Origin of the sequence: Verrucosispora sp. WMMA2044, assembly GCF_027497155.1 — a bacterium.
In the GTDB taxonomy this organism is placed as follows: Bacteria; Actinomycetota; Actinomycetes; order Mycobacteriales; family Micromonosporaceae; genus Micromonospora; species Micromonospora palythoicola.
Genome location: NZ_CP114913.1, coordinates 2,638,027 through 2,753,369 on the forward strand (window position 1 = coordinate 2,638,027; position 115,343 = coordinate 2,753,369).

General features: G+C 70.5%; 98 protein-coding genes and 3 pseudogenes (2 of these 101 only partly in view). 42 read left to right on the forward strand and 59 right to left on the reverse strand.

The window, feature by feature from the left end:
* Positions 1-1,754, reverse strand: the 5' portion of a protein-coding gene (locus tag O3597_RS11920) for a cellulose binding domain-containing protein (protein ID WP_281604184.1). 346 nt of this gene lie to the left of the window's left edge; only the first 1,754 of its 2,100 coding nucleotides appear in the window; it begins with the start codon at positions 1,752-1,754; its stop codon lies beyond the left edge, outside the window.
* Between the two features lie 322 nt (positions 1,755-2,076).
* Here O3597_RS11920 and O3597_RS11925 point away from each other — a divergent pair, with 322 nt between their 5' ends.
* Positions 2,077-3,159, forward strand: a complete 1,083-nt coding sequence (locus tag O3597_RS11925; RefSeq protein WP_281604185.1) for a glycoside hydrolase family 19 protein — start codon at positions 2,077-2,079, stop codon at positions 3,157-3,159.
* Positions 3,160-3,204: 45 nt separating this feature from the next.
* Here the strand turns inward: O3597_RS11925 and O3597_RS11930 are convergent, their stop codons facing one another.
* From O3597_RS11930 to O3597_RS11950, 5 genes are all read right to left on the reverse strand, one after another.
* Positions 3,205-4,833: an isovaleryl-CoA dehydrogenase gene (locus O3597_RS11930; protein ID WP_164447096.1), complete on the reverse strand. Its 1,629-nt coding sequence runs from the start codon at positions 4,831-4,833 to the stop codon at positions 3,205-3,207.
* Positions 4,830-5,429 carry a TetR/AcrR family transcriptional regulator gene (locus O3597_RS11935; protein WP_281604186.1) on the reverse strand — a complete coding sequence of 200 codons (600 nt, stop codon included), beginning with the start codon at positions 5,427-5,429 and terminating at the stop codon, positions 4,830-4,832. The genes O3597_RS11930 and O3597_RS11935 overlap by 4 nt, the downstream gene beginning before the upstream one ends.
* Before the next feature lie 106 nt (positions 5,430-5,535).
* Positions 5,536-6,840, reverse strand: coding sequence for a M48 family metalloprotease (locus O3597_RS11940; protein WP_281604187.1), 1,305 nt, complete (start codon positions 6,838-6,840; stop codon positions 5,536-5,538).
* Between the two features lie 84 nt (positions 6,841-6,924).
* Positions 6,925-7,806, reverse strand: a complete 882-nt coding sequence (locus O3597_RS11945) for a helix-turn-helix domain-containing GNAT family N-acetyltransferase (RefSeq protein ID WP_281604188.1) — start codon at positions 7,804-7,806, stop codon at positions 6,925-6,927.
* A gap of 15 nt (positions 7,807-7,821) precedes the next feature.
* Positions 7,822-9,129 (reverse strand): MFS transporter, encoded by a 1,308-nt coding sequence (locus O3597_RS11950; protein ID WP_281604189.1) that lies wholly within the window; start codon positions 9,127-9,129, stop codon positions 7,822-7,824.
* A 334-nt stretch (positions 9,130-9,463) separates the two neighbouring features.
* Between O3597_RS11950 and O3597_RS11955 the strand changes: the two genes are divergently transcribed.
* Both O3597_RS11955 and O3597_RS11960 read left to right on the forward strand, forming a co-directional pair.
* Positions 9,464-12,208 carry a beta-L-arabinofuranosidase domain-containing protein gene (locus tag O3597_RS11955; protein WP_281604190.1) on the forward strand — a complete coding sequence of 915 codons (2,745 nt, stop codon included), beginning with the start codon at positions 9,464-9,466 and terminating at the stop codon, positions 12,206-12,208.
* A 481-nt stretch (positions 12,209-12,689) separates the two neighbouring features.
* On the forward strand, positions 12,690-14,063 hold the full coding sequence (locus O3597_RS11960; protein WP_281604191.1) for an endo-1,4-beta-xylanase: 1,374 nt from the start codon (positions 12,690-12,692) through the stop codon (positions 14,061-14,063).
* Positions 14,064-14,218: 155 nt separating this feature from the next.
* On the opposite strand, the gene O3597_RS11965 is transcribed toward O3597_RS11960, so the two are convergent.
* On the reverse strand, positions 14,219-15,208 hold the full coding sequence (locus tag O3597_RS11965; RefSeq protein WP_208020885.1) for a LacI family DNA-binding transcriptional regulator: 990 nt from the start codon (positions 15,206-15,208) through the stop codon (positions 14,219-14,221).
* A gap of 698 nt (positions 15,209-15,906) precedes the next feature.
* Here O3597_RS11965 and O3597_RS11970 point away from each other — a divergent pair.
* The gene (locus O3597_RS11970) at positions 15,907-17,424 is read left to right on the forward strand and encodes a ricin-type beta-trefoil lectin domain protein (RefSeq protein WP_281604518.1); all 1,518 of its coding nucleotides are present in this window, start codon (positions 15,907-15,909) and stop codon (positions 17,422-17,424) included.
* A 127-nt stretch (positions 17,425-17,551) separates the two neighbouring features.
* Positions 17,552-19,315, forward strand: coding sequence for a family 43 glycosylhydrolase (locus O3597_RS11975; protein WP_281604192.1), 1,764 nt, complete (start codon positions 17,552-17,554; stop codon positions 19,313-19,315).
* A gap of 194 nt (positions 19,316-19,509) precedes the next feature.
* Here O3597_RS11975 and O3597_RS11980 read toward each other — a convergent pair whose 3' ends face one another.
* From O3597_RS11980 to chvE, 12 genes are all read right to left on the reverse strand, one after another.
* Positions 19,510-21,606: an RICIN domain-containing protein gene (locus O3597_RS11980; protein ID WP_281604193.1), complete on the reverse strand. Its 2,097-nt coding sequence runs from the start codon at positions 21,604-21,606 to the stop codon at positions 19,510-19,512.
* A 382-nt stretch (positions 21,607-21,988) separates the two neighbouring features.
* A complete protein-coding gene (gene araA / locus O3597_RS11985; RefSeq protein WP_281604194.1) occupies positions 21,989-23,491 on the reverse strand; it encodes an L-arabinose isomerase in 1,503 nt (500 codons plus the stop codon).
* A 27-nt stretch (positions 23,492-23,518) separates the two neighbouring features.
* Positions 23,519-24,505, reverse strand: coding sequence for a galactofuranose ABC transporter, permease protein YjfF (gene yjfF, locus O3597_RS11990; protein ID WP_164447105.1), 987 nt, complete (start codon positions 24,503-24,505; stop codon positions 23,519-23,521).
* Between the two features lie 76 nt (positions 24,506-24,581).
* Positions 24,582-25,655 (reverse strand): ABC transporter permease, encoded by a 1,074-nt coding sequence (locus O3597_RS11995; protein WP_164447106.1) that lies wholly within the window; start codon positions 25,653-25,655, stop codon positions 24,582-24,584.
* On the reverse strand, positions 25,652-27,193 hold the full coding sequence (locus O3597_RS12000; RefSeq protein ID WP_164447107.1) for a sugar ABC transporter ATP-binding protein: 1,542 nt from the start codon (positions 27,191-27,193) through the stop codon (positions 25,652-25,654). Before O3597_RS12000 ends, O3597_RS11995 begins: the two co-directional genes overlap by 4 nt.
* 179 nt (positions 27,194-27,372) lie before the next feature.
* Entirely contained in the window at positions 27,373-28,371 is a 999-nt protein-coding gene (locus O3597_RS12005) for an ABC transporter substrate-binding protein (protein ID WP_235944735.1), read from the reverse strand.
* A gap of 131 nt (positions 28,372-28,502) precedes the next feature.
* A complete protein-coding gene (locus O3597_RS12010; protein WP_164447386.1) occupies positions 28,503-29,183 on the reverse strand; it encodes an L-ribulose-5-phosphate 4-epimerase in 681 nt (226 codons plus the stop codon).
* An 8-nt stretch (positions 29,184-29,191) separates the two neighbouring features.
* Positions 29,192-30,862 carry a ribulokinase gene (araB, locus tag O3597_RS12015; RefSeq protein ID WP_164447108.1) on the reverse strand — a complete coding sequence of 557 codons (1,671 nt, stop codon included), beginning with the start codon at positions 30,860-30,862 and terminating at the stop codon, positions 29,192-29,194.
* A 118-nt stretch (positions 30,863-30,980) separates the two neighbouring features.
* Entirely contained in the window at positions 30,981-32,276 is a 1,296-nt protein-coding gene (locus O3597_RS12020) for an ROK family transcriptional regulator (protein ID WP_281604195.1), read from the reverse strand.
* 110 nt (positions 32,277-32,386) lie between these two features.
* Positions 32,387-33,631, reverse strand: a complete 1,245-nt coding sequence (gene mmsB / locus O3597_RS12025; protein ID WP_164447110.1) for a multiple monosaccharide ABC transporter permease — start codon at positions 33,629-33,631, stop codon at positions 32,387-32,389.
* Entirely contained in the window at positions 33,628-35,175 is a 1,548-nt protein-coding gene (gene mmsA, locus O3597_RS12030; protein ID WP_281604196.1) for a multiple monosaccharide ABC transporter ATP-binding protein, read from the reverse strand. The genes mmsB and mmsA overlap by 4 nt, the downstream gene beginning before the upstream one ends.
* 81 nt (positions 35,176-35,256) lie before the next feature.
* Positions 35,257-36,387, reverse strand: a complete 1,131-nt coding sequence (chvE, locus tag O3597_RS12035) for a multiple monosaccharide ABC transporter substrate-binding protein (RefSeq protein WP_281604197.1) — start codon at positions 36,385-36,387, stop codon at positions 35,257-35,259.
* 480 nt (positions 36,388-36,867) lie between these two features.
* Here chvE and O3597_RS12040 point away from each other — a divergent pair, with 480 nt between their 5' ends.
* Complete coding sequence (locus O3597_RS12040) at positions 36,868-38,175, forward strand: hypothetical protein (RefSeq protein ID WP_281604198.1); 1,308 nt, start codon at positions 36,868-36,870, stop codon at positions 38,173-38,175.
* Between the two features lie 188 nt (positions 38,176-38,363).
* On the opposite strand, the gene O3597_RS12045 is transcribed toward O3597_RS12040, so the two are convergent.
* Positions 38,364-41,366 (reverse strand): glycoside hydrolase family 95 protein, encoded by a 3,003-nt coding sequence (locus O3597_RS12045; protein ID WP_281604199.1) that lies wholly within the window; start codon positions 41,364-41,366, stop codon positions 38,364-38,366.
* 409 nt (positions 41,367-41,775) lie between these two features.
* Positions 41,776-42,111, reverse strand: coding sequence for an L-rhamnose mutarotase (locus tag O3597_RS12050; protein ID WP_281604200.1), 336 nt, complete (start codon positions 42,109-42,111; stop codon positions 41,776-41,778).
* 170 nt (positions 42,112-42,281) lie between these two features.
* Between O3597_RS12050 and O3597_RS12055 the strand changes: the two genes are divergently transcribed.
* Positions 42,282-42,977 (forward strand): FadR/GntR family transcriptional regulator, encoded by a 696-nt coding sequence (locus O3597_RS12055; RefSeq protein WP_281604201.1) that lies wholly within the window; start codon positions 42,282-42,284, stop codon positions 42,975-42,977.
* Between the two features lie 155 nt (positions 42,978-43,132).
* On the opposite strand, the gene O3597_RS12060 is transcribed toward O3597_RS12055, so the two are convergent.
* From O3597_RS12060 to O3597_RS12075, 4 genes are all read right to left on the reverse strand, one after another.
* Positions 43,133-44,461, reverse strand: coding sequence for an enolase C-terminal domain-like protein (locus tag O3597_RS12060; protein WP_281604519.1), 1,329 nt, complete (start codon positions 44,459-44,461; stop codon positions 43,133-43,135).
* 72 nt (positions 44,462-44,533) lie between these two features.
* Complete coding sequence (locus tag O3597_RS12065) at positions 44,534-45,574, reverse strand: ABC transporter permease (RefSeq protein WP_281604202.1); 1,041 nt, start codon at positions 45,572-45,574, stop codon at positions 44,534-44,536.
* Complete coding sequence (locus tag O3597_RS12070; protein WP_164447118.1) at positions 45,567-47,108, reverse strand: sugar ABC transporter ATP-binding protein; 1,542 nt, start codon at positions 47,106-47,108, stop codon at positions 45,567-45,569. Before O3597_RS12070 ends, O3597_RS12065 begins: the two co-directional genes overlap by 8 nt.
* Positions 47,105-48,172 carry a sugar ABC transporter substrate-binding protein gene (locus tag O3597_RS12075; RefSeq protein ID WP_208020862.1) on the reverse strand — a complete coding sequence of 356 codons (1,068 nt, stop codon included), beginning with the start codon at positions 48,170-48,172 and terminating at the stop codon, positions 47,105-47,107. The genes O3597_RS12070 and O3597_RS12075 overlap by 4 nt, the downstream gene beginning before the upstream one ends.
* A 633-nt stretch (positions 48,173-48,805) precedes the next feature.
* On the opposite strand from O3597_RS12075, the gene O3597_RS12080 reads away from it, so the two are divergent.
* Entirely contained in the window at positions 48,806-49,267 is a 462-nt protein-coding gene (locus tag O3597_RS12080; RefSeq protein ID WP_164447119.1) for a VOC family protein, read from the forward strand.
* A gap of 22 nt (positions 49,268-49,289) precedes the next feature.
* Here O3597_RS12080 and O3597_RS12085 read toward each other — a convergent pair whose 3' ends face one another.
* From O3597_RS12085 to O3597_RS12105, 5 genes are all read right to left on the reverse strand, one after another.
* Complete coding sequence (locus tag O3597_RS12085; RefSeq protein WP_281604203.1) at positions 49,290-50,090, reverse strand: inositol monophosphatase family protein; 801 nt, start codon at positions 50,088-50,090, stop codon at positions 49,290-49,292.
* 77 nt (positions 50,091-50,167) lie between these two features.
* Positions 50,168-51,319, reverse strand: coding sequence for a serine hydrolase domain-containing protein (locus O3597_RS12090; protein ID WP_281604204.1), 1,152 nt, complete (start codon positions 51,317-51,319; stop codon positions 50,168-50,170).
* Positions 51,320-51,323: 4 nt separating this feature from the next.
* Positions 51,324-52,151, reverse strand: coding sequence for a carbohydrate ABC transporter permease (locus O3597_RS12095; protein WP_281604205.1), 828 nt, complete (start codon positions 52,149-52,151; stop codon positions 51,324-51,326).
* A complete protein-coding gene (locus tag O3597_RS12100) occupies positions 52,151-53,119 on the reverse strand; it encodes a sugar ABC transporter permease (RefSeq protein ID WP_164447123.1) in 969 nt (322 codons plus the stop codon). The genes O3597_RS12095 and O3597_RS12100 overlap by 1 nt, the downstream gene beginning before the upstream one ends.
* Positions 53,116-54,477, reverse strand: coding sequence for an extracellular solute-binding protein (locus O3597_RS12105; protein WP_281604206.1), 1,362 nt, complete (start codon positions 54,475-54,477; stop codon positions 53,116-53,118). Before O3597_RS12105 ends, O3597_RS12100 begins: the two co-directional genes overlap by 4 nt.
* A 379-nt stretch (positions 54,478-54,856) precedes the next feature.
* Here O3597_RS12105 and O3597_RS12110 point away from each other — a divergent pair, with 379 nt between their 5' ends.
* The 3 genes from O3597_RS12110 (at position 54,857) to O3597_RS12120 (ending at position 58,260) form a co-directional block, all read left to right on the forward strand.
* Positions 54,857-55,882, forward strand: a complete 1,026-nt coding sequence (locus O3597_RS12110; RefSeq protein ID WP_281604207.1) for a LacI family DNA-binding transcriptional regulator — start codon at positions 54,857-54,859, stop codon at positions 55,880-55,882.
* A gap of 74 nt (positions 55,883-55,956) precedes the next feature.
* Positions 55,957-56,904 carry a glycoside hydrolase family 68 protein gene (locus tag O3597_RS12115; RefSeq protein WP_164447126.1) on the forward strand — a complete coding sequence of 316 codons (948 nt, stop codon included), beginning with the start codon at positions 55,957-55,959 and terminating at the stop codon, positions 56,902-56,904.
* A gap of 159 nt (positions 56,905-57,063) precedes the next feature.
* A complete protein-coding gene (locus tag O3597_RS12120) occupies positions 57,064-58,260 on the forward strand; it encodes an epoxide hydrolase family protein (protein WP_281604520.1) in 1,197 nt (398 codons plus the stop codon).
* Between the two features lie 17 nt (positions 58,261-58,277).
* Here the strand turns inward: O3597_RS12120 and O3597_RS12125 are convergent, their stop codons facing one another.
* The 8 genes from O3597_RS12125 to O3597_RS12160 all read right to left on the reverse strand — a co-directional run bounded on the left by O3597_RS12125 (position 58,278) and on the right by O3597_RS12160 (position 65,461).
* On the reverse strand, positions 58,278-59,351 hold the full coding sequence (locus O3597_RS12125) for an oligopeptide/dipeptide ABC transporter ATP-binding protein (protein ID WP_164447128.1): 1,074 nt from the start codon (positions 59,349-59,351) through the stop codon (positions 58,278-58,280).
* The gene (locus tag O3597_RS12130) at positions 59,348-60,331 is read right to left on the reverse strand and encodes an ABC transporter ATP-binding protein (RefSeq protein WP_164447129.1); all 984 of its coding nucleotides are present in this window, start codon (positions 60,329-60,331) and stop codon (positions 59,348-59,350) included. Before O3597_RS12130 ends, O3597_RS12125 begins: the two co-directional genes overlap by 4 nt.
* Positions 60,328-61,218 carry an ABC transporter permease gene (locus O3597_RS12135; protein ID WP_281604208.1) on the reverse strand — a complete coding sequence of 297 codons (891 nt, stop codon included), beginning with the start codon at positions 61,216-61,218 and terminating at the stop codon, positions 60,328-60,330. Before O3597_RS12135 ends, O3597_RS12130 begins: the two co-directional genes overlap by 4 nt.
* Entirely contained in the window at positions 61,215-62,159 is a 945-nt protein-coding gene (locus O3597_RS12140) for an ABC transporter permease (RefSeq protein WP_164447131.1), read from the reverse strand. Before O3597_RS12140 ends, O3597_RS12135 begins: the two co-directional genes overlap by 4 nt.
* A gap of 18 nt (positions 62,160-62,177) precedes the next feature.
* Positions 62,178-63,713 carry an ABC transporter substrate-binding protein gene (locus O3597_RS12145; RefSeq protein WP_281604209.1) on the reverse strand — a complete coding sequence of 512 codons (1,536 nt, stop codon included), beginning with the start codon at positions 63,711-63,713 and terminating at the stop codon, positions 62,178-62,180.
* Between the two features lie 120 nt (positions 63,714-63,833).
* Positions 63,834-64,295, reverse strand: a complete 462-nt coding sequence (locus tag O3597_RS12150) for a hypothetical protein (protein ID WP_269741295.1) — start codon at positions 64,293-64,295, stop codon at positions 63,834-63,836.
* 37 nt (positions 64,296-64,332) lie between these two features.
* On the reverse strand, positions 64,333-64,953 hold the full coding sequence (locus O3597_RS12155) for a M23 family metallopeptidase (RefSeq protein WP_281604210.1): 621 nt from the start codon (positions 64,951-64,953) through the stop codon (positions 64,333-64,335).
* Between the two features lie 43 nt (positions 64,954-64,996).
* Positions 64,997-65,461, reverse strand: coding sequence for a universal stress protein (locus O3597_RS12160; protein ID WP_281604211.1), 465 nt, complete (start codon positions 65,459-65,461; stop codon positions 64,997-64,999).
* 235 nt (positions 65,462-65,696) lie between these two features.
* Between O3597_RS12160 and O3597_RS12165 the strand changes: the two genes are divergently transcribed.
* Together O3597_RS12165 and O3597_RS12170 are read left to right on the forward strand one after the other, a co-directional pair.
* The gene (locus tag O3597_RS12165; protein ID WP_281604212.1) at positions 65,697-66,545 is read left to right on the forward strand and encodes a fumarylacetoacetate hydrolase family protein; all 849 of its coding nucleotides are present in this window, start codon (positions 65,697-65,699) and stop codon (positions 66,543-66,545) included.
* Complete coding sequence (locus O3597_RS12170) at positions 66,542-67,348, forward strand: SDR family oxidoreductase (protein WP_281604213.1); 807 nt, start codon at positions 66,542-66,544, stop codon at positions 67,346-67,348. Before O3597_RS12165 ends, O3597_RS12170 begins: the two co-directional genes overlap by 4 nt.
* A gap of 98 nt (positions 67,349-67,446) precedes the next feature.
* Here O3597_RS12170 and O3597_RS12175 read toward each other — a convergent pair whose 3' ends face one another.
* A complete protein-coding gene (locus tag O3597_RS12175) occupies positions 67,447-67,902 on the reverse strand; it encodes a MerR family transcriptional regulator (RefSeq protein WP_281604214.1) in 456 nt (151 codons plus the stop codon).
* Positions 67,903-67,943: 41 nt separating this feature from the next.
* On the opposite strand from O3597_RS12175, the gene O3597_RS12180 reads away from it, so the two are divergent.
* From O3597_RS12180 to O3597_RS12195, 4 genes are all read left to right on the forward strand, one after another.
* Positions 67,944-69,116 (forward strand): MFS transporter, encoded by a 1,173-nt coding sequence (locus O3597_RS12180; RefSeq protein ID WP_281604215.1) that lies wholly within the window; start codon positions 67,944-67,946, stop codon positions 69,114-69,116.
* Positions 69,117-69,210: 94 nt separating this feature from the next.
* Positions 69,211-69,666: a GNAT family N-acetyltransferase gene (locus O3597_RS12185; protein WP_281604216.1), complete on the forward strand. Its 456-nt coding sequence runs from the start codon at positions 69,211-69,213 to the stop codon at positions 69,664-69,666.
* A gap of 652 nt (positions 69,667-70,318) precedes the next feature.
* Complete coding sequence (locus tag O3597_RS12190; protein ID WP_281601448.1) at positions 70,319-71,506, forward strand: ISAs1 family transposase; 1,188 nt, start codon at positions 70,319-70,321, stop codon at positions 71,504-71,506.
* Positions 71,503-71,754: a hypothetical protein gene (locus O3597_RS12195; RefSeq protein ID WP_281604217.1), complete on the forward strand. Its 252-nt coding sequence runs from the start codon at positions 71,503-71,505 to the stop codon at positions 71,752-71,754. The genes O3597_RS12190 and O3597_RS12195 overlap by 4 nt, the downstream gene beginning before the upstream one ends.
* A gap of 146 nt (positions 71,755-71,900) precedes the next feature.
* Here O3597_RS12195 and O3597_RS12200 read toward each other — a convergent pair whose 3' ends face one another.
* Entirely contained in the window at positions 71,901-72,137 is a 237-nt protein-coding gene (locus O3597_RS12200; RefSeq protein WP_281604218.1) for a winged helix-turn-helix domain-containing protein, read from the reverse strand.
* 413 nt (positions 72,138-72,550) lie between these two features.
* Here O3597_RS12200 and O3597_RS12205 point away from each other — a divergent pair, with 413 nt between their 5' ends.
* Positions 72,551-73,741 (forward strand): helix-turn-helix domain-containing protein, encoded by a 1,191-nt coding sequence (locus O3597_RS12205; RefSeq protein ID WP_281604219.1) that lies wholly within the window; start codon positions 72,551-72,553, stop codon positions 73,739-73,741.
* On the forward strand, positions 73,738-73,959 hold the full coding sequence (locus O3597_RS12210) for a hypothetical protein (protein ID WP_281604220.1): 222 nt from the start codon (positions 73,738-73,740) through the stop codon (positions 73,957-73,959). Before O3597_RS12205 ends, O3597_RS12210 begins: the two co-directional genes overlap by 4 nt.
* A 53-nt stretch (positions 73,960-74,012) precedes the next feature.
* Here O3597_RS12210 and O3597_RS12215 read toward each other — a convergent pair whose 3' ends face one another.
* From O3597_RS12215 to O3597_RS12235, 5 genes are all read right to left on the reverse strand, one after another.
* The gene (locus O3597_RS12215) at positions 74,013-76,874 is read right to left on the reverse strand and encodes a DEAD/DEAH box helicase (protein ID WP_281604221.1); all 2,862 of its coding nucleotides are present in this window, start codon (positions 76,872-76,874) and stop codon (positions 74,013-74,015) included.
* Positions 76,875-76,973: 99 nt separating this feature from the next.
* A complete protein-coding gene (locus tag O3597_RS12220) occupies positions 76,974-77,723 on the reverse strand; it encodes a hypothetical protein (RefSeq protein WP_281604222.1) in 750 nt (249 codons plus the stop codon).
* Entirely contained in the window at positions 77,723-78,232 is a 510-nt protein-coding gene (locus tag O3597_RS12225; protein WP_164447139.1) for a sigma-70 family RNA polymerase sigma factor, read from the reverse strand. The genes O3597_RS12220 and O3597_RS12225 overlap by 1 nt, the downstream gene beginning before the upstream one ends.
* A gap of 87 nt (positions 78,233-78,319) precedes the next feature.
* The gene (locus O3597_RS12230) at positions 78,320-78,940 is read right to left on the reverse strand and encodes a hypothetical protein (protein WP_281604223.1); all 621 of its coding nucleotides are present in this window, start codon (positions 78,938-78,940) and stop codon (positions 78,320-78,322) included.
* A 151-nt stretch (positions 78,941-79,091) separates the two neighbouring features.
* Positions 79,092-79,505 carry a hypothetical protein gene (locus O3597_RS12235; protein WP_093402168.1) on the reverse strand — a complete coding sequence of 138 codons (414 nt, stop codon included), beginning with the start codon at positions 79,503-79,505 and terminating at the stop codon, positions 79,092-79,094.
* A 394-nt stretch (positions 79,506-79,899) separates the two neighbouring features.
* On the opposite strand from O3597_RS12235, the gene O3597_RS12240 reads away from it, so the two are divergent.
* The 6 genes from O3597_RS12240 to O3597_RS12265 all read left to right on the forward strand — a co-directional run bounded on the left by O3597_RS12240 (position 79,900) and on the right by O3597_RS12265 (position 85,138).
* Positions 79,900-80,253: a DUF4212 domain-containing protein gene (locus O3597_RS12240; RefSeq protein ID WP_164447142.1), complete on the forward strand. Its 354-nt coding sequence runs from the start codon at positions 79,900-79,902 to the stop codon at positions 80,251-80,253.
* Positions 80,250-81,935 (forward strand): sodium:solute symporter family protein, encoded by a 1,686-nt coding sequence (locus tag O3597_RS12245; RefSeq protein ID WP_164447143.1) that lies wholly within the window; start codon positions 80,250-80,252, stop codon positions 81,933-81,935. The genes O3597_RS12240 and O3597_RS12245 overlap by 4 nt, the downstream gene beginning before the upstream one ends.
* 214 nt (positions 81,936-82,149) lie before the next feature.
* Positions 82,150-82,356: a hypothetical protein gene (locus tag O3597_RS12250; RefSeq protein WP_281604224.1), complete on the forward strand. Its 207-nt coding sequence runs from the start codon at positions 82,150-82,152 to the stop codon at positions 82,354-82,356.
* Between the two features lie 109 nt (positions 82,357-82,465).
* Positions 82,466-83,743 (forward strand): multidrug effflux MFS transporter, encoded by a 1,278-nt coding sequence (locus O3597_RS12255; RefSeq protein WP_281604225.1) that lies wholly within the window; start codon positions 82,466-82,468, stop codon positions 83,741-83,743.
* Between the two features lie 88 nt (positions 83,744-83,831).
* Positions 83,832-84,395, forward strand: coding sequence for an RNA polymerase sigma factor (locus O3597_RS12260; protein ID WP_281604226.1), 564 nt, complete (start codon positions 83,832-83,834; stop codon positions 84,393-84,395).
* Complete coding sequence (locus O3597_RS12265; RefSeq protein WP_281604227.1) at positions 84,392-85,138, forward strand: hypothetical protein; 747 nt, start codon at positions 84,392-84,394, stop codon at positions 85,136-85,138. The genes O3597_RS12260 and O3597_RS12265 overlap by 4 nt, the downstream gene beginning before the upstream one ends.
* 67 nt (positions 85,139-85,205) lie before the next feature.
* On the opposite strand, the gene O3597_RS12270 is transcribed toward O3597_RS12265, so the two are convergent.
* The 4 genes from O3597_RS12270 to O3597_RS12285 form a co-directional block, all read right to left on the reverse strand.
* A complete protein-coding gene (locus O3597_RS12270; protein WP_281604228.1) occupies positions 85,206-87,473 on the reverse strand; it encodes a catalase in 2,268 nt (755 codons plus the stop codon).
* Positions 87,474-87,576: 103 nt separating this feature from the next.
* Positions 87,577-88,074, reverse strand: a complete 498-nt coding sequence (locus tag O3597_RS12275) for an SRPBCC family protein (protein WP_164447145.1) — start codon at positions 88,072-88,074, stop codon at positions 87,577-87,579.
* A complete protein-coding gene (locus O3597_RS12280; protein WP_281604229.1) occupies positions 88,071-88,433 on the reverse strand; it encodes a metalloregulator ArsR/SmtB family transcription factor in 363 nt (120 codons plus the stop codon). The genes O3597_RS12275 and O3597_RS12280 overlap by 4 nt, the downstream gene beginning before the upstream one ends.
* Positions 88,434-88,454: 21 nt before the next feature.
* Positions 88,455-89,165, reverse strand: a complete 711-nt coding sequence (locus tag O3597_RS12285) for a hypothetical protein (protein ID WP_281604230.1) — start codon at positions 89,163-89,165, stop codon at positions 88,455-88,457.
* 56 nt (positions 89,166-89,221) lie between these two features.
* Between O3597_RS12285 and O3597_RS12290 the strand changes: the two genes are divergently transcribed.
* The 6 genes from O3597_RS12290 to sthA all read left to right on the forward strand — a co-directional run bounded on the left by O3597_RS12290 (position 89,222) and on the right by sthA (position 95,199).
* The gene (locus O3597_RS12290) at positions 89,222-89,932 is read left to right on the forward strand and encodes a MerR family transcriptional regulator (protein WP_281604231.1); all 711 of its coding nucleotides are present in this window, start codon (positions 89,222-89,224) and stop codon (positions 89,930-89,932) included.
* A 154-nt stretch (positions 89,933-90,086) separates the two neighbouring features.
* The gene (locus O3597_RS12295; RefSeq protein ID WP_164447149.1) at positions 90,087-91,046 is read left to right on the forward strand and encodes a TIGR03557 family F420-dependent LLM class oxidoreductase; all 960 of its coding nucleotides are present in this window, start codon (positions 90,087-90,089) and stop codon (positions 91,044-91,046) included.
* A gap of 97 nt (positions 91,047-91,143) precedes the next feature.
* Complete coding sequence (locus O3597_RS12300) at positions 91,144-91,536, forward strand: SCO5389 family protein (protein WP_164447150.1); 393 nt, start codon at positions 91,144-91,146, stop codon at positions 91,534-91,536.
* Positions 91,526-92,671, forward strand: coding sequence for an LLM class flavin-dependent oxidoreductase (locus O3597_RS12305; RefSeq protein WP_281604232.1), 1,146 nt, complete (start codon positions 91,526-91,528; stop codon positions 92,669-92,671). Before O3597_RS12300 ends, O3597_RS12305 begins: the two co-directional genes overlap by 11 nt.
* A 21-nt stretch (positions 92,672-92,692) precedes the next feature.
* Positions 92,693-93,661, forward strand: a complete 969-nt coding sequence (locus O3597_RS12310) for an ATP-binding protein (RefSeq protein ID WP_281604233.1) — start codon at positions 92,693-92,695, stop codon at positions 93,659-93,661.
* Between the two features lie 134 nt (positions 93,662-93,795).
* On the forward strand, positions 93,796-95,199 hold the full coding sequence (gene sthA, locus O3597_RS12315; RefSeq protein WP_281604234.1) for a Si-specific NAD(P)(+) transhydrogenase: 1,404 nt from the start codon (positions 93,796-93,798) through the stop codon (positions 95,197-95,199).
* Positions 95,200-95,267: 68 nt separating this feature from the next.
* Here the strand turns inward: sthA and aceB are convergent, their stop codons facing one another.
* Together aceB and aceA are read right to left on the reverse strand one after the other, a co-directional pair.
* Positions 95,268-96,878 carry a malate synthase A gene (gene aceB, locus O3597_RS12320; protein ID WP_164447154.1) on the reverse strand — a complete coding sequence of 537 codons (1,611 nt, stop codon included), beginning with the start codon at positions 96,876-96,878 and terminating at the stop codon, positions 95,268-95,270.
* Positions 96,875-98,146, reverse strand: coding sequence for an isocitrate lyase (aceA, locus tag O3597_RS12325; RefSeq protein ID WP_164447155.1), 1,272 nt, complete (start codon positions 98,144-98,146; stop codon positions 96,875-96,877). The genes aceB and aceA overlap by 4 nt, the downstream gene beginning before the upstream one ends.
* Before the next feature lie 217 nt (positions 98,147-98,363).
* Here aceA and O3597_RS12330 point away from each other — a divergent pair, with 217 nt between their 5' ends.
* Both O3597_RS12330 and O3597_RS12335 read left to right on the forward strand, forming a co-directional pair.
* Positions 98,364-99,758, forward strand: a complete 1,395-nt coding sequence (locus O3597_RS12330) for a short-chain fatty acyl-CoA regulator family protein (RefSeq protein ID WP_281604235.1) — start codon at positions 98,364-98,366, stop codon at positions 99,756-99,758.
* Positions 99,759-99,816: 58 nt separating this feature from the next.
* Positions 99,817-100,662, forward strand: coding sequence for an endonuclease/exonuclease/phosphatase family protein (locus O3597_RS12335; RefSeq protein WP_281604236.1), 846 nt, complete (start codon positions 99,817-99,819; stop codon positions 100,660-100,662).
* Positions 100,663-100,674: 12 nt separating this feature from the next.
* Here the strand turns inward: O3597_RS12335 and O3597_RS12340 are convergent, their stop codons facing one another.
* The 3 genes from O3597_RS12340 to O3597_RS12350 all read right to left on the reverse strand — a co-directional run bounded on the left by O3597_RS12340 (position 100,675) and on the right by O3597_RS12350 (position 103,591).
* Entirely contained in the window at positions 100,675-101,532 is an 858-nt protein-coding gene (locus O3597_RS12340) for a DUF4253 domain-containing protein (RefSeq protein ID WP_281604237.1), read from the reverse strand.
* A gap of 84 nt (positions 101,533-101,616) precedes the next feature.
* Positions 101,617-102,297, reverse strand: a complete 681-nt coding sequence (locus O3597_RS12345; protein ID WP_164447157.1) for a TrkA family potassium uptake protein — start codon at positions 102,295-102,297, stop codon at positions 101,617-101,619.
* On the reverse strand, positions 102,290-103,591 hold the full coding sequence (locus O3597_RS12350; RefSeq protein WP_281604238.1) for a TrkH family potassium uptake protein: 1,302 nt from the start codon (positions 103,589-103,591) through the stop codon (positions 102,290-102,292). Before O3597_RS12350 ends, O3597_RS12345 begins: the two co-directional genes overlap by 8 nt.
* A gap of 328 nt (positions 103,592-103,919) precedes the next feature.
* On the opposite strand from O3597_RS12350, the gene O3597_RS12355 reads away from it, so the two are divergent.
* Both O3597_RS12355 and O3597_RS12360 read left to right on the forward strand, forming a co-directional pair.
* Positions 103,920-104,903 carry an RNA polymerase subunit sigma-70 gene (locus O3597_RS12355; protein WP_166458510.1) on the forward strand — a complete coding sequence of 328 codons (984 nt, stop codon included), beginning with the start codon at positions 103,920-103,922 and terminating at the stop codon, positions 104,901-104,903.
* Positions 104,904-104,970: 67 nt separating this feature from the next.
* Positions 104,971-105,813 (forward strand): SgcJ/EcaC family oxidoreductase, encoded by an 843-nt coding sequence (locus tag O3597_RS12360; RefSeq protein WP_164447160.1) that lies wholly within the window; start codon positions 104,971-104,973, stop codon positions 105,811-105,813.
* A gap of 55 nt (positions 105,814-105,868) precedes the next feature.
* On the opposite strand, the gene O3597_RS12365 is transcribed toward O3597_RS12360, so the two are convergent.
* The 3 genes from O3597_RS12365 to eda all read right to left on the reverse strand — a co-directional run bounded on the left by O3597_RS12365 (position 105,869) and on the right by eda (position 108,309).
* A complete protein-coding gene (locus O3597_RS12365; protein WP_164447161.1) occupies positions 105,869-106,426 on the reverse strand; it encodes a hypothetical protein in 558 nt (185 codons plus the stop codon).
* Positions 106,427-106,570: 144 nt separating this feature from the next.
* Positions 106,571-107,674, reverse strand: a complete 1,104-nt coding sequence (locus tag O3597_RS12370) for a sugar kinase (RefSeq protein WP_164447162.1) — start codon at positions 107,672-107,674, stop codon at positions 106,571-106,573.
* The gene (gene eda, locus O3597_RS12375) at positions 107,671-108,309 is read right to left on the reverse strand and encodes a bifunctional 4-hydroxy-2-oxoglutarate aldolase/2-dehydro-3-deoxy-phosphogluconate aldolase (protein WP_281604239.1); all 639 of its coding nucleotides are present in this window, start codon (positions 108,307-108,309) and stop codon (positions 107,671-107,673) included. Before eda ends, O3597_RS12370 begins: the two co-directional genes overlap by 4 nt.
* 46 nt (positions 108,310-108,355) lie before the next feature.
* On the opposite strand from eda, the gene O3597_RS12380 reads away from it, so the two are divergent.
* Positions 108,356-109,132, forward strand: a complete 777-nt coding sequence (locus O3597_RS12380; RefSeq protein WP_164447164.1) for an IclR family transcriptional regulator — start codon at positions 108,356-108,358, stop codon at positions 109,130-109,132.
* A 280-nt stretch (positions 109,133-109,412) separates the two neighbouring features.
* Here O3597_RS12380 and O3597_RS12385 read toward each other — a convergent pair whose 3' ends face one another.
* Together O3597_RS12385 and O3597_RS12390 are read right to left on the reverse strand one after the other, a co-directional pair.
* A complete protein-coding gene (locus tag O3597_RS12385) occupies positions 109,413-110,789 on the reverse strand; it encodes a glycosyl hydrolase family 18 protein (protein ID WP_281604240.1) in 1,377 nt (458 codons plus the stop codon).
* Between the two features lie 173 nt (positions 110,790-110,962).
* Positions 110,963-112,129, reverse strand: a complete 1,167-nt coding sequence (locus O3597_RS12390) for a cellulose binding domain-containing protein (RefSeq protein ID WP_281604241.1) — start codon at positions 112,127-112,129, stop codon at positions 110,963-110,965.
* Positions 112,130-112,539: 410 nt separating this feature from the next.
* On the opposite strand from O3597_RS12390, the pseudogene O3597_RS12395 reads away from it, so the two are divergent.
* From O3597_RS12395 to O3597_RS12420, 6 genes and pseudogenes are all read left to right on the forward strand, one after another.
* A pseudogene (locus tag O3597_RS12395) lies at positions 112,540-112,911 on the forward strand (family 43 glycosylhydrolase); the annotation flags it as partial.
* A 110-nt stretch (positions 112,912-113,021) separates the two neighbouring features.
* Positions 113,022-113,647, forward strand: a pseudogene (locus O3597_RS12400) (family 43 glycosylhydrolase); the annotation flags it as partial.
* A 79-nt stretch (positions 113,648-113,726) separates the two neighbouring features.
* A complete protein-coding gene (locus tag O3597_RS12405) occupies positions 113,727-113,915 on the forward strand; it encodes a hypothetical protein (protein WP_281604242.1) in 189 nt (62 codons plus the stop codon).
* Between the two features lie 42 nt (positions 113,916-113,957).
* Positions 113,958-114,428 carry a DUF4956 domain-containing protein gene (locus tag O3597_RS12410; protein WP_281604243.1) on the forward strand — a complete coding sequence of 157 codons (471 nt, stop codon included), beginning with the start codon at positions 113,958-113,960 and terminating at the stop codon, positions 114,426-114,428.
* Complete coding sequence (locus O3597_RS12415) at positions 114,425-114,940, forward strand: VTC domain-containing protein (RefSeq protein ID WP_281604521.1); 516 nt, start codon at positions 114,425-114,427, stop codon at positions 114,938-114,940. The genes O3597_RS12410 and O3597_RS12415 overlap by 4 nt, the downstream gene beginning before the upstream one ends.
* A 65-nt stretch (positions 114,941-115,005) precedes the next feature.
* Positions 115,006-115,343, forward strand: a pseudogene (locus O3597_RS12420) (chitobiase/beta-hexosaminidase C-terminal domain-containing protein); its annotated part runs 4 nt beyond the window's last position; the annotation flags it as partial.

A 115,343-nucleotide genomic window follows, 5' to 3' on the forward strand; every position in this document is an offset into this window, starting at 1 on the left:
AAGGTCAGCGGCGGCGACGCCCACGAGACCCGGCCCGCAGTGTCCCGGGTCAGCACGTTGACCGTGTACCTGCGCCCGGGGACGAGGTTGTCGACGGTGAGCGAGGTGTCCGAGGTCTCGCCGAGCTGCTCACTTACCGCGCCGTACTGCCGGTGCACCTCGTACTTGGCGATCGGGCTCGCGCCCCGGGTCGCCGCCGGCCAGGAGATCGTCGCGGTCCGGTCGGTGACCTCGGTGGCAGTGGGCTGCCCCGGCGCGCCGGGGTGCCCGGTGGCCGGGGCAGCCGACTGCACCACGAGCGTGGTCAGGGAGTACGGCGGCAGCGTCCGACTGGTCGCGCTGCCGGACCGGCTGGTGGTGATGGCGGTGGCCCCGTTGGTGTGGGTGTGCACCGTCGGCTCCCCACTCGACGGGGCGAAGCCGGCGTAGTCGATGCTTACCTCCCGGGCGTTGTCCGGGTCCCGGTTCACCAGCAGCACCGCGACCTCGCCGTTGGACCGGCGTACCGCGTGCGCGGCGACCGACGGCTCGTCGCTGGCCGCCCGGATGAACTGGTCGCCGGTGCGGGCGAAGCGGCTCATCATGGTCAGCCCGTGATACGCGGCGAAGGGTGTGTTCAACGGCGGCTCGCAGACCGATCCGTCCGAGGTGCAGGTGCCGCTGGAGAGCATGCCGAAGTCACCGTAGTCGGTCTGCCCGGCCACGGTCGACACCTGCCCGATGCCGTTGCGCACGTTCCACCAGTGGACGGTGAACACACCGTTGGCCAGCAGTCCGCTGTACGCGTCGGCGAGGAACAGCGCGGCCGGCTGGCTGGTCATCCCCTGGGAGGTGACGTTCACCTCGGTGAGGCTGATGCCGATGCGACCGGAGTCCGGCCCGGCGTACCTGGTGATCTGTTCCCGCAGCAGCTGGACCGCGTCGGTGATGTGGCTGGTGCGGGGCAACGACTCGGCGGCGCTGCCGCCCGGGTACCAGTGCACGTCGACGAAGTCGATCTTCTGGCCGGCGATGGACAGCACGGTCTGGTTCCACGGGCCCGGGTCGTCGCCCGCGGTCAGCCCGTCGGGCCAGTTCGCGGGCATGGTGAGCACCGCACCGACCTTGATGCTCGGATCGACGGCCTTCATCGCGTCCGCGTACTCGACCACGAGATTCGCGTAGTAGGTGGCGCTCTTGTCGGGGTGGTGGTCGGCCTCCCACGCCGACCCGTAGTGCCCGTTGCCGTAGTTCTCGTTGCCGACCGCCCAGTACCGGGCGTCGTAGCCCTTCGTCACGTTGGCGTACCGGACCCACTCGGCCGCTTCCTCCGGCGTGCCGGTGCCGTAGTTCGCGATGATCATGGGCTGCGCGCCGGCCCGCCGCACGCCGGCCATGAAGGTGTCGAAGTCGGTGCCGGGGGCGACGTAGCCACCCGGCGCGGTGTGGTCCCGCCAGTGGTAGATGTCGGCGTAGGAGCCGCCGGGATAACGCATCATCTGCACACCGGCCGCCCGCAGCAGGTCCGAGGTCTCGGTGGTGCCCAGCTGCGAGTCCCAGATGGCGTGGTTGACACCGAGGGCGGTGTCGGGCACGGTGGCCAGCCCGGCCCGCGCGTTCACCGTCACGTCCACCGGCGTGGTGGCCGCGACGGCGGTGGGCTGGTCGATGCCGACGAGTGCGGCGGCGCCGAGTAGCAGGCCCACCAGCGCAAGGGCCCGCGCGCGCCGGGGTGGGGTCGGGGGTCGAACTCCGTGCCGGTCCGAGATTTCCATGATCTTCCTTCGCGGTCACGCGGAGATCCACCGGTCCCGAGCCCGACGTGCCGGGCTCGGGACCGGTGGAACAGAGACGAATCCGTCCTCGACCGTCGTCCCCCGGAACCGTGGCGGCCCCGGTTGCCCATCGGGCGACGGTCACTCACACGCGCGACAACGCATCGGCGTCCAAGAATCCCACAGCAACGGGCCCGGCTCAACGCCCGGTTCACTGCTCGGAACCAACTGTAAGGTTTATGAACAGTTGGTGTTACCATCATGTCCGTCGATGAGCGCTCCGCCCTTCGACGTCCCCTCCCCCCTGGAAAGGAGTGATCGCATGTCGAGATGGCGCGCCCTGGCCGCGTTCGCGGCACTGACGCTCACCGGCGCGCTGCTGGCGGTCATCCCGTCGACCGCCGCCTCCGCCGCAGCCTGTGCCACCGGGTGGCGGTCCACCGCGGTCTACACCTCCGGCATGCAGGTGTCCCACAACGGCCGCAACTACCAGGCGAAGTGGTGGACCCAGAACGAGGCGCCGCCCGGCACCACCGGGGTCTGGCAGGACCTGGGCGCCTGCGGCGGCAGCACCCCGCCGCCCACGGGCGGCACCTGCAACCATCCGAACTGGACCGCCGGCACCTGGTACCCGGCCGGCAGCATCGTGCGGTACACCAACGGCCAGTACTACATCGCCGAGCACGACAATCCCGGCTACGACCCGATCATCAGCACCTGGTACTGGGACCCGTACACCTGCTCGGGCACGCCGCCCACCAGCAGCCCGCCGCCGGTCAACCCGGGTGGCTTCGTGGTCAGCGAGGCCCAGTTCCACCAGATGTTCCCGAACCGCAACTCCTTCTACACGTACTCCGGGCTGGTCAACGCGCTCAGCGCCTACCCGGCCTTCGCGCGCACCGGTAGTGCTACGGTGCAGCGGCAGGAGGCGGCGGCCTTCCTGGCGAACGTGTACCACGAGACCGGCGGCCTGGTGCACATCGTGGAGCAGAACACGGCCAACTACCCGCACTACTGCGACAGCGGCCAGCCGTACGGCTGTCCGGCCGGGCAGGCCGCGTACTACGGGCGGGGGCCGATCCAACTGAGCTGGAACTTCAACTACAACGCGGCCGGCAACGCCCTCGGGCTGCCGCTGCTGACCAACCCGTGGCTGGTGCAGACCGACGCCGCCGTGGCCTGGAAGACCGCCATCTGGTACTGGATGACGCAGAACGGGCCCGGCACGATGACCGCGCACACCGCGATGGTCACCGGAGCCGGCTTCGGCCAGACCATCCGCAGCATCAACGGCTCGATCGAGTGCAACGGCGGCAACCCCGCCCAGGTGCAGAGTCGGGTCACCCGGTACCAGCAGTTCGTGGGCATCCTCGGGGTGCCCGCCGGAGCGAACCTCTACTGCTGATCCCCGGCTCCGGTGCCGCCGCCCACCGTGGCGGCACCGGACCGGTCAGCCGACCTTCGGGGTGGCCCGGTCGATGATCGCGGCGAAGTCGACGCCGGCCGGCAGCGTGCCGTAGGCATGTCCCCGGTCACCGCCCAGCCGGGACGCGCAGAAGGCATCGGCGACCGCCGGGTGACCGTGGCGCACCAGCAGCGCGCCCTGCAACACCAGCGCCAACTGTTCGACCACCCGACGGGCGCGTACCTCCAGATCGGCCGGATCGGCCAGGGCGGCCCGCACCTGGCGGACCGCGGCGTCGAGCCGGGCGTCGGCGCCCGCGGCGGCGTCCACCTCCGACTGGAACGCCCCCAGCACCTCGGGCTGGCCGGCCAGCGCCCGCAGCACGTCCAGCGCGGCGACGTTCCCGGAGCCCTCCCAGATGGAGTTGAGCGGCGACTCGCGGAACAACCGCGGCATCCCGGACTCCTCCACGTAACCGTTGCCACCCAGGCACTCCAGGGCCTCCGCGGCGTGACCGGGCCACCGCTTGCAGACCCAGTACTTGCCCACCGCGAGGGCGATCCGCTTGAACGCCGTCTCGGCCGCGTCGCCCCGCGCGGACCGGTCGGTCGCCCCGGCCAGGCGCATCATCAGTACGGTGGCGGCCTCGGACTCCACCGCCAGGTCGGCCAGGACGTTGCGCATCAGGGGCTGGTCCACGAGGTAGCGGCCGAACGCCCGCCGGTGTGCGACGTGATGCGCGGCGGTGACGACCCCGTGCCGCATGCCGGAAGCGGCACCGATCACGCAGTCCAGCCGGGTCAGGTTCACCATGTCGATGATGGTGCGCACGCCCCGGCCCTCGTCGCCGACCCGCCAGGCCACCGCCTCGTCGTACTCCACCTCGGCAGAGGCGTTGGAGCGGTTGCCGAGCTTGTCCTTGAGCCGCATCAACCGCATCGGGTTGCGGGTGCCGTCGGGCAGCACCCGGGGAACCAGGAAGCAGGTGAGCCCGCCGGGCGCCTGGGCGAGAGTGAGGAAGAGGTCGCACATCGGCGCGGAGGTGAACCACTTGTGCCCGACCAGCCGGTAGCTGCCGTCGGCCGTCGGGCGTGCCGTGGTGGTGTTCGCCCGCACGTCCGACCCGCCCTGCTTCTCGGTCATCGACATGCCCGCCAGCAGCCCCCGCTTGCCCTGCGGCTCCCGCAGCCCGAAGTCGTAGCTGCGGGCGGTGAGCAACGGTTCGTAGCGGGCGGCCAGGTCTGGGGCGTGCCGCAGCGCGGGCACCGCCGCGTACGTCATCGAGATCGGGCAACCGTGACCGGCGTCGGGCCGCCAGACGTGGAACTTCGCGGCCCGGGCCACGTGCGCGCCGGGCCGCTCGTCGCCCCAGGGCGCGGCGTGCAGGCCGTGCGTCACGGCGGTACGCATCAGCTCGTGCCAGGAGGGGTGGAACTCCACCTCGTCGACGCGGTGTCCGTAGCGGTCGTGGGTCCGCAGCACCGGCGGATGGTCGTTGGCCAGCCGGCCGTGCTCGATCGCCCGTTCGGTGCCGGCCAGCCGGCCGAGTTCACGCACCTCGGCCAAGGCCCAGTCGGCACCCTCCCGGGCCAGCGCGTCCAGCAGCGCGGGCTCGTCCGCCGTGTCGTGGCCGACCAGCGGCGGCACCTGGTTGAACACCTCGTGTGTGCTCACGACGGGACTCCCAACGCGCGGTGGATGAAGGTGGTCAGGCCGCCGATGGTGTCCGGGCCGGCGACACCGGCGGCCAGTGGGCCCACCATCGCCTCGGCCAGTGCGCCGACCACAGCGGTGGAGGTCAGCTCGGGATCCTGCGCCGGCAGCTCACCGCCGGCCACGCCGTCGGCGATGTAGCCCGCCAGCAGCGCCGCGTGGGCCCGCCGGAAGACCAGCCGCTGCGCCTCCACCGCCGGATCGACCGGCTCGGCGAGCAGGGCGTACGCCAGTCGTGGCGACCGTAGCGCCCGGCCGGCGAAGGTCTCGATGACGGCCCGGACCCGCGCGGCGGCGGTGTGCTCGGCGGTGGCGGCCCGGGTGACGGCGTCGATCTCGCGCTGGCTGGCGGTACGGAACACCTCGGCGAAGAGGTCGGCCTTGGCCGGGAAGTGCCGGTAGACGCTGCCGGTGGCCAGCCCGGCCCGCTCGGCGACCGCCGCGACCGAGCAGCCGGCGTAGCCGTGCTCGGCCAGGATGCCGAGGGCGGCGTCCACGATCCGCTCGCGGGAGGCGGTCAGCCGCGCCCGCACCCGCTCGGTACTCCGGTACGCCACACCAAGAATTGAATCACCATTCATTTCTTGCCGGCAAGCGCCCACCCGACGGCAGGTGACCGCCGCACGGCACGACCCGCGCCGGGTGCGCCTCAGACGGCTACGGTCACAGGTCGTACGCCTGCGCGAGCTGCTTGCGCAGCGCCTCGACGAAGGGCCGCAGCTCGGCATCGAGGACGGCCGCTTCGTCCGGGGCCACCACGACCGAGGCGTCCCGGTAGGGCAGTTGGGAGATCACCTGGTGCCGCCGTCCCGGTGCCGGATGGCTGGCCAACAGTGACGCGTGCTCGCGGATGGTGAGCTGACGCAGCATCGGCAGCTGCCCTGCCCGCTGCGTACGGGTCGTGGCGATGGCCCGCCGCCAGACGTCCATCGCGCCTCCCGGCGTTCCGTACGCGGTGACGAGAGGCGCCAGCACCGGCGACAGCACCAAGACGTCGATCATGCTGAGAGCCGCGGTGCTGCCCGCCGCACTCGACGCCATCGCATCGGCCCGCACCTCCGCTCGACGCCCCTCCCGGGCGTCGAGCGTGTTCATCGCGAGGTGTACGACGAATAGCAGCCAGCTGACGGCGCCCCCCACCACCTGCCAGAGGGTGTAGAAGAGGGCGTGGACACCCGCCAGCTCCCTGTCGTGCGCGTCCCCGTGCGGCGGCCGGGTCGCGGTCGCGAGCACGCCGAAGAAGGTCCGGGCCGGCTGCGTCAGCAGACGCCGGCGCGAGTCCGCCCAGCGGAAGTGCCCGAGTTCGTGACCGATCAGTGCCACCGTCTCCTGTGGCGTCAGGCCCACGAGCAGCGGGACACCGAGCAGCAGCACCCGGGTCCTGCGCACCCCGACGACCGCCGCCCCTGCGTTCCAGTCGTTGTTGAGCACTATGACGTCGGGCTTCGGTGCGTCGACGGCGTCGCCGACCCGCTCGACCAGACGGTGCAGCGCCACCTGCCGCTGCGCAGTCAGCCGGTAGGCGCCCCTGACAACCTGGCGGACGCTGCCCAGGCGGGGGCGCAACGCGTAGGCGACGGCGGCGAGCAGCAGCGGCAGAATCAACGGCCCCTCGCCGTCGACCAGCAGCCACCCGGCGGCAGCCAACGCACCTACCGGGATGAGCACCAGCACGCCGGAGACCAGACCGAGCAGCAGGAAGGCAGGTGTCAGCCGGGAGTGGGAAACATCCTCCTGCGTTGCCATCCGGGCAAGGCGGCGATCCGCCCGGAACCCCGCCCGGCGATCGAGCCGTTCGATGGACCGGCCGAGACGACCGGCGGCACCCGAAGCGGCGACGTCGAGGTTCCACTCGCAACGCCCACACCAGGGTGGCTGGTCCACGACGGTCTGCAGCTCTGTGCTGGAGCAGTTCGGGCAGGAGCCGACCCGAGGGTCGGAGGGGATGCGGTCACGCGCGATCGGCACCGCGACAGTGTGATCAACTGCGCTATCCCAGTCAACGGCGCGGTGACCACCGCCGGGCTTCGGTGGTACCTGTCGGCGCGCGTATCAGGGCAGCGGCTTGGCGAACCAGTGGTGGGCGTACGGGTTGTCGTTGTAGCGCGGGATCTCCTGGTAGCCCTCGGCGCGGTAGAGCCGCATCGCCTCGGTGAGGGTGCGGTTGGTGTCGAGACGGATGCTGGTGGCACCGGCCGCCGCGGCGTTTTGCTCCAGTTCGCCCAGCAGGCGACGGCCGACGCCGAGCCCGCGTACCGAGGCCGACACCCAGAGGCGCTTGATCTCGGCGGGCTCGCCCGCAGGCAGCCGCAGCCCACCGCAGCCCACCGCCTCGGTCGAGATGGTGGCGACCAGGAAGAGGCCGGACGGCGGCACGAACTCCCGCTCGTCTGCGCCGCCCTGGCCCAGCTCGAAGCCGATGTCGAAACGCTCGGTGAGTTCCCGCGCGTACGCCCGCAGGCAGGCGCGGGCCCGCGGCTCACCGGGATGGCAGGGTCCGATGGTGACCAGCGACGCCGTCAGCAGGCGCTCGACCTCGGTCATGGCGCGGGTGAGCCGGGCGCGTTGGCCGTCGGTGAGCGGCGCGAGGACCGACCAGGCCAGCTCGTCGGACCTGCCGTCCAGCAGGTGCCACTCGGCACGGCCGGCGTCGGTCAGGCGGACGGTCCGCACCCGACCGTCCCCCTCGGCTGGCCCCACCCGGACGAGGCCCGCGCCCTCCAACGTCCGCAGCAGCCGGCTGAGGTAGCCGGCATCGAGATCCAGCCGGGTCCGCAGGGCCGCGACCTCGGCACCGCCGGGGCCGATCTCCCAGAGCAGCCGCGACTGCGCCAGGGGCCGGTCGCGGGCGAGATAGCTGTCGTCAAGCGCGCCGACGCGCTGGGTCACCGTGCGGTTGAAGCGCCGCACCACGTCCACGAGTGCACGATCCACGATTGCTGACTTTAGTCAGATATTCGGGCGACGGACACCCGCCGGCGCCGAGCTGCCGGACGAGCGGTGCAGGGTCGGCACCGCAAGGGCCGTCAGCCCGGTCACGGCCAGCACGCCCGCGCAGCCGTACAGCACCGCCGCGACGTCTGTGGCCTCCGCTACGAGACCGAACGCGTTGGCCGTCACCAGCAACGGCAGGCTCTGGACCAACACCAGCACGGACTGCACCCGGGCCAGGTGGGTGAGCGGCGTGGCGGCCAGGACCAGTGGACCGACGTGTGTGGCGAAGCAGCCGGAACCGACCCCGACGAGCACACCGGCCAGGACGGCCGGCGACGGAGTGCGGCCGGCCGCGAGAATGATCACGCCAAGGGCGGCCACCAGCAGGCCCACGGCAGCCACCATGCCCGGCCGGCGGGACGCGCCGCGCAGCAGGACACCCACCCCGACTACCGCCGTACCCGCCGCCATCGCCGCGACGACCGCGCCCGCGGCCGACGGCGACCAGCCCCGCTGCCGGGCCAGCAGCGGCACCAGCAGCGTGCCGACCGGCAGCAGAAATCCGGCGACGACGCCGGTCACCAGCAGCGCCGCCCGCAGCACCGGCACCGACCAGGCGAGGCGCAGCCCGTCGAACGCCGCCGATGCCGGCGACCCCGAACCCGTCCCGCCGTCACCAGCCGTCCGGGCGTCACGCGACCGCCCGTGATTCGTCCCAGCCTTGAGCGCGTCCGGTGACCGCTCGGCGGCGGGCCGGACGACCAGCAGGGCCGCCAGCATCGCCAGGAAGGTGGCGGTGTTGGTCAGGGCCGCCCCGGCGAGCCCGGCCACGCCGAGCAGCAGGCCACCCAGCGGCGGGCCGGCGAACAACGCGAGCTGCCCGGCGAGTTGCCGGGCCGACATCGCGCGGGCCAGCACGTCCGGGGGCACCAGCCGGCGCGGCATCGAGCCCGAACTCGGCAGCTGGAAGGCGTCCACGGTGCCGATCGCCAGCGCGGTGAGCAGCAGGGGCAGCCGCAGATCGAGCGTCGACCACGCGGCCGCCGCCAACGCCACGGTGACCACGATCATCGCCGCGTTCGAGGCGATCAGGACGAGCCAGGCGCCGACCCGGTCCGCCACCGCACCACCCACCAACAGCAGCAGCACCCGGGGCAGCACGATCGCGGTCGGCACCAGAGCGGCGAACCGAGCCCCCTGCCCGGCCGCCGCCCAGGCCATCGCGAACGCCATCGCCTGCACACCGACCAGACTCAGTGCGGTACCACCCAGCCACGCCCAGTACGTACCCGGCACCATCGCCCGGTCACCACTCGCCGCCACCACCATGAACCCCCGTCGCCGACCGCCCGACCGGTCTCGGTGCAGCGCCGGCCAGTCGCCTTCGGCACCCTCCGACCTCGACCCGGTCGAGGGTCAATTCGGGTCCCCCCGGCCGGGCCCGTTCCCGACGTCTTGCGGTGGCCATAAAAGGCCGCGTATGTTAGCGATAACATCGATGGACTTGGCGTAGCCGCCACCGCAGCAGAACGCGCCGCGTCCGGTCGACGCGCGCTGCGCGCCGCGCGTCGACGTCATCGCACAGCTCCTCGCCGCCCGGTCGGCCACCACCCCGCCGGGTCGGGCGGCGCTCCCCCATGCCACCACGGAGGTCGTGATGCCCCACCCGTCCCTCAACCGTCGACACGTGCTCCGGGCTGCCGGCGCGGCCGCCGTCGCCGCCGCCGTCGGCCCCGCGCTGGGCAACAGCACGGCCAGTGCCGCGCTATCCCCGGTGCGGCCCGACCTCGGCGTCTCCGCGTACGCCTTCGAGCCGGGCCAGGTGCGGTTGACCGCCAGCCGCTGGCTGGACAACCAGAACCGCACGGTCAACTACCTGCGCTTCGTCGACGTCAACCGGCTGCTCTACAACTTCCGCGCCAACCACCGGCTGTCCACCGCCGGCGCCGCTGCCCTCGGCGGCTGGGAGGCACCCAACTTCCCGTTCCGCACCCACTCCCAGGGGCACTTCCTGAGCGCCTGGTCGTACCTGTGGGCCGTGCTCGGCGACACCTCCTGCCGGGACAAGGCCAACTACATGGTGGCCGAGCTGGCCAAGTGCCAGGCCAACAACGGTGCCGCGGGCTTCAACACCGGCTACCTCAGCGGCGTCCCCGAGTCCGACTTCACCGCGGTGGAGAACCGCACGCTCAACAACGGCAACGTGCCGTACTACGCCATCCACAAGACCCTGGCCGGGCTGCTCGACGTGTGGCGGTACATCGGCAACAACCAGGCCCGCGACGTCCTGCTGGCGTTCGCCGGCTGGGTGGACTGGCGCACCAGCCGACTGAGTTCGGCGCAGATGCAGGCCATGCTGGGCACCGAGTTCGGCGGGATGAACGCCGTGCTGACCGACCTGTACCAGCAGACCGGCGACGCCCGCTGGTTGACCACCGCCCAGCGGTTCGACCACAACGCCGTGTTCAACCCGCTGGCGGCCAACTCCGACCAGCTCAACGGGCTGCACGCCAACACCCAGGTACCGAAGTGGATCGGCGCGGCCCGCGAGTTCAAGGCCACCGGCACCACCCGGTACCGGGACATCGCCAGCAACGCGTGGAACATGACGGTGAACGCGCACACCTACGTCATCGGCGGCAACAGCCAGGCCGAACACTTCCGGGCACCCAACGCCATCGCCAGCTACCTGCGCAACGACACCTGCGAGGCGTGCAACACGTACAACATGCTCAAGCTGACCCGGGAGCTGTGGCTGCTGGATCCGAACCGGGCCGGGTACTTCGACTTCTACGAGCGCGCGCTGCTCAACCACTTGATCGGAGCGCAGAATCCGGCCGACAACCACGGCCACATCACGTACTTCACCCCGTTGAACCCCGGCGGGCGGCGGGGCGTCGGGCCGGCGTGGGGCGGCGGCACCTGGAGCACCGACTACAACTCCTTCTGGTGCTGCCAGGGCTCACAACTGGAAACCAACACCACCCTGATGAACTCGATCTACTTCCACAACGACACCACGCTCACGGTGAACCTGTTCATGCCCTCGGTGCTGACCTGGTCGCAGCGCGGCATCACCGTCACCCAGAGCACCACCTACCCGGTCAGCGACACCACGACCCTCACCGTGACCGGCGACGTCGGCGGGTCGTGGACGATGCGGATCCGCATCCCGGCCTGGACGCAGGGCGCGACGATCAGCGTCAACGGCGCCGCGCAGAACATCACCACCACCCCGGGCACCTACGCCGCCCTCACCCGATCCTGGGCCTCCGGCGACACGGTGACGGTGCGGCTTCCGATGCGGGTCATCGTGCAGCCGGCCAACGACGACCCGAACGTGGTGGCCCTGACCTACGGCCCCGCGGTGCTCTCCGGCAACTACGGCAACACCGCGCTCTCCGCCCTGCCCGCCCTGGCCACCACCTCGGTCAACCGGACCAGCACCTCGGCGTTGGCCTTCACCGCCACCGCCAACGGCGCCACGGTCAACCTGATCCCGTTCTACGACGCACACGGGCACAACTACACCGTCTACTGGAACGCCAACGGCCAGTCCCCGGGCACCGGGACGGCGACGTTCCGGCTCGCCAACGTCGCCAGCGGCCTGGTGCTCGGCATCGAGAACATGTCCACCACCGACGGGGCGCCCGCGTTGCAGTGGGGCGACAACGGCACCGCCGACCACGACTGGCAGCTGGTCGTCGACGGCAACGCGGTGAAGTTCCGCAACGCCAACAGCGCCAAGGTGCTCGGCGTGCAGAACATGTCGACCGCCGACAACGCACAGGTGCTGCAGTGGTCCGACACCGGCACCGCCGACCACCGGTGGACGATCGTGGACGTCGGCGACGGGTCACACAAGATCCGCAACGGGCACACCGGCAAACTGCTCGCCACCCTGAACGGTTCCACCGCCCAGGGCGCCCGCGTCGTGCAGGATCCGGACAACGGCACGCCGGACAACCAGTGGCGGTTCGTGCCCAACGGTGCCCGCCGCATCCAGAACCTGGCCACCGGTCTCGTGCTGGGCGTGCAGAACATGTCCACCGCCGACGGCGGACTGGTGATCCAGTGGGGTGACACCGGCACCGCCGACCACCTCTGGACCGCGATCGTGGACAGTGGCGGCTACCTGCGGCTGCGCAACTCCCACAGCGGCAAGGTGCTGGGCGTGGAGAACGGCAGCAGCGGCAACGGCGCCCGGGTGGTGCAGTGGGCCGACAACGGCGCGGCCAGCAACCGCTGGCGGCTGCGGTACGCCGCGAACGGCTACTTCCGGATCCAGTCCGCCAACGGCGGGCGGGTCCTCGGTGTCACCGGGGCCTCGTCCAGTCAGGGTGCCCAGATCGTGATCTGGGACGACAGCGGCGCGGGCGACCACCGCTGGCGCTTCATCTGAGCTGACCCGCCGTCACCGAGGCCGCCGCGCGCCACCCATCACGGGTCGTGTCCGGCGGCCTCGGCCGTCGTCCCGGGACCGCCTACACATCCACCATCATCGCTTGATGACGTTATCGATAACATGCTAGCTTCGGGCACGGAGCAACGGGCACGCTCCTGTTCGAGGCCACCGGTCACCGGGCCGAGGCGGTCACCCCGCCGACCCCCGCCCGGCGGCCTGTCCGGGTCGCACCCGCGAGACGCCGCGCGCTGTCCATCCGCGCGGAAGGGCACGCCTCGACGGCACACATCCTCGCGCACCTCGGAGAACGGCCGCCGTCATCGGCGACCGGCACACCTCGAATCACCGCACAACCCGGGCGATCCACGTTCGGGCCGATTCGCCGTGCCTGGATCCGGACATCCGGGCCCGGGACAACGGCACTCGAGCGCTGATTCGCGGCGGCACTCCGAACCACCACCATCGAAAGGGCACGTCGATGACAACCAGAACCACCGGAGGCAGGGGCGTGGGCGTACGGCCGCGTACCGTGCTGATGTCCGTCGCGGCCGGTGCCGCGCTGCTCGTCTCCACCGCGCTGGTCGCGCCCTCCGCCCACGCCGCCGCCAGCACCCTCGGCGCGGCGGCGGCGCAGAGCGGCCGCTACTTCGGCGCCGCCACCAACTCGTTCCAGCTCTCCAACTCCGCCTACACCACGATCCTCAATCGCGAGTTCAACTCGATCGTGGCCGAGAACGAGATGAAGTGGTACGCCAACGAACCCCAGCAGAACGTCTTCAACTTCAGCGCCGGTGACCGCCTCGTCGCACACGCCCGGGCCAACGGGATGTCCGTACGTGGTCACACCCTGCTCTGGCACGCGCAACAGCCCGGTTGGGCGCAGAACATGTCCGGCACCGCGCTGCGCAACGCGGCGATCAACCACGTCACCCGGGTGGCCAGCCACTACCGGGGGCAGATCCACTCCTGGGACGTGGTGAACGAGGCGTTCGCCGACGGCGGCAGCGGCGCGCGGCGCGACTCGAACCTGCAACGCACCGGCAACGACTGGATCGAGGCCGCGTTCCGCGCCGCCCGCGCGGCCGACCCGGGCGCCAAGCTCTGCTACAACGACTACAACACCGACGGCATCAACGCGAAGTCGACCGGCATCTACAACATGGTGCGCGACTTCAAGCAGCGCGGCGTACCCATCGACTGCGTCGGCTTCCAGTCCCACCTGGGCACCACCCTCGCCAGCGACTACCAGGCCAACCTGCAACGCTTCGCCGACCTCGGCGTGGACGTGCAGATCACCGAACTGGACGTCGCCCAGGGCGCCAACCAGGCGAGCATCTACGAACGGGTCACCCGGGCCTGCCTGGCCGTGACGCGCTGCACCGGAATCACGGTCTGGGGCGTCTGGGACGCCGCCTCCTGGCGAGATGACAACCCGCTGCTGTTCGACGGCAACGGGAACAAGAAGCCCGCGTACACCTCGGTGCTCAACGCGCTGAACAGCGTCAGCGGACCGAACCCGACCACCGCGCCGCCGACCACCACCGCCCCACCGCCGGGTGGCGGCGGCTGCTCGGCGTCGGTGTCGCTGAACTCGTGGAACGGCGGCTTCGTGGCCACCGTCCGGGTCACCGCCGGCAGTGCCGCGATCCGCGGCTGGACCGTACGGATCACGCTGCCCGGCGGCGCGGCGGTCACCGGCACCTGGAACGCGCAGGCCAGCGGCAGCACCGGGACGGTGAACTTCGGCAACGTCAGCTACAACGGCCAGGTCGGCGCGGGCGGCAGCACCGAGTTCGGCTTCCAGGGCACCGGCGTCGGCCCATCCGCCACCCCCACCTGCACCGCAACCTGACCACTCCCCCGACCCCACCCCGACCCCACCCCCACCCCACCCCACCGGTTGATCAAGAAGTTTTGGTCGCGTCCAGCACGTAGGCCGACCAAAACTTCTTGATCAACTCTTCGGAGGGTTCCGGGGGTGGGGTGGGTGGGGTGGGTGGGGTGGGGTCAGCGGCGGGGAGGTGGGGCTACGCTTCGGCGGGCGACCAGGGTCGGGGCGATGGTCCGGCGCAGGGCACCGCCGCTCACCGACTCGATCTGGGTGAGCAGCATCTCCAGGCTCGCCCGTGCCACCGCGCCGAAATCCGGTCGTACGGTGGTCAGCGGCGGAATGAAGTAGGCGGCCTCGGGCACGTCGTCGAAGCCGACCACGCTGATGTCGTCCGGCACCCGGCGGCCGTGCTCGTGCAGGGCGCGCAGCACTCCGAGGGCCAGGTGGTCGTTGGCGGTGAAGACGGCGGTGACGTCGGGCATCCGGGCCAGCATCTGCCCGCACCGGTAGCCGGCCGCCGCGGACCAGTCCGCCGGCACCAGCGGTGGGATCTCCGCCCCGGCCGAGGTCAAGGCCTCCCGCCAGCCCTCGATGCGGCCGGCGCTGTCGAACCAGTCCGACGGGCCGGAAACGTGCCAGACCGTCCGGTGGCCGGCGTCGAGCAGGTGCTGGGTGGCGGCCCGGGCGCCGGCGGCCTGGTCCACGGTCACCAGCGGCATCGGTCGGTGCGGATCACCGTCGACGGTCACCAGCGGCACGTCCTTGGGCAGGCGCTCCAGCGCCTCGCCCGCCGACTCCACCGGCGCGATCACCACGATACCGGCGACCCGGTGCGCCAGATGCCGCTCGACCACCGCGGAGATCGACCGATGGTCGAGGTCACGCACGCTACCCACACTGACCGCGAAACCGGACTCGGCGGCCGTCTGCTCCAGCGCGGCCAGTAGCGAGGCCGGACCGTAGAGGGTGGTGTTCTGCGCGACCACGCCGATCACCTGGGATCGGCCGGTGACCAGCGCACGGGCCGCCCGGTTCGGACGGTAGCCGAGCTCGGCGATGGCCGCCTGGACCCGCAGCCGGGTCTGCTCCCGCACGTTCGGGTGCCCGTTGAGCACGCGTGAGACCGTCTGGTGGGAAACACCGGCGAGGCGGGCCACGTCCGTCATCGCAGGATCGCGTACGGCCATCTCACACTCCCCGCAATCCAGTCATCGCCGCAGCCCGTCGGCGATGACTGGCACGGCTCAGGTACAAAGATCCCCTCGCGCGGTGCCCACGCCGGCCGTGCCGTCCGGGTGGAGAGCGCTAGATCACGCACAGTCTAGCGCCAGCAGCCGCCCCGGTGACCGCCGACCCGACCGCAGCTTCCGGCAGGTCCTTCTGTTAACGGTCACACCCGTAACTTCCCTGGCGTGTCAGCTGCCCGTGTCAACACTCCGGTGCGGCTGCACGAGCGGCAACTGACAATTTACAGGCATTGATGATAGCGATAACATTCCTGTCATCGGAATGGCATCTGCCGACACGGCGCGGCGGGAGCCATGCGGGGCCCGCAACGGCGTGACGACCAGCGATGTCCGGGCCTGGCACATCGGCGTCCCGGACGACTGCACGCGTACGTGGGCGGCGTTCGCCGGATCCGCGCAGGGTTCCACCCGGCCGCCCCGCCGCACGCCGCCACGACGGCGGGCCGCACCGACCACCACACCGACACAAGGAGGAATCCAACGTGCGTAGCGCGAGAAGGTGGCTGACCGCCGCCCTCGGCATCCTGACGGTGACGCTCGCCGCGAGCTTCGCCGACGGGGTCGTCTCCCCCAGGCCGGCGCAGGCGCTGAACAACGGCGTCGCCCGTACCCCGCCGATGGGCTGGAACACCTGGAACACGTTCGGCTGCAACATCAACGAGACGCTCATCCGCCAGATGGCCGACGCGATCGTCAACCACGGTCTGCGCGACCTCGGGTACAAGTACGTCGTCGTCGACGACTGCTGGTTCAACCCGGACCGGGACGCGCAGGGCAACCTCCAGGCCCACCCGCAGCGGTTCCCGAGCGGCATGAAGGCCCTCGGCGACTACCTGCACTCCCGGGGCCTGCTGTTCGGCATCTACCAGGGGCCGCTGGACCAGACCTGCGCCCAGTACTTCGACTCCTTCCCCGGTTCCACCGGCAGCCTCGGACACGAGTACCAGGACGCCAGGCAGTTCGCCGCCTGGGGCGTGGACTACCTCAAGTACGACTGGTGCTCCCCCACCGGCACCATCAACGACCAGGTGGCGCGGTTCAGCGTCATGCGCGACGCGCTGGCGGCCACCGGACGGCCGATCGTCTACAGCATCAACTCGAACAGCATCCACGAGAAGACCGGGCCGCAACGCAACTGGAGCGACGTGGCCAACCTCTGGCGGACCACCGAGGACATCACCAACACCTGGGACAGCGGCCAGACCAACGGCTACCCGATGGGCATCCAGAACATCGTCAACGTCAACGTGCCACTCGCCGGCTACGCCGCACCGGGGGGATTCAACGACCCGGACATGTTGGAGGTCGGCAACGGCGGCATGAACGACACCGAGATGCGCAGCCACTTCGCGCTGTGGTCGATGATGGCCGCGCCGCTGATGATGGGCAACGACCTGCGCTCGGCCAGCACCGCGACGCTCGACATCCTGCGCAACCAGCACCTGATCGCGATCAACCAGGACACGTTGGGGTTGCAGGCCGTCCAGGTCTCGCACGACGGCACCCGGCGGATCCTGGCCAAGCGGCTAGCCAACGGTGACGTCGCGGTCGCCCTGTTCAACCAGGGCAACTCCACCACGACGATCTCCACCACGGCGGCGGCGATCGGCAAGACCGGCAGCTCGTTCACGTTGCTCAACGCGTGGACCGGCGGCACCTCCACGACCACCGGGACCATCTCCGCGAGCGTGCCGGCACACGGCACCGTGGTGTACCGGGTCAGCGGCGGCGGCACCACCAACCCGCCGGTCCCGAGCACCTTCCGGCTGCGCAGCGAGTCGGCCGGACGCTGCCTCGATCTCGACAACTCGAACACCGCGAACGGCACGGGCACCCTGATCTGGGACTGCCACGGCAACCCCAACCAGCAGATCACCCAGAACGGCCAGACGTTGCGGATCCTCGGCAAGTGCCTGGACGTGCCGACGAACGCGACGAACGGCACCCGGGTGCAGGTCTGGGACTGCAACGGCGGCACCAACCAGCAGTGGACGCTCAACAGCAACGGCACGGTGAGCAACGGCCGCTTCCCCTCGCTGTGTCTGGACGTCAACGGCGCCGGTACGGCCAACGGAACCGCGGTCATCCTCTGGTCCTGCCACGGCAACACCAACCAGCGGTGGAGTCGGGCATGAGGACCGCCCGGCAGTCGGGGGCACGCGACGTGACGTCGCGTGCCCGCACCACCTCGCATCCTGGCGGTGCCGCATGATGCCGCGGCCCGCCCGTCGAAGCGCCCCGGCACTCCGGCGCCTCGTCGCCGTGCTCGCGAGCGCGGCCTGCACGATCGCCCTGCTACCCGGCCTCGCGCGGGCCGACAATCCGATCGTCCAGCACATCTACACCGCCGACCCGGCACCGATGGTGCACGACGGCCGGGTCTACCTCTACACCGGACACGACGAGGACGGCTCCACCTACTTCACCATGCGTGACTGGCGGGTCTTCTCCTCGGCCGACATGGTGAACTGGACCGACCACGGCACGCCGATGAGCCTGGCCACCTTCGCCTGGGCGGACGCCAACGCGTGGGCCGGGCACGTCATCGCCCGCAACGGGAAGTTCTACTGGTACGTGCCGGTCCGGCAACGCTCGAACGGGCAGATGGTCATCGGGGTCGGGGTCGCGGACAGCCCGACCGGGCCGTTCCGGGACGCACTCGGCCGTCCGCTGGTCGGCAACGGCGAGATCGATCCGCACGCGTTCATCGACGACGACGGTCAGGCGTACCTGTACTGGGGCAACCCGAACCTGTGGTACGTGCGGCTCAACCCTGACATGATCTCGTTCTCCGGCGGACCGACCCAGATCCCGCTGACCACGGGGGGCTTCGGCACCCGCACCGGCAATGCCAGCCGGCCCACCCTCTACGAGGAGGGGCCGTGGGTCTACAAGCGCAACGGGATCTACTACAACGTGTTCGCGGCGGAGTGCTGCTCGGAGTTCATCGGCTACTCGACGGCACCCGGCCCGACCGGGCCGTGGACGTACCGGGGAACGGTGATGCCCCGGCAGGGCTCCAGCTTCACCAACCACCCCGGCGTGATCGACTTCGCCGGTGGGTCGTACTTCTTCTACCACAACGGTGCGCTGCCCGGCGGTGGCGGGTACACCCGGTCGGTCGCGGTGGAGAAATTCACCTACGGCTCCAACGGGACAATCCCCACCATGAACATGACCACCTCCGGGGCACCCCAGGTCGGCACGTTGAACCCGTACGTGCGCCAGGAGGCGGAGACGATCGCCTGGGGTTCCGGTATCGAGACCGAGCCGTCCAGCGAGGGTGGCATGAACGTCGGCTGGATCGACAACGGCGACTACATCAAGGTCAAGGGGGTTGCCTTCGGTACCGGCGCGACCACCTTCTCCGCGCGGGTCGCCTCAGCCACCAGCGGCGGCCGCATCGAGGTACGGCTGGACGGCGCCAGCGGCCCACTGGTGGGCACCTGCACGGTGGCCGGCACCGGTGGGTGGCAGACCTGGACCACCACCAGTTGCGGGGTGAGTGGCGCCACCGGTACGCGCGATCTCTACCTGCGTTTCGCCGGCGGCAGCGGCAGCCTGTTCAACGTGAACTGGTGGCAGTTCGCCGGGGGCGGCAGCGCACCGACGGCCTACCGGATCGTCAACCGCAACAGCGGGCAGGTCGTCGACGTCCAGCAGCCGAACCTCGACAACCTCGCGGTGATCGGTCAGTGGAGCAGCAACGGCAACGCCTGGCAGCAGTGGCGTTTCCTCGACGCCGGCAGCGGCAACGTACGGCTGCAGAGCGTGCACAGCGGCAAGTGCGTCGACGTGCGCGACGTCTCCACGGCCGACGGTGCGCAGATCATCCAGTACACCTGCCACGACGGCCTGAACCAGGTCTTCAGCTGGCGGTCGACCGGCGACGGCTACCACCAGTTGGTCAACGTCAACAGCAACAAGTGCCTGAACGTGGTCGGCGGCTCCACCGCTGCCGGTGCCGCCCTGGAGCAGCGTACGTGCGGCTCCGCGGCCAGCATGCAGTGGTCCCGCGCCGCCTGAGCCACAGGTAGCAGAGAACGGACGGGTGCCGGGTGGGATCTTCCCACCCGGCACCCGCATGTCCCCCGGCTGCCGGCGGCGGCAATCGCCGGACCGGAGGAGGGGCCTGTCGCCCGCTCGGCGGGCAGGGCGACAGGCCCCGGTCCGTGGGTGACGGCCCGGCATCGGTACGACGCCGGACCGTCACCGTCACCTCATGGCGTGGCCAACTCGAAACGGCGCACCGTCACCGATCCGCCCAGCGCCTGAGTGGCGTAGTTGAAGATGGCGAACCGGTAACCCATGAAGAACGTCCAGTTGTTGTTCAGCGTCAGCGCGTTGCCCAGCGGGACGAAGTTGACCCCGTCAGTGCTGTACGAGAAACGCGCCTGCCGACCGGAGCCGGGCCGGATGTCGGCGTTGGCCCGCAGCCAGATCCGCCCGCCGGAGACCGCGGCACTGGCGATTTCGCTGCCGGTGCTGCTGGTGTCCCAGTTGCTGTTCATGTTCAGCCCGTTGGTCATGACCACCCGGGTGGCACCGTTGTCCCGTCGGACACCGATCCACGCCGAGACGTCGCGCAGCATGGCCAGGCCGGCGCGATCGCCGTCGCGCATCGTCGAGTAGTCGATCTCGACCGTGCCGGTCGAGGTCGGTCCCTGGATGCGGTGGGTGACCGTGTTTCGTGCCCGGTAGAGGTCGTTGGTCACGGTGGCGGTCTGCAGCCGAAGCCCGTTGTTCACCGACCACCGGCTGTTGTCGGGGTTGTGGTTCCACTCGTACTGCGGACCGAGGGTGGTGCCGGCGAACGTGTCGACGCCGGTGAGCGGCTTGACCGGGCGCAGCGGCAGCGGGTTCGGGTAGTTGACCCCCCAGGCGCCGTTGACCGTCTGCACCTGCGGCCAACCGTCCGCGGTCCAGGTGATCGGCGCGAGGGTCGGCATCCGCCCGCCCGGGTACGCGTCGGTGAAGGCCATGTAGTACCAGGAACCGTTCGGCAGCTGCACCAACCCGCCCTGGTGCGGCACTCCGCCGCCGGAGATCGGACCCCGCATGTCGAGCAGCACCTGGCGCTGCTCGTACGGGCCGAACGGGCCGTTGGTGGACTTGAGCACGTACTGTCCGTTGGCCGGGCGGGTCAGCCAGATGTAGTAGGCACCGTTGCGCTTGTAGAAGCGCGCGCCCTCCAGGGTGCCGATGCTCGACGGGGTCTGGTAGACCTGCTGGGCCCGGACCTGGCTGCGGCCGTCGGCGGAGAGCTGCGCGACGCTGATGGTGCCGTTGCCGTACGCGACGTACATGGTGTCGTTGTCGTCGATGAGCATCCCCGCGTCGTAGTAGCACTGCGGCAGGGTGGCGTGCCGGCTCCAGGTGCCGTCGACGGCCGTGGCGGTGTAGATGTGGGTCTGGGCGAAGTTGATGCACCCGGCCCAGTAGTAGGTCTGGTTGCTCGGCCGGTAGTTCAGCGTGGAGGCCCAGATGCCCTCCACGTACGCCTGCTGCCCGGCGGGTAGGTCGTACTTGGTGCCGAAGTCCAGCCGGGGTACCGAGTGTCCGGCGAACTCCCAGTTCACCAGGTCGTACGAGCGCAGGATCGGTGCGCCGGGCGAGTAGTGCATGGTGGACGCGGTCATGTAGTACACCTCGCCGACCCGGATGACCTCGACGTCGGCGAAGTCCTGCCAGACGACGGGGTTGGTGAAGCTGCCGCCGGGGGGCGGGTCGGTGGGGGTGCCGCCGCCGTCGACGCGGACGAGTTGCCACTGCTGGTTGGCGCCGCCCCAGTCGTCGTACTGCACGATGTTGCCGCCGTCGGCGGTCGAGGCGTTCTGCACCTCCATCACCTTGTTGGAGTTGCGGTTGATCAGACGCACGTAGCCGTCGGCCGAGTCGGCCAGCCGGAACTGCTGGTTGGTCCCGTTGTGGTCGCTCCACTGCACGATCGACGCGCCGTTCGCGGTGGAGAAGTTGTACACGTCGAGCACCTTGCCGGAGTGCCGCGAGCGCAGCCGGTAGTAGCCACCGCCGGAGTCGACGAACTGCCACTGCTGCCAGTTCCCGTTGTTGCGGGCCCACTGGGTGATCCGCGCCCCGTCGTTCGTGGCCATGTTGTAGACGTCGAGCGCCTTGCCGCTGTTGCGGTTGACGAGTACGTACCACGCGTTGGTGTCCACCGTGGCCGCGACCGCGGGCGACGGTGCCACCGCGGCGACGGAGCCGCCCACCACCAGCGCCACCAGGATGGCCGCCGCGCGTGACAGCCAGCCGCGCCGGCCCGGCAGGGTCCGTGGGACCTCACCAATGGCAATCATGATTCTCCTTCAGGATGCGAGCAGAACGAACAGGGCGGTCCGGCTGCGGCCTACGCCGTCGCCGCCGCGGTGCCCTCTGTAATCGCTAACATGACCGCTCTGCCCAAGGGAGAGATCAGGTGACCATCAGTTGTGCAGCGACATGACACGTCCCGGACGGCCACAGATATCGTCCGCCTTCACTATTGACTGTGAGCGATAACACGGCCTTCGTCAAGACGTAACGTCCACGACTCGCGCGCCACTGACGGGAGCTGCTCGCGGTCCCCGGCCGACGGGGTGGCACATCGGCCGGGGACGCCTGCCACGCGCGGGCGCGGGCAGCCGCCGGCATGGCGGACGGGCCACGGTGGGCGGTCCGCCATGCCGGCGTCGAAGGGCGTCAGAAACCCCGGGCGAGCCGGTAGTACGCCTGGTTCCAGCGCAGTTCGTCGGCAAACCGCCGGGGATCGGTGTCGGCGTCGATGACGACGAGTTCGGTACGGCTCATCTCGGCCAGGTCGTGCAGTTCCTCCACGCCCACCGCCTGGGAGAGCACGGTGTGGTGAGGGGCACCGGCAGTGATCCACGCCTCGGCGGAGCCGGGCAGGTGCGGCTGCGGCCGCCAGACCGCCCGGGCGACCGGCAGCCGGCGCAGTGGCTGCGGCGGAGACACCACGTCGACCTCGTTCGCCACCAGCCGGAAACGCTCGCCCATGTCCGCCAGTCCGAGCACCACCGCAGGCCCCGGCGCGGCGTCGAAGACCAGCCGGACCGGATCCTCGCGACCGCCGATGCTCAGCGGATGGATCTCCACGTTCGGCACGTCACCGGCGATCGACGGGCACACCTCGAGCATGTGGGCGCCGAGCACCAGTTCCTCACCCGGGGTGAGGTCGTAGGTGTAGTCCTCCATGAACGAGGTGCCGCCCTCGGTGCCGACCGCCATCGCCTTGAGGGTGTGCACCAGCACGGAGGTCTTCCAGTCCCCCTCACCGCCGAAGCCGTAGCCGTCGGCCATGAGTCGCTGCACCGCGATGCCGGGCAGTTGACGCAGGCCGCCCAGGTCCTCGAAGTTGGTGGTGAAGGCGCGGAAGCCACCGGCGTCCAGGAAGGTACGCAGACCCAGTTCCAGCCGGGCGGCGTACCGCAGCGAGTCGTGCCGCTCACCGCCCGGCCGCAACTCGGCGGCCACCCGGAAGGTGTCGTCGTACTCCTTGACCAGATCATCGATCTGCGCCTCGGCCACCTCGTCGACCACCCGCACCAGATCGTTGACCCCGTACGTGTTCACCGAGACGCCGAAGCGCAGCTCCGCCTCGACCTTGTCCCCCTCGGTGACGGCCACGTCGCGCATGTTGTCGCCGAATCGCGCCAGCCGTAGCGAACGCATGGCCGACCAGCCGATGGCCGCCCGGGTCCAGGCGCCGACGCGGGAGACCACGCGAGGGTCGGAGACGTGTCCGGCGACCGTCTTGCGGGCCACCCCGAGCCGGGTCTGGATGTACCCGAACTCCCGGTCGCCGTGCGCGGCCTGGTTGAGGTTCATGAAGTCCATGTCGATCTCGTCCCACGGCAGTAGGACGTTGGCCTGGGTGTGCAGGTGCAACAGCGGCGTCTGCAACGCGTCCAGGCCCGAGATCCACATCTTCGCCGGCGAGAAGGTGTGCATCCAGGCGATCACCCCGACCGCCCCCTGCGTCGCGGCATCCCGGCAGGTCCGCAGGATGTCGGCGCTGGTGGTCAGGACCGGCTTCCAGACCACCCGGGCGGGAATGTGCGGCGATTCGTCGAGCAGAGCGGCGATCTGACGGGACTGGTCGGCCACCTGCCGGAGCGTGTCCTCGCCGTACATTGCCTGGCTTCCGGTGAGGAACCAGACCTCAGGTTCAGGGTGTGTTGCCATGGGAGTTGCCTTCCGCGAGAGGGGCGGTCACTTGTAGCGGATGCCGATGAGGCGCTGGAGCAGGATGAACGCGAAGAGCAGGCCTCCGATCACGATCTTGGTCCACCAGGAGTTGAGGCTGCCGTCGAAGGTGATCAGGGTCTGGATCACGCCGAGTACCAGCACACCGAGCACCGTGCCGAAGATGTACCCCGAGCCACCGGTGAGCACAGTGCCACCGATGACCACGGCCGCGATCACGTCGAGTTCCATTCCGATGGCGATCAGCGGGGCGCCGGAAAGCGTGTAGAAGGACAGCAGGATCCCACCGATCGCCGCGCACAGGCCGCTGATCGTGTAGACGGCGATCCGGGTCCGGCCTACCGGCAGCCCCATCAGCAGCGCCGACTGCGGGTTGCCGCCGATCGCGTAGACGTTGCGCCCCAGTCGCGTGTACGCCAGCACGTACGCGGCGATCAGCACCACCGCGAACGCGACAAGCACGCTGATCGAGACGAAGTTGCCCCGTGGATCGCCGATCCGGTACTGCGACATCGTGGTCCAGAACCCGTCGGTGATCGGAATCGACGCGTCGCTGATGAACGTGCACATGCCCCGGGCGAAGAACATCCCGGCCAGCGTGACGATGAAGGGCTGGATGTCGAAGAAGTGGATCGCGCAGCCCATCAGGAACCCGAGCGTCGGCCCGATCAGCAGGGCGATCACCAGCACCGGCAGCGCGGGCAGGCCGGACTGGAGCAACCACGCCGAGACCATCGCGGTCATCGCCGCCACCGAACCGACCGACAGGTCGATGCCGCCGGTGAGGATCACGAAGGTCATCCCGACGGCGATGACGAGCAGGAAACCGTTATCGATGAAGACGTTGAAGACCACCTGGACGTTGGAGAACGCCCGGTACTGGGACACCCCGATGCCGTACATCACCAGCAGCAGGGTCAATGTCGCCAGCACCGGCATGTGCCGCCGGGGCAGCTTGGCCCAACTCGGAGCGGAGATCGGAAGACTGGTCATGCCGACACTCCGCTGCGCTCCGTGCCGCCATGAGGCACCAACACCCTGAACTGACGATTCGCTCGCTGACGCTCACTCATGCCGGCACCTGCTCCTTCTGCCGCTGCGGCGACGACTGGGGCGGCGGTGGTGTCCCGGCCCGTCGGCGGCGGAACTTCGCCCGGAAGGCCGGTGCCTGGATGAGGCAGACGGCGATGACGACGACCGCTTTGAACAGCAGCGCGGTCTGGGGTGAGATGTTCATGGCGTACACCGTGGTGGTGAGGGTCTGGATGATCAGGGCACCGAGGATCGTGCCGCCGAGGTAGAACCGGCCGCCGGCCAGCGAGGTGCCGCCGATGACGACGGCAAGGATCGCGTCCAGCTCCACCCACAGGCCGGTGTTGTTGCCGTCGGCGCTGGAGACGTTGGCGGTCATCATGAACCCGGCGATCGCGGCGCAGGCGGCGCTCACCACGTAGACGAGGAAGACGACCCGACCGGACCGGATGCCCGCCAGCCGGCTGGCCTCCCGGTTGCCGCCCACCGACTCGACGATCATGCCGAGCGCGGTGCGCCGGGTGAACGCCGCGACCAGCAGGGCCGCGGCCAACGCGATGAAGATCGCCAGGGGCAGGGTCAACAGGTGTCCCAGCCCGATCGCCCGGTACGGACCGGAGTTGATGGTGATGATCTGACCCTCGGCGATCAGCTGTGCGAGGCCCCGTCCGGCCACCATCAGGATGAGCGTGGCGATGATCGGCTGGATGCCGATGACGGAGACCAGGACCCCGTTCCAGGCGCCGAGCACCAGCGCGACCCCGAGCGCCATCGCGAGCGCGGTCAGCACGGTGACGAGGTTGTCCTGATCCGGCGCCCGGCTGATGTAGAGGCAGGCGATGGCTCCGCTGATCGCGCACACCGAGCCGACCGACAGGTCGATACCGCCGGTGGAGATGACCAGGGTCATGCCCAGTGCGACCAGGATCAGCGGTGCGCTCAACCGCAGGATGTCGATCGGGGTGCCGTACAGGTGACCGTTGTTGAGCTCGACGGCCAGGAACCCCGGACGGTAGACGGTGTTGGCCGCCAACATGACCACGAGCACGGCGACCGGCCAGAACAGCCGGTGGCCGAGCAGGGTACGGAAGCGGTTCCCGGCGTCGCTCATCGGCTCGCCTCCTCACGCTCGGTTCCGCTGGCGATGGTCTGCATGACGCGGTCGGCGTCCACAGTGTCGTCGTTGTCGAGCTGCGCGACCAGTTGTCGGTCACGCATCACGACGATCCGGTGACTCAGCCGCAGTACCTCCTCCAGCTCGGCGGAGATGAACAGCACCGCCATGCCGCCGTCGGAGAGCTGTACCACCAGCTTCTGGATCTCGGCCTTCGCGCCGATGTCGATGCCCCGGGTCGGCTCGTCCAGGATGAGCAGCCGTGGCTCGGTGATCAGCCAGCGGGCCAGCAGGACCTTCTGCTGGTTGCCGCCGGAGAGGTTGCGCACCGGCATCTCCGGGTTGGCCGGACGGATGCTCAACGCCTTGATGTACCGGTCGACCAGTTCGTCCTGCCGACGACGAGGAATCGGACGCAACCAGCCCCGGGCGGCCTGCATGGCCAGGATCATGTTCTCCCGTACCGACAGGTCGGCGATGATGCCCTCCGCCCGGCGGTTCTCCGAGCAGAAGCCGATGCCCTGTTCGATCGCCTGCACCGGGTTGCGCAGGCCGGTCCGGGCGCCGTCCACCCGCACCTCGCCACGATCGGCCCGATCCGCGCCGAACAACAGCCGCGCCACCTCGGTACGCCCGGAGCCGAGCAGCCCGGCCAGGCCGACCACCTCACCGGCGTTGATGGTCAGGCTGAACGGAGCGACCGAACCCCGGCGGCCGAGCTGCGACACCTGGACCAACGGGGAGCCGCCCTCGGTCGCCGTCACCGACTGCCGGGGGTGTTCCTCCATGAGTTCGAGAACGTCGAGCTCCTTGCCGATCATCTTCTCCACCAGTGCCAGCTGTGGCAGCTCGGCGATCGGGTACTCCCCCACCAGCGCGCCGTTTCGCAGCACGGTGATCCGGTCGGCGATGCCGTAGACCTGATCGAGGAAGTGGGTCACGAAGAGGATGGCGATGCCCTCGTCCCGCAACTGCCGCATGATCCGGAACAGCTGCGCGACCTCGCCGGCGTCCAGACTGGACGTCGGTTCGTCCAGGATCAGCACCCGGGCCTGCACGTCGATCGCCCGGGCGATCGCGACCATCTGCTGCACGGCCAGGGAGAAACTCCCCACCGGCGCGGTGACGTCGATGTCGAGGTCCAGCCGGGCCAACAGCTGGCGGGCCCGCCGCCGCACCTCGCCCCAGGGGATGGCACCGAGGCGGCGCGGCTCCCGGCCGATGAAGATGTTCTCCGCCACGGACAGGTTCGGGCAGAGATTGACCTCCTGGTAGACCGTGCTGACCCCGGCCGCGGCGGCCTGCATCGGTCCGTTGAAGGCCACCTGCTCGCCGTCGAGGGTGACGGTGCCCTCGTCGATGCCGTACACGCCGGTCAATACCTTGATCAAGGTGGACTTGCCAGCGCCGTTCTCGCCCATCAGGGCGTGCACCTCGCCGGGAAGAAGCCGGAAGTCGACGTTGTGGAGTGCGCGCACCCCGGGAAAGGACTTGCTGATCCCGGTCATTGTCAGGACCGGACGACTATCCGTCATCCCATCGATCCTCTTCTACTTTTCATCGATGCGGAAGGGCCAGTTGTACCGGCACGCCGCCCGGCCGGCCGACGGACCGGTCGGGCGGCGTGGCACGGGACGTCGGGCCGGCCGCCCAGTCCGTCGGGAATGGGCGACGCGGCGGGGCCGCCACGTCGGTGCGGCGGCCCCGTGCGTCATCAGTACTTGCGGTTGGGCAGGGCCTCCTTGGCCTGCTCCTGGGTGAAGGTGGTCTCCTCGGTCTCGATCCGCGGCGGCACCTCCTCACCGGCGTGCACCTTCTTGGCCAGGTCCATCAGCTGTGGGCCGAGCAGCGGGCTGCACTCCGCGATGAAGTTGAACTTGCCGTCGGCCAGCGCCTGCATGCCGTCCTTGACCGCGTCGATGGTGATGATGGTGATGTCCTTGCCGGGCTCCTTGCCCGCCGCGGTGATCGCCTCCAGCGCACCCAGACCCATGTCGTCGTTGTGCGCGAAGAGCACGTCGATCTTCGGGTGGGCCTTCAGGAACTGCTCCATCACCTGCTTGCCGCCCGCGCGGGTGAAGTCACCGGACTGGGAAGCGATGACCTTCAGCTTGGGGTCGGCCGCGATCGCCTCGGCGAAGCCCTTCTTCCGGTCGTTGGCCGGGGCCGAGCCGGTGGTGCCCTGCAACTCGACGATGTTCACGTCGCCGGTCGCGTCCTTCTTGTTCTCCACCAGCCACTCACCGGAGAGCCGGCCTTCCTTGACGAAGTCCGAGCCGAGGAAGGTCTTGTAGAGCGACTTGTCGGCCGAGTCCACCGCGCGGTCGGTCAGGATGACCGGGATGCCGGCGTCCTTGGCCTCCTTGAGCACCGTGTCCCAGCCCGACTCCACCACCGGCGAGAAGGCGATCACGTCGACCTTCTGCTGGATGTAGTTGCGGATGGCCTTGATCTGGTTTTCCTGCTTCTGCTGCGCGTCGTCGAACTTCAGCTCGATGCCGGCCTCGGCCGCCGCCTCCTTGATGGAGTTGGTGTTGGCCGTACGCCAGCCGCTCTCCGCGCCGACCTGGGAGAAGCCCAGGACGAGCTTGCCGTCGTCGCCGCCGTCGCCGCCGCTGCCGGTGTCGCTGTTACCGCAGGCCGCCACGCCGCCGGCGAGCAGCACGGCGGCGACGACCGCGAAGGCGCGCCGACGCGCCATGGGCATTCGCATGTTCCTCATCGGATCTCCTCGGGTGGGGGTGCGGTTGTCCACGCCGGCCGCGGAGGTGCACGAGCAGCCAGCGCTGGTGGTGCGGAATCTGTGTGTCAGGTGGTGCCGGGCGACCCGGATCACCGGGTCGGTCAGGAATTCGCCGGAGGCGAAGAACGTTGGCCGTAGACGTTCTGGTAGCGGTCGTAGAGGGCGTCGATGTCGGCCTGCGCCATCGGCACCGGTCGCCCGAGCGCACGCGTCAGGTGCGCGGTTCGGGCGACGTCCTCACACATCACCGCGGCCTTGACCGCGGCCCGGGCGGTACGCCCGATGGTGAACACGCCGTGGTTGCGCATGAGCACCGCGGGTGAGCGGTGCCCGGTGAGGGTGCTGACGATCCCCTTGCCGATGTCGTCGCCGCCGATCAGGGCGAACGGGCCCACCGGGATCTCCCCGCCGAACTCGTCAGCCTGCGCGGTGAGGTGGCACGGGATCGACTCGCCCCGCGCCGCCCAGGCGGTGGCGTACGTGCTGTGGGTGTGCACGACGCCGCCCACCTCGGGCATGGCGCGGTAGACGTAGGCGTGCGCCGCGGTGTCGCTCGACGGCGACAGCTCCCCCTCGACCGGCATGCCGTCGAGGTCGCAGAGCACCATGTTGTCGGCGGACAGGTCGTCGTAGTCGACGCCGCTCGGCTTGATCACCATGAGGTCGTGACCGGGAACCCGGGCGGAGACGTTGCCGGCCGTCCAGGCGACCAGACCGTACCGGGTCAGTTCCCCGTGCAGCCGGGCCACGCTCTCGCGCAACTCGCTGATCTGTCGGCTCATCTCGACGTTCACGCGAACACCTCCTGCGGCGACGACGCCGACTCAACTGCCGCGTTGCGGATCGCCCGCAGCCGCAGCATCACGTCGTTGGCGCCGCGACCGAAGTGGTCGTGCAGCGCCCGGTACTCGGCGTAGAGCGCGTCGTAGGCGCGCACCCGGTCCGGATCCGGCCGGTAGACCGCCGCCGCGATCCGGCCCATCGCCTGCGACGCCTCGTGGATCGAGGGATGGGCGCCGGCGGCCACGGCAGCGTGGATCGCCGAGCCGAGCGCGGGCCCCTGCGCGGAGCCGATGATGCCCAGGGGCCGGTTCGTGACGTCGGCGTAGATCTGCATCAGCAGCTCGTTCGAGGTGAGGCCACCGGCGATCACCAGGTCATCGACCGGCACGCCGGCCTCCGCGAACGCCTCGATGATCATCCTGGTGCCGTACGCCGTCGCCTCCAGCAGCGCCCGGTAGATGTCCTCCGGGCGGGTGGCCAGGGTCAGCCCGACGATCAACCCGCTGAGGTCGTGGTTGACCAGCAGCGACCGGTTGCCGTTCCACCAGTCCAGCGCGACCAGACCGTGCGCGCCGACGGGCTGCGCGGCGGCCAGCTCGGTGAGTCGCTCGTGCGAGTCGACTCCAGCCGGGGCGGCGTGCTTGACGAACCAGCCGAAGATGTCGCCGACACCGCTCTGCCCGGCCTCGTAGCCCCACGCACCGGAGCTGATGCCACCGTCGACCACTCCGCACATCCCGGCCACCTCGGCGGGGTGGGTGCCGTTGACCACGTGGCAGGTCGACGTTCCCATGATCGCCACCAGCCGGCCCGGGTCGAGCGCCTGGGCGGCGGCCGCGGTCACGTGCGCGTCGACGTTGCCGACCGCGACGGCGATCCCCTCCGGCAGCCCGGTCCAGGCCGCGGCGCGAGCGGTGAGCCCGCCGGCCCGCGCGGCGAGCGGCATCAGCGGGCCGTCCAGTTTGGCCACGAAGTCACCGAAACCGGGGTTGAGCGCGGTGAGGTAGTCCGCCGACGGGTAGTTGCCGTCCTGGCGGATGCCCTTGTAGCCGGCGGTGCAGACGTTGCGGGTCTCGACGCCGCACAGCTGCCAGACGATCCAGTCCGCCGCCTCGATGAACCGCTCCGCCCGGTGGTAGAGCTCCGGATCCTCCTCCAGGATCTGCAGGCCCTTGGCGAACTGCCACTCCGCGGAGATCTTGCCGCCGTAGCGGCCGATCCAGGGCTCGCGACGCTCGTGGGCCAGAGCGTTGATCCGGTCGGCGTGCGGCTGGGCGGCGTGGTGCTTCCAGAGCTTCACCCAGGCGTGCGGTCGCTGCCGCAGCTCCGGCACCTCGCACAACGGCGTACCGTCGGCCAGCGTCGGCAGCACGGTGCAGGCGGTGAAGTCGATGCCGATGCCCACCACGTCGACCGGGTCGACCCCGGCCGCGGCCACGGCCGCCGGCACCGCCTGGCGCAGCACCTCGCGGTAGTCCTCCGGATCCTGCAACGCCCAGTCCGGCGGCAGCGGCGTACCTCCGTCCGGCAGCGCGGAGCTGATCACCGCGTTGCGGTACTCGTGCACCGCGGTTCCCAGCTCGGCACCGTCGCGGACGCGGACCACCAGGGCCCGCCCCGACAGGGTGCCGTAGTCGACGCCGACGACGTACTTGTCGCCCGCTGCCACACCGCTCATCTTCACCTCCGGCCGATGACGGACCTCAGTGTTAACGCTCACATCCGATGTCGTCAAGACACCTCCCGGCAACAGCTCCGTAACGGACTGCATGGTCGCAGGCCCACCCCCCGGTCGGCTACCCCGGTCCCACCGCATCGACCGCGATTCCAGTGCCGACCGGCCGTGCTCTCGTCTCCGGGCACGCCCGCGAACCCTCCGCCAGCCGGGCCCCGACGGTCGACGGCACCGCTTCGGTGAGCACCGCGAGCGGATCGTCGAGCAACCGGGCGAAACCGAGTTCCGCCGCGCCGACCAGGGTGGCGTCGTCGCCGAGGGCCGCGGTACGCAGCCGCACCGTCTCCCGGGCCACCGGCAGCACGTGACGAGCGATGCGGGCGCGCACCTGCGCGGCGGCCCCCGGATAGAGGTCGCACAGCATCCCGCCGAAGACCACCATGCCGGGATTGAACAGATTGATAAGGTTCGCCACCCCGATGCCGAGCCAGTCGCCGATCCGGCGCAGCGCCTCCCGCGCCGCCGGATCGCCGCGGTCGGCATCGTCGGCCACCGTCCGGACGGCGTCGCGCCCGAACAGCTCGGCGGGCCGACCGGCGGCGTCGAGCAGCGCCCGCTCCCCGACCTCCGCCTCCAGGCAACCGGACGAGCCACAACCGCAGGGCCGTCCGTCGTACGGATTGACCACCATGTGCCCCAACTCGCAGCCGTAGCCGCTGTCGCCACCCAGCAGCCGCCCGCCGACGATGATGCCGCCGCCGACGCCCACATCGCCATGCAGGTACACGAGATCGTCGAGGCCGACTCCCGCACCACGCTGCTGCTCCGCCTGTGCGCCGAGGTGGGCCTCGTTGCCCACCGCCACCGGCAGGCCGAGGCCGAGCCGGTGGCCGAGTTCGTCGCCGAACGCCTGGTCGACCCAGCCGAGATCGGGCCCGTACCGCACCATCCCGTCCCCCGGCCGGATCATGCCGCAGTACGACGCGCCCACGCCGACGCAGCTGGCGCCCGGCGGGGCCGCCCGGTGCAGTTGCCGCCCGAAACGGGCGAGGACCGCTACCACGTCGTGCAGGTCCGGCCCGGCGCGCGGACGTACCGCCTCCCGCCGGTCCAGGATCATCCCGCCGAGTCCGACCCGGGCGGCGACCAACCGGTCCACGGCGACGTCGAAGGCCAGGACGTAGCAGCGCTCGGCGACCGGTCGCACCACCAGGGACGGGCGGCCGGCACGGCCGGTGTCCACCGGCGACCGCTCATCGACGAGGCCGGCCCGGCTCAGCTCGGTGGTCAGCGCCATGATGGTGCTGCGATTCAGGCCCATCCGTTCGCCCAGCTCGACCCGGGACAGCGGGCCACGCAGATGCACCTGCCGCAACAGCGTGCCGGCGTTGCGCCGGCGGATCTCCTCCTGGACCAATCCGACCTCCGCGAGGTCAGCTCCGGGCGACGCGGAGCTGACCCGACGAAGTGTTTCCGCACGGTGACCCGACGTCAAGCGCAGGTCCGGCGCCGCCGCTGGCGCCTCGCTCAGCGGCTGGCACCGGCGCGGCGCTTGTTGTAGACGTCGAAGGCCACGGCGACCAGCAGCACGAGGCCCTTGACCACCGACTGCAACGACTGGTCCACACCCATGAGCTGCATCCCGTTGCTCATCACCGCCATGATGAGCCCGCCCACCATGGCGCCGACGACGGTACCGACGCCGCCGGTGACCGCCGCACCGCCGATGAAAGCGGCGGCGATCGCGTCGAGTTCGAACATGTTGCCCGCCGCGGGCTGCGCCCCGTTGGACCGCGAGGAGAAGATGATGCCGGCCACCGCGGACAGGAAGCCCATGTTCACGAAGATCCAGAAGTTCACGGTGCGAACCTTGACCCCGGACAGCATCGCCGCGGACAGGTTGCCACCGATCGCGTAGACCTGACGTCCGAAGACCGTACGCCGGGTGAGCAACCCGTAGACGAGCACCAGGGCGGCCAGGATGATCAGCACGATCGGCAGGCCCCGCGCGTGGGCCAGTTGCCAGGCGAACCACATGACCACGGCACCGACAAGCGCCATCCGCGCGACGAACAACGCGAAGGACTCGACGGGCTGCTGGTAGCGGACGCGGGCCGCCCGGGTGCGGAAGCAACTGACCACGTAGCCGGCCACCGCGATGCCACCGATGAGCAGGGTGAAGGCGTCGTAGCCGTCGCCACCGATGAGTCCGTTGAGGAAGCCGGCCGCGATCCGGTTGTACTCGGCCGGGAACGGCGACAGCGAGATGTTGTCCAGCACCCGCAGGGTGAGACCACGGAACAGCAGCATGCCGGCGAGGGTCACGATGAAGGCCGGGATACCGACGTACGCCACCCAGAAGCCGTGCCAGGCGCCGACCGCGATCCCGACCACCAGCGCGGCCAGCACGCCGACCCACCACGGTTGTCCCTGCCGGATCACGACCACCGCGGAGACCGCGCCGGTCAGCGCCACCACCGAGCCGACCGAGAGGTCGATGTGTCCGCCGATGATCACGATGACCATGCCGATGGCGAGCACCAGGATGTACGAGTACTGCAGGACGATGTTCGTGATGTTGCCCGGGCTCAGCGACAGACCGTCGGTCAGGAACGCGAACAGGGCGACGATGACGACGAGAGCGACGAAGATGCCGCTCTGCCGCAGATTGTTCATGATCAGCGTACGTGGGTCGCTGGTGCCGACGTGCACTGCGGCGGAAGCGCTCTCGGCCGACTTCCGGTCGGCCGAGGTGGGCTTGGTGCTGGTCATCCGACGCTTTCCTTGTCCTTCGCCATGAGTTCCATGAGCTTTTCCTGGGTCGCCTCGGCGACCGGCACCTCGCCGGTGACGCGCCCGGCCGACAACGTGTAGATGCGGTCACACATGCCGAGCAGCTCCGGCAGTTCGGAGGAGATCATGATGACGGCTTTGCCGTCGGCCACCAACCGGTTGATGATCGTGTAGATCTCGAACTTGGCGCCGACGTCGATACCCCGGGTCGGCTCGTCCAGGATCAGCACCTCCGGGTCGGTGAACAGCCACTTCGACAGCACGACCTTCTGCTGGTTCCCGCCGGACAGCTTGCCCACGACCGACATCACGCTCGGCGCCTTGATGTTCATGTCGCGCCGGCTCGTCTCGGCGACCTTGATCTCCTCGTTGTCGTGCACCCAGCCCAGCCGGGCGAGCCGGCGCAGCCCGGCGGCCGAGATGTTGCGCCGGATGTCCTCGATCAGGTTCAGGCCGAAGCGCTTGCGGTCCTCCGTCGCGTACGCGATGCCGTTGCCGATGGCCTCCGCGACGGTGCGCGCCCTGACCTGGCGGCCGTGCACGAACAGCCGACCGGTGATGTCCCGGCCGTACGCGCGCCCGAAGACACTCATCGCCAGCTCGGTCCGCCCGGCGCCCATCAGTCCGGCGATGCCGACGACCTCGCCGGCGCGCACGTTCAGGTTCGCGCCGTCGACGACCAACCGGTCCTGGGTCGGGTGGCGCACCGACCAGTCCTCGATGCGCAACACCTCCTCCCCCGGCGTGGAGACCCGGTCGGGGTAGAAGCTGTCGATGTCGCGGCCGACCATCCCCCGGATGATCCGTTCCTGGGTCACCTCGCCGGAGGTCATCTCGAGCCGCTCCACGGTCCGCCCGTCCCGCAGCACGGTAGTTGAGTCGGCGATGGCGGTGATCTCGTTGAGCTTGTGCGAGATCATGATGCAGGTGATGCCCTCGTCGCGCAGGCGTCGCATCAGGTCGAGCAGGTGGGCCGAGTCGATGTCGTTGAGCGCGGCGGTCGGCTCGTCGAGGATGAGCAGCCGGACCTTCTTGGAGATGGCCTTGGCGATCTCCACCAGCTGCTGCTTGCCGACACCGAGTTGCACCACCGGCGTCATCGGATTCTCGTCCAGCCCCACCGAGGCGAGCAGTTTGGCCGCATCGGCGTTGGTGCGGTTCCAGTCGATCAGCCCGCCGGCCCCGCGTTGCTCGTTGCCGAGGAAGATGTTCTCGGCGATCGACAGGTACGGCACCAGGGCGAGTTCCTGGTGGATGATGACGATGCCCCGCTGCTCACTGTCGCGGATGCCACGGAAGTGCACCGGTGCGCCGTCGAGGAGGATCTCGCCGTCGTAGCTGCCGGAGGGGTAGACCCCGGAGAGCACTTTCATCAGGGTGGACTTGCCGGCGCCGTTCTCGCCGCAGATGGCGTGGATCTCCCCACGGCGTACCGCGAGGGTGACGTCCTGGAGCGCCGCCACGCCCGGGAAGGTCTTGGTGATGCGACGCATCTCGAGGATGTTGTCGTCGGTGCTCACCATCCTGAGCCTCCAGATCGTCGTGGGTGTCAGGGGTGTCGCCGGGCTCGGCGGCGGTCGTCGCCGCCGAGCCCGGCGGTGCCGTCAGCCGGCCTGGCCGGCGGCGACCTCCTCGGCGGTGAAGTAGCCCGAGTCGATCAGGACCGGCTTGATGTCGTCCTTGTACACCATCTGGACCGGCAGCAGGTACGACGGGACGACCTTGACGCCGTTGTTGTACGTCTCGGTGTCGTTGGCCTGCGGCGCCTTGTCGGTCAGGAACGCCTCGGCGGCGATGACGGCCTGCTCGGCCAGCAGTCGGGTGTCCTTGAAGATGGTGGAGCTCTGCACCCCGTCGTCGATCAGCTTCACCGAGGCGATCTCGGCGTCCTGACCGGTCACCACCGGGAAGTCCGCCCCCTTGTAGCCGGCGTTCTGCAGGGCGGTGATGATGCCCCGGGACAGCCCGTCGTACGGCGACAGCACGCCGTCGACCTTGGTGCCGCTGTTGTAGCTGGAGGTCAGCAGGTCCTCCATCCGCTTCTGCGCGGCCTCCTGCTGCCACCGCAGGATCGCCACCTGCTCGATGCTGGTCTGCCCGGAGGTCACCTTCAGGGTGCCGTCGTCGATGAACGGCTTCAGCGTGTCCATCGCGCCGTCGAAGAAGAAGTGGGCGTTGTTGTCGTCGAGCGACCCGGCGAACAGCTCGATGTTGAACGGGCCCTTCGCCTCGCCCTTCGCGCCGTCCTTGGTCTGCACGCCGAGGCCGACCAGCAGGGCGGTCGCCTGGGCGACGCCGACCTTGTAGTTGTCGAAGCTGACGTAGAAGTCGACGTTCGGGCTGTCCCGGATGAGCCGGTCGTAGGCGATGACCGGGATGTCCGCGTCGGCCGCCGCCTGCAACTGCCCGCTCAGCGCCGTGCCGTCGATCGCCGCGATGATGAGCACGTCGGCACCCCGCGTGATCATCTGGTCGACCTGCTGGGACTGGGTGGGGATGTCGTCACCGGCGTACTGGAGATCGACCTGGTAGCCCTTGGCTTCGAGCTTCTCCTTGACGGAGTTGCCGTCCGCGATCCACCGCTCCGAGGTCTGGGTCGGCATCGAGACGCCGATGGTCAGGTCGCCGGGCTGGTCGCTGTCGTTTCCGCCGCTGCCGGCGCCGTCGCCGCTACAGGCCGCCATGCTCAGCGCCAGGACGGCGCTTCCGAGAGCGGCCAGGACTCGTCTGTTCACTGGCTTCCCCAATCTGGAACTCGCGCCGTCGCACCGGCTGCGCGGGTCGCACTTGGGGCCCAAGTGTTAGCGCTCACAATGCCTAGGTCAACACCTGGTTCGAAATCCTGCGGTCACGGTCTCGTAACGAACACCGCACTCACTCACCCACGTGAGTCGTCGCAGGTCAGGGCGCCGATCACGAGGGGCGACCAGGAGGTCGCCCAGGCCGGCCGGACGCCGGTCATCGACGTCAGAGAATACGGCAAGCCAGGGGCGACGGACACCCCTCCGTCCACCCGACCGGCCGGCGAATCGGCACGAGCGGCGGCGCCTCGATGTGAACACTGAGTTTCCGCCTCGTCACCAAGGCGGCCTTGACACGGGCCGGGTCGGCGCCGATGCTCTGCTAAATCGGTTTAGCGCCCGCTGTTTCGGAGTTCGACAGAGCCGCTCCGGCGCGCAGCCGGACCAGACGGACGCGTCCAACGAGGAGGGCCGATGAGACTGCGCAGGACGTTCGTCTCCGTCGCCGCGGTGCTGCTGCTGGCCACGTCCGGCACCGCCGCCTACGCCGCGACCAGGGATCACGGCGGCGGCAGCGGTGGCATCCGCAGCGTCACCCCCATCACCACGGTCTACACCTACGGCCAGAAGGTCTCGGCCGTGGCCGTCGAGTACGGCGCCACGGTCAACCCCCGCAAGCTCGACAACTCGACCTTCGCGGTCTCCGACACCAGCTACAACTTCCGCTTCAACCCCATCGAGGACCTGCCCAAACTGACCGAGCGGACAATCACCCACACCTACACCAACAGCACCGCCACCGTCCGCGCCGACCGCCGGTCCGTACCCGGCAGGTACGTCATCGTCGAGCTGGACCCCGATCAGAACGCCGGCTGGACGGTCATCGTCTCCAAGTGCCCGACCTTTCTGTGCACGGTGAAGGTCAACCCGGAGCTGCCGACCCGGGTGACCCAACGCAAGGACGTGCACGCCCAGCCGGGCAAGGGCGGAGGTGCCGGGCCGGTGCTGGCCAAGGGCTCACCGCGTACCTCGCACGGTGTCACCGAGGCACCGGTGAACCTGCTCGTCGACGAGTTCCGCTACGGCTCGTACCTCAGTGGCGGCATGGTGCTGCCGTACCACTACCACCTGCCGAAGAACTACCAGCCTGGCCGGAAGTACCCGCTGATGGTCGTACTGCCCGGGCACGGCATGGGCTGGGACGGCGACAACGCGGGCGTACAGATCGCCGCCGACATCCCGGCGACGGCCTGGCTCCAGCCGAGCGTCACCGGCAGCCGGGAGGACGTCATCGTGCTCGCCCCGCAGAACCAGCGGGTGGGCGACGTGGCCGAGGCGGAGCTGCTGGTCAAGCTGGTCGAGCAGTTCAGCAAGGACCACGCGGTGGACACCGGGCGGGTGTACGCCACCACCGTCTCCTACGGCTCGCGGCTGCTGTGGGAGGCGTTCGCCAAGCGTCCCGACCTGTTCACCGCCGGCCTGGTCACCGGTGGTTTCCAGGTCAGCGCCGGCCAGGCGACGGCGATCGCCGCCGCGATCCCGCTGTGGATCACCCACGGTGTCAACGACCATCTGCTGAACATCTCGCTGGCCCGCAACTCCCGGGCGGCACTGCGGTCGGCGTACGAGGCGCAGGGTAGGACGCCCGAGCAGATCGCCGAGTTGCTGCACTACACCGAGTACGGCAACGAGGCGTTCACGCTGCCCGACTACCACGCGGCCTACGGCCCGACCTACGACGACCAGAGCATCCTGCAGTGGCTGCTGGCCCAGCGAAAGTGAGCATGGCCAGCTAGTGCGGCGGCCAGGAACGTCGGCGGTGTCGCGGCCAGGTCCCGGCGGCGACCCGGGGCACGTTCCTGGCCACCGCGCCGGCTCGCCGGCCGCGACAGGGGATGTCGGGGCCGGCGAGCCTTTGGGACGGGTTCGCTGGATCTGTCGGCGGCGACCCGGGAGATCCGCCTCGACTGTCAGGCGCCGATGGCGATGGCGAAGATGTGCATGGTCGGCACGTTCGCCGCGGGCCGTGCGCTGATGTTGGGCAGCTCCACCCGGGCCACCGGCTTGTTCTGCAACGCCACCCCGACGTAGTAGACGCACGCGGCGGTGTTGTGCCGCTGGTTGCCGGGCCGGTTCTGGTACGCCATCACGACGGCGGCGGTGCCACCGGCGTGCGGACCGCCGTACCAGTCGGGGGTGCTGAGGGTGAACGTCTGCCGGGTGCCGTCGGCGTAGACCACCGCGGCGGTGCCCGACACGGCCCCGTACGTGCCGGTGGCGAGGAAGCCGAGCGTCCGGCCGGTGCCGGTCAGACCGACCGACTGCCCGGAGGCGATGGCGTTGTCCGCACCGCCCGGTGCCACGTTCGGCCAGCGGAAGGTGACCCCGTTGCGGCTCAGCGTGCTGCCGGGCGTCACGCCGGCCTGGGCCAGCGCCTGCGCGGAGAGGGTGGCGCCGTTGCCGTCGAAGTTTCCGGCACCGGTGTTGTTGTCGTTGGTGGTGCTGACGTTCGTGAAGCTCTGCTCCAGCGGCGGTGCGGTGGGCGCGCCGCCCGACCCGGTGGCCCGGTAGGTGCGCCCGGCCGCCACGGTCACCTCGATCAGGTCGTTCTCGACCTTCGTGGTCCGGGCCGGGGTGCCGTCGGCGGCGTCGACCACGGTGTGGTTGCCGGTGAACATCCGGCCTCGCAGCCGGACGGTGCCGGCCCGGTCCGGCCGGACGAGGATCTCGGTGGCCTGCCCGTTGCTCCAGGTGATGCCGACGGTGTGACCACCCCGGCCACGCAGGCCGCTGACCCGTCCGTTGGGCCAGGCCACCGGCAGCGCCGGCAGGATGTGCAGTTCGCCGACGTGGCTGTGCAGCAGCATCTCCGCGATGCCGGCGGTGGCCCCGAAGTTGCCGTCGATCTGGAACGGCGGGTGCAGGTCGAACATGTTCGGCGCGAGCCGGGCCGGGGTGGCCAGGAAGCGGATCAGGTCATGGGCGCGGTTGCCCTCCTCCATCCGGGCCCAGAAGTTGATTTTCCAGGCGAGCGACCAGCCGGTGCCGTCGTCGCCCCGGATCTCCAGGGTGCGCCGCGCCGCCTCGAACAACTGGGGGGTGCCCCGCCGGGTGATCTGGTTGCTGGGTGCCAGTCCGTACAGGTGCGAGATGTGCCGGTGGTTCCGTTCGGTCTCGACCCAGTCGTAGAGCCACTCCATGATGTTGCCGCGCGACCCGATGCGGTTCGGCGCGAGCCGGTCCCGGGTCGCCCGCGCCTGCGCCCGGAAGGTGGCGTCGGTGTTGAGGATCTCGCTGGCCCGGGCGCATCCGTCGAAGAGATCCCGCAGGATCTGGTTGTCCATCGTGGGCCCCGCGCACACGCTCGCGTCGGCGTGGTGACCGATCTCCGGCGAGTTCGACGGATTGGTCACCAGATAGCCGAGGCTCGGCTCGGTCACCAGGGTGTCGAGGAAGAACTGCGCCGCGCCCTTCATCGCCGGATAGTTCGCCCGGAGGAACTCGACGTCCCCGGTGAACAGGTAGTGGTCCCAGATCAGGGTGGCCAGCCAGGCGCCGCCGGTCTGCCACATGCCCCAGAAGGCCCCGTCGACCACGGAGGTGGCCCGCCACGCGTCGGTGTTGTGGTGGGTGACCCAGCCGCCGGCACCGTACTGCACCTGGGCGGTGCGGGCCCCGGCCACCGCGAGGTCCCGGACCATGTCGAAGACCGGCTCGTGGCACTCGGACAGGTTCGTGGTGTTGGCCGGCCAGTAGTTCATCGGCAGGTTGGCGTTGATGGTGTACTTCGAGTCCCAGGCCGGGGTCAGCGAGTCGTTCCAGATGCCCTGGAGATTGGCCGGCTGGGTGCCCGGCCGGGAGGACGAGATCAACAGGTACCGACCGAACTGGAACAGCAGTGCGGAGAACTGCGGATCGTTGACGCTGTTGTGCTGCGCGATCCGTACGTCGGTCGGTTGGTCCGCGGCGGAGGTACGCCCCAGGTCGAGACTGACCCGCCCGAACAGCGCCTGGTAGTCGGCGACGTGCAGAGCGCGCAGCTGGTCGTAGCTGCTGGACCGCGCGGCGGTGAGGTGTCGCCGCGCGATGCCCTGGTAGTCGCCGCCGACGTTGCGGTAGTTGACGTAGCTGGAGCCGATCGAGACCAGCAGGGTCACGCTCGTGGCACCGTTGACCCGCAACGTGCCACCGGAACTGCTCACGGTGCCGCCGCTGACGGTGGCGTTGGCCAGCGCCAGGAAACGCACCGCGCCGTTGACGCCCTCCTGGTTGCCGGAGACGCCGTCCAGGGCGATGGTGGTGCCGTCCGGGCTGGAGACAGAGGTCCGCTGCGGGCTGTCGAACGTGGCGGTGAAGGTGATCGAGCCGGTCCGGTCGGCGGTCAGCCGCATCGCGATGACCTGGTCCGGTGCGCTGGCGAAGGTCTCCCGCTGGTACCGCACACCGTTCATCACGTACGACACGCTCGTCGTCGCGGTGGTCAGGTCCAGGTGCCGGTTGTACTGCGACGCCCCGCCGGAGGTCGGGAAGCTCAGCCGGAGGTTGCCGACGGTCTGGTACGCCAACTGCCCGACCGGGTTGCCGAGCATGTTCTGGTTGATCAGGTTCTGGGCCTGGGTCCACTGGTTGGCGAACACCAGGCGCCGGATCTCGGCCAGCGCGCCCAGCCCACGGGGGTTGCTCGGGTCGTGCGGTCCGCCGGCCCAGACGGTGTCCTCGTTGAGCTGCAGCCGTTCCGTGTCGACGTTGCCGAAGACCATGGCGCCGAGGCGGCCGTTGCCGATCGGCAGCGCCCGCAGCCAGTCGGTGCCGGCGGCCTCGTCGTACCAGAGCGCCAGGTCACCGGCGGCCAGCACCTGCGGCGGTGCCGCCGAGTCCGCCCGGGCCACGGCGGTCCACGGCAGCGGTAGCAGGGCGCCACCGGCACCCGCCGCGCCGATCTTGAGAGCCTGCCGTCGAGTCAGGTCCGACATCGATCCTCCAACCGTGACCGATCCGGCCAGGCGAAGCCTCACTGATCGCCGGCAGGCCCAGAACGGCTCATACGTCTGATGTGTTTCGCGAATGTTATCGCCGGGCAGCGCAATAGGCAACGGTCGATTCAAGCAGTGAGCCGAGGCGTGGGCAGCTCCTGTGCCGACCAGACAAAGGGCTTTCACCAGGTGTTACGCGATTCAGAGCGCAGCGCTACCGCACCCCATGGGGAACCCCGTCATTCCGGGCCACCCATCGGGCGAGCGACTCGCTCCACCATATTCATCAGATGTGCGCGTTCGGCCCCGCCGACGTCAACGGCGACCCGTCCGGCGCGCTCAGGCGACGGCCCGGCGAGGCCGGGCGGCCGGGTACCGGTCAGCGGTGCGGCGGGTTCGGCGGGTCAGCTCAGGTCGCCTCCTCGGTCAGGTGCCAGATCTCCCGCATCGGGGCCCACCAGTGCCCCGAGCCGGGCTCGGCGAGAGACTCCTGGCACGGATCGGTCAGCTTCCACCACGCCTGCGTCTGCGGGTCGTCGGCCATGCGTCGCTGGTCGGCGTCGTGATCGTCGCCGACGTACTCGTAGTAACCGAACAACAGGTCGCCGTGGAGGAAGATGGTGAAGTTGCGGATGTTCCCGTCGCGCAGCGTCTGCTCGACACCGGGCCAGACCGCGGCGTGCAGCCGCAGGTAGGTCTCCCGGTGTTCTGGCCTGAGCCGGATCACCATGCCGTAACGGCGCACGTCGCACCCTTTCGGTGGGGTCGGTTGAGCCTGGTCCCGGCAGCCGCACGGCGAGTACGCAGCGTCGCCGACAAACGTCCGATGTCTCTATAGTGGTCGGGGTCGCCGATGCCGGTCCTGGGCACCGGCGCCAGGCCGGCGTCCGGTCGACCGGTCCGAAGGGGGCGTGGATGGCACTGACCGACGACGCGATCGCGAAGATCCGGAGCATGATCCAGAGCGGGGAGCTGCCCCCGGGGGCGCGGCTGCCACCGGAACCGCAACTGGCCGCCCAGATGGGGCTCTCGCGCAGTGGGGTCCGGGAAGCGGTCAAGGTGCTCGAATCGGCTCGGGTGCTCGACGTGCGGCGCGGCGACGGGACCTACGTGACAAGTCTCGCCCCCCGGCTCCTGCTGGAAGGGCTCGGCGTCGCGGTGGAGTTGCTGCGCGACGACACGCTCCTGGAGGTCATGGAGGTACGCCGGATGCTGGAGCCGATGGCGACCGGCCTGGCGGCGCTGCGGATGACCGACGCCGACCTCGACGAGCTGGGCCGGATCCTCCAGGACATGCGGGCGGCCGCCGACGACGCCGAGAAGTTGATCCAGTTCGACGCCGCATTCCACCACACCGTCATCGCCACCACCGGCAACGAGACCCTCACCTCGCTGCTGGACGGGCTCTCCGGTCGTACGCTGCGGGCTCGGGTGTGGCGCGGGTTGATCGAGGGCAACGCGGCGCACCAGACCATCGAGGAGCATCACACCATCTACCTCGCGCTGCGGGCGCGTGACCAGTTGCTGGCACAGGCCAGCGCCCTGTTGCACGTCAACACCTCCGAGGCGTGGCTGCGTACGGTGCTCGGCGCGAAGTCGTCGGACGGGTAGCGGCCGGATCGAGGCGGACAGGCCGACCGAGCCGGGCCAGACATCAGATGAGCCTCCTCGCACCGTCGGGTCGCCGCGAAACCCGGTGGCTCCAGCCCGAGGGCGGCGACCGCCATCGGGCACCGGGTCGCCGTGATCTCGGACCGCATGGGTGATCATGATGTCGGCGCTCCCGCCAGGACCTCGGCGTCGGCCCAGGCCGGGCCGTCGGGGTAGCGGTAGCGGGCCAACGAGTCCGGCAGGATCCGGGCGCTCATGCCGGGCGCGTCGGGCGCGAGGTAGCGTCCGCCGCTGACCCGTACCGGATCGACGAAGTGCTCGTGCAGGTGGTCGACGTACTCGATGGCCCGGCCCTCGGTGCTGCCGCTGAGCGCGACGAAGTCGAACAGGGCCAGGTGCTGCACCAGCTCGCACAGCCCCACTCCCCCGGCATGCGGGCAGACCGGCACCCCGAACTTCGCGGCGAGCAGCAGGACCGCCAGATTCTCGTTCACACCGGCGACCCGACAGGCGTCGATCTGCACCACGTCGACGGCGTCGGCCTGGAGCAGCTGCTTGAACATGACCGCGTTGTGCACGTGCTCGCCGGTGGCCACCTTGACCGGGGCGAGAGCCTTGCGCACAGCGCCGTGCCCGAGCACGTCGTCCGGCGAGGTCGGCTCCTCGATCCAGTACGGGTCGAACTGGGCCAACTCCCGCATCCAGCGGATCGCCTCGGGCACTCCCCAGATCTGGTTCGCGTCCACCGCGATCTGGATGTCCGGCCCGACGACCTGTCGGGCGATGCCCATCCGGCGTACGTCGTCGGTCAGGTTCCCGCCCACCTTGAGCTTGATCAGCCGGTAGCCGTCCTCGACCGCCTCCCGGCAGAGCCGGGCCAGCTTCTCGTCGTCGTAACCCAGCCAGCCGGGGGTGGTGGTGTAGGCGGGGTAGCCCTCGGCCCGTAGCCGCCGCTCGCGCTCGGCCCGCCCGCCCTCGGCGGTGCGCAGCAGCGTCACCGCCTCGTCCTCGGTGAGAGCGTCACGCAGGTAGCGGAAGTCGACCTGGGCGACCAACTGCTCCGGGGTGAGGTCGGCGAGCAGCTTCCACAACGGTTTCTCCGCCCGCCGGGCCGCGAGATCCCACACCGCGTTGACCAGACCGCCGGCGGCCATGTGCACGACCCCCTTCTCGGGCCCGAGCCAGCGGATTTGGCTGTCGCCGACCAGCCGGCGGGCCAGCGAGCCCGGGTCGGCGACCAGCTCGTCGACCCGCTGGCCGACCACCATCGGGGCGAGTGCCTGCACCGCCGCGACCTGAAGGTCGGTGCCCCGGCCCACGGTGAAGACCAGTCCGTGTCCCTCGGCGCCGGCCGAGGTCCGCAGCACCAGGTACGCGGCGGAGTAGTCGGGGAACGGGTTCATCGCGTCCGACCCGTCCCGGTGCCGGGACGTGGGAAACCGTACGTCGATGGTCTCTACGGACGAGATGCGCTCACTCACCAGTAACTCCTGAGGGATCGAGCGGGTGGGCGGGTTGCCTGCCTCGCGGTGGGCCCGACCGACGGGCGGGCCGCCTCACGTCTGTGCCTTGCCTCCGGTGATGCGGGACACCACCAGGGCCACCAGGATGACGGTGCCGTTGAGGAAGTTCGTCCACTGTGCGGGCACCCCGGCCAGGGTCAGCACGTTCATGATCATGAAGAGCAGCAGGACGCCGGTGAAGGCGCCGAAGACGCTGCCCTTGCCGCCGTTGAGGCTGACGCCGCCGATGACGGCCGCCGCGAAGACCTGGAAGATGGCGCCGCTGCCCTGGGCCGACGGCACCGCCGCGAGCCGGCCACTGATCAGTAGACCGGCCAGCGCCGCCAGCACACTTGCCACGATGAGCGCCAGCCACAGCACCCGGTCGGTCCGGATACCCGCCGCCCGGGCCGCGTCGGCGTTGCCGCCGATCGCGTACAGCGCCCGGCCGGCCCGGGTGTAGCCGAGCACGACGATCCCCGCGGCGAACAGCAGCAGCGACAGCCAGATCGAGGCCGGTACGCCGGCCCAGCTGGCGGAGCCGAGATAGGTCATCGACTCGGGCAGCATGAAGAAGGTCTGGCCACCGGAGATGCCGGTGAGCAGACCCCGCAGGACGATCAGCATGCCCAGCGTGACGACGAAGCCGTTGAGGCCGAAGCGGACGATGAGCAGCCCGTTGAAGGCGCCGACGAGGGCGCCGACGAGCAGCACGACCGGGACCGCCCAGGCGTCCGGTAGCACGTCGAGACCGAGTCCCCGGGTCAACGCGGGATCCACCACCAGCCAGGCGGCGATGCCCGGAGCGAGGCCGAAGGTGGACTCCAGCGACAGGTCCATCTTGCCGGTGATCAGCACGATGGTCTGGGCGAGGACCACGATGGCGATCTCCGACATGCTCTGCAGCACGTTGATGATGTTGTCGGTGCTGAGGAAGACCGGGCTGACGATGGACCCGACGATCGCGACCGCGATGATCGCCGGCACCAGCGCCAGGTCCCGCAGCCGGGCGATGGCCAGGCTCCGCGACGCGGCAGCCCGGGGTGGCGGCGGTGTGGCGGCCGGCCGCGCGGTGGTGGAGAGCGTCTCAGACATGGTGGAGATCCACCCCTTCCATGGCGGCTACCAGCTCGTTGTCGCTCCAGCCGTGGGACATCTCGCGGACGACCCGGCCCTGGAACATCACCAGTACGCGATCACAGATCCGCAGGTCGTCGAGTTCGTCGGAGACGACGAGCACGCCGGTGCCGCGGCGGCGTACCTCCTCGACGACGCCGAGCAGGGTCTGCTTGGAGCGCACGTCCACCCCGGCGGTCGGGGTGATCAGGACCAGCAGCTTCGGGTCGCTGGCCAGCGCCCGACCCATGACCACCTTCTGCTGGTTGCCCCCGGACAGCTCGGCGACCGGCACCTGCGGCCCGGCGGCCTTGATCGCCAGGTCGGTGATGGTGTCCCGGGCCAGGGCGTCACGCCGGGGCGGCGAGATGAGACCCCGCCGGCCGATCCGGTCCGGCACGGTCATGGTGACGTTCTCGGCGATGGACAGCAGCGGCACCAGTCCTTCGCGGTGCCGGTCCTGCGGCACCAGCCCGACACCCGCGTCGAGGGCGTCGGGCACACTGCCGGGACGCAGCGCCCGACCGTCGACGACGACCGTCCCACCCGCCGGCCGGGCCAGCCCGACGATGGCCTCGGCGACCTCGACCTTGCCGCTGCCGCCGCCGCCGGCGACGCCGACCACCTCGCCCGCCCGGGCCTCGACGGAGAGCTCGGCGCCGGAGGCGGTGACCAGATCGCGTACGGACAGCAGCACCGGAGCGTCGGCGGGCAGCGGCCGGTGCTCGGCCTCCGGCATGGTCACGTCCTCACCGGTCATCGCGGCGACCAACGCCGCACGGTTCAGCTGCGCCACCGGGGCGGTGAGGATGTGCCGGGCGTCGCGGAACACCGTCACCTGGTCGCAGATCTCGTAGATCTCCTGCAGGTGGTGGCTGATGAACAGGAAGGTCACGCCCTGCTCCCGCAACTGCCGGATCCGGGTGAACAGCCGGCTGATGCCGGCACCGTCGAGCTGGGCGGTCGGCTCGTCGAGGATGATGAACCGGGCACCGAAGGAGAGCGCCCGGGCGATCTCGACGAACTGCCGCTGCTCGACGGAGAGCGTCGACGCGGGCTGACGCACGTCGACCTCCACCGACCACTCCGCCAGCAGTTGCTCCGCCGCGTGGCGCAGCCGCGACCAACGGATCAACCCGGCCCGAGAGCGGGCGTGCCGGTTGAGGAAGAGGTTCTCCGCCACGGTGAGGCTGCCGATGATCGTGGACTTCTGGTAGACGCAGGCGACCCGTCTGCGCCAGGCGTCCCGGTCGCCGAGCGGCGGGGCCGGACGCCCGTCGAAGGCCACCGCGCCGTCGTCGGCGGCCTGCAAGCCGGTGAGAATGCTGACGAGTGTGGACTTGCCGGCGCCGTTGCGCCCGACCAGGGCGTGCGTCTCGCCACGGCGGACCACGATGCCGGCGTCGGCCAGCGCCACCGTCGACCCGAACCGTTTGGTGATCTGCACGGCCTCCACGACGGGCTGGTCGGTGCCGACCAGCCCGTCGGCCGGCCCACTCGGGGTGGCGCTCATGCGTTGTTGCCCCACAGGGACGGGTCGTCGAACTTCAGGGTGGGCTCACCGGCGATCGGCGCACCGTCAAGCGTCACCAGCGGTGCCGGCAGCTGGTCCTCCAGCAGACCGTCGCGTACCTGGATGATGGTGCTGCCGTGCTCGGTCGGGCCGGGCTGGAACGTCTTGCCCTCGATCGCCGCCCGCACGTACTCCAGGCCGTACCTGGCGTAGAGGTCGGCCGGCTGGCTGACGGTGGCGTCGATCAGCCCCTCGCCGATGTTCTTCAGCTCCTCGGGAATGCCGTCGTTGGAGACCACGAAGACGTGCTTCGGGTCGCTGGGCGGCACCTGGAGGCCCCGCTGCTTGAGGATCTGGAGGGTGCCGGAGAGGGCGAACGAGGACTGCATGTAGATGCCCTTGATGTCCGGGTCCGACGCGAACCGGGTCTGCAGCTTCGACGCCGCCACGTCGGCCTTCCAGTCGGTGGCCTCGCCGAACACGGTGATGTCGGGGAACTGCTGCTGCATGCACTCGTTGAACGCCTCGGTGCGGTCCCGGCCGTTGATCGAGTCCAGGCCGCCCTGGAGCATGACGACCTTGCCCTTGCCGCCGAGCTTGGTGCCGAGGAACTGGCACGCCTTGATGCCGTAGGCGCGGTTGTCGGCACGGACGACCATGAACACGTTGCCGGTGTCCGGCCGGGTGTCGATGGTGACCACCGGGATCTTCTTGCTGTCCAGTTGGGACAGCGTCGGCGCGATGGCGGCGGTGTCCTGCGGCGCCATCACCACACCCTTGACGCCCTGGCTGATGAAGGCCTGGGTGTTGGAGATCAGGTTGGCGATGTCGTTCTGCGAGTTGGTGGTCTTGACCTCGACACCCAGTTCGTCGGCGAACTGCGGGACGTACTTGATGTAGGAGTTCCAGAAGTCCGTGTCGGAGCGGGGATAGTCGACCCCGACGACCTGCGAGCCGCCCGATCCGGTCCCGTCGGCCGCGCCGTCACCGCAGCCGGCGGCGAGGGTGGCCGACGCGCCGAGCAGCAGCGTCAGCCCCATGCTCGTCAGTGCCCTGCTTCTCATGGTCGTTCCTCCATATCCGGGACATCAACGCGGCGACCCCGGTCAGGCCGCGACAGGGGCACTCGTCGGACGCGATGTGCGATGGGGTTCACGGCCGCCAACGTGCGACGAAGAACCGGGTACGGGACATGGCGATCCCTCCAAGACACGGTGGCGGGTGGTGGAGTTCACGTGACTCAGACGTCAGACGTTAGGGCTTCCAGACATGTGACGTCAACGCCCGAGATCGCGTAAAACCCGCGAGATGCGACGCTGGGTTGGCGTAGACATCAGATCGATTGCGCCGACGAACGGCGCTCCCGGCCCGACTGGAAGGCCGGCGGCCAATGCCGCGGAAACCGCCGCCCGGGTGACTCGCGGGCGGCTGGCCGGCCCGGCACGCGACAGTCACCGAGCAGTTCTCGGCCGCCGATGTTGGCGATCACATCTGCGCGACCATGGCTGTCCTTCGGGTCTGGAGGCGCTAGCTGGGAACGCTAACATCGATGACGCTGAGATTGCTAGCTTGTTGCGGACACGATCAGGAGAAGCTGAGCCGTCAGCGGCACCGCCCCGCCACCACGGTCGCGCACCGAATTGTCGGTCCTGCCTGGCACATTGGTCGCCTGGACGCGAACCGATTGGAGCAACCCGATGAGCCGCCAGATCCAGGTCACCTTCGACGCCCACGACCCGACGGCGCTGTCCACGTTCTGGCGGGACGCCCTGGGCTACGTGCATCCCGGTCCGCCCGGAGTCGACCTCCCCGACGGTGCCGACCCGCTGGCCGCATGGGACGACTTCCTCGCCCGGATCGGCGTACCGCCGGAGCAGCGCAACACCAGGTCGGCCATTGAGGACCCGGACGGGCTCGGTCCGCGGTTGTTCTTCCAGCAGGTGCCGGAGGACAAGGTCGCCAAGAACCGGGTGCACCTCGACGTACGGGCCGCGCCCGGGCTCACCGGCGCGGAACGGATGGCAGCGTTGCAGGCCGAGTCTGATCGGCTGGTCGCGTTGGGCGCCAAGCAGCTGCGCCGGGTCGAGCCCGCGCCGCCGCTTGAGGCCGGCTTCATCGTGCTGACCGACCCCGAGGGCAACGAGTTCTGCCTCGACTGAGGGCGGATCGACGCTACCGGCCCTACGCCGGCTCTCGCTGCCTCGCGATGAGCGCCAGCAGGCCGGCGTGCGTATCCGCGTCGGCCGCCGCGACGAGCCCGCCCAGGCCGCTGCGCCAGGGCCGACCGTCGATGCCGGTCACCACGCAGCCGGCCGCCTCGCAGAGCGCGATGCCGGCCGCGAAGTGCACGTTGTCGCGCAGTCGGCCGTCCGTGACGTACGCGGCGCGCCGGCCGGCCGCGACCCAGGCCAACGCCAACGTGGTCGACACGACCCGTGGCCGAAACCGCTCCACGAAGCCCTCGTCCGTCAGCAGCCGGGCCGCCCGGAACACCCGCTCGTTCGGAAAGGGCGGGTCGAGGTTGACGTCCACCAGCCCGGATGCCGCCGACGGCAGGAGGTGCTGATCAACACCGCCGCACCGCACCCGGGCGGCGGTGCCGTCGGTCCAGAAGACCTCCTGAGCGAACGGGTCGACGGCGGCCGCCGCCGCGACCTCCGCGTCGACCCGCAGGGCCACGTTCACCGAGACCAGCGTGGTGTGTACGGCGAAGTTCAGCGTCCCGCAGAGCGGATCGACGAGCCAGACCCGCCCGCTCCCGTCTGACCCGCTGCGTCCGCTCTCCTCGGCCACCATCGCGTCGTCGGGTCGTGCGGACCGCAGCACGCCGAGAATCGCCTGCTCCGCCTCGATGTCCGCGCTGGTGGCGAAGTCCCCACCCGCCTTCGCGAAGCGGTCCACGGACCTGCCGTGGTGGGAACGCACCACCTCGGCACCGGCCCGCGCGGCCTGGATCGCAAGTTCAGCGTCTGCACGCGACATCCGCCCACCGTACGTCGATCCCGGTCGCGGGTGGGCCCCGGCTCAGTCGAGCAGCTTCGCCGGGGCCACCGCGTCGGTCAGCTGTGGCCGAGGGAATCCCGTACCGCTGCGGAGAGCAGGTTGGCCCGCTCGTCGTCGAAGCCGCCCATCTGGTTGACCACGTAACCGAAGCCGACCTGGTGGGCGTCGTCGCCGAAGGCCAGGTGCCCGCCGGCGCCGTCGTGGCCGAAGCTGCGTACGCCGAGCATCGGGCGGGGCTCCGAGTGCACCAGGAACCCGGTGCCCCAGCGGTGTCCCGCGTCGGGCAGTCCGTAGACCTGCTGACCACTGACCCGGACCGTGACCGCGTCGTCGACAGACGCGGGGCTGAGCAGCCGCGCTCCGCCGACCTCGGAGACGCAGGCGGCGTAGAGCCGGGCCAGGCTCTCGGCCGTGCTCACCGCGCCCGCACCCGGGATCTGCGCGGCCTGGATGGCCGGGTCGTTGAAGCTGACCAGGCCGTCCTCGTCGGCGGGGAAGGCGAAGGCGCCGCCCATGGTGATGCCACGCTCAGCGACCGGGTCACTGGCCGGAACGGGTTCGCCGATCGGTGCCAGCATCCAGGCGACCGCGTCCCGTTCGGCGGCCGGCAGCCCGATCCAGGTACGCAGACCGAGCGGCTCGCCGAGGACCCGGGAGAAGTAGGCGCCGGGCATCTCGCCGGTGATCCGTCGGATCACCTCGCCGATCAGCCAGCCGTAGGTGATCGCGTGGTAGCTGTGTGCGGTGCCCGGCTTCCACAGTGGAGTCTGCGCCTCGATCGCCTTGATCACCGGTTCCCAGGCCAGCACCTCCTCGCGGGTGAAGGGCTTGTCCAGCGCCGGCAGGCCGGACTGGTGGGTGAGCAGCCACCGGACCGGGATCTCCGCCTTGCCGTGCTGGCCGAACTCCGGCCAGTAGCGGATGACCGGCGCGTCAAGGTCCAGCCGCCCCTCCTGCGCCAGCAGGTACGCGCAGATCGCCATGATCCCCTTGGTGCAGGAGAAGACGACGGCGGGCGTGTCCGCGGTCCAGGGGCGTCCCGACCGGGCGTCGGCCAGCCCACCGTGCAGGTCGACGACCTTGCGGCCGCGAAGGTAGACGGCGACCGCGGCGCCCACCTCCTGCCGGTGGGTGAAGTTGTCCCGAAACACGTCGGCGACCCGGCCGAAGCCCTCGTCGACGTCACCGTGGATCTGGCTGTCGCTCAACCCGCTATCCCTTCACGGAACCCTGGAGCAGGGCCTTGATGAACTGTCGCTGGAAGATCAGGAACACGATGAGGGTAGGCGTGAGGATGAGCAACGAGCCAGCGCACAGCAGCACCAGATCGGTTCCCCACTGCCCCTGGAAGGCACCGAGAGCGCCGGCCATGGTCCGCTTCGTCGCATCGTCGACGAGCACGATGGCGAGCAGGAACTGGTTCCAGGTCCACAGGAACAACAGGATGGTCAGCGAGGCGATGGCCGGTCGGGCCAGCGGCACGTGGACCCGCCAGAACAGCTGCCAGGTGTTGCTGCCGTCCACCCGCGCCGCCTCGGACAGCTCGCGGGGCACGTTGATGAAGTGGGCACGCATCCAGAAGACCGCGAACGGCATGTAGAGACCGATCAACGGCAGGATGATCGCCCAGCGGGTGTTGAGCAGACCGAGATCCCGCATCTGGTAGTACAGCGCGGTGACCACCGCCTCGAAGGGCAGGGTCAGGCCGAGCAGCAGCAGTCCGAAGGCGAGGTGACCGCCGGGCACCCGCAGGTGGCCGAGGCCGAACCCGGCCATGGTCGCGATGAGTACGCCGACCGGCACCACCCCGGCCACGATCAGCGCGCTCGACTTCAGCAGCGCGCCCATGTTGGCGGCGGTGAAGGCGTCGGCGAAGTTGCCCCACTGCGGGTCGCTGGGCCAGGCCAGGCCGGTGGGTACGGTGCCGCGCGGTTGCAGCGCCGCCGACAGCATGCTCAAAAACGGCAGCAGGGTGACCACGACCAGCGCGATCAGGAAGATGCGACCGGTCAGCCGCTCGCTGCGGGTGGTCAGGTTCATCACTTCTCTCCCCTGGTCAGCCGCTGGATCGGCAGTACGCACACCAGCACCAGCGCCATCAGCACCACCGCGAGGGCCGAGGCGAGGCCGACCTGACGCTGGGAGAAGGCGAGCCGATAGATCTCCAGGCCGGGCACGGTGGTCTGGATTCCGGGGCCACCGCTGGTGGAGATGTAGACGATGTCGAAGCTGGCCAGCGCCGCGATGATGGTCACGGTCAGGCAGATACCGATCTCCTGGCGCAGGCTGGGCAGGGTGACCGCGAAGAACTCCCGCACCGGGCCGGCGCCGTCGATGCGGGCGGCCTCGTAGAGCGACGGATCGATCTTGCTCATTCCGGTGATCAGCAGGATCGTGCAGAGACCGAGCATGACCCAGGTGCCGATGACGCCCACCGCCGGCAGCGCGGTGTCGAAGTCGCCGAGCCAGGCCCGGGTGACGCCGTCCAGCCCGACGGCCCGCAACGCCTGGTTGACCAGTCCGTTGCTGGAGAGCACCCAGCTCCAGGCGATGCCGGCCGCGACGAGCGGGATCACCTGGGGCAGGAACAGCACGGTGCGGACCATGGTGCCGGCCGGGCCGGTGGTGATCCGCCGGACCAGGCTGGCCACCAGCAGGCCGAGCAGGACCGGGATGAAGCTGAAGAAGATGATCAGGATGAACGCGTTCGAGATGATCTTCAACAGGTCGCGGTCGGTGAAGACCGTGAGGTAGTTGTCCAGCCCCGCCCAGCGGGCCGCACCGATGCCGTTCCAGTCGTACAGCGAGTACTGCATGGTCAGCACGAGCGGACGCAGTACGAAGACGCCGTACATGATCAGGGCGGGCAGGACCCAGAGCCACCCGGACCACCGGACCGTGCGGCCCCACCGCTTCCGGTGGGGCCGCACGGGTGCCCGGGTGTCCCCCCGGCCGGGTCGGGACGCGGTGTCCGACCCGGCCGGGGCGCTGCCGAGGGCAGACGTCATCGGGACAGTTCCTTCTCGTACTCGGCCTGGACCGCCTTGACGTACCCCTCCGGGGTCTGCTGGCCGGCGATCAACTTCTGCATCTCGGGGGTGATGGCGGCGGCGAAGATGCCGCCGGTGGCGTTCGCGGTGAAGTCGACCGCGCCGTTGTCCGCGCCGAGCTGCTGGGACGCCTTGAGCGTCTCGGCGAGCACGGTGCCCTCCGACACCGGCGGCAGGGCGAGGTCGGCCGGGCCGCCCGGGTGCGAGCCGCCGACGTTGACCGAGATCTCCCGGGCCTTGTCGTTGGTGTGCACCCAGTTGAGGAAGAAGGCTGCGGCATCGGGGTTCTTGGCCTTGGCGCCGACGCCGAACGTGTTCGGCGCGGACATCGCGACCCGCTTGGCGTCGGCGGTCTCACCCGGGAAGAGGAAGAAGCCGACCTCGCCGGCCATGTTCTTGTCCAGGTTGCCCGACTCCCAGTCGCCGTTGAACATGAACAGGCCGTTGCCCTTCTGGAACTCGCCCATCATGGCCGTGTAGTCGATGGCGTTGGCGTCCTTCGGGAAGTAGCCGGCCTCGGCCCACTTCTGGATGGTCTGGGTGGCCTTGAGCGCCGCCGGCGTGTCGAAGGTGGCGCCCGGCTTCTGGAAGATCCAGTCGGCGATGGCGGTCGGGTCGCCGTACTGGTTCTGCAGGGCCTGGTGCGGGAAGTTGATGCCGGCGGTGTTCTTGTTGAACTGCATGATCGGCAGCAGGTTGGCCGCCTTCGCCTTGGCCAGCAGCTGCTCGAACTCGGCGATGGTGGCCGGCGGCTGGGTCATGCCGACCTGCTCGGCCTGCTTCTTGTTGTAGAAGACGCCGGTCACGCTGTAGCCCAGGCCCATGCCGTACAGCGAGCCGCTGCCGCGTACCGCGCCGCCGTCGGACAGGCGCAGCTGGACGAGCTGGGAGGCGGGGAACCTGTCCCAGCCGTACGCGTCGAAGTACGGGTCCAGGTTCTTCAGCAGCCCGTCCTTGACCAGGTCGACCATGGTGGGCAGCCGGATGATGTCGGGCGCGTTGTCCGAGGCGAGCACCCGGGGCGCGTTCTCCGTGATGACGGTGAACTGGTCCTCGCGGACGTTGAACGTGACGTTCGGGTGCTGCTTGGTGAACTCGTCGGCGAGGGCCTTGGCCAGCGGGAAGCCGGTCTCGGCGTACATTTCCAGGGTGATCGGGTCGGTACCCAGCTCGGTGCTCACCGGGGCGTCGGAGTCCCCCGTGGGGGTCTCCTCGGAACCCGGTGCGCTACAGGCGCTGATGGCCAGGCTGGCGCCCAGTAGCGGCACCAGCAGTGCCAACCGGCGTCGGGTGAACCTTGTCGAGAACTCCGGCACCTCATGCTCCTTGACTCAATCCGCGCGCCGGACCGGTCGACGGCCGTCCGTGGCGCCCGCCACAAGCCCGGCCCACCGGCCACCACGTGTCGCAACGTCGCGTGCCTGACCCGGCTCGCGGCCCGCGGTACCCAATATGACGTCGGAAGACGCGAAGGCGTCCACCGCAGAGGTGAAACCACGTCGCTAAACTGATTTAGCAGAGCATGCGCGCGTCGCCGGGGAGTGTCAAGGACGAGTTCGCAACGGTCTGGAAACAGATGGTTCACCAGCCGCCCGGCCGGGCTGGACCACACCGCCGGTGACCACGTGAGCGACTCGACCCATCATGATGGGACGACGGCGGCGTCGGGACGGACCGCCGTGATCGGAGGACGCAATGGGTCGGGAGAGAGCGACACTGGCCGACGTGGCGCGACGGGCCGGCCTGTCCAAGACCGCCGCGTCGATGGTGCTGAACGGCCGCGAGGGCACCCGGCTCTCCGCCGAGGCGCACCAGCGGGTCTTCGCGGCCGCCGAGGAACTCGGCTACCGACCCAACGTGGCCGCCCGCAGCCTGCGGACCCGCAAGACCGCCACCATCGCGTTCGTCTCCGACATCGTCGCCACCACCCGCTTCGCCGGTGGCCTCATCCGCGGCGCGCTGGACGCCGCCCGCGAGCGCGACCACGTCCTGCTGATCACCGAGACGCAGGGCGACGCGACGTTCGAGCGGTACGCCATCGAGGCCATCCTCGACCGCCAGGTCGACGGCGTGATCTACGCGGCCATGGCGACCCGCCGCCTGGCGGTGCCGCCGGCCATCCTCGGCGGCTCGGTCGTGCTGCTCAACGCGACCAGTCCGGAGTCGTTGCCCTGCGTGCTCCCCGACGACGAGGGAGCCGGCGCGATGATCGCCGAGACGCTGCTCGCCAACGGCCACCGGGACCGGATCGCCCTGATCGGCCGTAACCGGCAGAAGGAACGCGACCCGGAGATATCGCTGGCCGCCGACGCTCGGCTGCGCGGCATCCGGGACACGCTCGCCGCCGCCGGTGTCTCGCTGCTCGCCGAGGGCTTCTGCCCGGAGTGGCTGCCGGAACACGGCTACACCGCCATGCGTACGCTGCTGGAGCGCCCGACCCGGCCCAGTGCGGTGATCTGCATGAACGACCGGCTCGCCTTCGGCGCGTACCAGGCCCTCGGCGAGGCCGGCCTGACCATTCCGGGCGACCTTTCGGTGATCTCCTTCGACGACGACCCGATCGCCGCGTGGCTACGGCCGGGGCTGTCCACCGCGGCCCTGCCGCACGAACAGATGGGCCGCCGCGCGGTGGAGGTGTTGCTCGACGGCGGTGACGCTGCCGCGTCGTTCGTCCCGATGCCGCTGCGGCGGCGGCGGTCCGTGGCCGCGCCCGCCGACTGACCCGCGCCGCCTGTGGCCACACCTGGCCACACCCGCCGTAGTCGCTAAACCGATTCACTGGTACGTTTCCGGCCATGCTTCGACTGCCCGACCACTGGGTGTGGGACAGCTGGTACGCCCAGGACGACAACGGCCGCTGGCACGCGTTCTTCCTGCGCGCCTCCCGGGCCCTGCTCGACCCGCACCGCCGTCACCGGCGCGCCTCGATCGGCCACGCGGTCTCCACCGACCTGCGCTCCTGGCAGCTGGGCGCCGACGCCCTCGTCCCCGCCGACGCGCCCGCCTGGGACGACCTGGCGACCTGGACCGGCTGCACGGTGCGCGGCCCGGACCAGCGGTGGTACCTGTTCTACACCGGGGTCGGCCGAGCCGAGGACGGGCTGGTCCAGCGCATCGGCCTGGCCGTCTCCGACGACCTGGTCACCTGGCACCGGCACGGCGACGCGCCGCTGCTCGAAGCCGATCCGACCTGGTACGAACTGCTCGACCGCGACATGTGGTACGAGCAGGCCTGGCGCGACCCGTGGGTCTTTCCGGACCCCGACGGCGACGGCTGGCACATGCTGGTGACCGCCCGCGCCAACCGGGGACCGGCCGACGCGCGCGGCGTCGTCGGTCACGCGACCTCCCCCGACCTGGTCAACTGGACGGTCCGGCCGCCGTTGTCCACGCCGGCCGGCTTCGGTCACCTGGAGGTGCCGCAGGTCGCCGTCGTCGACGGACAGCCGCTGCTGCTGTTCTGCACCAACGCCTTCGCCGCCGGCCGGGAAGCCGAGTCGCGGCTCTGGGTCGCCACCGGGCCCACCGTGCGCGGGCCCTGGGACATCGCCGCCGCCCGGCCGGTCGCCCAACCGCACCTGTACGCGCCCCGCCTGGTCCCCGACGGCGACGGCTGGTCCCTCATCGGCTTCGTCGAGCACGCCGACGGCGAGTTCGTCGGGGAACTCAGCGATCCCGTTCCGGTCCGCTACGACCCCACCGGCGGCCTGGTCGCCCGGCAGCCGGCAGCCGTCGGTAGGTGAGGTGCCGGCCGCCAGCGCTGAGCCAGGGGGCCGGTCAGGAACCTGGCGTGCCGCCCACAACTCCTGTTCCGGCCCGCTGGCCACCCCGCCGATATGAGGATGAGCGCGTACGGCTCGGCCGGGCCGGTACCGCTCGATCCGACCCGACAGGTGGTGGGCATGTCCCAGGACGACGAGATTCGTCCCTTCCGTCTCGACACGCCGGAAGAGGCGCTCACGGACCTGCGTCGTCGGATCACGGCCACCCGCTGGCCCACCCGGGAACTGGTCGCCGACCGCTCGCAGGGCGTGCAACTGGCGACGGTCCAGGAGTTGGCCCGCTACTGGACCACCGAGTACGACTGGCGCGCGTGCGAGGCCAGGTTGAACGCCCTGCCGCAGTACACCACCGAGATCGACGGCGTGCCGATTCACTTCGTCCACGTCCGGTCGCCGCACGAGGGCGCGCTACCGCTGATCATGACGCACGGCTGGCCCGGCTCGGTCGTCGAACTGCTCGGGGTGGTCGGCCCGCTCACCGACCCGACGGCGCACGGCGGACGGGCCGAGGACGCCTTCCACCTGGTGCTGCCGTCGCTGCCCGGCTACGGCTTCTCCGGCGAGCCGACCGAGCTCGGGTGGGACTCCAACCGGATCGCACAGGCCTGGGCACAGTTGATGGACCGCCTCGGGTACTCGCGCTATGTGGCACAGGGCGGCGATGTGGGCGCCTCCGTGACAGACGCGATGGGCCGTCAGGGACCCGGCGGGCTGGCCGGCATCCACGTCAACCTGCTCGCCGCCGCGATCGGTCTCAAGGATCAACTGCCGTCGGAGTCCGCGCCGGAACGCGCGGCCCACGACGCGCTGACCACGTTCACCACTGACGGTTTCGGCTACTTCCTGGAACAGTCCACCCGTCCGCAGACCATCGGCTACTCGCTGCTCGACTCACCGGTCGGGCTGGCGGCGTGGATGCTGGACCACGACACGGACAGCTACTACAAGATCTCCCGCGCGTTCGTCGACGGCGAACCGGTCGGTGGTCTCACCCGGGACACCGTCGTCGACAACATCACGCTGTACTGGCTGACCGGCACCGGCGCCTCGTCCGCCCGGTGGTACTGGGAGTTCGGGCGCTTCCAGGCGACAGCCGACGCGGCCGGCCAGCCGCCGCCACCGGTCGCGGTCCCGGTCGGCTTCACGGCGTTCCCCGGCGAGATCTGGGCTGCCCCACGTAGCTGGGTCGAGGCCGTCTACCCCGGCGTCGCGTACTTCAACGAGGTCGACCGTGGCGGCCACTTCGCGGCCTGGGAGGAACCGGAACTCTTCGCCGCCGAGGTGCGGGCCGCGTTCCGGCCGCTGCGGCAACCCTGAACCGCCGTACGCCGGAATCACGCCGACCGCATGGCGCGCACGGCCTCCTTGGCGAACAGGCACGCGGCCCGGTGGTCGGGGTCGACCTCGGCCAACACCGGATCGGTCTCGGCACACTCCGGACGCGCCTGCGGGCAGCGGGTGCGGAACCGGCAGCCGCCCGGCGGGTCCACCGGGCTCGGGATGTCACCGCTGAGGATGATCCGGCGGCGTTCCCGCTCGACCTGCGGGTCGGCCACCGGCACCGCGGACAGCAGCGCGGCAGTGTACGGGTGGGCCGGGTCGCGCCAGATCTGCGCCGGCGTGCCGCTCTCCACGATCCGCCCCAGGTACATCACCGCCATCCGGTCGCTCATGTGCTCCACGGCGGCCAGGTCGTGGGCGATGAACAGGTAGGTCAGCCCCAGGTCCCGTTGCAGCCGGCGGAGCAGGTTCATGATCTGCGCCTGCACGCTCAGGTCGAGTGACGCGATCGGCTCGTCGAGCACGATCAGGTCCGGTTCGCCGGCCAGGGCACGGGCGATGCCGACCCGCTGCCGTTGCCCACCGGAGAGTTCGTGGGGATGCCGGTCGGCCAGCTCGCCGCGCAACCCCACCATGTCGAGCAGCTCGCCGACCCGGCGGCGGCGGGCGGCACCGCCGTCGGTGAGCCGGTGCACGATCAACGGCTCGGCGATGCTCGCCCCGATGGTGAGCCGGGGATCGAGGGACGCCTGCGGGTCCTGGAACACCATCGCCACCCGGCGACGCAGCGCCCGCAGCCGTCGCCGGGACCAGCGGGTGACGTCCTCGCCGCCCACCCGCACCGTGCCGGAGGTGGGATCCACCAGCCGGAGCAGGGCCAGCCCGGTGGTGGACTTGCCGCTGCCGGACTCGCCGACCAGCCCCAGCGTCTCCCCCCGCCGTACCCGCAGGGACACGCCGTCGACGGCCCGCACCACTCCGGCCGGCGTCGGGAACCACACCGCCAGATCGTCGAGTTCGGCCACCACCTCGCCCGGTTCCCGCTGCTTCGGCACCGCAGCGTGAGCCGTGCCGTCGGCCGGCACGACCGCGCCGAGCTGACGATCCGCTCGCTGCCGCTCGCTCATCGGCGCTCCCCGTCGGTCGGCTGCGGGTAGAAGGTGCGGACCTGGTGCCCGGCCGAGACCGGCACCAACGGCGGCAGCTCGTGCTCGCAGCGGGCGTCACCCCGCACCGGGCAGCGGGGCCAGAACGCGCAGCCCGCCGGCAGATCCAGCGGGCTGGGCGGCGCACCGGCGATGGTGACCAGCTCCGCTCCGCCGGCCGCCGGGTCCGGACGGGCGGCCAGCAGAGCCTCGGTGTACGGGTGCGACGGCGTGCCGAACACGGCGTCGACCGGCCCCTGTTCGAGGATCCGGCCGGCATACATGACCGCCACGGTGTCGGCGATGCCGGCGACCACACCCAGGTCGTGGGTGATCCAGACGACCGCGGTGCCGAGCCGCCGTTGCAGGTCGGCGACCAGCTCGACGATCTGGGCCTGGGTGGTGACGTCCAGGGCCGTGGTCGGCTCGTCGGCGATCAGCAGGTCCGGCTCGCAGGCCAACGCCATGGCGATCACCACCCGCTGCCGCATGCCGCCGGAGAACTGGTGCGGGTACGCGTCCACCCGCTGCCCCGCCGACGGGATGCCGACCATCTCCAGCAGTTCGACGGCGCGGGACCGGGCGGCCCGCCGGGTCAGTCCGAGGTGTTCCTCGGCGGCCTCGGTGACCTGCCGGCCGACGGTGAGCACCGGGTTGAGCGAGGTCATCGGATCCTGGAAGACGAACCCGATGTGCCGCCCACGCAGCCGCCGACGGCGATCCTGGCCCAGCCCGGTCAGCTCCGTGCCGAGCAGGTGCACCCGCCCGGTCACCCGCGCGGTGCGGGGCGCCAGCCCGGTGGCGGCGAGCACGCTCATGCTCTTGCCGCTGCCGGACTCGCCGACCAGCGCCAGGGTCTCCCCGGGCTGCACCGCCCAGTCGACACCGGCGACGGCGTGCGCCGGCCCACGCCGGGTGCCGATGGTGACGGTGAGGTCCTCGACGGCCAGTACCGGCTTCATGCGGTGCTCCTCCGGGCTTCGCTGACGGTGAGCTGGCGGGGATCCAGCACGTCCCGCAGCGCGTCTCCGACCAGGTTGAACGCCAGGACGGTGAGGAAGATCGCCGCACCGGGGAAGAAGCCCAGCCACCAGGCGTCGGTGACGAACCCGCGCCCGTCGAACAGCATCCGGCCCCAGGCCGGATCGGGTGGCTGGACGCCGAGGCCGAGGAAGGACAGCGCCGCCTCGGACAGAATCGCAAAGGCCAGCGAGAGGGAGGTCTGCACGATCAGCGGTGCCGCGATGTTCGGCAGCACGTGCCGCCGCATGATCCGCAGGTCGGACGCGCCGACCGAGACCGCGGCCCGGACGAAGACCTGCTCCCGCACCGAGAGCACACCGGCCCGGGTCACCCGGGCGAAGATCGGCGTGTAGACCACCCCGATCGCCACCATCGCGGTGACCAGTCCCGGACCGAGCACCGCCACGATCGCCACCGCCAGCAGCAGCACCGGGAACGCGAACAGCACGTCCATGCAGCGCATCAGCACGTTGTCGAGCCAGCCACGGTAGTAACCGGCGAACAACCCGAGGGTCACCCCCACCACCAGCGCGATGCCGACGCTGACCAGGCCGACCTGCAACGACACCCGGGCGGCGACCATGACCCGGCTGAGCACGTCGCGACCCAGCTCGTCGGTGCCGAACGGGTGTGCCCAGCTTGGCGGCTGGAGCATCTGGTCGACGTTCACCTCGTTGATCCCCGACGGCGCCAGCCAGGAGCCGCCGACCCCCACCACGACCAGCACCGCCAGCACCAGGCTGCCGGTCAGCGCCAGCGGATCGCGCCGCAGCGCGGCCAGCGCCCGGCGCAACTGTCCCTCGCGGTTGACCGTCCGCTCGCTCATTTGACCGTGATCCTCGGGTCGAGACGGGCATAGAGGATGTCGACCAGCAGGTTGACCAGGAGGAACAGCGCCGCCACCAGCAGCACCGCGCCTTGCAGCACCGGATAGTCGCGGGCCGCGACGGCGTCGTAGGTGAGCCGCCCGATGCCGGGCCAGGCGAACAGCACCTCGATCACGATCACCCCGCCGAGCAGGCTGGCCAACTGCACCGCCACCACGGTCACCACCGGGATGAGGGCGTTGCGCAGCACGTGCCGCAACACCACCACCCGGGTACGCAGACCCTTCGCCTCGGCGGTGCGCACGTAGTCCTCGGAGAGCACCTCCAGCATCGACGAGCGGATGAACCGGGTGAGGATCGAGGCGGTAACCAGGCCGACCGTGGCGGCGGGCAGCGCCACGTGGGACGCCCAGCGCCCCGGATCCTCGGTGAGCGCGACGTACCCCGACGGCGGCAGCCAGCCCAGCACCCCGGAGAAGAGCAGGATGCCCATGATCCCCATCCAGAAGTCCGGCACCGAGACACCGAACTGGCTGAACACCCGGGCCGCGTGGTCGACGAGCGAGCCGCTGCGGATCGCCGAGACGATCCCCAGCGGAAAGGCGATCGCCATCGCGAACACCACCGCGGTGACCGCCAGCGACAGGGTCGCCGGCAGCCGCTCCAGCACGATCGCGGTGACCGGCCGTCCACTGCGGAAGCTGACCCCGAGGTCGCCGGTCAGCGCCCGCCGCAGGTAGTCGAAATACTGCACCACGAGCGGCTGGTCCAGCCCCGCCCGGGCCCGCAGCGCCTCGTACGTCTGCGGGTCGAAGCGGGTGCCGAGGGCGACCCGGACGGGGTCACCCGGCACCAGTTGCAGCAGCAGGAACACCACGAGGGTCACGCCGAGCAGCACGACGGCCGACTGCAACAGCCGACGGATGACGAAGCGGGCCACCTGAGGTCCCCCGCCGGGTCACCGGGCGAGGGCCACGTCGCGGAACCGGATCGCCCGGTCCGTGCGTACCTCGTAGCCGTTGACCTGCTTGGACCAGCCCTGGGCGACGTCGGGGTTGTAGAGGTAGATGTAGCTGGCGTCGTCCACGATCTGCTTGGCCACCTGGTCGTACTGCTGCTTGCGGGCGGCCTGGTCGGTCTCCGTCCGGGCCTGATCGAGCAGCCGGTCCACGTTCGGGTTGGCGTACTTGTGGAAGTTGAACGTGCCGTCGCTGTGGTGCTGGGCGTAGTAGAACTCGTCGGGGTCGATGTTGCCCAGCCAGCCCAGCATGAACGAGTCGAACTTGCCGGCGCCCTGCTCGTCGAGCCACTGCGCGAAGTCCAGCGTGCGAATCTCCACAGTGATCCCGACGGCCTCCAACTGCGAGGCGATGACCTGGGCCGCGGTGACCGTCTCCGGGTACTCGCTGGTCACCATGAGGTCCATGGTCAGCCCACTCACCCCGGCCTGGTCGAGCAGTTGCTTGGCCTGGTTCACGTCGTGGGTGTACGGCGCGTACTCGTAGTAGAAGGCGCTGTTCTGCGGGATCGCCGTCTGGTTGACCGTGGCCAGCCCGAACTTGGCGGCCTTGGTGATCGCCTCGCGGTCGAGCGCGAAGGCGATGGCCCGGCGGACGTTGACGTCGTCGTACGGCTTGCGCGCCTGGTTGAGCGCGAGGTACCAGTAGTCGGTCGAGGGCACCGACTGCACCGTCGGGTCGTCCCCGTCGAGCAGCGCCGGCACCTGCTGCGGTGGCAGGTTGTCGGTCCAGTGCACCTCACCGCCGCGCAGGTTCTGCAGGGCGACGGTGGGGTCGCTGACGAAGGTGAACCGGACGCCGTCCAGCTTCGGCTTCTCGCCCCAGTAGTTGTCGTTGCGGACCAGTCGGATGCTGTCGCCGGAGCTGTAGTTCTCCACGGCGAACGGGCCACTGCCGACCGGCTTGGTGGTGATCTCACCAGACTCCACGTTGGCCTTCTGGACGATCGCCACGCCCTTGAAGCCACCGAGGTTGGCCAGCAGGTTCGGAGTCGGCGCGTTGAGGGTCACCACCACGGTCTTCGGGTCGGTGGCCTCGATCGACTTCACGGTGCCGAACTTGTAGGCGTTGTTCAGCTTCTCGTCGATGATCCGGTTGTAGGAGTAGACGACGTCCTCAGCGGTCAACGGCGTACCGTCGGAGAACTTGACGCCTTCGCGGAGGGTGAACGTCCAGGTCAGCTGATCCTCGCTGGTGGTCCACTCGGTGGCCAGGGCAGGCTTCATCTCCAGGTTCGCGTCCGGCTCGACGAGCGTGTCGAAGACGTTCTCCAGCACCTGGAAGCTGTAGTAGGCGGAGGTCTTGTGCGGGTCGAGCTGGTCGGGCTCGCCGCCGATCGCGGCGTTGAGCACGCCGCCGGCGCCCGCCGTGTCGTTGCCGTCGACGTCGACGCCCTCGCCCCCACTGCATCCCGCCACGGCGGCGAGCAGCAGGGCGATCGTCGCGCCGGCCAACCTGAATCTGGTCCTGGACATGGTCCTCCCCCTGGATTCTTCCGGCAGTCGATCTCGCCCCACGCTAACCGCAAACCCGCCGGCCGGCAGGGCTCGGACCGGCGGGCGGACAGGTTCGAAGTCAAGCTGTGACCCGGGCGGTCAGAGGCAGCACCAGCAGTAGAGGTGGTCACCGGCGGCCTGGGCACGGCGGGCGAGGGCGCTGATCTCCTCGATCACCGGCAGCAGTTCCCCTGGCGGCAGCGGCTCACCCCAGGCCAGCTCCTCGATCTGCCCCCACCGCGCCGACAGCTCGGGTGACTGGGCGGCGGTGATCGAGGCCAGGGTGTCCCTGGTGGCGTCGTCGAGGGCGATCAACCATGGCCCTTCGTCGCCGCCGCTCCAGATCAGCCGTTGCTCGATCAGGTCGGTGGACCAGGCCAGCCCGCGCACGAAGCCGACGAGCTTGCCGAGGGTCACTGCCGGCTCGATGCCCTTGAGGTCGATCGCGTCGACCCCGGGGCGGCCTCCGGACACGGCGACCGGACCGCCGTCGAGCTCCGCCATCAGCCCGATCGCGGCGGCGTCGTCCGCCGCCCGGAAGTAGTCATAGAGAACACCCATGGCCGTACCTCATCAGGTGGGTACGACAGCGCCCGCGCTACGGACAGTTGTTGCTGGTCAGCCGCAGCGTGTACTCGGCGTCGTCGTCGGTGATGCCCGACGGGACGCCGTCGAAGTAGGTCTCCACCTTCTCCCAGCCGCGCCGCTGCTCGTAGTGCAGGTGCGGGGCGCCGGAGTTGCCGGTGCTGCCGATCCGGCCGATCTGCTGGCCCTGGACGACCCGCTGGCCGGCCTGCACCAGCGGCGGCTCCAGCAGGTGCAGGTACTGGGTCTCCCACCGGCCGCCGTGGTCGATCTTCACCCAGTAGCCACCGCCACGACCCCGCGGGCCGTCCGGATTGTCCGGGGTACGACCACCAAGCGACCCGTTGATCCCGGCCACGGTGACGGTGCCCTCGTACGAGGCGAGCACCGGTTGCCCCCACGGGTTGCCGGAGAGCGGGAAGAAGTCCACGTCGTAGTCGCCGTGCCCCGGGTAGGTGCCGACCTGCCAGGTCTCCCCGCAGCCGACCGGCATCTGGAACAGCGGGCGGGGCCCCGGCGGGCGCAGCACGATCACGGCCGCCACGGCCAGGGCGATCACGACAACGAGGCTGAACAGGAGCCCGAACCGGGTCCGGCGGGCGCGGCGGTGGGAACGGGGGTGGCCGGTCGTCACGGCCCAGAGCATGTCAGAGACCGGCAACCCCCGTCGGGCGCCCTCAGGCCGGCACCGCCGGCACGGCGGGACCGCTCGGCGCCGGCACCGGCACCGGGATCACCACCACCGGGCAGGTCGCCTTGCGTACGCACTCCTCGCTGACCGAGCCGAGCACGGTGTGCCGCAGCCGGCCGTGCCCGTGACTGCCCAGCACCAGCAGGTCGGCGCCACGGGCGGCGGCGGTCAGCACGTCGGCCGGCCGACCCTCGACGACCTCGGCCGAGACCGGTGCCGCGGCCGTGCCCCGGGTGACCTCGCCGATCTCCCGGGCCAGCAGGGCGGTGGCCCGCTCCTCCTCCTCGATCGGGTTCGGTGCGACCATGGCACCGCCGTCCAGGCCGTCCCACCGCCAGGCGGTGACCGCCTGCACGGTGCCGTTGCGCTCGGCCGCCTCACCGACCGCCCACCGCAGGGCACGCCGCCCACCGTCCGAACCATCAACGCCGACAACGATCAGGTACGACATCGTCCTCACTCCTCTCCGTCCTGCTTCCAGTGCAGCCTGCGCGGCTGGTACGGACCAGCGGCCGGAGTCCCCTCCGGACAGGTCGGACGGCCCGGTCCCGGACGGGACCTGCGGTCCACTCGGCGTCGACGGTCGGCACCTGTCGATCATGGGGCCTTGTAACGCGCCACGATCACCTGGTAGACATCACATGTTTTGCCGACTAATACCTGACGCGGTGTCTGGGGGGCGACGGATGAAGCTGCTGCGAGTGGGCCCGCCGGGGCGGGAAACACCGGCACTGCTCGACGAGGCCGGGCAACTGCGTGACCTCAGCGGCGTGACCGACGACCTGGACCCCGCATTCCTGGGCACCGACGGCCTGGCCCGCCTGGCCGGCATCGCCCCGCACGATCTGTCTCCGATGGACCCCACCGACCTGCGGATCGGTCCCCCGCTGCGGCCCGGCAAGATCGTTTGCATCGGGCTGAACTACCGCGACCACGCCGCCGAGACCGGAGCGGCCCTGCCCGCCGAGCCGGTGGTCTTCCTCAAGGCGCCGGACACGGTGGTCGGTCCCGACGACCCGGTGCTGGTGCCCCGCGGCAGCACCAGGACGGACTGGGAGGTCGAACTCGCCGTCGTCATCGGCCGCAAGGCGCGCTACCTGCCGTCGGCCGAGGCGGCGATGGACTGCGTCGCCGGGTACACCATCTCCCACGACGTCTCGGAACGGGAGTTCCAGCTCGACCGGGGCGGCCAGTGGGACAAGGGCAAGTCCTGCGAGACGTTCAACCCGCTCGGCCCGTGGCTGGTGACCGCCGACGAGGTCACCGATCCGCAGAACCTGCGGCTACGGCTCTGGGTCAACGGGGTGCTGCGGCAGGACGGCACGACGAAGGACATGGTCTTCCCGGTGGCCGAGATCGTCCGCTACCTGAGCCAGTTCATGGTGCTCTACCCCGGCGACGTGATCAACACCGGCACCCCGGCCGGCGTCGCCCTCGGGCAACCGGAACCCAAGCCGTACCTGGTCGCCGGGGACGTGGTCGAGTTGGAGATCGACGGCCTCGGCCGGCAACGTCAGACGCTGACACCCGCGTGACCGGCGACGGGCAGGCGACCGCCGCCGGCAGACCCGCCGGCGCGGGCGAGTTCGCCGGGTTGGCGGCGGTGATCACCGGTGGCGCCTCCGGCATCGGCCTGGCCACGGCCACCCTGCTCGCCGAGCGTGGCGCCCGGGTGGCCTGCCTGAACCTGAACCCGCGGCAGGTACCCGAGCCGTTGCTCGGCCTGGCCGCCGACGTGGCCGACGACGCGTCCGTGCGGGCCGCGATCACCACCGCCCACGAGACGTTCGGCGGCCTCGACATCCTGGTCAACAACGCCGCCATCGGTGCGGTCGGCACCATCGAGGCCGACACCGACGACGATTGGCACCGGGTGTTCGACGTCAACGTGGTCGGCATCGTCCGGGTGAGCCGGGCCGCGCTGCCGTACCTGCGCGCCTCCGCGCACGCCGCGATCGTCAACATCGGCTCCATCGCCGCCTGGCTCGGGCTGCCGCAGCGGGCCCTCTACAGCGCCAGCAAGGGTGCGGTGCAGGCGCTCACCCTGGCGATGGCCGCCGACCACGTCGCCGCCGGCATCCGGGTGAACTGCGTCAACCCGGGCACCGCCGACACCCCGTGGGTACGGCGGCTGCTCGACGCCGCCGACGATCCGGCGGCGGAGCTGGCCGCGTTGCGGGCCCGCCAGCCCACTGGCCGCCTCACCACCCCGCAGGAGGTCGCCGCCGCCGTCGCCTACCTGGCCAGTCCGCTGTCCGGATCGACCACCGGCAGCGTGCTGGCCGTCGACGGCGGCATGCACGGCTTACGCCTGCCGACGCCGCCGAGCCGGGCCTGAGCTGCCCGGTCCGCGGCTCGCCACGCCGACGCCGAGCGGGACTGAGCGGCACGGTCTACGGTTTCCCACGACCCGGCGAGCCGGGCCGGAGCGGCAGCTCAGCGGGCGAGACCGACCGCCGGGCCGGCCTTGCGGACCGATCGGCGGGCCACCGCACCGCCTGGGTCACCGGGATGACCGGGCCCCACCACGTCGCCGCGAACGTCGGCGACGATGGTGGCGAGCAGGTCCCGACTGTTCCGCAGCGACTCGATCTTCTCGGTGAGCAGGTCCAACTCCCGCTGAAGCGTCTCGGCGAGGCGGGCCCGGTCGGCCGGCTCGTCGGGGATCGCCGCGCGGCCGTCCAGGAGGAACCGCAGTGCCTGTCCGACCACTCCGGACGGCAGCGCGGCCGACAGCATGCACCGGATGCGGGCCACCCGGTCGACGTCGGACTCCTGGTAGATCCGGTAGCCCGACTCGGTGCGTACCGGCGTCAGCAGCCCCTGTTCCTCGTAGTACCGCAGCATCCGCACCGACGCGCCCGTCCGCGCACTCAACTCACCGATCCGCATCGCTTGACTCTAACGTCGATGTGAGGCTCTAGCGTCCGTCTGTGATCATCTACGTGCTCTTCGTCTGCTCCTTCGCCGTGGCCACCGCCGAGTTCGTGCTGGTCGGTCTGCTCCCCCAGGTCGCCACCGACCTGGACGTCTCCGTGGCCGCCGCCGGTCAACTGGTCACCGCGTACATGATCGTGGTCACCGTGGGCGGCCCGGTCGCCACCGTGCTGACCCGCCGCCTGCCGCGCCGGGAACTGCTCGCCGGCACCATGGCGCTCGCCACGGTGTCCGCGGTGGCCAGCGCGATGGCCACCTCGTACCCGATGCTGCTGTCGGCCCGGTTGGGTTCGGCGCTGGCCCAGGCGCTGTTCATGGCGGTGGCCTCCCAGGTGGCGATGGCCTCGGTCCCGCCGGAGCGGCAGACCGTCGCGGTGGCCCGGCTGTTCGGCGGATTCGCCCTCGCCACCGTGCTCGGCCTGCCGCTGGGCAGCCTGATCGGTGAGGCGTACGGCTGGCCGGTCACCTTCGTGGCCGTGGCCGGCATGGCCGCGCTGGGGCTGCTCGGCGTGCTCGTCTTCTGCCCCCGCATCCCCACCCCGCCACCGGCCGGCGTCCGGGACAGCATCGGTGCGCTGCTGCGCCCCGGCATCTATGCCGGACTCGGCGTCACCCTGCTGGCGTTGACCGGCTTCGTGGCCGCGTTCACCTACGTCGCGCCGATGCTGCGCACCGTCACCGGCCTGAGCTCCGGCTGGGTCAGCATCGGACTGGTCGGCTACGGCCTCGGCACCATCGCCGGCAACCTGCTCGCCGGCCGGGTACGCCCCGAGGCGATCACCCGCCGGCTGCCCCTCGCCGTCGGCGCGTTGACGGCGATCCTGTTGGTGCAGCCGCTGCTGCTGCCGGTCGCTCCGCTGGCGCTGACGGGGCTGGCCCTGCTGGGCGCGGCGGCGTTCCTGGTGGTGCCGCTGGTCCAGACCTGGCTGATGGGTCAGGTCGACGCGGCCACCACCGGCCTGGTCGCCGCCGTCAACATCTCCGTCGCCGGCGCCGCCGGAGCGTTGGGTGCCGCGCTCGGCGGCACGGTGCTCACGGTCGGCCTCAGCCCGGCCTGGATCGGCCCGGCCGCCGCCGTCTCCGTCCTGGCCGCCACCATCGTCGCCACCCGCCTCACCCGGGTCACGTCGTCGCGCGGGCCTTCGCCCGAGGCGTTGGTTCAAGGGTGAGGCGAGCGTCTGCCGGCTCGGCCGCACTCGGGGCGTCCGGGGCCGGTGGAAACGGGGCCGCCAGTGCCGTCGCCAGCCCGCTACGGTCCGCCGTATGCGGTTGGAAAGGATCACGCAGGAGAACTACGAGGCGGCGCTGGCGCTGTCCGTGCGCCCGGACCAGGAGGACCTGGTCGGACCGGTGGTCAAGTCGCTCGCCGAGGCGTATGTCTTTCCCGACAACGCCTGGCCAAGACTGATCTACGACGGAGACTCGCTTGTCGGGTTCCTGATGGCCTTCCTGGACATCACGTGGAACTCCGGTCGCGATCCCGACGACCGACGGTCCGGCCTCTGGCGGCTGAACATCGCGGCTGACGCGCAGGGACGCGGCTATGGTCGCTTCGCCGTGGCAGCCGCGTGTCAGGAGATCCGGGTCCGGGGCGGCACGCGGGCTTACGTGACCTGGAAGCCTCGGGCCGGCGGCCCGGAAGCCTTCTATCTGAAGCTCGGCTTCCGGCCTACCGGCGAGCAGAGCGGCGGCGAGACGGTCGGCGTGCTCGACCTCTGAGCACAGGTCTCGTCTCGGGCACTGGTCACAGCGCTGCTCACGCAGCGACATTCGCGGTCAGCGACGTCCGGAGCCATGTCTCTGATGCCGGCCCTGTCGAGCTGAGAGCGCGAACGAATCGCGACGACGGCTGTAGGCCGGAGACAACACTCACCCGGTCCCGGGCCTACGAGTAGATTGGCTCGGGCCCGATTCTGGGTTCGCATGAGAGACGGACAACCGGCGAGGGGCATGAATGGACCTCGACCTGAGGAGTTGCAGGGGCTTACGGATGGCGGTCGCCGCCGCGATCGGAGCGGTTCTCGCCCTCGCCACGGTGGTGACTGCGGCCATACGTGATCGAGGTCCAACTCCCCAGCAGGAGGTGGCCAGCGAGGGCGTACGGATCTCGGTGCCAGCGGAGTGGCCACGCAATGCCCTCAAATGCGGTACGCCGATGCGCGACACCTACATCGTGGACCTTGATGTGATCGCGGGCTGCGCCGTGTTGCCGAGACCTCCAGGGGCTTTGCGTAGTCGCCTGAGGGTGCTTCCGACCTGGGCTTTCGCCGGGTCATTGGCCTGATTGGAGGGTGGCGTAGGACGGGTGCGGTCCGTCGGTGATCATGGAGTTGCTGAGACAACATGACACCGAGAAGGACCACACCCGCGCATGTCATCATCGCTGATCGACGTGATCCGTCACCATGCCCCCGCCCCGCCCGGCTCCTCGACTGTTGGCGGTGAGGCGTTTGGCCTGTTGGAGGCCCTGGAGAGGGTGCCCGATCCGCGTGACCCGCGTGGTGTCCGGTACCCCCTAGCCAGCGTGCTCGCGGTCGCGGTGTGCGCGGTGATGGCCGGGGCTTGCACTTTCGCCGCGATCGTCGACTGGGTCGATGATCTCGATGCGCCGGCGTGGGGCCGGCTCGGGTTCACTGGTCGGGTGCCGGTGCTGAGCACGGTGTGGCGGCTGCTGGTCCGCGTCGACGCCGAGACGTTGACGGCGGTCCTGGCCGACTGGCTGTGCTCCCGGGTGTCGGCGCCGTCGGTGCGGCGGGTCATCGCCGTTGACGGCAAGGTGGTGCGCGGTGCGGTCCTGACCGAGGGACGGGTTCATCTGCTGTCGGCCTACGACACGTCAACCGGTGTGGTCCTGGCGCAGGTCCAGGTCGCGGCGAAGTCGAACGAAATCCCGGCGTTCGCCCCGCTGCTGGAGCAGGTCAAGGTCCGGCTGGGCGGCCTGGCCGGGGTGGTGATCGTCGCGGACGCCCTGCACACGCAAGTCGCTCACGCCCGAGCCGTGGCCGCTGCCGGCGGGGACCTGTACGTGTCGGTCAAGGCCAACCAGCCGACCTTGTACGCCCAGCTCAAACGGCTGCCGTGGGCGCAGGTGCCGATCGGGGACCAGCACCGCGACACCGGCCACGGCCGCTGCGAGACCCGGACCGTCAAGGCGTTGACCCTCCAGACTCCCGGCGGCATCGGCTTTCCTCATGCCCAGCAGGCCGTCCGGATCACCCGCACCCGCATGATCACCGGCAAGCGCACCCGGGAGACGGTCTATCTGGTGGCGTCACTGCCCGCCGCGCACGCCCAGCCTGCTGACCTGCAGCAATGGGCCCGGCTGGAATGGCATATCGAGAACCGGCTGCACTGGGTCCGCGACGTGACCTTCCGCGAGGACGGCCACCGAGCCCGCACCGGCAACGGCCCCGCCGTCGCAGCCGTCCTCCGCAACACCGCCATCGGATTCCACCGCGGCAACGGCGAAACCAACATCGCCCGAGCCACCCGACGCGCCAACCGCCGCCCCCACGACCTCATCACCACCGTGACCAGCAGCTACTCGACTACGCAATGACCCTGCCGAGACCTCGCGTCGACTACGCCGAGATAAAGCGCGCGAATCTCGATCTCGACCCGGTCGCCCAGCTCGCCACCGAGGCGAGCGAAGCATTCGGCCACCCCGTCCTGCGGGGCGGCGACGTGCTGCCGGATGGCCGGACGCGGCAGGTGGTGGTGGTCCCCGACCGACAGGTACTCCTCGTCGCGGTGTCCAGCAACCCGGCGGTCGCCGAAGCGATCGTCCGTTCACTCCGAGTCGACTGACCTGCGTGGGCACCCCCAGCGCCTCGCTTACTGTCGGTCAACCAGGAACGGGATCTTGGAAAATTCCGTTAGCTGCTAACGACAACTGTCCGAAATCTTGTGCCCACCTTGGAACAGAGGCGTTACCGATCAGGTGGAGGCTGGCGTTACTCGAATCCGCGCTCCGGCTCGGCTACGTACACGCCTTTTCCGGGATGCCCTTCGACCAACTCTCTGTCTTTGAGCAACGACATGACACGGTGGATCGTGGAGATGTGCACACCGTGCTGCTCGGCGAGTTGACGCGTGGACGGTAGCTTCTCCCCAGGCGCAAGCTCGCCAGATTTGATCTTGCTCGTGATCTCGTTCGCTATGCGGCGGTAGTCGACTCTCTCGGTCGGCATGTCGATCTCCGTCGGTTCCCTGGCTTCGGCGCGCCAATTCGATCACGCGGGAACCTGTTCCAGCAAGTTTCATGCTCTAGGCACATGCGCCTCCTTGACCTACTCCAACTTGTTGGAGTAGGTTGCTGTCCGGGCCGGTTCCCTGGTTTCGGCAAACTCCTCGGTTCCGGCCCGCATACCCACCTCGGACAGTGCTACGCCCACGTTCGGGGTGGGCACCTGTTCGACACCGGGCGGAAGGTGCCACATGGTCGACCCCGTTGACATGCAGTCGAATGCCGTCGGATCTCCTGACGAGATCAGTGTCCTAGACCATCACGGAGAGGAACGGCGGGAACTGGCGTTCGGCCTCCTCAAGTGCTCCCGGTCGGCAGAACATGGATAGTCCGCGCGCAGTTGAACAGGAGCGCGGCGTGCAGAGTGAGGTGCCGATCGGGCGGCGGGTGGCGTACTGGCGGGCGCGGCGGCGGATGTCGCAGCAGGTGTTCGCCGACCGGCTCGGCAAGTCCAAGAGCTGGGTGGACAAGGTCGAACGCGGGGTACGAGCCCTGGACAAGGTTTCCACGCTGCGGGACATCGCTGCCGCGCTGCGGATCGATCAGGCGTTGCTGCTCGGTCAGGAGAGTCGACCTGTCGAGGCGACCACCAGGGTCGAGGGCGTCGAGCAGATCCGGGCGGCGCTGTCCGCGTACGACATCGCTCTGGATCGGCCGGCGGCGCGCCGGGACGCGCCGGACGGTGCTCGGCTGGCGCGCGGAGTCGCGCACGCCTGGACCAGTTTTCAGCATGCGCGGTACCCGGCGCTTGTCGGTCTGCTGCCGGAGTTGCTGGCCGGGGCGCAGCGCGGCCACGCCCACGATCCGCAGGCGGGCCGGGTGCCGCTGGTGGAGGCGTACCGGGTGACCGCGTCGCTGCTGGTGAAGCTCGACGAGACCGAGCTGGCCTGGCTCGCCGCCGACCGGGCGATGACGGTCGCGACCGGTGATCCGCTGCTGGTGGCCGCCGCCACCGTGCAGCTCGGCCAGGTGTTGCGGGCCGGCGGTCGGGCGCGGGAGGCGGGTGCGGCGGCGCTGGCGGCGGCGTACCGGATCGGCACGTCCGACCTCGACGTGGCTCGGGTGTCGCTCTGCGGTGCGCTGCTCGTGCAGGCGGCGCTCGCGGCGGCCCGGCACTGTGACGACCGGGCCGCCGCCCGCGTCGACGAGGCCGCCGACCTGGCCGCCGAGGTCGGCGACGGCAACGACCATCATCACACCAGCTTCGGACCGACGGCCGTGGCGCTCGCCCGGGTCGCTGTCGCGATCGATCTGGGTACGCCGGACGAGGCGATCGTCCGACACGAGAAGGCGGTCGCACGGGACGGCTGGCGGTGGCTGCCGCCGGAGCATCGGGCCGCCCACCTGATCGACGCCGGGCGTGCGTACCTTCAGGTTGCCGACCCGGTGAACGCGGCCCGGGTGCTGCTGGAGGCCGACCGGACGGCGCCCGCCGAGGTGCGCCACCGACCCGCCGCCCGCAACGTGCTCGCCGCCACGGTCCGCCATCCGGGTGCTCCCGCCACGGTCGTCGCGCTGGCCGCCACCCTCGGGGTGACCCGCGCATGACCGCACCGTTGCTCACCCTGGCGCAGATCCTCAACCGGCTCACCCTGACCGCCCGCTGGACCCTGCGCGATCACCAACCCGGCTCCGACGGTCGCTGCCCGATCTGCCGTGTCCCCGACTGCGCCGTGGCCCGCGCCGCCCGCAACCTCCTCACCGCCCTCAAGCAGACCCGCTGGACCGGTGACGGTGACACTTCTGATCCGTGGCAGTCGCGGTAGTCGACACGCCGGGCGGTTGGCGCTTTCACTGCCACAGATCCTTCGGCAACCGGTTACGACGGCGCGGGCTGGGGCGGGAGGTCGGGGGCGAGGAGGCGTTGGCGTTCGGCGGCCACCACTTCCTGGACGAGTTCGGCCTCGGACAGGTCCACCGCCTCGGGGCTCGCGTCGGCCGTGTCGCTGACCCGGGCGAAGTCGTCGAAGATGCGGCGCTTGCCCGCCAGCAGTTCGGTGATCCGCTGGTCGACGCCCTCCTCGGAGAGCAGCCGGTGCACCTGCACCGACTGGACCTGTCCCATCCGGTGTGCCCGGGCGATGGCCTGCGCCTCGGTGGTGGGTTTGAGCTGCGGTTCACAGATGACGACGACGGAGGCGGACTGGATGTTGAGCCCGACGCCACCGGCCACGATCTGGGCCACCAGGGCGGCGCCATGGCGGGCGGCGGAGAAGTCGTCCACCATCCGCTGCCGGTGGTTGGCGGGCACCGAGCCGGTCAGCGGCCCGAAGACCGGGCCGGGAAGGGTCCGGGCGACCAGGTCGAGGACCTGCCGGAAGTGGGAGAAGACGATGATCCGGCGCTCGTTCTCGGCCGCCTCCCGGACAAGCTCGACGAGGCGCTGCACCTTGGTGGACTCGGCCGCCGCAAGCATGGCCGCCTGGCGCATCTGCATGAAGTTCCCCCGCTCGACCGCCTCGCGGTAACGCCTGGTGTCCGCCGGAGACATCGGCAGCCACTCCTCGACCTCGATCAGTTCGGGCAGTTCGTCGAGCACGTCGTCCTGGTTGCGGCGCAGGTACGCCGGTGCGATCTGCCGCCGGAACCGTGCTGGCGACAGGTCGGTGGCGTCGACGGTCAGGTCGGGGCGTACGTAGGAGGCGAGGTTGCGGAACTCGTCGACCCTGTTCTCCAGCGGCGTGCCGGTGAGCAGGATGGCCCGGTCGGCGCGTGCGACGAGTTCCTTCGTCCTGATCGACCGCTGCGCCTGGGGGTTCTTGACGTAGTGGGCCTCGTCGACCACGACGCACGCCAGGTCGGGCGACTCCGGTAGCCGCGGCCCCCACCAGGCGAGGGTCTCGTAGGTGGTGACCGCCACGCCTCCGTCCCGCTGCCAGGCACGGGCTGCGGTCTCGCGCCCCGCGCCGTGCACGCGGTGCGGACGCAGCCTCGACTTGCCGCTGATCTCGCGGACCCAGTTGGTCACCACGGCGGCGGGACACACCACCAGGAAATGGGTGTCTCCCGTGCTGTGCAGGTGTGCCAGCACCGCGAGCGCCTCGACGGTCTTGCCGAGGCCCATCTCGTCCCCGACGATGACCTTCCGCTGGACCAGGGCGAAGCGGGCGGCGAAGCTCTGGTAGCCGCGCAGGGAGGCGGTCAGGTGCGCGCCGTCGAGTGCCTGGTCGCGTACCGCCTCGATGATCTCGTCCGGGAGGTCGCCGTGCGCCGCGTGCTCGTCACCGCTGGCGAATCCCAGCTCGGCGAGCATGGCGAGGTAGTCGGCGGGGCGGGCGAGGAAGTCGTCCCACGGGTCGGCACGCAGCTTCCGTCGACCGGGCGCGGTCGACCTGCCGAGCAGCTCGGCTCGCCGTTCGACGATCTCGATGCTCTCGCGGAGACCGCTGGCGGCGAGCCCTCGGGTCGGCACCACCAGCAGGTGGCTGGTCCTGCGGTCGATGGTGCCGCCCAGCGGCGCGAGTTCGGCGGCGCGTTCGAGGTCGGCTGCCGCGCCGTGGGTGCGCCGGTGCGCGTCCCACTCGGCGAGGCACCGCAACAGGTGGGTGGTCTCCGGGTGGCGGTGGTCGACGTCGATGCGGACCGGCGTGTCGTCGTAGGTGGTCTGTCGCAGGGTGTGGGCCGCACCGATCAGGCGACGGGCCGAGGTCTCCCCGACACCCGGAAGCGCCTGAAGGGTCGCGCCCCGGTGCAGCACGTCCTGCACCGTGGTGACTCCGGCGTCGGTCAGTGGCCCGAGGCGGAACCGGTCCCGGGTGACGGTCCGTACCGCCTCCACCGGCATGTCCCGCAGGATGCGTTGCACCTCACGATGTCTGACCTGCTCGCCCGCTTCACGTGCCGCCGACCGGTACTTGGCCTCGCCGGCCACGACCTTGTCGATGGCGGCAAGTGCCGCCGGCAGGCCCCCGAAGACCGACCGGTCCACCAGCTCGGGCTCCCAGCCGACCCGACCCGCCAGCTCCGGCTCGAAGCCGCGCCGCCCGGCTGGCTCGGAGCCGCGCCGCCCGGCTGGCTCGGAGCCGCGCCGCCCGGCTGGCTCGGAGCCGCGCCGCCCGGCTGGCTCGGAGCCGCGCCGCTCAGCGGGATCAGAGCCGGGGCGCTCGGTGAGGAGTGCGAAGCGAAGGGCCGGGTCGAGTAGGTCGTCCAGGCCGTTCCGGGCCGGGTCAGGGGGTGCGGTGTGGACGCCGAGCTGCGCCAGACGCTCGGGCCCCTCGGCGGCGGTGACCTCCGCGTACCGGTGACGCAGGAACGTCGCCGCGGTGGCCGCCGATTGTCTCCTCGCCGGCCCGGTGAGGTAGCGGCGTACGTCGAGCATCGGCGCGAGGTCGGTGACGGCGCGGGGGGCGTCATCGGTGAGCAGGCGCAGCAGGGCACGGTCGGCGTTCGTCGTCGCGGGAAGCATGGCTCGTTCCCGTAGCCGTCGGACGATGTCGCGGTCGCTGTCCCCCAGCGGGAGTACGCGCCAGGCGGGCTTGCCGGACCGGTCGACCAGGACGCTGCGGGCCCGCATGGTGGCTTCGGCGCTGCCGGCCGCGTGCTGAACCGCCCGGTGCCAGTTCTTTGCCGTCGTGGCGAGCTGACCCCACCGTCTGAAGTCCGCCACGAGCCGACGGAGTTCTTCACGCTCGGCCTTGTCCATCCGCACCCCGGCCCGGTACCCCGCCAGCCACCCGCCCATGCCGCATAGCTGACCATGCCGCCTGCCCGACCACGGCACACGCCTCCACAGCGCACTCCCGAACTGGCACGTGGCGGCGCCCGCTCGGGCACCGGCCGGTCATCCCGGCGCGGCCCCGTTGTCCACCAGCCGGAAACGCGTGGTCAGCGCGGCGTCGCCCAACTCCTCCAGGATCAGGCCCCGGGTCGCCGAGTTCTGTAGGTAGGCCGAGTGGCTGCTGATCGCGTACGTCGGTTCGCCGGCGCGTTGTCCACTCCGGACGACCGTGAACTGCTGTCTCGGCTCCTGCGGCGCGCAGGCGGCCGCCACCACCCGCAGCGGCTGGCTGCCCGACGACCGCACCTCCCAGCACACGTCGGTCGCTCCGCCGCCCCGCTCGGCGGCCCGGACCTGGTAGGTGTCGGAGCCCAGGGGCGTGAACACGAACAACTGGCGGCCCTCGGCGCCGTCGACCTCGGCGAGGCGGCCGTCGGCGAGCAGTGACAGCCCACCGCTCTGCTCGGCCGCGCGGACGACGGTCACCTGCCGCCGCCCGGACAGCAGCGGGTCGTTGCTCGGCGGGCCGGACGTGGCGGCCGGGTCGGGGCTGGTCGACGCGGTGGCCGGGGCCGTCGTCGGGCCAGCCGGCCCGACGGGAAGGGAGTCCGGATCTCCCGATGGACGGGCCAGGACCGCGCCGGCACCGAGCAGACCGACGAGTACGGCGGCCAGGGTGACGGATGCCGCCTGTCGGCGGCGGCGACGGGTGTCGCCCCGGCGTCGGACGTCGGCCGCGGCCGGCACCCTGCCCTGCCGGCCGTGCCCGGCCAACGCGCGCAGGGCCTCGTCGAGGTGCGGCTCAGGAACCATCACTGCCCTCCCCCGCCCGTGGTCTCGTATGCGTCGTCGCTGAGGTGCACGGCGAGGGCCCGGCGTCCCCGGGCCAGCCGCGTCTTGACGGTGTTCACGTTGCAGCCGATCTCCGCCGCGATCTCGGTCACGCTGAGCCCGACCAGGTGGTGCAGCACCACCACCCGCCGCTGCTCGGCGGAGATGCGGCGCAGCGCCGACACCACCGCCACATGATCGACCGAGGTCGCCTCGACCTGCTGGCCGGCCGCCTCCCGCCGGTGGGCACGCAGCCGGTTCACCGCCTTGCGCCACGCGCTCACCGCGATCCGATAGGCGACGCGGCGGACCCACGCCTCCGGGCTGTCGCACTCCCGCACCGACGCCCAGCGGTCCCAGGCCCTGGCGTACGCCTCCGCCACCGCGTCCTCGGCCTCGGCGCGGCTGCCGGTCATCGCGGACAGGTGGCCCAGGACCCGCTGCGCCGACGCCGCGTAGAAGGCGTCGAACTCCTCAGCGTCGCGTTTCACTCACGTTCCCACCCGTACTGTCGCTGCTGATCGTGCCCGGCGGACGACGCACGCCCCCGGGCCGGGACCGGGGGCGCCACGGGTGTCCTACCTTCGGGGTGCCGGTCCGGTGTCGGTGAACCGGAAGCTACTCGCCGGAGGGGCGTCGCCCAACTCCTCCATGATCAGACCGGATCGCGCGGAGTCCCGCAGGTACGCCCACCGGTTGCTGATCAGGTACTCACGGGGACCACCGTCGGCCACGGCGGTGATCTCGAAGCGCTGGGCCGGGTCGTCGGCCCGGCAGGTGGTGCCCCGCACGTACAGCGGCCGGCTGTCGCCCGGGTTGCGTACCTGCCAGCAGACCGGCTGCCCGGTGCCGCCGCCGTAGTAGGCCTTGACGAGGAACTGTCCCGAACCCACCGGAGTCGGCACGAACACCTGCCGGCCCCGGTCGTCGTCCACCTCCGCCAACCGGCCGCCGTCGAGCAGCGCCAGCCCGGACTCGAAGGCGCCGACCCGGACGATGGTGACCCGGCGCTTGCCGGACAGCAGCGGATCCCCCGCCGACATGGGCCGTGGCGTGGCCGCCGACGCCGCACCGTCGGGCGACCGGACACCCGCCACCGCGACCGGCTCGCCGGAGGCCGGACCCATGGAGTACATGCCCACGGCGGTACCGGTCAGCACCACCAGGCCCGCAGCGGCGAGCCACCTACCCAGCAACACGATTCCTCCCGAGCTGCTCAGCACCGGGGTCAGCCACCGGGTGGCGGCTGATCCTCGGTCGATTCAGCGAGATGACGCGTACGGCTGGTGGAGGGTTTCACGGTCGGTCGAATCTCTTGCGTCCGGCTGCACCCGGCCGGATCGCGGGCCGTCAGCTCAGCTTGACCAGGCGCATGCCGGTGCGGATCAGCACCACCGCGCCACCGGCGGCCATGACCAGGCCGACGCCGGGCATCAGTTGCCCCCACGCGCCGGTGCTGGCGCTGAGGCTGATCAGGCGGGCCACCTGCCACCCGACGATGGCGGCGACGACCAGCCCGGGGATCAGGCTGTGCGCGATGGCCACCTTGCGGTACGGCAGCAGGGCGCCGGCGACGGCGAGGAACGCCATGCTCAGCGTCCACAGACCGGGACCGGCCGCACCGGAGAGTGACCCGAACGGCGTGATGACCCAGGGCAGCAGCGAGCCGACAAGCGCGAGCACGCCGCCGACGATCATGCCGAGACTGCCGGCGTGGAAGACGCGCCGGCGAACCGGGGCGGCGGTGGATGCGGTGTCGGCCATGTCCGGATGCTAGGCGCTGCGCGCCGTTGACCGGACGGGCAGATCGGTGAGCGGTCGGGCGGGATCGGTGGACGGGCGGAACGGGCCCGCGAAAACCACGAAAGCGGACGATTCAGCATCCCCGTCCGGGCCGTTCGACCGTTCGCGGAGTCCAACGGACCGCTCGGCGACCCGAAGCCGCACCTGACCGGATCAACTCTTGCCTGGCCAGGCTGCGTCACGTTCGCTTCGCAGACCACAGGTGTGACCGACCGCACAGCCACGTCGAGCAGTACGGCGACGCGGGTGGGCGGGTCGGGCCCCGGCACCAGCACCGCGTCACCACCAACCGGGCGCCGTGTCGCAGGCCCCTCGCCGGATCTACCGGTTCCATACCGACTAGGAGGCTCCAGACATGACCGAGGTAACCCCCGACAAGGAGACCCGTGGCGGTGAACCGCCACCGGCGGCACCACCACCGGCGTCCCCGCCGGACAACGGCTGGCGCAAGGAATACTGGAGCCGCAACCTGCGGCTCATGGTGATTCTCCTGGCCGTCTGGTTCGTCGTCTCGTTCGGCTTCGGAATTCTGCTTGTCGAACCGCTCAACAACATCGTCATCGCCGGATTCCCGCTCGGCTTCTGGTTCGCCCAGCAGGGATCGATCTACGTCTTTGTCATTCTCATCTTCGTGTACGCGAAGATGATGGATCGCCTCGACAACCAGTTCGGCGTGGACGAGCAGGAGACCGAGGGGGCTGACAAATGAGTCAGATCCAGATCTGGACCCTCGTCTTCATTGTCGGGTCGTTCGCCGTCTACCTCTACATCGCCTGGCGCAGCCGGGTGAAGGAGACCGCCGGCTTCTACGTCGCCGGCCAGGGCATCCCCACCATCGCCAACGGTGCCGCGGTGGCGGCCGACTGGATGTCGGCCGCGTCGTTCATCTCGATGGCCGGCCTGATCGCGTTCCTCGGCTCCGACGGCACCATCTACCTGATGGGCTGGACCGGCGGCTACGTGCTGCTGGCCCTGCTGATCGCCCCGTACCTGCGCAAGTGGGGCAAGTTCACGGTGCCCGAGTTCGTCGGTGACCGGTACTCGGAGACCGTGCGCACCATCGCCGCCGTGGCCGCGATCATCATCTCCTTCACCTACGTGGTCGGACAGATGCGCGGTGGCGGCATCGTCTTCAGCCGGTTCCTCAAGCTGGACGTGACCCAGGGCGTCATCCTCGCCGCCGTGATCATCGGGCTCTACGCGGTGCTCGGCGGCATGAAGGGCATCACCTGGACCCAGGTGGCGCAGTACACGGTGCTGATCGTCGCCTACCTGATTCCCGCCTTCGCGGTCGCCCAGCAGATGACCGGAATTCCGATTCCGCAGGTGTCGTTCGGCCAGATCCTCGACGAGCTGAACGCGATAAGCGTCGAGATGGGGTTGAACCAGTACACCGAGGCGTTCGCGGCCCGGCCGCAGATCGACGTCTTCCTGGTGACGATGGCGCTGATGATCGGTACGGCCGGTCTGCCGCACGTCATCGTCCGGTTCTACACGACGAAGACCGTACGCGGTGCCCGCTATTCGGCGTTCTGGGCGCTGTTCTTCATCGCCCTGCTCTACACCACCGCCCCGGCGGTGGGTGCCTTCACCAAGCTGAACCTGCTCCAGGACGTCAACGGGGTGTCGGCCGACGCGCTGCCCAGGTGGATCGAGAACTGGGCGGCGACCGGGCTGGTCACCGTCAGCGACGGCGCGACGACAATCAACACGGTCAGCAACAGCCCGACCTCCGGCGCCGACCTGATCGTCAACAACGACATCCTGGTCCTCGCCAGTCCCGAGATCGCCGGCCTGCCGGCGCCGATCGTGGGTCTGGTGGCGGCCGGCGGCATGGCCGCCGCGATGTCCACGGCGGCCGGACTGCTGCTGGTGATCTCGTCGTCCTTCTCGCACGACCTGTACTTCCGTCGGGTCAAGCGGGACTCCACCGACAAGCAGCGACTGCTCGCCGGTCGGATCGCCATGGGTCTCGCGGTCCTTGTCGCCATCTACGCCGGCATCAACCCGCCCGCGTTCGTGGCGCAGGTGGTCGCCTTCGCCTTCGGCCTGGCGGCGTCGACCTTCTTCCCGGCCATCGTGCTCGGCATCTTCTGGAAACGATGTAACGCCACCGGCGCGGCGGCCGGCATGGTGACCGGTCTGGTGTTCACCGCCAGCTACATGATCTACACGCTGCCGGTGTTCGGCACCGCGGCCAACCCGCACATCTTCGACATCAGCCCGGAGGGCATCGGCACCATCGGCGCGATCGTCAACATCGTCGTCACCGTCGTGGTGTCGAAGATGACGGCGCCACCGCCGGACGACATCGTCGAGATGGTGGAGAGCATCCGCTACCCGGCCACCCGGCGGGAGGTGACCGCCGGCACCGCCGCCGACGCCGCCTGACCCACAGCCATATCGAGAACCACCGGTCGCCGGTCCCGCCATCGACGTTGGGGCCGGCGACCGCCCCGTTCCGGAGAACCTGGGTCCGCTCAAGATCCGCGCAACATCGGGGAAACTGCTGCCTCAGCCCGGCCTGAGGCAGCAGTTTCCCCGATGTTGTCCCCCTCGGCCGGTGTCGTCGTCGGGAGGGGCGTGCTGGGGTGGGGTGGGTGGGGTGGGTGGGGTGGGTGGGGTGGGTGGGGTGGGTGGGGTGGGTGGGGTGGGTGGGGTGGGTGGGGTGGGTGGGGTGGGTGGGGTGGGTGGGGTGGGTGGGGTGGGTGGGGTGGGTGGGGTGGGTGGGGTGGGTGGGGTGGGTGGGGTGGGTGGGGTGGGTGGGGTGGGTGGGGTGGGTGGGGTGGGTGGGGTGGGTGGGGTGGTGTGAGGTGTGTTACCGGTGTTGTGGGGAATCAGGTCGGCGGCTGCGGGTTGGAGCCAGGTATGACCATCGCACCACGATCCGCCCCGGCTCCGGCCCGGCGGGAGACCTTCCGGTGAGCGCCGTCGACGACGCCGCGCCGCCGGCCGCGCTGATGCCGGGCGACCTGATGAGCCGCCGCCAGCGCCTCCGTCTCATCCTCGTCCTCGGCTCGCTGATCGCGGTGGGCCCACTGACCATCGACATGTACCTTCCGGCGTTGCCCTCGATCGTCGACGACTTCGGCACCACCTCGGCGGCGGTCCAGCTGACGCTCACCGGCACGCTGATCGGCCTCGCCCTCGGACAACTGCTGATCGGTCCGCTGTCCGACGCAGTCGGTCGGCGGACGCCGCTGATCGCCGGCACCGCACTGCACATCGTCGCGTCCGTGAGCTGCGCCCTCGCCCCGAACATCACAGTGCTCGGCGCGCTGCGGGTGGTCCAGGGCCTGGGCGCGGCGGCGGCCGCCGTGATCGCCATGGCCGTGGTCCGCGACCTGTTCAGCGGTGCGGCCTTCGCCCGACTGCTGTCCCGCCTGTTGCTCGTGATGGGCGCCGCGCCGATCCTCGCGCCCACCCTCGGCAGTGAACTGCTGCGGTGGACGCAGTGGCGCGGCGTGTTCGCCGCCCTCGCGGTCTTCGGCGTACTGCTGCTGCTGATCGCGATGCTGGGCCTGCCCGAGACGCTGCCACCGCTGCGGCGCCAACGCGGCGGTGTGCTGCCCACCGTCCGGCTCTACGGCGCGCTGCTGCGGGACCGTGCCTTCGTCGGGCTGGTGCTGGTGGCCGGGCTGGCCATGGCGGCGCTGTTCGCCTACGTCGGCGGCTCCTCGTTCGTCCTGCAGGAACGGTACGGGCTCGACGAGCAGCAGTTCGGGCTGGCCTTCGGGGCCGGGGCGGTTGGGCTGATCGCGGCCACCCAGGGCAACGTACGGCTGCTGCGGCGCTGGTCCCCGCAGCGGATCCTGGTGTCCGCCCTGATCGTGGGCTCCGCCGCCAGCGTGCTGCTGCTCGGCCTCGCCGCGACCGGGATCGGCGGCCTGCCGGCCCTGCTCGCGTCGCTGTGGGCGGTGCTCGCGGCGGCCGGCCTGGCGTTGCCGAACGCTCCCGCGCTGGCCCTGACCCGACACGGCGAGGCGGCCGGCACCGCGTCGGCGCTGCTCGGCGCGGTGCAGTTCGGCATCGGGGCGGTGGCCGCTCCGCTGGTGGGTGTGCTCGGCACCGGGGCGGTGGCGATGGCCCTGGTGATCGCCGGTGGGATGGTCGCGGCATTGGTCGTGCTCGTCGTGGTGGTCCGCCCCGGCCGGCTGGCCGTGCCGGAGCCGGAGACGGTGCTAGTCACGGCCCACTGATGGTCACCGGAGGATCTCGTTTGCTCAACAGAACCGGGACCGCTTGAGTGTCGCGGTAAGTTCTTGGCCCGCTCGGACATTACCTGGTGTGGAACGCGACGATTCAGCCAAGCAGCAGGAGCAGCGTCTCGTCACGCTGTGGACCGAGTACGCACCCCGGGTGATGGCGTACGCCCTGCGACACGTGGATCCGGACACCGCCCAGGAGGTGGTGTCGGAGACGTTCCTACTGGCCTGGCGACGACTGGCGAGGGTGCCGGACGACCCCCTGCCCTGGCTGCTGGTGGTAGCCCGCAACACCATCGCAAACCTGCGCCGCTCGGCGCGCCGACAGTCCCGGGTGGCCGTCGAACTGGAGCGTTTCCGGCACGTCGCCGAGCCAGCGACCGCCGCCGACGTGCTCGCCACCGAACGCGCGGAGGTGCTGACCCGGCTTGCCGCGCTGACTCCCACCGAGCGGGAAGCAGTGCTGCTGGTCGCCTGGGACGGCCTGACCCCGAGGCAAGCGGCGGGGGTCGCCGGCTGTTCGGTTCCGACCTTTCACGTACGGCTCTCCCGGGCTCGGCGGCGACTAGGTACCGACACCGACCCGCCTGCCCTGGCCGACCCCAAGACCCCACGTCCGGTCCCGTTCGCTGGAGGCAACGCATGACCGACAAGCGCGACTTGATCCACACTCTGGAGAAGCTCAGGCCGGGCACCACCGTGACGGACCAGTGGCCGACAACGGCCCGGGAGGCCGCGCTGGACCGGCTACTGAACGCCTTGCCTCCACCCGTTCGGCGCACGCGTGACCGACGGATGCTGCTCACCGCCGCGCTGACCGTCGGTTTCGTGGCCTCCGGTGCGGGTGTCGCCGCCGCCGGTGGGCTGCTACCGGAGTCGTTCACCGGCCCGCTGTCGTTCTGGTCCACAGAAACGAAAGACACGGTGAACGCTCAACAGGCCCGGCGGGTGGCCCAGATGCCAGGCCCTGACGGCCTGGTGCTGTCGGTCTGGTCCGCCACCGCCCCGGACGGCACCACCTGCATCGCCCCCTTGTTCGAGCCGCCAGGCGACCTGGACCGTCCGGCGCCGGTGAACTTCACGCTCGCCGGTGGCCAGTGCGCCCGGCCCGAAGACTCGGAGCCGTTCGCCAGCACCAGCGCCTCGACCGACGAGAACGACCGGCACACCATGTGGGCCAACGCCGGGAACGCGGCGCGGGCGGAACTACTGCTCTCCGATGGGACCGTCCGGCCGGCGATACTTACGGAAGGCTTGTTTGTTTTCTGGTACGTGGCCAACAGGACCATTGATCCACCGACGCTTGTCGGTTACGACGCGACCGGCACGGTGATCGCGGAACGATCGCTGCCCGACCTGACCGGCCTCGAGCCACGTGTGGTCCGCTGACACGAGCGAATGCATGTGAATCTTGGTCCGTGAGCGCCCTCCTGGGGGCGCTCACGGACCAAGATCTTTACGGCGTGGAGCCGGGGGTGGGGAATCGGTGCCAGACGCGGTGGTTGGCCATCAACTGCTGGACGGCGGTCAGGACCTCACTGGCGGAATCGCCGGTGAGCACGCCCGGCGAGCCGTTGACGCCGGCCTGTTCCAGCACCGTGACGCCGGTCCCCCACGCGCCGATGGCCTTGGCGTGCCGCCAGCACTCCTCCACCATCAGCAGCACCCGGGGGTCGACGGTGGCCGAGCCGGCCGCGCCCGCCTTGGCGTCCCGGGCCGGCATCGCGTCCGGTGCCGGCGCGGGCGCCGAGGCGAGCAGGAGCGCGTCGAGTTCGACCGAGCGGCCGGTGGCGAAGCTGCGTTGCGCGGGCAGGTCACCGATCGTTCCGCCGTGCGGCGCGATCAGCAGCGGGACCATGTCGGCGGCGAAGACCGCCTCGCGGGCCGCCCGGACGCTGTCGAGGTCGGCCTCGGGGTCGATGACGATGCCGACCATCCGGCCGTCGGCCGGCCACTGCCGCCCTACCTGGGACAGCGCCGGGCTGGGCTCGACGTCCGCCAACGGCACCGTCGGCTCCGGCGCGGGTAGACCGAGGCCGGTGGCCACCTGGGCGCAGAGCACCGGGTCGATGTTGGCCAGGCACTGGAGCTGCCGTTCCTTGATCGCCTGGTGGTAGCACTTGCCCAGCTCGAAGGTGTACGCCCGGATGATGTGTTCCCGCTCGACCGGGGACATGCTCAGCCAGAACAGGCGGACCTGGCTGAAGTGGTCGTCGAACGAGGCGGGGTTGGCGCGTACCTTGGGCGCCTGCGCGACCTGCACCGGCACGTCGACGAACGGGTGGTCGTCGTCGCCGGCCGGGAACGGATTGCCACCGTCCAGGGAGTTCGGCCGGTACGGTGCCACGCCCGCGTGCACGGCCTGCTGGTGGAAGCCGTCGCGCAGCATGTCGTTGACCGGGGCGTGCGGCCGGTTGATCGGGATCTGGGCGAAGTTCGGCCCGCCCAGCCGGGTCAACTGCGTGTCGACGTACGAGAAGAGCCGTCCCTGCAGCAACGGGTCGTTCGTGACGTCGATGCCCGGCGGCAGGTGTCCCACGTGGAAGGCGACCTGCTCGGTTTCGGCGAAGAAATTGGTCGGCGTGCGGTTCAGGGTGAGCTTGCCGACCGGCTGCACCGGGGCGAGTTCCTCCGGCACGATCTTCGTCGGGTCGAGCAGGTCGATGCCGGCGAAGGTCTCCTCGGGCGTGTCGGGGAAGACCTGGAGGCCGAGTTCCCACTCGGGGAACGCGCCGGCCTCGATGGCGTCGTAGAGGTCACGCCGGTGGAAGTCCGGGTCGATGCCGCCGAGCAGCTGAGCCTCCTCCCAGGTCAGGGAGTGCACGCCCAGCTTCGGCTTCCAGTGGAACTTGGCCAGCACCGTCTCGCCGGCCGCGTTGACCAGCCGGAAGGTGTGCACGCCGAAGCCCTCCATCGTCCGGTAGGAGCGCGGGATGCCCCGGTCGGACATGTTCCACATGGCGTGGTGCTGCGCCTCGGTGTGCAGCGAGACGAAGTCCCAGAAGGTGTCGTGCGCGCTCTGGGCCTGCGGGATCTCGCGGTCGGGGTGCGGCTTGCCGGCGTGGATGATGTCGGGGAACTTGATGGCGTCCTGGATGAAGAAGACCGGCATGTTGTTGCCGACCAGGTCGAAGGTCCCCTCGTCCGTGTAGAACTTGGTGGCGAAGCCCCGGGTGTCGCGGACGGTGTCAGCCGAGCCCCGGGAACCGAGCACCGTGGAGAAGCGGACGAAGACCTCGGTGGTCCGGCCCTTGGCCAGGAAGCCCGCCCGGGTGACGGCCTCGGCGGTGCCGTAGGCGGTGAACTCGCCGTGGGCCCCCGCGCCGCGGGCGTGCACCACCCGCTCGGGGATGCGCTCGTGGTCGAAATGGGTGATCTTCTCCCGCAGGTGGTGGTCCTGCAGCAGGACGGGCCCGCGCGGGCCGGCCTTGAGGGAGTGGTCGGTGTCCCGTAGCCGCGCACCCTGCGCGGTGGTGAGGAAGGCACCCTGCTGGCCGTTGGCGGTGGCCGGCGCGCCGGTCTCGGCGCCGGTGGGCGTACGGGTCTGCGGAGCGCCCTGCTCGGGCTTGGGCGGTAGCGGTTCGTGTGGCGTCGTCGGCTCGTCGCGCGGCGGCGGGGCGCTGCCCGGCGCACCGGGCACCTGTGGGGTGCCGGCGTCGGTCACCTTCTCCGCCGCGGCCTCCACGACATTCCTTACCGCCTCGGCGGGGTTGCGGGCGTTCATCTCGACGGGTACCTCCCTGGGGCACGAGAGCCAGATGACCAGGGCGGTACCCGGGGTGGACCGAGCAAAACGGAGCGAATGGCGCGGATGTGGGTATCTTCGATCACTCCGGCCGGAGCTGCTCGTAGTACGCCTTCATCGGCGGGTGGTAGTCGTCGAACGACGGCATCGCCGTGTCGTCGCGCGCGGCCACCAGACAGTCGAGGTAGTACTCCCAGCCCGGGCCCACCTCACCGATGCCGGTGGCGTCGTCGAGATGCTGCACGAAGCGCAGCTCGGTGCGCTCGCCGTGTGAGGTGAGCAGCAACTCCAGCACCCAGTGGCCGTACTCGTCGCGCATGGACACGGCCAGCCGCCGGGGCGGCTCACACGCGTCGATCCGCAGATCGGACCAGGGCGCGTCCTCCTCCATGGCCATCTGGACCCGGACGGTGCGGCCCGGCGCGGCGTCGCCCTCCCAGGGCCCGAACCACCGTGCCGTGCGTTCCGGCTCGGTGAGGCTGGCCCACACGTCGTCGATCGGGGCCGGGAAGGTGCGGGTGAGGACCAGGTCGACGCCGTCCTCGGCGCCGAAGAGTCGGCCGGTCGGGATTCGGGTCATGCGGTGCGCTCCTGAGTGGCGGATGGCGAGTCGCCGGTACGGCGGTCGCGGCGGGCACGGTAGACCTCGGTCTCCAGGGCGTCGAGGCGACGTTCCCAGAGATCGGTCCGGGTGAACGGGGTCAGCCACCGGATCAGCTCGGCGAGCCGGGTCGGATCCAGTTCGTAGAGTCGCCGGCGGCCGACGACGGTGTCGCGGACCAGGCCACAGTCGCGCAGTACGCGCAGGTGTCGGCTGATCGCGGGCCGGCTGATCTCGAACTCCTCGGCGATCCGCCCGGCCGGCAGCCGACGCTCACGCAGCAGTTCGAGGATGCGCCGCCGCACCGGGTCCGCGATCGCGGCGGCCACGTCGTCCACGGCCAAAGCGTAACCCATCAGTTACGCTTTCGCTCGCGCTGGGCACCCCGGGCGGCCGTGGCCGGACCACCCGCCGTTGCGCAGGCGCCAGCCCAGCGTTCCGTACCAGATCATGAGCGGCAGGTGCAGGAGGTAGCCGAACTGCTCCAGCGTCGCCGACGGCCCGGCCACACCCGTGGTCCAGGGCAGCACCACCGCGGCGAGGCCGACCATGGCGGCGAAGGCACCGACGCGCCGCAGCCCGGCCGGCATCGGTACGCAGACCACGGCGGTTGCCGTGGCGGCGACCCAGAGCAGCCCGGCCAGATTGACGGTCCACTTGGCGGTCAGCAGGATCGCCCCGGCCACGGCCACGACCGACGGATCGGTGCGATCGGCGGACAGCTGGGTGACGGCCAGGTTCCCCGCGTCGTGCAGCAGACCCGCCAGGCCGGCCGCGGCCAGCAGTCCGGCCGGCAGCACCGCCAGGCGCTGCCCGGTGCGGACGATGGCGGCCAACGCCGAGAGGGCCGCGCCGGTCAGCGCGAGCCACCCGACGACGTCGAGGGCCAACTCGGTCAGGTGCAGTCCGGCCCGGGCGTGCACGGCGGACAGCGTGGCCGCCGGCTCGGCCGGATTCAGGGTCAGTCCGGATGGCACGGCGACGGCCGCACCGGCAACCATGGTCAGCAAAGAGGTCAGCAGCAGGGCACCGGTCAGCCGGGCCGGATCGATCTGGTGAGCCCGTCTCATGGGCGCCGACGCTAGAACCTTGTCGCAGCGGCAAGGTCAAGCCACGAGGAGGACCGGTGTGGCGCATCGGTGAGCTGGCACGGATGTCCGGGGTGTCGGAGCGCACCCTGCGCCACTACGACAAGGTCGGGTTGCTGCGACCCGCGGCGGTCGATGCGACCACCGGCTACCGGTGGTACGGCGTGCCCGAGCTGACCCGGCTGGAACACATCAGGGGCCTGCAACGACTGGGCCTGTCGCTGCGCCGGATCGCCGAGCTGTCGGACGCACCCGACGCACAGCTGCGTCAGGCGTTGGCCGAGACGGTGACGGCCCTGCGCCGCGACATCGCCACCATGGTCGAGACGGTGGCCGCGGTCGAGGACCGGCTCGCGACGGACAGCCCACTGTTGCCCCGACGGGCCCGCGTGGCTCCGCGACAGCTACGCCTACGCCGCGTGGAGGTGGCCGACACGGTCGAGGTGGCGGCGCTGTGTACGGCTGCGCCGGCCACCCTGGTGACCTGGCTGTCCGGTGCCCCTGCCGGCGCCTTCACGGTCGCCGTGACCGACGTGCGGGGCACGACGCTCACCCTGCCGGCCCGCACCGTCGTCCGGGCGGTCGTGCCACCGGGGTGTGGTGTGGCCCGCGCCGGGCTGGACCTCTTCGACTGGTTGTGCCGGCACCGCCTCTCGCCCGCCGGCCCCACCACCGAGGACCACGTCGTCGACGGTGACGGCATGAACGCCATCGTGCTGGAGATCCCGGTCCGGCGCTTGACCGGTTGAGGTCCCTGGGCCGTCGCCCCCGCACCGCATCTGGCCGAGATTCCCGCGCCGGTGGCCGACAACGGCAGCGGCACTCACCGGATTTCCTCCACCGGACCGGGCTTACTAGTGCAAAAGTGGCAGAGACGGACTGGGTTCATGATCGGGAGAGCTGATGCGGATCGGATACAAGCTGTCCAGTGAGGGCTTCGGGCCGAACGAGATCATCCGGCAGGCGGTACGCGCCGAGCAGGTGGGGTTCGACTTCGTCGAGATGAGCGACCACTTCCACCCCTGGCTGGACAGTCAGGGTCACTCGTCGTTCACCTGGACGGTGCTCGGGGCGATCGCCGCCCGGACCGACCGGATCGAGCTGGCGACCGGGGTCACCTGCCCGAGCGTGCGGTACCACCCGGCGATCATCGCGCAGGCCGCCGCCACGCTCGCCCTGGTCTCCGACAACCGGTTCACCCTCGGCGTCGGTGCAGGCGAGCGCCTCAACGAGCACGTGGTCGGCCAGGGTTTCCCGGGAGCACGGGGTCGACACGAGCGGCTCCGCGAGGCGCTGGAAATCATCCGGTTGCTATGGACGGGCGGCTACCACTCGTACGAGGGCAAGCATCTCCAGCTGGACGACGCCCGGGTGTTCGACCTCCCGGAGGAGCTGCCCGTCATCGCCGTCGCCGCCAGTGGTGAGGTGTCCGCGACCATCGCCGCGGAACTCGGTGACGGCCTGTTCGCCACCGAGCCCGAGGCCGACCTGGTGCAGACCTACCAGCGGCTCGGCGGGCAGGGCCCCCGCTACGCCGAGGTTCCGCTCGCCTGGGCACCCGACGAGGCGCAGGCCGTGCAGGCGGCCTGGCAGACCAGCCGCTGGTCGGTCACCGGTTGGAAGGTGATGAGCGAACTGCCGAACCCGGTGAACTTCGACGCGGCCTCGCGCACCGTCACCGAGGACGACATCCGGCAGCAGTTCGCCGTCGGCCCCGACCCGGACGTGCACGTCGAGGCGGTGCGGGCCTACGTCGACGCGGGCTTCGACCACGTGGTGCTGCAGAACGCCGGCCCGGACCCGGACGGCTTCCTCGATTTCTTCCAGGACACCCTCGCCGTCCGGTTGCGCGGCCTCGGCTGACCGGGTCCGGCGCGGCGGCATTGACACTCCCGACAGTGACGTGATGTGCTCCCCACGTAGCGGTAATGACAACCGTGATCGTTAGCCGAGGAGGAGCATGTCTCTCACCGTGCCGCCGAGCCTGCTGCGGGCCGCCGAGTCCGGCCCCGTCGACGACGAGGCATTCGTGGCCTGCGTCCGCGAGTCACTGCCGTACGCCTGGCAGACGGTCAGCCGGGTGGCGTCGGAGCTGGCGTCCTCCGACGCCGAGTTCGCCGACAACCAGGTGCCTCCGCCCAGCGAGGCGGAGCGGGGCCAACTGTTGCGCGCCTTGGCCAGCGACGCCATCCGGTCCAGCCTGGAGCGTCACTTCGGCGTCAAGCTCGCCTTCCAGAACTGCCACCGGATCGCGGCGTTCCGACCGTCCGCCGTCGACTCCGACACCTACCGCCGGTTCACCTCGACACGGGGCCAGCTACTCAACCAGTCCCCCGAGCTGCGTGACTGTTGATCCCGGCGGAGTCCGGCGGGCAGGTCGGGGCGTACGGGCGCACCTGTTCCTGCTCGCCGGGCAACGCCCCGGCGTCTCGCACACCGAGGCACTGGCCGCCGCCCATCAGTACGGTCGCGCGGCCGAGGCCGCCGGGTTCGCCGGCGTGTGGATCGCCGAGCACCACTTCATCTCCTACGGCGTCTGCCCGTCGGCGATCACCTTCGCCGCGCACCTGCTCGGGGCCACCCGCCGCATCGCGGTGGGCACCGCCGCGTGCATCCTGTCCAACCGGCACCCGGTGGCGGTCGGCGAGGAGGCGGCACTGCTGCACGAGCTGTCCGGTGGCCGGTTCCGGCTCGGCGTCGGCCGGGGCGGGCCCTGGGTGGATCTGGAGGTCTTCGGCACCGGGACGGAGCGGTTCACGCACGGGTTCCACGACTCGCTGGAGCTGTTGACCAGGTGGCTGTCCGGGCGACCGGAGGTGGCCGGAAACCACCGCTTCCCGTTTCGCGCGGTCCCGGTGGTGCCGCGACCACGCCGGCGGCTGCCCGTGTGGGTCGCGGCGACCTCGACCGGCACGGTCGATCTCGCCGCCCGGCACGGCCTGCCGCTGCTGCTCGGCCTGCACGCCGACCTCGCCGAGAAGGTCGAGCTGCTCGACCGCTACGCCAGGGTGGCCGAGGCACACGGGCACGATCCCGCCGGAGTCGAGCATGCCAGCGCCCACCTCGCCCAGGTCGCGGAGACGGACGCGGAAGCGGCTGGGCTGGTCGGCAGCGGCCTACCCCCGCTGCTGGCCGGCACCCGGGAGTACGTCCGGCTGGACGGCGCACCGGCCGGAGCACGGGATCCGGCCGGCTACGTGGAGCATCTGATCGACATCCACCCGGTGGGTGCGCCGGACCGCTGCCGACAGGCGGTCGCGCGGGCGGCGTCGCTGCCCGGCATACGCCACCTGCTGTTCATGGTGGAGGCCGGCGGCGGCCTCGAGGTCGGCCTGGCCAACATCCACCGGCTGGCCACCGACGTGCTCGATCTCGCACCGGTCGGCGACGGCGGGCGGGACACACCGATGCCGGTGAGTCAGGTGGGTTCGGCGTCGGGCGACGCGGCGGCCCGCTACCATGCCTCTCATGGAAACGGTTACCGTTAGCAACTGGGTGGAGGGCCGCCGATGAAGATCGCCTTCGTCGGAAAGGGCGGCAGTGGCAAGACCACCCTCGCCGCGCTCCACGCCCGCCATCTCACCGCCGAGGGGCACCCGGTGCTGGCCATCGACGCCGACATCAACCAGCATCTCGCGGTGGCCCTGGGTGGTCCGGCCGCCGTGAGCGCGGCGCGGCCGTTGAGTGAACACCTGCCGGCGATCAAGGAATATCTGCGCGGCGACAACCCGCGTGTCGCTTCGGCGGCGCAGATGGTGAAGACCACCCCGCCCGGACGGGGTTCACGGCTGCTGCGGGTGGCGGAGGAAAACCCCATCTACGCCGAGTGCGTGACCACCGTCGGTGGCGTCCGGCTGGCCGCGACCGGCGAGTTCAGCGCCGAGGACCTGGGGGTGGCCTGCTACCACGCCAAGGTCGGCGCGGTGGAGTTGCTGCTGAACCACCTGCTCGACGGGCCCGGCGAGTACGTGGTGGTGGACATGACCGCGGGTGCCGACTCGTTCGCCTCGGGACTGTTCACCCGCTTCGACCGCACCTTCCTGGTCTGCGAACCGACGGTGCGCAGCGTCAGTGTCTACCGGCAGTACGCCGGCTACGCGCGCGACTACGGGGTGGCCCTGTCGGTGATCGGCAACAAGGTCGAGGACGCCGCCGACGTGGCCTTCCTGCACGAGCACGTCGGCGCGGACCTGCTCGCCTGGATGAGCCGGTCGGCCTACGTGCGCCGTGCCGAGCGTGGCGCGGTCGGCCCGCTGCACGACCTCGAGAACGCCAACCGCGCGGTGCTGGGCCTGATGGCCGACGCCGTCGACGGCACCACGCAGGACTGGGCGGCGTTCACCCGGTGGGCCCACGAGTTCCACCGGCGTAACGCCGAGGCCTGGGCCAACGAGCGCACCGGAGTGGACCTCACCACGCAGATCGACCCGGACTTCCAGATGGGACCGGCCGCGCTCGCCGGCACCACGGCCGGCTGAACCGTCGACGACGGCACCGCTGCCGGGCACCTGGCCCGGCAGCGGCACCGCGTTTGTTCCAACCTGGTTAACGTCACCTGCCGGGTACGCGACGGGTCTGGTGCCGGCCGCGACATCTTGCGACGCTGGTGATCGTGTATGACTACGACCTGTTGGTGCTGGGCTCCGGGCCCAGCGGTCAGAAGGCCGCCATCGCCGCGGCGAAGCTCGGCCGGCGGGTCGGCCTGGTGGAGCGGCGCGACATGCTCGGCGGGGTGTGCATCAACACCGGCACCGTGCCGTCCAAGACGCTGCGCGAGGCGGTGCTCTACCTGACCGGCCTCAGTCAGCGAGACCTCTACGGCAGCAGCTACCGGGTCAAGGACGAGATCACGGTGAGCGATCTGGCCGCGCGGACCCAGCACGTCATCAACCGGCAGACCGATGTCATCCGTAACCAACTGGCCCGAAACCGGGTCGCGATCATCACCGGCACCGGGCGGTTCGCCGACGTCCACTCGGTCTGGGTCGACGGCGATTCGGGACGCGAATCCAAGGTCACCTTCGACAAGGCCATCATCGCCGCCGGCACCCGGCCGGCACGCCCCGACAGCGTCGACTTCGACGACCGGACCATCGTGGACTCCGACGGCGTCATCAACCTCCAGGCCGTACCCCGCAGCATGGTCGTGGTCGGCGCCGGTGTGATCGGCATGGAGTACGCCTCGATGTTCGCCGCGCTCGGCACGAAGGTCACCGTGGTCGAACGACGCGAGCGGATGCTCGACTTCTGCGACGAGGAGGTCGTCGAGTCGCTGAAGTACCACCTGCGGGACCTGTCCGTGACGTTCCGTTTCGGCGAGGAGGTGGCCTCGGTCGAAAAGCACCAGACCGCCGCATTGTGCGTCCTCAAGAGCGGCAAGAAGATCGTCGCCGACACGGTCATGTACTCGGCCGGCCGGCAGGGCCAGACCGACGGTCTGGACCTGGCCGCGGCGGGGTTGACCGCGGACCGACGCGGTCGCATCGAGGTCGACGCGAACTACCGCACCGCGGTGGAGAACATCTACGCCGTCGGCGACGTCATCGGTTTCCCGGCGCTGGCCTCGACGTCGATGGAGCAGGGGCGGCTGGCCGCGCAACACGCCTGCGGCGAGCCGGACCGCCCGATGCACGAGTTGCAGCCGATCGGCATCTACACCATCCCGGAGATCAGCTTCGTCGGGAAGACCGAGGAGGAGCTGACCGACAGCGCGACGCCGTTCGAGGTGGGCATCGCCCGCTACCGCGAGCTGGCGCGCGGCCAGATCGTGGGTGACTCGTACGGCATGTTGAAGCTGCTCGTCTCGCCGACGGACGGCCGGCTGCTCGGCGTGCACGTCTTCGGCACCGGCGCCACCGAGATCGTGCACATCGGGCAGACGGTGATGGGCTGCGGCGGCACGGTGGACTACCTGGTCGACACGGTGTTCAACTACCCGACGCTGGCCGAGGCGTACAAGGTGGCCGCCCTGGACGCGTCCAACAAGATCCGCAACATCACCCGGATCGACGGCTGACGGGACGCGACGGCGCCGGCCGGGGTCCGAGCCCCGGAACCGGCGCCGTCGCGTCGGGACGATCAGCCTCAGCCCGCCGCCAGCGCGAGCGCCCGCGCCGGCCCCAGGTGCCGGGCGTACGCGCTGGTGGTGAAGAACGACGGCAGGTCCTCACCGAGCGCCGTCTCCTCGACGATCCGCGCGGCCTGCTCGGCGCGTTCCCGCTCGGCGTCCGCGCGCCCTTCGGTCACCGTGGCCAGTTCCTCGGCGAGCATCGAACGGACCAGTTCCTCGGTCACCGCTCCCCCGCCGGCCAGCGGGGTGCCGTGGTGCAGCCACTGCCACAACTGGCAACGGGCGATCTCGGCGGTGGCCGCGTCCTCCATCAGGTTCCACAGCGCCACCGCGCCCGCGCCGCCGAGCCAGGCGTCGATGTAGCGCAGCGCCACCGCGACGTTGGCGCGCACCCCCGCCTCGGTGACCTGTCCCGGGGTCTTGTCCACCGAGAGCAGCTCGGCGGCGGTCACCGTCACCTCGTCACGACGCCGGTCGAGCTGGTTCGGGCGCTCGCCCAGCACCGCGTCGAAGACCTCGCGGCAGGTCGCCACCAGGCCGGGGTGGGCGACCCAGGAGCCGTCGAAGCCGTCACCGGCCTCGCGCTGCTTGTCCGCCCGCACCTTGCTCAACGCCATCTCGTTGACCTGCGGGTCACGAGCCGGGACGAAGGCGGCCATCCCGCCGATCGCGTGCGCGCCACGTCGGTGACAGGTGCGCACCAGCAGTTCGGTGTACGCCCGCATGAACGGCACGGTCATCGTCACCTCGGCGCGATCCGGCAGGACGAAGTCCGGCCACTGGCCGAAGTTCTTGATGATGCTGAAGATGTAGTCCCACCGCCCGGCGTTCAGGCCCGCCGAGTGCTCGCGCAGCTCGTAGAGGATCTCCTCCATCTCGAACGCGGCGGTGATCGTCTCGATGAGCGTGGTGGCCCGGATGGTGCCCTGCGGCAGCCCGAGGTAGCGCTGGGCGAAGACGAAGATGTCGTTCCACAACCGCGCCTCGCGGTGGCTCTCCAGCTTCGGCAGGTAGAAGTACGGGCCCTTGCCGGCGTCGAGCTGCCGACGGGCGCAGTGAAACAGGTACAGCCCGAAGTCGACCAGGCTGGCCGAGATCGGTCGACCGTCGACCACGATGCCCTTCTCCACCAGGTGCCAACCGCGCGGCCGCACCACGATCGTGGCCAGGTCGTCGCCGAGCGCGTACCGCTTGCCACGCGCGTCGGTGAAGTCGATCCGGCGGTCCAGGGCGTCGATCAGGTTGAGCTGGCCGCTGATGACGTTCTGCCAGGTCGGCGCGGTGGCGTCCTCGAAGTCGGCGAGCCACACCTTGGCGCCGGAGTTCAACGCGTTGATGGTCATCTTGCGGTCCGGCGGCCCGGTGATCTCGACTCGCCGGTCCTCCAGGCCGGGTGCGGGCGCCGCCACCTGCCAGGTCGGGTCGTCGCGGACCGCGGCGGTCTCCGGCAGGAAGTCGGGCAGCTGGCCGGTGGCGTAGCGGTCGCGACGGGCCCGGCGGGTGTCCAGCAGGGCCACCCGACGGGCGGCGAACTCGCTGTCCAGCGCGACCAGGAAGTCCAGCGCCGCATCGGTGAGGACCTCGTCGAAGCGTTCGGCCATCGGGCCGATGATCTCGTATCTCATGCGAACTGCTCCTCTTCGGTGGAGCCACGCAGCGCGGTGGTCTCGGCGGCCGGGTTGAGCACCGTGCTGATCAGGTCGAAGTAACCGGTACCCACCTCGCGCTGGTGCTTGACCGCGGTGTAGCCGGCCGGCTCGGCCGCGAACTCCCGCTCCTGAAGCGAGACGTACGCCGACATGCCGTCGGTCGCGTAGCCCCGGGCGAGGTCGAACATCGAGTAGTTGAGGGCGTGGAAGCCGGCCAGGGTGATGAACTGGAACTTGTACCCCATGTGGCCCAGTTCCCGCTGGAACTTGGCGATGGTCGCGTCGTCGAGGTGCTTGCGCCAGTTGAACGACGGCGAGCAGTTGTAGGCGAGCAGCTGGTCCGGGTACTGCTCCTTGATCGCCTCGGCGAAGCGGCGGGCGACCTCCAGGTCCGGGGTGCTGGTCTCCATCCAGAGCAGGTCGGCGTGCGGCGCGTACGCCAGGCCACGGGCGATGCACGGCTCGACGCCGTTACGGACCCGGTAGAAGCCCTCGGCGGTGCGCTCGCCGGTGACGAACGGCTGGTCCCGCTCGTCGACGTCGGTGGTGAGCAGGGTGGCGGCCTGGGCGTCGGTACGGGCGATGACCACCGACGGCACGCCCGCCACGTCGGCGGCCAGCCGCGCCGCCTCCAGGGTGCGGATGTGCTGGCCGGTGGGGATGAGGACCTTCCCGCCGAGGTGACCGCACTTCTTCTCGCTGGCGAGCTGGTCCTCCCAGTGCACGCCGGCGGCCCCGGCCGCGATCATCGCGTTCATCAGCTCGTACGCGTTGAGCACGCCACCGAAGCCGGCCTCGGCGTCGGCGACGATCGGTGCCAGCCAGTCGATGCCGGACGGGTCACCCTCGGCGGTGGTGATCTGCGCGGCACGCAGCAGGGCGTTGTTGATCCGACGCACCACCGCGGGCACCGAGTTGGCCGGGTACAGGCTCTGGTCGGGGTAGGTGTGCCCGGCCAGGTTCGCGTCGGCGGCCACCTGCCAGCCGGACAGGTAGATCGCCTTGAGCCCGGCGCGGACCATCTGCACGGCCTGGTTGCCGGTGAGGGCACCGAGGGCGTGGATGTAGTCCTCGCTGTTCAGCAACCGCCACAGCCGGTTCGCGCCGTGCCGGGCCAGGGTGTGCTCCTCCTGGATCGCGCCACGCAACCGCACCACGTCCTCGGCGCGGTAGCTGCGTCGCACACCCCGCCAGCGAGGGTTGGTGTCCCATTCGTGCTGCAACTGCTCGACCGCGGTAACCATCGTTTCTCATTCCCTTCGAATTCCGTCGTCACCTGGTGACGCTGCGCGAGACGCCGGGCCGCCGGGTGTGCAGCCAACGGTCACATGCCAGGCCGGAGGCGGTCGAGGGACGGAAAAAGCCAATTATTGAAAAGTCGACGGGCGATTCTGCGAAGTTGTGAAAGCGGCTATTCGCAGCAGTGCTAATGTGGCCGGACCCGGTCGACGGAGCAGGGAGGTGAGGGCGGTCGCCAGGACGTTCGCCGGCGCGCGGCTGCGCCGGATGCGCGAGGAGCGCGGGCTGAGCCAGACGGAGCTGGCCCGGCACCTCAGCATCTCCCCGAGCTATCTCAACCAGATCGAGCACGACAGCCGGCCACTGACCGTGCCGGTGCTGTTACGCATCACCGAACTGTTCGGCGTCGACCCGACCGTGTTCGCCGCGCACGACACCCCTCGGCTGGTCGCCGGGCTACGCGAGGCGCTGCCCGGACGTGCCGGCCTGACCGAACTCACCGAACTGGCCACCCGGCTGCCGGAGGTGGCGGCGGCGGTCATCGAGCTGCACCGGCGCTACCAGCAGGCCGACGAACAGCTCGCCGAGTTGGTCGGTGACCGCGAGCGGATCGGCCGCAGCCCGCACGACCAGGTCACCGAGTTCTTCTACCGGCGGCAGAACTACGTGCCGGATCTCGACGAGGAGGCCGAGCGGCTGGCCGGACGGATGGCGCTGCGCCGCGGCGAGGTCCGCGCCCTGCTCCGCGACCGGCTGGCGCAACGGCACGGCGTGCACGTCGCCCGCGAGGACGCCGCCGCACTCGGTGGTGAGCTGCACCGGTACCGCCCGCAGACCCGGACCCTGCACCTGTCCACGTCGCTGCGCGCCGGGCAGGAGGCGATGCGGATGGCGGCGCAGATCGCACTGCTGGAGTTCGCCGACGTCATCGACGAAATCGTCGAGTCGGAGGAGTTCGACGACGTGCAGACCCAGATCCTCACCCGGGTCGGCCTGGCCAACTACTTCGCGGCGGCGCTGCTGCTGCCGTACGAACACTTCCTGGCCGCCGCCGAGCAGCGTCGGTACGACATCGACCTGCTCACCCAGCACTACGCGATGGGCTGGGAGACGGTCTGCCACCGGCTCAGCACGTTGCAGCGGCCCCGGGCGCGCGGCGTGCCGTTCTCCTTCGTCCGGGTCGACCGGGCCGGCAACATGTCGAAACGACAGTCGGCCACCGGCTTTCCGTTCTCGCGTACCGGCGGCACCTGTCCGTTGTGGACGGTGTACGAGGCGTTCGGTGCGCCGGGGCGGGTGGTCACCCAGGTCGCCGCCATGCCGGACGGGCAACGTTACCTGTGGATCGCCCGCACCATCACCCGCCACCACGGCGGCTACGGCCAACCCGGCAAGGTGTACGCCATCGGGCTGGGCTGCGAGGTGCGGCACGCCAGCCGGCTGGTCTACTCCACCGGGATGGACCTGCACGCGGCCGAGGCCGCGACCCCGATCGGGCCGGGCTGCAAGACCTGCGAGCGGATGACCTGTCCGCAGCGGGCCGCGCCCCCGATCAGTCGGCAACTGGACTTGGACGAGAACCGCAGCACCTTCATCCCGTACCCGTTGCGGACCTGAGCGCCGTCCCGCCGGTACGGATACACTTTCAGCCCCTCCGCGAGCCCAGGGCTGGTGCATGGTTTCTCGTCCGACAGTTCCCCGGCCACTGGTGGCCGCCGCCGCCCTGGTCTCGGTCGCCGTACTGCTGGCCGGCTGCTCCGTCGTCGCACCGGTCGCGCCCGCACCGCTGCGGGTGCTCCAACTGAACCTGTGCAACAGCGGCATGGCCACCGGGTGCTACACGGGTCGCGCGGTGGCTCGGGCCGCCGAGGTGATCCGGGCCGAAACCCCCGACGTCGTCACCCTCAACGAGATCTGCTCCGGCGACGTGGACACCCTGGAACGGGTGATGACGGACGTGCACGCCGGCACGGTGGTGGCCGCCTTCCAGCCGGCGCGAAACGGCCGCACCGGTGAGCCGTACCGCTGCGTCAACGGGCAGCAATACGGCGTCGGAGTGCTGACCCACATCGCGGCGCCCGCCGGCGAACACGAGGTGCACGCCGGGATCTACCCGGCACAGGACCCGGCCGACCCCGAGCAACGGGCCTGGCTCTGCGTCGAGGCCCGCACCCTCTTCTTCGCCTGCACCACCCACCTGGCGTACACCAGCTCGACCCTGGCCCTCGCCCAGTGCTCCCACCTGGTCGGCACGGCGATCCCGCAACTGCACGCCGACGGTCGCTACCTGCCCACGGTGGTCAGCGGCGACCTCAACCTGCGGCAGGGTGGCACACCCGACGTGCGCTCCTGCGTACCGGCGGACTACCGGCACCGGCACGACGGCGGGGTGCAGCAGTTCATGGCCACGGCGGACCTGCCGATCGAGTCCACCAGGTCGGTCAGCATGGAACGGACGACCGACCACGCGGCCTTCCTGGTGACGCTCACGCTGCCCGGTCAGGGCGATCCCGCCCACTGAGGACCACCCGGGTCAGTCCCACCAGAACGCCCAGGTCGGCGCGTCGACGATACGTTCGGCGTACGCGGCCAGGGTGCACGGCCGCTGCCCCTGCCAGACGTTGTCTGGGCAGAAGGCGAAATGCTCGGCGGCCACCCGCAACGCCTCGGTGGTGTGCTCCGGAGGCGCGGCGACGCTCAGGTACAGCTCGGCGAAACCGACCCCGATCACCCGGACCCCGAACCGATCCTCCCAGCTACGCAGCACGGCCGACAACCGGCCGGGATCGGCGGTGTGGTTGATCGCGCCCTGCCAGCCGAGGACGGCCAGGGCGTCGCTGCCCCGCTCGGCGGGGACCAGGCCGAGGCGCATCGCCGGTTGGGCCAGCGTCAGCTGCTCGGCCCAGTGGTCCGCGTGTCGCTCCGGCGTCGTCCACGGCTCGCCGGGCGGCGCCAGCCCCGGCCAGTCCCGCCCGTACGGGGCGGCGACGGCGGCCCGCCGGTCGTTGGACAGCTCGTCGTCACCGTCGTAGGGGGCCGTCTGGTCGGCCCACCAACCGGCGAGCAGCCGCTCCGGATCATGTTCGGCCGGCGACGACCCGCGCCCGGGCCAGAACTCGCCGTCCTCCCAGGGCCGCGTCGGCTCACCGTCGTAGCCGTCCAGCAGCAACGGCCACAACCCTGACTGCTGGTGGGCGGCGTGCAATCGCGGCCACAGCCCAGCCGGAGCCGGTTCATCGCTGAGCCACAGCGTCGGCCGGTCGGCGTCGCCCTCATCGCCGCGGACCGTCCGGCCGGGCGGCAGCGGAACGGACAACGTCCGGGGGCGAGCAGCGGCGTCCGCAAACAAGTCCAGCAGGTCGGGCGGCATCTCGTTCAGCTGTGCGGTCACGACGCGTGAGGATAGCCGCCAAGTCCGACAATCCGGGGTAACAAGCCGGTCGCGTCGCCAACGCGCGCTCGTGGTCGGTCCACGTCACTCGGCGGCGGCGAACCTCTCGACGTTGTCGACCGGGCCGACCACCAGGATCAGGTCTCCGTAGCTCAGCACGGTGTCGGGGGTGGCGTGGGTGAAACCGGGCCGTCGTCCACCGACGGCCGCTTCCGGCTTCACCGCCACCACGGTCACCCCCCACCGGCTGCGCAGCCGGGACTCGCGCAGCGGCATGCCCACCACGTCGCCCGGCGGTTTGGTCTTGATGACGGCGAAGTCGGCGTCCACCTCCACGTAGTCGAGGATGCGGCCGGTGAGCAGATGGGCGGTGCGTTCGCCCATGTCGTGCTCGGGCGCGATCACGTGATGGGCGCCCACGCGGGTCAGGATGTTGCGGTGCTGCCCAGTGATGGCCTTGGCCCAGATGTCGGGGATGCCGAGTTCGGCGAGCAGGCTGGTGGTCAGGATGCTGGCCTGGATGTCGGTGCCGATCGCCACCACCGCCCGGTGGAAGTCGCCCACGCCGAGCTGCCGCAGCGCCTCGATGTCGGTCGAGTCGGCGGTGATCACGTGCGGAAGCTGCCCCACCATGCTCTGCACGATCTTCGGCTGGCTGTCGATGGCGAGCACCTCGGTGCCCCGCTTGGCCAGTTCGAGAGCCAGCGCGCTGCCGAAGCGGCCCAGACCGATCACGACGACCGGCTCGTTACGGATGTCAGCCAACGATCGTCCTCTCCTCGGGTAGCTCGAAACGCCGGTTACGGTCCCGCAGCGCCAGCGCGGAGGCCAACGTGAGCGGTCCGATCCGGCCGGCGAACATCAGCAGTACGAGCAGCACGTCGGCCTGTGGTGGCAGGTCAGCGGTGATGCCGGTGGACAGGCCGACGGTGCCGAAGGCCGACACCACCTCGAACAGGACCGCGTCGAGCCGGTACGGGGTGATGGCCAGGAGGATGAAGGTGGCCACGGCGACCGCACCGGCGCCGAGCAGGACGATCGCGAGGGCCTGCCGCTGGTTGCTGGCCGGAATCCGCCGGTGGCCGACGTTGACCTGGGTCTCGCCCCGCATTTCGGACCACAGGACGAAGGCGAGCAGCCCGAAGGTGGTGACCTTGATGCCGCCGGCCGTGCCCGCGCTGCCGCCGCCGATGAACATCAGCACGTCGCTGGCGAGCAGGCTCTCCGGGCGCATGGCACCGATGTCGACGTTGTTGAAACCGGCGGTACGGGTCATCGCGGAGGCGAAGAATCCGGCGAGCAGCTTCTGCGGACCACCGAGCGGGCCGAACGTGCCCGGGTTCGAGTACTCGGCGAGGGTGAAGACCGCCGTACCGAGGGCCAGCAGCGCCACGGTCAGCGCGACGGTTATCCGGGTCGTCACCGACCAGTACGCCGGGCGGCGCCAGGTGCGGACCAGTTCGAACACGACCGGGAAGCCGAGGCCACCGAGGATGACCGCCGCCGCGACGGTCAGGGTGATCCAGGGATCGGTCACGTACCCCATCAGGTTGTCCGCGTACGTGGAGAAGCCGGCGTTGTTGAACGCGGAGATCGCGTGAAAGACGCCCTCGTAGAGCGCGGCGCCGAACGGGCGCTGGTACGTGGTGGCGAACCGGATGGTGAGCAGCGTGGCCACCACGGCCTCGCTGACCAGGCTGAACACGACGATGCGACGCACCACGCCGCGTATGTCGCCCAGGTTGAGGCTCTTGGTCTCCGCCTGGGCGAGGAAGCGGGCACGTAGCCCGAGCCGACGGGACAGCAGCACGGTGAACAGCGTGGCCAGGGTCATGATCCCGAGGCCGCCGATCTGGATGAGCAGCAGGATGACCGCCTGCCCGAAGCCGGACCAGTAGCTGCCGGTGTCGACCGTGACCAGGCCGGTGACGCACACCGCCGAGGTGGCGGTGAACAACGCGTCCACCAGCTCGGGGGAATCTCCCGATCGGGTTGCCCAGGGCAGGGACAGCAGACCGGTGCCCACTGCGACCGCACCGGCGAATCCCACGGCGATCATCTGCGCGGGGTGTCGGAAACGGTCGCCGCGTCGCTGCCACGCGGGCCGTCGGGTCACCAGACGCACGGCCGTCCGCCCCGGCCGAAGGAGCGTGCCCTCGACCGGTCCGGATTGTCGACAAGGCCCCCGGCGGACCGGCCCACCGGCCGCCGCTGGCCAGCAGCGATCAACACAGGGCGCATCGTCGCACGACCGACGCGTCCCGGGTCCGGCGGGCCGGCAGGTGGAGTGACACGCCGAGGTTCGGCCGGCGTACCGTGCCGGTGTGGAGCCTGATCGGACGCCTTGGCAGCGACCGCGCCGGGCGGACGGGTCGGACGCGGAGCTACTGGCGGCGGCGCGGGCCGGTGACGGTGTGGCCTTCGGTCGTCTCGTCGGGCCGGTGCGGGACGAGTTGCGGGCGCACTGCTACCGGATCCTGGGTTCGCTGCACGAGGCGGAGGACGCGGTACAGGAGACGCTGGATCGGGCCTGGCGCGCGCTGGACCGCCTCGACGATCACGCCGGGATCCGGCCCTGGCTGTACCGGATCGCGACGAACCGGGCGTTGACACTGGCCGAGCGACGACGCCGCCGTGAACTGCCCGCCGCCCTGCGTCCGGATGCGGCGGCCGAGGTGGCGTGGTTGCAGCCGTACCCGGATCGGTTGATGGCCTGGGCCGACCACCTGGACCCGGCGGCGCGGGTGATCGCCCGGGAGAGTGTGGAGCTGGCGTTCGTCGCCGCACTGCAACACCTGTCGGCCCGGCAACGTGCCGTCCTGCTGCTGCGCGACGTGCTCGACTTCCCGGCACGCGAGGTCGCCGACCTGCTGGGCACCACAGTCGTGGCGGTCAACAGCGCCCTGCGACGGGCTCGCGCGGTGCTCGCGGACCGGCTGCCGGACCGGACCCAGCAACGGACCCTGGGCACGCTCGGTGACCCGGCACGGCAGGACCTGGCCCGGCGGTACGCGGCAGCCTGGGAGGGCGGCGACGTCGAGACCCTGGTGGCGATGTTGACCGACGCGGCGCGGTACTCGATGCCGCCGCAGCGGGTCTGGTACGAGGGCCGCGCCGCGATCCGTGACTTCCTGGTCGAGGCGGTGCTGTCGCACCGTTGGCGGTTCCTGCCCGCCCGGGCCAACGGGCAGCTCGCGTTCGGCACGTACCTGTGGGACGACGCCCGACGGAGTTACCTGCCGGCGGGCCTGGACCTGCTGGCGCTCGACGGTGCCCGGGTCACCGAGGTGGTCTCCTTCCTCGACGCCCCGTTCTCGGCCTTCGGCCTGCCCGACCGACTTTCCGATGACGAAACCGCCGTCCGGCGGTGAGTTTCCGCTCCGGCCGGGGTTGTAGGTGTAACGGAGCCGATCAACCCCCGGAAGGACCGTGCCGAGCATGACCACCGATGAAGAACAGATCCGCGAGCTGATCGAACGTTGGGCCAGGGCGGTACACCAGGGGGATCTCGCCACGGTGCTCGCCGACCACGCCCAGGACATCGTGATGTTCGACGTGCCGCCACCACAGCAGGGGGTACGCGGAATCGACGCCTACCGGCAGACCTGGCTTCCGTTCTTCCGGTGGCAGGCCCAAGGCGCGTCGTTCGACATCGAGTCGCTCGACGTTACCGCCGGTGCCGACGTGGCGTTCGCGTACGCCTTGCTGCGCTGTGGCACACCGGCGGACCTGACCGAGGCACCTGACCGGCGGTTGCGCCTCACCCTGGGCCTACGCCGCCAGGACGACCGCTGGGTGGTCACCCACGAGCATCACTCGTTCGCGCTCGACCCGACACCCGACCCGGATACCGCAGCCGATGAGCGGGAGCTGCACGACCTGCACGAGCGGTGGTTCGCCGCGACAGCGGCGAAGGACCTCGCCGCGCTGATGGAGCCGATCGCCGACGATGTGGTGTCGTACGAGCACGAGGCGCCGCTGCGGTACGTCGGCGAACCGGCGGTACGCGAGATCTGCCGGGCCGGCCTCGACGCCTCGGGCGACGGAGCGGTGAGCTGGGCGGTGCCCGACCAGACGCTCGTGGTCGACGGGGATCTCGCCGTCGCCTGGGGCCTGAACCGGGTACGGGTCACGCCGCCCGGTGCCGAGACAGTCGAGAGCTGGTCGCGCGGTACCCGGGTCTTCGCCCGACGCGACGGCGGTTGGCAACTGGTGCACCAGCACCTGTCCTACCCGTTCGACCCGGCCACCGGTGCCGCCCGGACCGATCTGCTCCCCTGAACGGACCGGTCCGGTCCCGGTGCGGCGTCTACCGTCCGCTGGACCTGAAACCAGGCTAGTTGCCGGGCTGCTCCGGGTTGAACAGGTACACGATCTTGCCGCTGGCCCAGGCGTCGATGACCCTCGACAGGTCCTGGTCCGGATACCGCTCGCCCGTGTCGGAGTACGAGAAGAGGTTCAGCCGGATGGCGGTCTTCGCGAACTCCTCAAGCGCCTCCCGGCGGTTGATCGCGTCGGAGCTTCGCGGGATTCCGCCACTGACGCAGGCAGCCACGAATTCGACCTGGTCGCCCCGCTCTCCGCCGTCCGGCCGTGGCACCCAGCTCGGCAGCCTGATGAGCGTCTTGTAGAACAGTCTGTTCAGCTTCTCGTTGCCAGGCCCCCGGAAATAGAGATTGTCCCGGAGGCCGTCGATCAGCTCGTCGACCGACCTCCGATCCTCCACATCGCGGGGCCTGTCGACAAAGTAGACGTCGGCCTTCTGGAAGTACTCCCAGAGAAGCTCCCTGGAATAGGGTTCTCGCGCAAGGCTGGCGAGCGCTTCCGGGGGCAGCAGCTCGATGACATCGAAGCGAAGGTCCTCGGGTACACCCATGATGAATTCGTCCGGCATGACCGGCACTCCTCTCCGGAGGTCGGTCAATCGAATGACTTGTCACTCATGTAACTCATCGTTCGGCCGCCCGGCCGGGACCACAACATGTGTGTCAATTTCCGCACTGACGCCAACCGAACACGAACGTCCGAAGCGACAGGGTCAGCGTTGCACCCGGGCGCCGGCTCCGCGCACCAACGCCTCCACCTCGGCCAGGCTGGCCATCGACGTGTCGCCCGGCGTGGTCATCGCCAGCGCGCCGTGGGCGGCACCGTACTCCACCGCGGCGGCCAGGTCGCCGTCGCGTTCGAGCAGGCCGTAGATCAGCCCGGAGGCGAAGCTGTCACCGCCACCGACCCGGTCCAGGATCTCCAGGCCGGGTCGGTGGGTGGCCTCGGCGAACGCACCGCGGGCCCAGGCCACCGCGCCCCAGTCGTTCACCGTCGCGCTGCGTACCCCGCGCAGGGTGGTCGCCACCACCTTGAAGTTGGGGTACGCCCGCACGACCGCCTCGATCATCGCCTTGAAGTTGCCGGCGTCCAGCGCACCGCTGTGGATGTCCGTGTCCGGCACCGGGAAGCCCAGGCAGGCGGTGAAGTCCTCCTCGTTGCCGATCATGACGTCCACCAGGCCGGCGAGCCGGGTGTTCACCTCCCGCGCCCGCTCCTGGCCACCGACGGCCTTCCAGAGGCTGGGTCGGTAGTTCAGGTCGTACGAGACGAGGGTGCCGTGCCGACGGGCGGCGGTCATCGCGGCCTCGGCGGTCTGCGCGGCCGTGTCGGACAGGGCGGCGTAGATGCCGCCGGTGTGCAGCCACCGCACCCCGAGCGTGCCGAAGAGGTGGTCCCAGTCGACGTCGTCCGGCTTGAGCTGGCTGGCCGCGGAGTGGCCCCGGTCGGAGGTGCCGACCGCGCCACGGACGCCGAAGCCGCGCTCGGTGAAGTTCAGTCCGTTGCGGACGGTGCGGCCGATCCCGTCGTACGGCAGCCAGGTGATCAGGCTGGTGTCGACGCCGCCCTGAAGGATCAGGTCCTCCAGCAGCAGGCCGACCTCGTTGCGGGCGAACGCGGTGACCACGGCGGTGCGCAGGCCGAAGCAGCGGCGCAGGCCCCGGGCGACGTTGTATTCGCCGCCACCTTCCCAGACCCGGAACTGGCGGGCGGTGCGGACCCGCCCCGCACCGGGGTCGAGCCGCAGCATGACCTCACCGAGCGAAACCAGGTCGTACCGGCAGTCGGCCTTCGGCCGAGGCTCCACCGCACTCACACCGCACCTCCGGCCGCCGCCAGTGCCGCCCGGGTACGGGTGGCGATCTCGTCCCACTGCTCGCCGGCGATCAGGTCGGCCGAGACCATCCAGCTCGCCCCGACGGCCAGGACCGCCGGCAGGGCCAGGTAGTCGGCGATCACCGCGGCGGTGATCCCACCCGTGGGGATGAACCGGACGTCGCGGAACGGCGCCGCGAGAGCCTTGATCATCGCGGCGCCACCGAGCTGCTGGGCGGGGAAGAACTTGACCACGTTCAGGCCGGCGTCGAGGGCCATCTGGATCTCGGTCGCGGTGGCCGCTCCGGGCACTACCGGCACGCCGGCCTGTCGGCAGGCGCGGACCACGGCCGGCGCGAAGCCGGGGGTCACGACGAACCGGGCGCCGGCCCCGATCGCCCGCTCGGCCTGCTCGACGGTGAGCACCGTGCCCGCTCCGACGGTCAGGTCGTCGCGGGCCGCGAGCGCCGCGATGGCGTCCAGCCCGGCGGCGGTACGCAGGGTCACCTCGACCGCGGCCAGACCACCCTTGACCAGGGCGTCACCGAGCGGGTCGGCGTGCCGCGCGTCGTCGAGCACCACCACCGGCAGCACCCGACCGACAGGCAAATGTTCAGAACTATGAACGTCGGTCACGTACGTGACCTTACTGGAGGGGTACGCCCTTCGCTAGAGTGGCCGCGTGCCCACCGTGCCCGAGGATTTCCAGCCCGTGAAGTCGGCCGGACGCACCCTCGACCTGCTCGAACTGCTCGCCGAGCAGCCACAGCCCTGGGCGCTGGGCGACCTGGCCCGCGCCCTCGGCATACCGAAGAGCAGCCTGCACGGCCTGCTCCGGACGCTTGTCGGTCGCGGCTGGGTGCAGACCGACGAGAGCGGCAACCGGTTCCGCCTCGGCCTGCGGGCGCTGCGGGTCGGCGCCGCCTACCTGGACGGGGACGACCTGGTCGGCCTGCTGTCCGGTGTGCTCGACGAGTTGTCCCGCCGCTTCGGCGAAGCCGTCCACCTCGGTCGACTCGACGGTGACCAAGTCGTCTACCTCGCCAAACGGGAGTCGGTGCACCGGCTGCGGCTGTACAGCGCGATCGGCCGCCGGCTGCCGGCGCACGCGACCGCGCTGGGCAAGGCCCTGCTGGCCGAGCATCCGGACGCCGACGTCGACCGGATGCTGACCTGGCCGCTGGCCCGCCTCACCCCACACACGGTCACCGACCCCGAGGCCCTGCACGCCGCCCTGGCAGCGGTGCGGACCACCGGCCACGCCGTCGACCGGGAGGAGAACGCCGAGGGCATCCGCTGCGTCGCGATGGCCGTACCGCTGGCCCGCCCGGCGGTCGACGCGGTGAGCGTCTCGGTGCCGGTCAGCCGGCTGAGCCCGGACCTCGAAGCGGCGATCGTCGCGGCGCTGCGCGAGCTGGTGGGTGGTCTCGCCCAGGCCCGGAGCATGCTTACCACGTAGGCCCAACCACCCCGCCGCCACCGCTACCTGGCTGGCCCCTGTGGGCCAGCCTCAGCCGCTGGATGACCCGCTGCGGGCCGTTCGCAGCCCATCACGATCAGTTACTCTTCGCCACCCCATCCCAGTACCCCCTCGCGGCTGAGGGCATACCCGAGGGTCGGCGACGACCTCACGTTTCGTCGACAATCGCGACGGCGCCGACCATCGGCACAGAGAGTGACACCGAGGGCGGCCGGCCTGCGCCTCACGAGGCCGGCCGCCGGTCGGAACTCGCGGTGCCTCAGGCCGGCAGACGCCAGACCTGGTTGGCGCCGCCGAAGCAGTCCCAGATCTGGAGCCGGGTGCCGTCGGCGGAGCTGTTGCCGGTGGCGTCGAGACACCTGTTCGACGCCGGGTTGCGCAGCGTGCCGTTGGACTGGGCCTGCCAGACCTGGGCGCCGGTGCCGTTGCAGTCCCAGAGTTGGATCGGGGTGCCGTTGGCGGTGCCGGCGCTGGTCACGTCCAGGCACTTGCCGAGGGCACGCAGGGTGCCGTCGCCGGCCACGGTCCAGCGCTGCGCGTTGGTGCCGTTGCAGGTGTAGAGCTGGATCGCGGTGCCGTTGGCGGTGCTGGCGGCGGCGACGTCGACGCATTTGCCGGCGATGCCGGTGATCTGACCGGTCCGGCCGGTCGGCGGCGGGGAGCCACCCGTCACGGTGTCGTAGATCGCGCTGACCAGCGAGGTCGAGCCGCCGGTGTCCTGGGTGAGTTCCCAGTTCATCATGCCGCCGGCGTTCGCCATCGCCCACTGGGTCTTGCGCTTGACCGTCGGTACGCCGTTGTAGCACTGCTGGGCGCCGCCCACGGTGGTGCAGTCCCGATTGGCGTTGGCCGGATCCAGGCCGACGAGCTGGGTGTAGGTGTAGTAGCCGGGCCGGCTGTAGAAGGGCACGCCGAGGATGGCCTTGCTGGCCGGCAGGCCCCGGGCCTTCCAGCCGTTCACCGCGTTGATCGACCAGTCGTAGTTGGCGTGTGGGCTGCCACCGTCGTACGCCATGATGTTGAGGAAGTCGACGTGGCTGAAGACCGACGTGGGTACGCCGTCGCGGTAGTAGCCCTCCGCGACGACCGCCGCGGTGAGCAGCTTGCCTTGCGGGCGCAACGCGTTGCTCAACTGCTGCATCAGCAGGCTGAAGTTGTTGGCCGAGGCGCCCGGGTCCGGGTACTCCCAGTCCATGTCGACGCCGTCGAGGCCGTACTGGTTGACGAAGCTGACCACGTTGTTGACGAATGTGGTGCGGGTGCCGGCGTTGGCCGCGAGGGCCTCGAAGGCGGAGTCGTCACCGTCGTTCCAGCCGCCGATGGCGATGGAGACCTTCACGTTGTTCGCCCGGGCCAGCGACACCAGGGAGGTGAGCTTGCTCGGGTTCTCCACCGGGCGCAGGGTGCCGTTGCTGTTCGGCAGCACGAAGGCGTAGTTGATGTGGGTGAGCTTGGTGTACTGCACCGAGTTGACGTTGCCGGTCCAGGACGGCAGGTAGCCCACGCTCTTGAAGTTGTCGGGCAGCACCACCGCCTGCGCGGCGGTCGGGGTGACGGCGAGGGTGGCACCGGCGGTGACCAGCGCGAGCAGACCGGCGGCCAGGGCCGAGCGCGGCCGGGGACATGGTGAGGACATCGAGGACCTTCCCGTGGCAGGTGAGGGTGCCGTGCCGCCACGGCCGGTCGTTGTGGAGCCGCCGATGACCGGCCGTGGCGTACGGGTGCTGGGTTCCTCGAGGCAGCCAAATCTTAAAGAGTGTTAACGGTAGCGGTCAACGATGTCCTTCGATCAGCACCGTCCGGTCCGATTCAGCCGACGGTTACCTGGTACAACGTCGTGTTGACCTCGCCGCTGCCGGTGAAGATCTCCGGTCCCGCCTGGACGCTTGTCAGGTACTTCGAGCTGCTCATCCAGCCCCGGGAGACCACGTCGTTCGTGAAGTCACGGATGTTGAGGGTCGCGCTCGTGGTGTTGCTGGTCCGCACGTAGGAGTAGACGTCCCAGGTGCCCACGTAGCCACGCCAGACCTCCCAGGTGGTACCCGCGATGGTGACGGTGCCCTGGCGGCTGCCGGCCGGCGACGCGTTGGAACGGTAGAGCCAGATCATCAGTTCGTCGGTGGGCTGGTCCGCCGAACCCGGGTTGGCCATCGGGTGGAACCACATGTCGTACGCGACATTCATGTTCGAGGCACCGTTGGCGGTGACATTGAAGCGCCAGTTGGTGGTGACGTCACGGTTCGCGCTGAGCTGCACCGGCAGCCCGGTGTTCGGCCGCCGCCAACCCCAGTGCCAGCCGAGGATCGCCGCCGCGTACGACTTGACGCTGCTCGGATCGCCGCTCCACGTGTAGCTGGTCCCCCAGTAGATGGGGTTCCCCGGGCCTCCGTTGGACCAGATGCACTGGCTGCCGGTGGCACCGGTGGCGCCCCACTGGTTGTTGGGAATCCAGTACTTGCCGATCTCGATCGAATCGTCGCTGTCACACAGCCGCCCGGTGGGGGGATAGTCGGGCACCGGTGGCGGAGTGGTGCGGGTCGGCGTCGGGGTCGGACCGGGGTTGCCGGAGCCGGTACAGGTCACCCCGTTGAGCGCGAACGCGGTCGGCACCGGGTTGCTGCCGCTCCACGAGCCGCTGAAACCGAAGTTGGCGGTGCCGTTGAGGCCGATCGCGCCGTTGTACGACATGTTCGCCGCGGTCACCTGCGTGAGATCCTGCGTCACGGTCGCGTTCCAGGCCTGGGTCACCCGCTGTCCGGCAGCGTAGGCCCAGGTCAGACGCCACGACGGCACCGGATCGCCGAGGTTGGTGATGGTCACGTCGGCGGTGAATCCGCCCGACCACTGGGCGGAGACCGTGTACCGCACCGCGCAGGCGACGGTGGCGGCGTGGGCGACCGCGACCCCGACGACGGCGGTGACGACAGTGCTGGCCACCGCGGCGGCGAGCAGGGCGAGGCGGGTACGTTTCACCATTGGTCCTCCTTCAGTCCTGGCCGCCACGTGGGCAGCCGGGACTGTTCGCGGTCACGACGGCGGCGGATCCGACGTGCGGTTCGTGATCGCCTACGGAGGCGGCAGCCGGCAGCGGCGTGTGCGTGGCCCGGATCGCGCCGGGGGCGCTGATCCCGGCCATCGCGGCCCATCTCGCCCGGCGACCGTGCCCGAGAAGTCGCCCGGCGGACACGGCGCCGGCTCGGTCGCCATGCCCATCATCGATGGCTGACGCTGCGACGGTACGACGACAGTTGGACGGCAGTCAATGAACTGTGCCCGCGCCCCAGGGGCCGGCCTACTCGGGGATCACCGACATCGACAGGCTACGGCTGATCGGGCCCCGTCCGGAACTGACGAGGCCGGCACCGAGGTGCATAGCATCGGTCGGCATGACGGCCCCCTCGACCACGTTCCGGAACCCGGTGCTCTCGGGCTTCCATCCCGATCCGAGTATCTGCCGCGTCGGCGACGACTACTACCTGGTCTGTTCGAGCTTCGAGTACTTTCCGGGCGTACCGATCTTCCACAGCCGGGACCTGGTGAACTGGCAGCAGATCGGCAACGTGCTCGACCGCCCCGGCCAGTTGCGGCTCCCGCCGGACACGCACGCCTCGCGCGGCATCTTCGCGCCGACGATCCGGCACCACGACGGCCGGTTCTGGATGATCACCACTGACGTCACCCTCGGCCGGCACCTGCTCGTCACCGCCGTCGACCCGGCCGGACCGTGGTCGGACCCGGTCTACTTCGACCTGCCGCACGTCGACCCGTCGCTGGCCTGGGACGACAACGGTGACTGTTGGTTGACCGTGTCGGGGAGTCCTATCGCGTCGATCCGCAGGCCGGCACCGTCCTGGAAGGGCCGGTGCCGATGTGGTCCGGCACCGGTGGGCAGTACCCCGAGGCCCCGCACCTGTACCGGATCGGCGAATGGTGGTACCTGCTCGTCTCCGAAGGCGGGACCCACACCGGGCACGCGATCTCCATCGCCCGGTCCCGCAGTACCGGGGGCCGTTCGAGCCGGGGCCGGTGAACCCCTTCCTCACCCAACGCGGCATGAGGCGTACGGTGCAGGCCACCGGCCACGCCGACCTCGTCCAGGCCGGAGACGGCAGTTGGTGGATGGTCCTGCTCGGCATTCGCGCCAAGGGCCAGTGGCCGCCGTACCACGTGCTCGGTCGGGAGACCTTTCTGGCGCCGGTACGGTGGGTGGACGGTTGGCCTGTGGTCGACCCGGTCGAGGAGGTCATGGCCGCCCCCGCCGGCAGCCCGCCCGCGCTCGCCCCCTCCCCCGACGCTGGCGGGTACCACGAGGACTTCGACGGCGGCGAACTGTCGCCGCGCTGGATCTCGCTGCGGCACCGGCCGAGGACGAGCCTGTCGCTCACCGAACGGCCGGGATGGCTCACCCTGCACGCCGACGGTACGACCCTCGACCGCGCCGGGGCGACGCTCGTCGCCCACCGGCAACTGCATCACGACTGCCGGGCCGCCGTCCGCGTCGATCCCGGTACCGGGCGGGCCGGGCTGACCCTGCGCCTGGACCAGGCCCACCGCCTGCGACATGGTCACCTTCGTGGTGGACACCGAGCAGGGCCCTGTGGTGCTTGCCGAACTCGATGGCCGCTATCTGTCCACAGAGGTCGCCGCCGGCTTCACCGGCCGGGTCTTCGGCCTCTACGTGACCGACGGGAGTGCCGCCTTCGACTGGTTCGACTACCAGCCGGCGGCGACCGGCGCGCCGGGTGCGTCGACGACGCGGTGACCGAACGAGGACCGGCCGTGCGGGGCGAACCCCGCACGGCCGGTGTGGCTCGCCTCGATCAGCGCCAGCAACGTCGGCGCCGGGCTGGGGCTCGGGCTGGCGTTGTTCGGCGTACTGTCGATCATCCGCCTGCGATCGACGGAGCTGGACCAGCACGAGGTCGCGTACTACTTCTCCGCCCTGGCGCTGGGCATCCTCGGCGCGTTGAGCACCACCTCGGTCTGGCTCAGCGCCGGGCTGATGGGCCTCATCCTCGTGGTGATGTTCCTGGGCGACCACCCTCGGCTGCTCCGCCACTACCGGCACCAGATCATGGTTCTCGACTCGGCGGTGACCGACCACGTGACCCTCGTCGCCCAGTTGGAACAACTGCTCGGCGCCCGCGTGCACGTCGCCACCGTGCAGCGACTCGACCTGGTCAACGAGACCACCGTGGTCGACGTCAGGTACTCGGTCAAGGGCCGCGCCACCAGGGCGTCCGCGACTCCGGCGAAGGCGGGAGCCGCCCGATGAGCAGCCAGCCGATCACCGCGCCGCTGGCGGCCATGGACCCGATCGGGCTGGCCGAACTCATCGACCGGGCCGCGCTGCAGACCAGGGTGGACCGCAAGTACCTCGTCCCCCTCGACCGGGTGCCCCATCTGCTGGACCAGCTCACCCCGTACGCACGGGTGTTGGACATCGACGGTGCGCGCAGTTTCCGCTACGAGTCGGTCTACTTCGACACCCCCATGCTGGCCAGCTACCACTGCGCGGCCTACCGGCGACGACGCCGCTTCAAGGTGCGCGTGGTCGAGACCAAGACCAGCGCCGCCGCGTCGCCCGCCGACCGGCTGCTGTGGCAGGGAGGGCTGCGCCCGGCCCGCATCTCCAAGTACGCCACGGGCCTGGCGGCGCTGCGCCCGGAGCTGCCGGATTCGCCCTGGCGCCGGACGCTGCGTCGGCACTTCCGCACCACCCCGTCGGTGGGCACGGCACCGACCGCCACCGCCCACCGTCCCGTCCAGGAGGCATCGTGCGTCTGACCGACCCCAGCGTCGGCACCTCGGCGGCGCCCCGCTTGCGTATCGCGGGGATCGCGGCCGCCGTCATGCTGGTCACCGCGTTTCTCGTCCCGTCGCCGGCGCCGGCCGGTGCCGAGCCCCTCGCCGACACGTCCAGTTCCACCACACCGGTCGACCGGACCGCCGCGACTGCGGCCGCCGCCGACGACCTGGTCGGCGACATCGGCTTCTCGGTGCCCAGCGGCACCTTCTCCGGCGAGGTCTCGGTGTCGCTGAGCACCACCGTCAGCGGTGCCCAGATCCGCTACACCATTGACGGAGGGCTGCCGAACGCGCAGTCGCCGCTCTACTCCGGATCGGCGTTGCGGTTCACGCGTACGACGCAACTGCGGGCCCAGGCATTCGTCGGGCAGACCGCCTCGGG

Excerpts from the sequence above, each read along its gene's own strand:
- mmsB (WP_164447110.1), bottom strand. The coding sequence starts at position 33,631 with ATGACCAGCACCAAGCCCACCTCGGCCGACCGGAAGTCGGCCGAGAGC.
- O3597_RS12045 (WP_281604199.1), bottom strand. The coding sequence starts at position 41,366 with ATGTCGGACCTGACTCGACGGCAGGCTCTCAAGATCGGCGCGGCGGGT.
- O3597_RS12005 (WP_235944735.1), bottom strand. The coding sequence starts at position 28,371 with ATGCGAATGCCCATGGCGCGTCGGCGCGCCTTCGCGGTCGTCGCCGCC.
- O3597_RS12070 (WP_164447118.1), bottom strand. The coding sequence starts at position 47,108 with ATGAGCGCCACCCCGAGTGGGCCGGCCGACGGGCTGGTCGGCACCGAC.
- O3597_RS11960 (WP_281604191.1), top strand. The coding sequence starts at position 12,690 with ATGACAACCAGAACCACCGGAGGCAGGGGCGTGGGCGTACGGCCGCGT.
- O3597_RS12310 (WP_281604233.1), top strand. The coding sequence starts at position 92,693 with ATGAAGATCGCCTTCGTCGGAAAGGGCGGCAGTGGCAAGACCACCCTC.
- O3597_RS12335 (WP_281604236.1), top strand. The coding sequence starts at position 99,817 with ATGGTTTCTCGTCCGACAGTTCCCCGGCCACTGGTGGCCGCCGCCGCC.
- O3597_RS12055 (WP_281604201.1), top strand. The coding sequence starts at position 42,282 with ATGGCACTGACCGACGACGCGATCGCGAAGATCCGGAGCATGATCCAG.
- O3597_RS12275 (WP_164447145.1), bottom strand. The coding sequence starts at position 88,074 with ATGACCCGAATCCCGACCGGCCGACTCTTCGGCGCCGAGGACGGCGTC.
- O3597_RS12195 (WP_281604217.1), top strand. The coding sequence starts at position 71,503 with ATGACCCTGCCGAGACCTCGCGTCGACTACGCCGAGATAAAGCGCGCG.
- O3597_RS12040 (WP_281604198.1), top strand. The coding sequence starts at position 36,868 with ATGAGACTGCGCAGGACGTTCGTCTCCGTCGCCGCGGTGCTGCTGCTG.
- araA (WP_281604194.1), bottom strand. The coding sequence starts at position 23,491 with ATGGCAACACACCCTGAACCTGAGGTCTGGTTCCTCACCGGAAGCCAG.
- yjfF (WP_164447105.1), bottom strand. The coding sequence starts at position 24,505 with ATGACCAGTCTTCCGATCTCCGCTCCGAGTTGGGCCAAGCTGCCCCGG.
- O3597_RS12150 (WP_269741295.1), bottom strand. The coding sequence starts at position 64,295 with ATGGGTGTTCTCTATGACTACTTCCGGGCGGCGGACGACGCCGCCGCG.
- O3597_RS12115 (WP_164447126.1), top strand. The coding sequence starts at position 55,957 with ATGCTTCGACTGCCCGACCACTGGGTGTGGGACAGCTGGTACGCCCAG.
- O3597_RS12295 (WP_164447149.1), top strand. The coding sequence starts at position 90,087 with ATGCGGATCGGATACAAGCTGTCCAGTGAGGGCTTCGGGCCGAACGAG.
- O3597_RS11955 (WP_281604190.1), top strand. The coding sequence starts at position 9,464 with ATGCCCCACCCGTCCCTCAACCGTCGACACGTGCTCCGGGCTGCCGGC.
- aceA (WP_164447155.1), bottom strand. The coding sequence starts at position 98,146 with ATGGTTACCGCGGTCGAGCAGTTGCAGCACGAATGGGACACCAACCCT.
- O3597_RS11970 (WP_281604518.1), top strand. The coding sequence starts at position 15,907 with ATGGGCTGGAACACCTGGAACACGTTCGGCTGCAACATCAACGAGACG.
- O3597_RS12390 (WP_281604241.1), bottom strand. The coding sequence starts at position 112,129 with ATGGTGAAACGTACCCGCCTCGCCCTGCTCGCCGCCGCGGTGGCCAGC.
- O3597_RS11980 (WP_281604193.1), bottom strand. The coding sequence starts at position 21,606 with ATGATTGCCATTGGTGAGGTCCCACGGACCCTGCCGGGCCGGCGCGGC.
- mmsA (WP_281604196.1), bottom strand. The coding sequence starts at position 35,175 with ATGGTGAGCACCGACGACAACATCCTCGAGATGCGTCGCATCACCAAG.
- O3597_RS12145 (WP_281604209.1), bottom strand. The coding sequence starts at position 63,713 with ATGTCCAGGACCAGATTCAGGTTGGCCGGCGCGACGATCGCCCTGCTG.
- O3597_RS12190 (WP_281601448.1), top strand. The coding sequence starts at position 70,319 with ATGTCATCATCGCTGATCGACGTGATCCGTCACCATGCCCCCGCCCCG.
- O3597_RS12010 (WP_164447386.1), bottom strand. The coding sequence starts at position 29,183 with ATGAGCCGACAGATCAGCGAGTTGCGCGAGAGCGTGGCCCGGCTGCAC.
- O3597_RS12210 (WP_281604220.1), top strand. The coding sequence starts at position 73,738 with ATGACCGCACCGTTGCTCACCCTGGCGCAGATCCTCAACCGGCTCACC.
- O3597_RS12135 (WP_281604208.1), bottom strand. The coding sequence starts at position 61,218 with ATGAGCGAGCGGACGGTCAACCGCGAGGGACAGTTGCGCCGGGCGCTG.
- O3597_RS12385 (WP_281604240.1), bottom strand. The coding sequence starts at position 110,789 with ATGTCCTCACCATGTCCCCGGCCGCGCTCGGCCCTGGCCGCCGGTCTG.
- O3597_RS12360 (WP_164447160.1), top strand. The coding sequence starts at position 104,971 with ATGACCACCGATGAAGAACAGATCCGCGAGCTGATCGAACGTTGGGCC.
- O3597_RS12000 (WP_164447107.1), bottom strand. The coding sequence starts at position 27,193 with ATGACGGATAGTCGTCCGGTCCTGACAATGACCGGGATCAGCAAGTCC.
- O3597_RS12235 (WP_093402168.1), bottom strand. The coding sequence starts at position 79,505 with ATGGCCGACACCGCATCCACCGCCGCCCCGGTTCGCCGGCGCGTCTTC.
- O3597_RS12365 (WP_164447161.1), bottom strand. The coding sequence starts at position 106,426 with ATGCCGGACGAATTCATCATGGGTGTACCCGAGGACCTTCGCTTCGAT.
- O3597_RS12270 (WP_281604228.1), bottom strand. The coding sequence starts at position 87,473 with ATGAACGCCCGCAACCCCGCCGAGGCGGTAAGGAATGTCGTGGAGGCC.
- O3597_RS12110 (WP_281604207.1), top strand. The coding sequence starts at position 54,857 with ATGGGTCGGGAGAGAGCGACACTGGCCGACGTGGCGCGACGGGCCGGC.
- O3597_RS12080 (WP_164447119.1), top strand. The coding sequence starts at position 48,806 with ATGAGCCGCCAGATCCAGGTCACCTTCGACGCCCACGACCCGACGGCG.
- O3597_RS12165 (WP_281604212.1), top strand. The coding sequence starts at position 65,697 with ATGAAGCTGCTGCGAGTGGGCCCGCCGGGGCGGGAAACACCGGCACTG.
- O3597_RS12265 (WP_281604227.1), top strand. The coding sequence starts at position 84,392 with ATGACCGACAAGCGCGACTTGATCCACACTCTGGAGAAGCTCAGGCCG.
- araB (WP_164447108.1), bottom strand. The coding sequence starts at position 30,862 with ATGAGCGGTGTGGCAGCGGGCGACAAGTACGTCGTCGGCGTCGACTAC.
- O3597_RS12300 (WP_164447150.1), top strand. The coding sequence starts at position 91,144 with ATGTCTCTCACCGTGCCGCCGAGCCTGCTGCGGGCCGCCGAGTCCGGC.
- O3597_RS12215 (WP_281604221.1), bottom strand. The coding sequence starts at position 76,874 with ATGGGCGGGTGGCTGGCGGGGTACCGGGCCGGGGTGCGGATGGACAAG.
- O3597_RS12415 (WP_281604521.1), top strand. The coding sequence starts at position 114,425 with ATGAGCAGCCAGCCGATCACCGCGCCGCTGGCGGCCATGGACCCGATC.
- O3597_RS12075 (WP_208020862.1), bottom strand. The coding sequence starts at position 48,172 with ATGAGAAGCAGGGCACTGACGAGCATGGGGCTGACGCTGCTGCTCGGC.
- O3597_RS12065 (WP_281604202.1), bottom strand. The coding sequence starts at position 45,574 with ATGTCTGAGACGCTCTCCACCACCGCGCGGCCGGCCGCCACACCGCCG.
- O3597_RS11995 (WP_164447106.1), bottom strand. The coding sequence starts at position 25,655 with ATGAGCGACGCCGGGAACCGCTTCCGTACCCTGCTCGGCCACCGGCTG.
- O3597_RS11965 (WP_208020885.1), bottom strand. The coding sequence starts at position 15,208 with ATGACGGACGTGGCCCGCCTCGCCGGTGTTTCCCACCAGACGGTCTCA.
- O3597_RS12220 (WP_281604222.1), bottom strand. The coding sequence starts at position 77,723 with ATGGTTCCTGAGCCGCACCTCGACGAGGCCCTGCGCGCGTTGGCCGGG.
- O3597_RS12120 (WP_281604520.1), top strand. The coding sequence starts at position 57,064 with ATGTCCCAGGACGACGAGATTCGTCCCTTCCGTCTCGACACGCCGGAA.
- O3597_RS12130 (WP_164447129.1), bottom strand. The coding sequence starts at position 60,331 with ATGAAGCCGGTACTGGCCGTCGAGGACCTCACCGTCACCATCGGCACC.
- O3597_RS12285 (WP_281604230.1), bottom strand. The coding sequence starts at position 89,165 with ATGAGACGGGCTCACCAGATCGATCCGGCCCGGCTGACCGGTGCCCTG.
- O3597_RS12160 (WP_281604211.1), bottom strand. The coding sequence starts at position 65,461 with ATGTCGTACCTGATCGTTGTCGGCGTTGATGGTTCGGACGGTGGGCGG.
- O3597_RS12125 (WP_164447128.1), bottom strand. The coding sequence starts at position 59,351 with ATGAGCGAGCGGCAGCGAGCGGATCGTCAGCTCGGCGCGGTCGTGCCG.
- O3597_RS12245 (WP_164447143.1), top strand. The coding sequence starts at position 80,250 with ATGAGTCAGATCCAGATCTGGACCCTCGTCTTCATTGTCGGGTCGTTC.
- aceB (WP_164447154.1), bottom strand. The coding sequence starts at position 96,878 with ATGAGATACGAGATCATCGGCCCGATGGCCGAACGCTTCGACGAGGTC.
- O3597_RS12100 (WP_164447123.1), bottom strand. The coding sequence starts at position 53,119 with ATGACGTCTGCCCTCGGCAGCGCCCCGGCCGGGTCGGACACCGCGTCC.
- O3597_RS12185 (WP_281604216.1), top strand. The coding sequence starts at position 69,211 with ATGCGGTTGGAAAGGATCACGCAGGAGAACTACGAGGCGGCGCTGGCG.
- O3597_RS11925 (WP_281604185.1), top strand. The coding sequence starts at position 2,077 with ATGTCGAGATGGCGCGCCCTGGCCGCGTTCGCGGCACTGACGCTCACC.
- O3597_RS12350 (WP_281604238.1), bottom strand. The coding sequence starts at position 103,591 with ATGATCGCCGTGGGATTCGCCGGTGCGGTCGCAGTGGGCACCGGTCTG.
- O3597_RS12240 (WP_164447142.1), top strand. The coding sequence starts at position 79,900 with ATGACCGAGGTAACCCCCGACAAGGAGACCCGTGGCGGTGAACCGCCA.
- O3597_RS12095 (WP_281604205.1), bottom strand. The coding sequence starts at position 52,151 with ATGAACCTGACCACCCGCAGCGAGCGGCTGACCGGTCGCATCTTCCTG.
- O3597_RS12200 (WP_281604218.1), bottom strand. The coding sequence starts at position 72,137 with ATGCCGACCGAGAGAGTCGACTACCGCCGCATAGCGAACGAGATCACG.
- O3597_RS12085 (WP_281604203.1), bottom strand. The coding sequence starts at position 50,090 with ATGTCGCGTGCAGACGCTGAACTTGCGATCCAGGCCGCGCGGGCCGGT.
- O3597_RS12175 (WP_281604214.1), bottom strand. The coding sequence starts at position 67,902 with ATGCGGATCGGTGAGTTGAGTGCGCGGACGGGCGCGTCGGTGCGGATG.